Source organism: Staphylococcus sp. GDB20D11A (genome assembly GCF_016893255.1).
GTDB classification, from domain to species: Bacteria; Bacillota; Bacilli; order Staphylococcales; family Staphylococcaceae; genus Staphylococcus; species Staphylococcus aureus.
Window position 1 is genome coordinate 1 of the sequence record NZ_JAFEPJ010000003.1, and the last position, 115,343, is coordinate 115,343.

Genomic DNA, 115,343 nt, shown 5'->3' on the forward strand with positions numbered 1-115,343 from the left:
CGTTCATCCTGAGCCAGGATCAAACTCTCCATAAAAATTATGATGTTTGATTAGCTCATAAATACTATATAATGTTTGTAACTAATAGTTACTTTTTTGGAATTAACGTTGACATATTGTCATTCAGTTTTCAATGTTCATTAATGTTCAATCTCTTTTATTGTACTTCGTTTAATTGTTGAAGTCAATAACTTTTTGAACGATTACTTTATTTATTCTATATTGTTTTTATAATTATTTCAATGGTAAGTTTTACACTTTTGAAATTCTTCTTTAAAAACATCGTCGCCGTTTTTGACGACTTTATTATCTTATCAACTTTATAATTTAAAGTCAATAACTTTTTTGAAAAACATTCGTGTTTGCAAACCGCTTCTTTTTTCAATGCGTTGATTGCTTAACACAAGAACTTATTTTACCAGCATTCTAAAACAATTCAATATAAAAACGTACAAAATAAAAGTAATTTTGTACGTTTAGCATATATTATACCTATTTATTTGTAGCAGCTATAACTTTTTGTGCAATCGAGCTATAAATTTTACCTAGACGATCATCTGATTGATATATTGACGGTGCAAAATCTTTTGGATTCCAAGATGGTTGCTCTAAAGGTAATTCCCCAAGTAATTGAGTATTAAGTTCATCAGCTAACTTAGTACCGCCACCTTTGCCAAAGACATATTCTTTATTACCTGTCTCTTTACTTTCAAAATAACTCATGTTTTCAACTACGCCAAGAATAGAATGATCCGTATGTTTTGCCATCGCACCTGCGCGAGCTGCAACAAATGCTGCTGTAGGATGAGGTGTCGTTACAATAATTTCCTTACTTGAAGGTAACATCGTATGAACATCTAAAGCTACATCTCCTGTTCCAGGTGGAAGATCGAGTATTAAATATTCAATGTCTCCCCATTTAACTTCTGTAAAGAAATTCGTCAACATTTTACCTAACATTGGCCCTCTCCATATAACTGGCGCATTTTCTTCCACAAAAAAGGCCATTGATATAACTTTAACGCCATGACGTTCAACTGGAATTACTTCCTTCCCTTTAATTCCAGGCTTTTCATCGATACCCATCATATCTGGTACACTAAATCCATATATATCGGCATCTACTAATCCAACTTTTTTACCTTCACGAGCTAAGGCAACGGCTAAATTTACTGCAACAGTAGATTTACCGACGCCACCTTTACCTGAAGCAATAGCAATAAATTCAACTGGATTATTTTGAGATAACAGCCCTTCTATCGTTTTAGGTTTATTTTCTTCTTTTGGTTTAAATTGATTTACTTTTTCTTCTGGTAACGTTTCAAATCGTATACCCACAGTTTTTGCACCATTTTCTTTTAAAGCATTAACAACTGCCATCTGTAAATCTAATTGCTGTGCACCACCTAATTGTGCCATTGCCAATTTAACACTTACATGTTCTTTTTCTTCCTTAATAGAAACTTCTACAATACCTTCTGTTTCTTTTAAAGGTACATCTATAATAGGATCTTTAATTTCTCCTATTAGTTCTTTAACTTGATCTACCGTTAACAAAGTAAATCCCCCTTAATCAATTTAAAATATCTACATAATTGCAAATGTCATTTTTTACGTAGTCTATCAATAAAAGTATAAAACTTTTCATTAAATAAAAAAAGAAGTTAGCCTATTATTTTCAATAGACCAACTACTCATATTATTTTAAAATTTCCTTCTATTACTTTCAATCTCTTCAGGTTCTCTGATAAAAATTGCTATCACATAAGCAATCATAACTAGAACTGCTACAAATCCAAATGAGATATCTACTCCAATAGCAATTGATTGTTGTTTTATCTCATTTGAAGTTAAATGTGATGGTGAAGTTGATAAAAATATTTTTGCACCAAAACTCATTAATGTAACCATTAAAGCTGTGCCTAGTGAACCAGCCATTACACGACCAAAGTTCATAATAGCCGTGCCATGTGAGATTTCTTCATTTCTCAAAGAATTAATTCCTGTAGTATTTATCGGCATCATGAGTAAAGAAACTGAAAACATTCTGATTGCATATACGACTATTAAATACGTATAAGATGTGTCTGTATGCAAGAAACACAACATAATTGTAGTAATTGTTAAAATTGTAAAACCAGTATAAATCAATGGCCTAGGACCATACTTATCATAAAATTTACCTGTAAAAACCGACATAATACCATTTATTATTGCACCAGGCATGATAACTAGTCCTGATAACAAGGCAGATAAAGATAAACTGTTTTGAACATATAGCGGTATAAGCAGCGCGGGTCCAACCATTGACATCATAATAATCATTGAACTAATCGTACATAATGCAAATGTTCTATTTTTAAAAACCCTTAAATTTAAAAGTGTATTACTAATATTAAATTGTCTACGTATAAATAAATAGATAATAACCATACTTATTATCAATGCACCTATTACTATTGGACTTGTAAATCCTAAATCTCCTGCACTACTAAATGCATATAGCATTAACCCGAACCCAATAGTTGAATACATTACTGAGCGCTTATCTAATTTAGTATATTTCACTTCATTGTAACTCGAGATTGAAACCAAACCGAAAACAAAGGCAACTAAAGCAATTCCTACAATTATAATAAATGGTACTCGCCAACTCGCTTGATCAATGATTAATCCAGTAACTGTAGGTCCTATTGCTGGTGCAAATTGAATTACTAAACCTGCCAGCCCCATTGCAAAACCTCGATGTTCTTTACTGAACAATGTAAATAACGTAAATTGCATTAAGGGCATAAGTACCCCTGCACCCATCGCTTGAATTACACGTGCTAACATTAAAACTCCAAAATTCGGAGCTAAGGCTGCAACAATAGAACCTAATAAAAATGTCCCCATCGCTGCTAAGTATAAAGGTCTAGTTTTAATCCTATCCATTAGATATGCCGTCAGAGGTATCATGACGCCATTAACAAGCATAAACCCAGTAACTAGCCATTGCGATGTACTTTCATTAATATTTAATTCTCTCATTATACTAGGTAACGCTGTATTTAATAATGTTTGATTTAAAATAGCTACAAACGCACTAATCAACATAACAGCAACTATGAAGTTTCGTCTCCGGGTTGTTAATTCAACTTTAGCCATCATAATTCCTCCTTTTTAAACAGATGTACACTTGTCCCTTTAATACATATAGCCATTAACATAATGGGAGTAGTACTCAAATGATAAAGAAGCACTACATATTAAATCATTATTGGTTCTTGGGAGTAGGACAGAAATGATATTTTCGCAAAATTTATTTCGTCTTCCCACCCCAACTTGCATTGTCTGTAGAAATTGGGAATCCAATTTCTCTTTGTTGGGGCCCCGCCAACTTGCATTGTCTGTAGAAATTGGGAATCCAATTTCTCTTTGTTGGGGCCCCGCCAACTTGCACATTATTGTAAGCTGACTTTACGCCAGCTTCTGTGTTGGGGCCCCGACTAGAATTGAAAAAAGCTTGTTACAAGCGCATTTTCGTTCAGTCAACTACTGCCAATATAACTTCGTAGAGCATAGAACATTGATTTATTTCCCAGCCTGACTTAAAAACTAACAATATAACATTGTAGCGCTTAATAACTTATTTTATGTCTCAGACTCATACAATGGTTATTTAACTTATTTACCACAAATTGAGCACTAAGACTCACTATTATCGATTGTTCTATTGAACAAAAAGAAGTTGGAACACATATGTGCACTCAACTTCAGATATCTATTTTCTATTATTTAAATTTTTACTTTCAGGGTAAAATTGAAGCTTACAAACATATAAGAACCCTATAATAACCATGATTACCCAAAAATCGATATTGATATAAACATAATTTAAATGAATGATGAAATAAAATAACGTTGTTGCAACTGTGTAAGAAATCAAATGAAAAGTCGCGCCTCTAAAATATGCATTTTCAGGCAACATTTTTCTAAAATAATCCATTAAATGCTCGACTGCAAATATGATGAAGTACCCAAAGATTATATAACTACCATAATATAATAGGTTATCGTACATACTTCTATTATATGTAAAGTCACCCAACCTAAAATAAATAAGTATTCTACTTAATCCATATAAACCAAACCCTAGAAATGTTAAAAAAATCGCACCAGAAAGTACAAAAATAAAGAGAACAATCATTGTAGTTAACAAGTTATAAAACTTATGTTTAAGATAATTCACAATCATTGGCCTCCTTATTAATAAAATATTGAACGATTTATCTAGCATCTAGTAAATTTATTATTTCTTACTTTAATTACACTACATCAATTTTAATCATAATTCTATTCTTTTGATTGAGATGACTGTTCTTTAAAAAATACGACCCATAAAACAATAAGCCCAATGCTAATTACAGCAACAGCACTTAACACATTGTGTAAGTTTGGACCAAAGATTCCTGATTGTATCGCATAAAGATATCCCATTATTGTTGAACCTATTGATGCCCCAAGATTTTTAGTTAATCCATAAAAAGACATCATTTTTTTCATTTGTAATGGGCTAGTTTCTTCTTGGACAATTACACTATCTTTTGTATAAATATATCCAAAACTTAATCCTGCCAAAATTAATACAAATGCAATAAGTAACGGAAATTTAATATCAAATGAAATGATAATACTACTTACTAGTAGCAACGTAAATGATAGTAAGTAAATAACTTTCCTTGATAGTTTTGCTTCAATTCGATGTAAATTAAAATTCAATGTAATCCAAGCTACAGATAAAGGAAAAATAACCAATCCACTTTGTAATGGAGATAATCCTAGTTGTTCTTGAAGGTAGACTGGAATATATAAATTGAATCCCATTAAACAAATAGCTGTTAGAAGGTCAGTTATAAAAACTAAAGTAATTGAACGATTAAATTCAACCACAGGTAAAAATGGTGAAGAAACATGTTTTTCTACTTTAAATAAACGTATTGCCACAACGATAGCTAAGATAAAACTTAAGAAATTTAAAAGTAATAGCTGTTGGTTTAATAAAGCAAACATAATCAATCCAATAAATACATAAAATAGCGTGAGCCCTTTAGTATCAAATTTTGATTTAGCAACTGTTTCTTCCTCTGGAAAATGAAATGTCCATACAACTAATATAATGGCAATGATCGCAATCGGTATATTTATGTAGAATAACCAATGCCATGTTGCAAATTCTAATATACCACCACCTAAAAGCGGCCCAATGATACTCGAAATACCCCAAACACTGCCAACTATGCCCATAATTTTATATCGTAACGGAATTTCAAATGCTAACTTTGGAACAATTTGCGATAATGACATCAATACACCTGATCCAAAACCTTGTATCACGCGTGATATAATTAGCATAGTAAAATTAGTACTTAAACCACACATGAAACTACCTATACTAAATAAAAGTAATCCTGCAATTGCCACATAAATAATTTTAAATCTCGAAAGTAATTCGCCCACTATAGGATTGGCAATTACTAATGCGATAAAATACGCGGTAAAAATTAATGAAATTAAATTTCCTGCATTTAAATCTTGTTTAATTGTAGGTAATGCAAGCGAAATAATAGATGATTCAATCGCAGACATAAACATAATTAATATTAAAGCTATAACAGTTATGATTGACTTTAATCGCATGAAATACCTCCTTCTATATATATTTATAAGATTTTATTTACAAACTATTGATTTTTATATGTATAAACACTTTTGACTTTCAAAGCTTAACGATAATTTTATTACAATACAATCCGCTAATAGAATGATTTATGTAATAAAAAAAGCGGAGTTTCCCCCACCTTTTCTAAACGACTACATAAAATATAAGATTGCAATTAAATGCAACAGTGATGCTATAACAATAAAAATATGCCAAATCATATGAAAATATGGTCTATTCTTTTGTGCATAAAACCATGCACCAATTGTATATGACACACCGCCTAAGAAAATGAATAATATGAATATCCATGATGTGCGAATAAAAATAATTGGTAACAAGATAATACCTACCCAGCCCATCACTAAATAGACAATTAAACTTAACTTTTGATTAACTTTGACAGCTATGGATTTATATAAAATTCCCCAAAGAGTCGTTCCCCATAATAAAATAAATACTGTCCAACCTATCCAACCACCTACAATTGTTAACAAAATAGGAGTGTATGTACCTGAAATTGCTACGTAAATCATACTGTGATCAATAATCCTTAAAATATATTTATGGGGGGTTTCATTTTGCATAGAGTGATAAATTGTTGATGAAATAAACATCATAAAGATAGAAATAACATAAATTGACATACTAACTGATGCAAGTGTGCCATTTGCAATATAACTATGTACAGCCGCATAAGGTAAGACTAATAGTGTTAACAGCGCTGCCAGCCCATGAGATGCAGCATTGCCTATTTCTTCTCCAAATGACAATGGAATGATATCCTTAAATGTTTCTGCAATTGTGTCATTACTTTTTTTACTTGATTTGGACATCATAGTCACCGCCTAACATTAAATTAAACCCATTCTACGTAAATCTTCAGTTGCTGTTGCAACACTATCTTTACCTTCTTTATTTTTAAGAGGTGAAAACTCTTCTTCTCTAGGAACTTGTAACGTGACAAAACTAGTTCCATAAGTAAATATGTCAAAATAGAACAATTCGAATTTTAAAGTTGGTTGTTCAATAACCCCAAAGTTCTCATCTAATTGCTTCAAATTCTTAATAGCTAAATGATAAGGTAATTCACGATTTACAGCATTTAAAATAAAGCCAAGTTTAAATGCATGAATACCGATATTAGCATTGTTAAATTGATTTGCAACTTCTGGATCTAATTCTGAATACTCCAATACTGTATCTTTACAATCGACATTAACTAATCGTCCAACACTTTCTCCTGGTTTTGGTTGAATCGTTTTAGAAGTAATATCGTAATCATGTTCTACCGTAAATCCTGCAAATAGTGGATCCAACACTTTTACTAAAACATTATCGATATTATTCAAGAAAATATACTTAACGCCATTATTAGACATTTCTTCTAAGTATCCTGCCTTGTCTAAAGATTTAAACACGCCACCATTACCATTCGGCGTTTCCATAATACGACCCTGTTGATTTAAAATTAACTTCCCTTCTTCACTAAGCGCCACAATATTATCTTGTTTAAAGAAGTGGATTGCTTCTTGATCATATCCAAAATAACTATGTGCTTCGAAATAAGCTAAAGTTTCTTCATGATTGATATCACTTGTCATAATATACCATTGAATCGTATGTCCAGATTGATGATTCAATGTTTTTAATTGGTTAGCTTGAAGTTCAAATAAACTTACACCTTCAATTTCAAACGAACCTTTAGGTCCCTTGTAACCAAGTCTTGTTCCTTGACCACCTGCCATCAAAAGTACTGCAAATTGTCCTTCTTTAATAGCTTGAAGTCCTTGTTCCTCTAAACGCTTAACCTCATTATCACTCATTTGTGATTTAATATCATATTTCACTTCAGAAACTGCAGATACATCATCTATTGTTTTCTTATTGATGTATAAATCGTTATATAATTTGGCAATAAAATCTAAATCTAATGACGCTACCTTCTCTTCAAGCGCTTCTTTTTCATTGTTACTCATTATTTTTTCATATTCACATAAATGATCTTGTTTATATTTAGCTAATTGATTTTTATCTAGCATTTTATGCCTCCTGCTGAGTTTGTAACCTTTAATAATTTATTTTCTATAAAAACTTAGTATTCCAGTTGCTTATTATATCATTGATGAAAGGCTGAAATAAAACATAAACTGTTCCGACCATTAACGCAGTAGCTAAAGATAAGTCTACAAGTCCACCTGTTTTAAATTGGATTGGTGTCTTCACATTAAACGGTAACGGATAAAATAATTTCACGCCTTTTGGTGTTATCATATCTAGTATAACATGTGACACTAATCCAATTATAATTGCTACCATATAATAATTAGGTGTCTGAATAATTTGCAATAAAAATGCTATGATTGCGATAAATAATATTGAATGCGTAAAGGTTCGATGTCCAAAGATCAATCTCACAAAAAAACTAATTATCTTAAACCTTCTGCCAATCTTACTTTGAGTGTGACATATATCGGGTAATAAGCTAGCTAGAGTTGCTAGAATGATAACCGTAACCGACGAAAAAATATCCGTTTGAAAATATTGTGTTGTTAGCGCTCCAACGAGCATGCCGCATGAAGCATGTGTTTTACCTGTCATATTTGTTCTCCTTTAATACTCACATTTTACCATATCCCTAACAAAAACACGAACATATTTTCGGGTTAAACTTCATTAGTATGACACAATTTAAAAAAGTATCACATAACTCTTGAAAACGATTACAAAATCGTTTATGATGTATTTACAAAATATTTAAAGGATGTGTTTGAATAATGGCAATGACAGTAAAAAAGGATAATAATGAAGTGCGTATTCAATGGAGAGTTGCTGATATCAAAATTCCTACAAGTGAAATTAAAAATATTACACAAGACCAAGATATTCATGCAGTTCCTAAATTAGACAGCAAAGATGTATCTAGAATCGGTTCAACATTTGGTAAAACGAATCGCGTTATTATCGATACTGAAGACCACGAATACATTATTTATACTCAAAATGATCAAAAAGTTTACAATGAATTAACTAAATAAATTGTATAAAAAAATCATTCATGGTGAGGGCTTCATGAATGATTTTTTTAATTGATTCAACACCCAGCATAAACAAATACAAAAGGACAACTGTTTCCACAATTTTAACAGTTGTCCTTTTCTATATCTAATTACAATAACAAGTGTGCCATCAAAGAAATAATCGGTAGTGTAATGATTGTTCTAATCAAGAAAATCATAAACAATTTGCCGATGCTTACAGGAATCTTCGAACCAAGTATGACGCCACCTACTTCAGACAAGTATATTAACTGCGATATACTAAGTGCCCCAATAACAAAACGAGTTATATCATTTTGTACACCTTCAATTAATATAGAAGGTAAAAACATATCGGCAAAACCGATAATAATCGTTTGAGAAGCCTGTGCCGCTTCAGGTATTTGCATTAACTCTAAAAATGGAACAAAAGGTTTACCCAATATGACAAAAAAGGGCGTGTAGTTCGCAATAATGGTAGCAATAGTACCAATACTCATCACTACAGGCAAAATAACAAACCACATATCAACGACTGTTTTTAATCCTGACTTAAAAAAGTCAATAACGCCCGGTGCTTTAATACCTACTTCTGTTGCAGTATCAAAGCCATGTCTCAATGCCGTCTTTCCTTCTGGCAATGCCTCAGTACGCGCACTTTCAGGTACCTCCTTAGCATACTCATCAGGAATTTTATTTAAAGGCCAAATTCTTGGCATAATGACTGCTGCAACGAGGCAGGATACTATCACTGATAAATAGAAAGCAAAAAATTGATTTTGCATGTGCACTGTTTCAGCAACTACAATTGCAAAGGTGATAGAAACTACACTAAATGTCGTTGAAATAACTGTTGCCTCACGACGAGAATAATATCCTTCACCATATTGTCTACTTGTAATTAAGACCCCAACAGTTCCGTCTCCAATAAATGATGCTAAATTATCTACCGTCGAACGTCCTGGCAATGTAAATAAGGGTCTCATAACCGGCCTAAAAATAGGACCCAACATCTCTAACAAACCGTATTCCATTAATAGCGGTAAAAATAGAGCTGCAAATAAGAATACTGCTACTAATGTTGGCAATAAACTTGAGAACAATAATCCACCAGTTTCATCTGAGTAAATAACCTTTGAACCGATTCGTAAAAATGTCATCCATGCAAAAACAACTGCTAATATTCGTAAAATTAACCAACCAATTCTAACGTTAAAAGCATTGTTCATTAGCCCGTCAGGTTTCAATTTATCTTTTAAAATAGTTGAACAAATCAGCGTTATGATACCCGATAAAGTAATTATCGTCACAATTAAAAATGGCATTACGCCACCTAATACATCTTTAAGCACGCCTGCTAAAAATGCCACGGGCAACGTTGTTTGCTTCTGTCCATCTTGTTCGACTGGAATTGGTACTAGAAATAATAAGATACCAATTAAAGACATCATAATAAACTTAAGTCTCCCAATGATTATCTCTTTCCTTGAAAAGCTATCCATAAAATCAATCCATTTCTCTATCTATTCGTTTTAAGTATATACAGAATTCTATTCAGTTAACAAACATATTCCTTATCATTCTATCTTTTAAAATGTTTATGTATGCAAAATAATGAATAATTACAGTTATTAAATATACGCTATTTCTTGTAATTTTTCAAGATGAATTCAAAAAAGGTTAAGTACAATTACTGATTTCGTACTTAACCTTTTTTAACTCTAATCATATGTTAGTTATTTCATTCTTCGTAATAATATTAAGAAGTATGGTGCACCGATAATTGCAATGATAACCCCTACAGGAATATCCAGTGGCGGATGAATGCCACGGGCTAAACCATCTCCAAATGTTAACAATATAGCACCAATTAACCCCGACATGATAATAACGTGTAATGTTTTATTTCCTATTAATTGTCTCGCAATATGAGGTGCAATTAATCCTAAAAAGCTAATACCACCGACAACTGAAATTGCGGATCCTGCTAATATTACTGCTAAAATTAGCAATAGCATTTTAATCGTTTTAACTTTTAAACCGAGTGCGGTTGCAACAGCATCACCTAGATTCAATACATCTAATTGATAACTCAATAAAATGATGATTGGTATCGTTATTAAAAACCAAGGTAATATAGTATAAATATTCGACATATCATGTCCATATAGACTACCTGTCAACCAAACAAGCGCTTTGTTTGCTTCCAGTGGATTTCTGATTAATAAGAACTGCACAATCGCCGTACATATTGTGCCTATTGCTAAACCAATTAAGGCAAGCTTTGAACCTTTAACATCATATTTTGAAATTAAAAATGATAAAAATAAACTTACTGCAAAGGCACCTAAGAATGAACCTATAGGTAATACAAACAATGGTGCTGTTGGAAAGATCATAATAATAATCACAGCAGATAAACTGGCACCTTTAGAAATACCTATAACATCAGGTGAGGCTAACGGGTTTCTTATTACAGCTTGTATAATTGCACCTGATATAGCCAAGCTACTACCGATAATAATACCAAGTAATGTTCTAGGTATACGATACTCATTTAAAATAAAATCATCCTGTGTAAAGATTCCCTTAATAGCATCAATCGGATGAATCATGACAGACCCTACACATAAACTTATAAATATACTCACAATTAAAAGGATTGTGATTAAACTATAACGACGTATAATTTTCGTTGTCATCATATTCTTTTCACCCCTTTAATCGTTATAAATAAGAAGTAAAGTGCACCTACGAATGATGTAACAATCCCTACTGGTGATTCATAAGGATATGTAATTAAACGACTTAATACATCTGATAGTAGTAACAAATCTGCACCTATAATAAATGTTAATGGAATCATGACTAAATAATTCTTACTCACATAGCGTTTGACTATATGCGGTACGATTAAGCCAACAAATCCAATTGGTCCTGCCACTGACACCGACATACCTGTAAGAATAATGACTAATAGTCCAATGATAATTCTAACTTTATTTATATTTTGACCCAATCCCTTAGCAATGTCATCGCCTAGTTCCATAATCGTTAGTTGACGTCCAATAAAAATCGTTACAATTAAAGCACCAATAATCCATGGTAGAATGGTCAAAATTTCATCCCACTTCATACTGGATAATGAACCGACAAGCCAAAACATCACTTGTTCGTTTGAATTCTCATTCAAAATAATAATACCTTCAGTCATACTACTAAAAAACAAATGGATGGCCATACCAGCCAATGCTAATTTAATGGGTGTCATACCTTTCGTAGCACCTGAAAGTGTATAAACAGTTAAACCACCTATAAATGCACCTATCACACCTAAATATAATGCATAATATTCTAATGATGGAATGATAATCGTCACAAATACAATGAAAAACGATGCACCAGAACTGACACCAAAAATTTTAGGTGATGCGAGCGGATTGCGTGTCATCGCTTGCATTAACAAACCAGATACCGCTAATGCACCGCCAATAAATAACCCTGCAATCATCCTTGGCATACGTACATTATGCAATAAAAACGTTGCTTTCGTATCTGTATGACCAGTAACATAGTGAACGATATCGCTAAAATTAATTTTCGAAGAACCAATCGCCATATTTAAATATATACAAATAAAAAGAAAGCACAAACTCACTATATACGTGAGTGTTGTGCGTCTTTTTCTTTTATGATCTATGGCAGATTGGCTACTTATTTCTTTTATAGCCATTTACTTCCACCTTACTTTTGTTCTTTTTTTGATAATTCAACAAGTTCTTTAGCCATTTCTTCAGAAGAAATTAAGCCACGAGATCTTGCCCAAACATCACGGTCAACAATATCCACGCGATTATTTTTAACTGCGTTCAACTTTTTCCAAGTTGGATCTTCTTGTAACTTCTTGAATTCAGCAGAATCTTTTTTAGCATTATCTGTCATAATAATCATGCGTTCAGGATTTAAGTCAGCTAAATGTTCAGTATCTAATTGTAAGTAAGGTCCTTTCAAGTATTTACTTAAACCTTTTGTTACATCATCACTTAATGCATTTTTAAATCCAAGTTCGTTTAAAAATTGTCCAACATATGAATAGTTTGGATGTGCTAATAAACCAGCTTTAGCAACAACTGCTGGAAGCACTTTTTGATTTCTATCAAACTTAATTTCATCTTTATACTTTTTGATTAATTTATCATGTTCAGCAAGACGCTTTTCGCCTTCTTTTTCTTTATTTAAAGCTTTAGCAATTGTTTTGAACGAATTAATGTTTTGTTTGTAGTCTCCATCAAAACTCTTTAATGATAATGTTGGTGCAATTTTGTTTAATTCTTTATTAATACCTTTATGTCTACTGCTATCAGCGATAATTAAATCCGGTTTTAATTTACTAATTTCCTCTAAGTTTGGCTGTTTACGTGTACCTACAGAAGTATAATCCCCAATTTTTTCTCTAACTGGTTTAATGATACGTTTTTTCTTACCATCATCAGCAATACCAACTGGTTTAACGTCTAATGCTGCTAATGCATCTGCAAATGAGTACTCTAATACAACGATACGTTTTGCATCTTTAGGTACTTTTACTGTACCATTTTCATCTTTTACCGAAATAGTATCTTTAGTTGATGATTCTTTTTTACTTGAATTATCCGTATTACCACAAGCTGCAACTAAAAATAAGGCAACTATTAATCCCAATATACTAAAAGTTTTTAGACCTCTCATCGTTCCACTCCTTAATATGTATAACTTCATTTATTATTTTATTGATAACAATTATCATTGTCAAGTAGCGTTCGATCTTTTTATATTACTAAAATGTATGACTATACATATTCCCTCTAATAATTATGACTACAATTAGCACATTTCCTTAGACAAAATACTGATAATGTATCATGGCTATATCATCTTTGAATTAATACAATTGACACCATTTAGAATGACCGTTATCTCTTTAATTCAGCTGATATTACCTATTGCAGTTTTATGTGACGAACTGTTGCACTTAATTTGATAAATCAACAAATACAAAAAATCTAAGTTGAACAATTATGATACAACCGTGTAAACGATATGTAGTATAACTAGTCAACTTAGACTTATTGATAAATATATTAATATTGGTTTACCATAGCAGGAGATTTCACATCAAAATTTTGAAGTAGCGTATCAATCTTTGAATCATCAATATATACCTTATGTAAATTTTTCATATACATCGAATGAGAAAGTGCTTCATAATTTAATGAAAAAGATATATGATCTCCTACTTGATAGTGTCCTTGACCATTTAAATCAAGCATTAAATGATCACTCGAAGCGCCTAAAATATTGATATGCTGATCCATAGGTGAAATATTATCGACTTTTGTATCTAAATAACCAATATCTACAATAGCTTGTATGAATGATTCATGCGTTTCTGTATTAACTCGAGGTTTAATTTCTAAAATCTCAGCCTCCAATGTAATCGCATCTTGATATAACATAGCTATCGCTTGATTTGTCGTTGTATCAACACCTCTAAACAACGTTTCACCTATTCGCAATTCATTTATTTTACCCAAATCATTATATAAAAGTTGTGGTAACATGCTCGAATTACCACCTGAAATAATTTTCAATCGATATCCTATTTCTCTTTCAACAGCTGAGACGAATCGATTAATCATAAAGATATCATCATCACTTGGCGCATCAGATTTAAAACACATAAAATTGAATGCTAAACCAACAAAATGGATATTTTTCAAGTGAATGATCTCTTTAATATAATCTAAAACATCATAAGTCAGAACACCTTCACGGCCATCTTTCCAATCTACCATTAATAAAATCTTATGTTTTTTTCCTAAAACTTCTGCTACTTCATTTATTTGATGTATGGTAGATAATTCTGTTTGGATACTCATATCAACTTTTTCTATCATATCTGAAATCTCTTTTTTGGCAGGCGTACGCAATAACGTATATGTTAAATCCTGATCTGCAATACTAATTATGTTATCCAATCTGGATTCTGCAACATGATTGATACCTAACGCTTTTAAGCTTTCTACAATTGTACGGTCACCAGCTATGCACTTAATTACTGGTGTGAATTGCATATTTTTACTTTGAAAAACTGTTTGAAGTACTTTGGCGTTATATTTAATCTTCGATATATTTATGTTAACGTGTGCCATGTAGTACTACACCTCTTTTTTTATCGGATTATCTAACTCAATATTTAAATATTGCTTTACTTTATTTTCCATTCTCATATTTAACAACGCTTTGACAGTAATTGTTGGTCCAAACAAAATATTTTTTAACTCATTTGCATGTGGTAGTGTTGGGTTAATGGCATGCGCTACTACTTGCTGTACTATGTTAAATAATTCGGCTTCTTCAACACAATCATACTGATTAAAATGATGGATTAATTCTGCCATTTGATTTTGAATAACAGCATGTTGGAATTTTGCAATCACTGCATCTATAGAATCAGCTATTAAACTATCATTTGTAATTTTAATATCTGATACACGATGTTGTAATGTTTCTAAATCTATTCTAGAACCACCTAAATCTCTCACTAAAAATTGAATGTCAAAATGTGTCCCCAAGTTCACTACTGTATTTTGCATGTGTGCTTCTAATGCAATTCCATAATTTTGAATAAAAGCAATTAAAGGCGGGATTAATGCTTGAGAGTATCGTTCAATAAATGTCGTAATACTTTCTTTAGTAATTCCTTGATTTAACCACTCTAAGTAACTATCCACGATAACTTTTTGATCTATTGGATTTTTATTAACTAGACTTGCACTAACTACTGTTGCACCTTTTCCATCAATTTCAGGCTTTTGTCTTATAATACAAGCAAGCTGACGCGCCCTATCTTTATCAACATTTGCATATTCACCGAACGGTTCCATAGCAACTTTAAATCCTGGATATTGATTCAACATGTTTTGTAAAGCATAACTTAACTTTGGTCCATCTACAGTAGTCACAGTTGAGACTGTTCTAACGGCACTTGTTGCTTGTGCATCGACGGGCAACTTAACATGATATGGTTTATCAATTAAAGACATCGTCCTGAATGATAAAGTTGCTTTTGAAAGTATTGTAAACGGCGTTGGAATTAATATTTTTTTAGCAATCCATGCTTCAAAATATTTCCCTATCGTATGATCATATTGCCAAGGATGTACTAAAATCGCTCTATAGTCTTCACTTTTCAAACCTAAACTCTTCAAAAACACACGAATCTGATTGTAGTATTCGGGAATTATTTCATCAATAATAAATTGATCATTACCATCCATAGCTGTGCACACAACATGGTCTTTTTCAATCATCATAATTTGCAAAGGGATTTCTTTTTCAAACTCAGGTGCATATGCTCGTACTTCTTCCATAGTTAAGGGCAATTTCGTTTTGGTTAAAGGGTGTGTTGGATGACCCTCTGGTACCAAACTCTCAGAATAAGTTAAATCATCTGTCTTATCACTATCTTTTACATGTTGTAACCATGAAAAAAAGTTAATATCTTGTGGTAATCTTGAAAATTTAAAACTTTGACTTATTAATGTTTGTCTGTGAGACATTTGCTTATATGTTTCAACTAAACTATCTCGACTGTGTATTAACTCTTCGCGTAGTCGCTCTGAAATAAGGATTTCAAAATCATCGTTCAATACATCTAGTAGTCCTTCTAACGTCATGATTAGCGACGTTTCACCTTTATTCAGATAAGTAATATCACCTGTAAACTCATAGCGTTCTAATGCACTTTTTCTAACAACTTCAATAGTCAACACATGCATATGATACTGAATTTCAATTAAAGATTCTTTTTGTGAAATAAACGTTTGCTCGGGGTAAATACGTTCTTTAATAATGGCGTTAATTACACGATATTGAATATTTCTATCTGCCTTTGCCCATTCAAGATATACCATGATTACTTTCCTCCAACTTTAACTTCAACTTTCTATTTATAAAATAGAATACCATTGTAATGCATATAGTACTTATTCCCATTATTGAAAAAGTTCTAACAATGCCAAACACATCTGCACATATACTCATTAACAGACTTCCCAATGGAATCATACCTCTATCCATCATAATAATACTCAGTACTTTACCACGTTCATAATCTTTAACATTATTTTGAAAATAAACGCGATTTGTCGTACGTGCCCATTGACTAAATAACCCAATCAATGTAATACAAATGAACATGATGACAATATTGTGAAATACCACACCTAATAAAGCAATGCCAAATAATAATGAACTTAAATAATACATATTTACCATACCAATATATTTAAGTACTTTAGGTAAAACTAGCGTTGCAATAATACCACCAATGGCACACATCGTCATAGCGATACCAAATATTTCAGATTTCCCCGGAAATACTTTGTTTGTTAAAACTGGTAAAAGTGTCGTATATGAAAAACCTGTCGCCATAATCAATAAAGATGTTATAAATATTTGTCGACCTTCCATATGTAATTTGAAGTAATCTATAATGACTTTTAACGGCATGTATCTTGTTGCATCTTCAGGTATTTTAGTTACTTTAAAATGTAATGGTAAACATAATAAAACTGCGATAAAATAACAAATTGCCTGTGCAAGAAATGTTGTTGGCGCATGATAGACTGCTAATATGACACCAGCAATGGCAGGCCCTATTGAACGACAAATATTAATGATGAATGAATGAAATGATACAGCTTGTGTAGTAGATATTTTATCTGATAAATCTGGTAAGATTGCTTGTCTTAAAGGGGTTTCAACCGCACTTAAAATCCCTCTTAATGTCGCATATATAATAATGACGCTAATTGGAATTGCAGTGAAACTATACGTAAGCACACATAAAATTGCGGTTACTAAAAATGATGATGAAATTGTAATTCTCAGCAATCGCCCTTTATCATATTTATCGGCAATTGCCCCTGCCCACACACTTAGTAATAATATTGGTACAAGTCTGCAAAAATTGACAATCCCCAGATAAACTGCGTTATGATAAGTGGTAAGCACAAACCAATTTAGCCCTATTTGTCCAATCCAATTACCTAGAAATAGTAGAAAAGAACTGCTAAAAAAATATTTTGTCATAAAACTTACACCCGCATTCTGTTGATAATAAGAATCATTATCATTAATATGGATTATACAAATCTATCTTGCTTTTGTAAAATATTTCATAGAGGTGAATTATGAACTTGAACTTAATTTTTAAAGAACAGACATTAAAATTTAACAAAGAAGAACAAGAAACATATTTATTTTTACAACAACATAATAGCGATTGGGCTAATATTTTTAAAGAGATGATTTTACAAGGAAGAGATAAAGTCACTCAGAGATTAGTCACATCAATGCATCGCGAAAACTTAGTTAAAGCGCGTACTCAAAGTAAGAAAATATTGAGCCGTGATTTGATTATGTTAGATATCTCAACGACTCATATACTAGAAATCCAGTTCCCACAAGCTAAGCAAACATTATATGCTCCTATCACTGGAGAACACGCCTTTGATCGAATTGATGTTGAAGGCCCTTTCTACATTAAAGATGACATTACAAATACGATTACACGAGTACACCATCCAAATGAAATTCTTGAGTGTATTTTAATTGAAGCACCAGATTTAAAAAATGCTGCTAGTGATCAATTTCAGCAAGATTTAATAAACAGTGCAACTAATATGACATTTGCAATTAGCTATCAAGCACTGTCAATGCAACATGATTCTGCACCTTTATTTAATATTATCGAAAATAGCGAAGATAGTTACTTGCGTTCAGAGCAAGCCGTTATTGAAGGTCATCCGCTACATCCTGGGGCTAAATTACGTAAAGGTTTAAATGCATTACAAACATTCCTATATTCTTCAGAATTCAATCAACCTATTAAGTTGAAAATAGTACTGATTCACAGTAAATTAAGCCGTACTATGTCACTGTCTAAAGATTATGATACAACTGTTCATCAACTATTTCCGGACTTAATTAAACAATTGGAAAATGAATTTACGCCAAACTTTAACTTTAATGATTATCACATTATGATTGTACATCCATGGCAATTAGATGACGTATTACATTCTGATTATCAAGCAGAAGTAGATAAAAAATTAATCATTGAAGCAAAACATACGTTGGATTATTATGCTGGTTTATCTTTCAGAACATTAGTTCCTAAATACCCAGCTATGTCGCCACACATCAAATTGTCGACAAACGTTCATATTACAGGTGAAATTCGTACATTATCAGAACAAACGACGCACAATGGTCCACTAATGACACGTATTTTAAATGATATTTTGGAGAAAGATGTCATATTTAAGTCCTATGCATCAACAATTATTGATGAAGTTGCTGGTATTCATTTTTATAATGAGCAAGACGAAGCAGACTATCAAACTGAACGAAGTGAACAATTAGGTACATTATTTAGAAAAAACATATACCAAATGATTCCACAAGAAGTCACACCAATGATTCCTTCAAGCTTAGTTGCAACCTACCCATTTAACAATGAATCACCTATCGTGACATTGATTAAACGTTATCAATCAGCTGCATCATTGTCTGATTTTGAATCATCGGCGAAATCGTGGGTCGAAACTTATAGTAAAGCATTGCTTGGTCTTGTAATCCCACTAGTTACTAAATATGGCATTGCATTAGAGGCTCACTTGCAAAATGCTATTGCAACATTCCGAAAAGATGGTCTATTGGACACGATGTATATTAGAGACTTTGAAGGTTTAAGAATTGATAAAGCACAACTAAATGAAATGGGATACAGTACATCTCATTTCCATGAAAAATCAAGAATTCTTACTGATTCAAAAACGTCTGTGTTTAACAAAGCCTTTTATTCTACCGTTCAAAACCATTTAGGCGAATTAATTCTTACAATCTCTAAAGCATCAAATGATTCAAACTTAGAAAGACATATGTGGTATATCGTTCGTGATGTACTAGATAACATCTTTGATCAACTTGTACTTTCGACACACAAATCTAATCAAGTAAATGAGAATCGCATAAATGAAATTAAAGATACCATGTTCGCGCCATTTATAGATTATAAGTGTGTTACAACAATGCGTCTTGAAGATGAGGCACATCATTATACTTATATTAAAGTTAATAACCCTTTGTATCGAGAAAATAATTAAAATTATAGAATTTTATTAATCGTGAGCTCAAAGATTACATTAACTTATTAAATACAATCTATACACATGAGAGTATAACGCATCTCCCATGTTCAAATTATTAAAAATCACAAAAAAGCTCGGCACTTAAATTGAGTGCCGAGCTTTTTTATCGAATAACTTATTGTAAACCTTGTCTTTCTTGGTTATTGTTTTCATTATTTTTTTCGTGTTTTTGTTTCCATTCTTTTTGAGTCATTACATCGTCAACTTGCATGTTAACTTCAACAACATCTAAACCAGTAATATATTTAACTTGTTCTTTTACTAATTCAGTTACTTTACGGAAGATTTTAGGTGCTGATTCACCATATTCTAAAATTACTTTTAAGTCTACAGCAGCTTGTTTTTCACCAACTTCAACAGATACACCTTGTGTAACGTTGTTGCCACTTGAGAATGCATTAGTGAATGTATCAGTTAAGCCGCCTTTCATGTCTAAGATACCTTTAACTTCACGTGCAGCGATACCAGCAATTTTTTCAACAACTTCATCAGAGAAAGTTAATTTATTTTTGAATTGAGGCTCTTGATTTTGTTCTTGTTGTTTTTGACGCTCTTCTCTTTCTTTTTCGTTAACACCAGTTTGATTGTCGTATGCTTGTTTTGCTTTATTGTTATCTACAGTCATAATAGATTCTCCTTTAACTTATTGTTTTTTTATATTTTTTTAATTAAATTCTAAATTGATGAATTAACTCCATCGATTTAAAAAATTCATAAAATCTTGCTTACGGTCTTTTATATACCCAATACCCACACCAATTAAACATAAAACGATGATAAGTATTGTTTTCCAAAAACCTAACGTTAAGAATAATATCGCGATTAATAGAAACGCTAGGAAACCAACGATTCTCCATTTAAACACTTTTAAAAAATTAATCACTTGTTGTGTAGAGTCTTGTCCGTTTTGGTTATGATTGTTAGCCATGATATACCTCCCTTACAACACTCGTGGACCAGAAGTTTTCTGATCTCTCACATTAACTTCTAACTTACGTACTGGCATTTCTGTGAAATATTCTACATTCTTTTTAATATCCGCACGAATTGCTTCAGTTAAAGATTGAACTTGAACATTATTTGGTACGAAAAAGTCAGTTTTAATGTCGATATAAGATTTATTTTTTTTGTTATATAGTTTCGCAACTACATTTGGTTGTCTTACTTGATCATATTTTGCAACCGTATCGAATGCCGTCTTTTCAACAGCTTTACGAGATACGTAAACATGACCATCATCGAAGTCTTTGTATAATCCAGGTTTTCGATGCGTAGGTTTGAAGATACTAAATACTAATATAAGACCTATTAATATCAATAGTGCAGCAAGTGAAATAAGTAATGGTTGGAACCATTCAAATTGAAGGAAGTAGTCTTGATATTCAGTTATACGTCCATCTTGGATATACATGAATAACAGGAACCCCACGATTACTACTATTAATAAGCCAAGGATAAAGTTTTTAAGTCGTTTCACCCCTAACGACACCTCCTTAGTTAAAGTTAATTTAAAAACATATTAAATATGTACCCATCAGATTTTTTCTTAAACATAATAAATTAATAACTATAAATTTATTTTTAATATATAAGATGAAGTACCATTTAGTAATATATTCCCTAGTTCATATTAATGAAACCTAATTTTTAATTAATTTTCGTCAATATGTTTTGAAGAACGATATTCTAAAATATCTGGGTCACGATGTTTAATTAAAACCTTATTACTATTTCTCGGTTTCTCCTCACTCAAAGATTTTAAAAGCGACCATATCATCGCTATAATGACCACGGAAAATGGTAACGCAGCAATGATTAATAAATTTTGAATCGCTTGAGTACCACCTGTGTAAATCATGATGATTGCAAATAATGCCATAATGATACCCCAACTCACTTTGACAAATGACTTCGGATTAATATCACCACTTGAACTCAACATACCTAAAACATAAGTTGCCGAATCCGCTGATGTAACAAAGAAAATCATAATAACAAGTAAAGTAATTAAGCTTAATACAAAACCTAGCGGATAATGTTGTAGCGTTGCAAAAGTTGCTGTTTCTGTCGCAGCTTTAGCAATATCGGCAATATGATTATCTTGTAAGTAAATTGCTGACGCGCCGAATACCGCAAAGAATATAAAGCAAACTAACGCCGGGACAAAAAGTACACCTAGAATAAATTCTTTAATCGTACGTCCTTTTGACACACGTGCAATAAATATACCTACAAATGGTGCCCAAGATATCCACCATGCCCAGTAAAAGATTGTCCAATTTTGTAACCATTGGAATTTTTGACCGCCAGACGGAATGCGTAAACTCATACTAAAGAAATTTGCAATATAATTACCTAGACCATTCGTAAATGTATTTAAAATGTAAAGCGTTGGCCCAACAATAAAAAGACCAATAAGTACTACAAAAGCAAATAACATGTTGATATTACTCAACGTTTTGATACCTTTATCGATACCTGACCATGCTGACCAAGTAAATAATATGGTTGCAATGACAATCAAGATTACTTGCATCGTGAAGTTACTCGGTACATTAAATAAAAAATGTAAACCTTCGTTTATTTGCAATGCACCGAAACCTAATGTTGCAGCAACGCCTGTGACTGTAGCTATGACTGCCAATACATCAATGGCACCACCTAAAGGGCCACGCATTGCTTTTTCACCTAATAAAGGCGTCAATGTAGCGCTGACTAAGCCAGGATATCCTTTATGAAAGCTAAAATATGCAAACACAAGCGCGACAATACCATAGACTGCCCATGCATGAATACCCCAATGGAAAAATGAAAACTGCATTGCATCATTAATTGCAGATTGCGTGCCAGCTTTATGAATAGGCGTTAATTTGAAGGCATGACTGATTGGTTCTGCCGTTGTCCAGAACACAAGTCCTATTCCCATACCAGCACTAAATAACATGGCAAACCAAGATGGCAATGAAAATTCTGGGTCTTCACCTTCTTCACCTAATGTAATGTTTGCGTATCTTGAAAATAAAATATACACACAGACAAATAAAATAACTAAAACGAGCAATAAATAATACCAAGAAAAATGCAGCGCAATAAATGTAGTAATGTTTTGCGTGAGTTTTTCTAACTGTTTCGGAAATATGGCACCAAAAGCAACAAATATCGTACAAATCACTAACGATACCCAAAACACTAGACTTACTGATTTATTTTTCATAAATACAAACCCTTTCTGTGTAATGGTAAGTTCATACCCACAACTGCAACATTTTAATCATTTGTAATTTTATATAGACACAATTAATAATGCTTTATCTTTTAAAAATGATATATAAACCACACTCAAATTATTTATCATTGAACAACAAAGTATTTTATTGTATTTAAGTAATACCTTTCTAATGCATTATTGAATTGATACCTGCAAAGTTGCCATATTTCCCTTTAGAATCAATAGTCGCTAAACACAAAAAATAAGTCGCCCTATACAGTATTTTCTGCATAAGGCGACTTTACTTACTAATCTATATATTAATTACTAATTTCCCAATCATTGATTGTTTTTCCAACAATTGATGTGCTTGATATAAGTTTTCAGGTGATAAACCTTCAAAAACTTGTGTCGTTGTTGGTTGGTAATGTCCTGATTCTATATTTTTCGTAATATCTTCTAAATACTCATGTTGTTTAATCATATCAGGCGTTCGATGAATTGGACGCGCAAACATAAATTCATGTGTAAATGTTATACTTTTTAATTTTAATGCATTTAAATCTTGATCTTCATTAAAAGCTACGATAGTTGTAATATGCCCTAACGGTTTTATCAGTTCAATCATAGTATTGTAATACAAGTCTGTATTATAGGTGCAAAATATATAATCTACTAATGGAATTTCTTTTTCTTTAAATTGACGCACTAAATCCTCTTTATGATTCAATACGATATCTGCGCCCATCTTTTCACACCACTCTGTTGTTTCTTGTCGTGATGCTGTTGTAATGACAGTTAAACCATACCGTTTAGCAATTTGAGTGGCAATACTTCCTACACCCCCAGCGCCATTAATGATTAACATGGATTTACCTACATTTTCAGAAGGATTATGTGAAATTTTAAATGTATCAAAAAACGTTTCATATGCCGTAATACCAGTTAGCGGTAGACTAACCGCTTCATTAGCACTTATGTTGTGTGGCGCTTTTGCAACTATAGCTTCTGACACCAATTGATATGTCGCATTTGATCCTTGTCTATTTGGCGATCCAGCATAAAATACAACGTCACCCGGACTAAATAATGTAACGTCTGGTCCGATAGCTTCAACAGTACCAATAGCATCAAATCCAAGTACACGAGGTACTTGAGTGACTTCCATTTGTCGTTGCTTTGTATCTACAGGATTTACACTAATGCTATTTACTTTGACTAAGATATCATCGTTTTCTGGCGTTGGCTTTCTTTGTTCGTATACTTTAAATAAATTTCCTTCTTCCAATTTAAAGGGCTTTTCAAATCCTATCATTTTCATATCGTTTCACCTCATTTATGAACTTATTTCTTATTATACAAAATAGAAGTCATGTGTGCTTATATCGCAGCATCATGACTCCTTTTTCATTTGAATATATAAATAATTACAGACGACTTTTGTATTACATTTTAGACTTATTTCTACCATGTTACTGAACAAATTTGCTTTAGATAAGAAAGTTATTAAATTTTGGTCAATTAACAAAATTGGTTTGTGAAAACGTATACTTTATTATTCCGTTACTTTAATAACTTGTTTACCAAAGTTATCGCCAGTAAATAAATTTTTAAATGCACGTGGCGCATTTTCAAAACCATCTTCAATAGTTACTTGTGACTGAATTTTACCTTCTTGAACCCATGTTGCAAGCTGTTCACTAGCTTCTTTAAAATCATCAGCGAATTCACTTACTAAGAAGCCTCTCATCATTACTTGCTTCTTAATAAGCGTACCTTGAATACGTGGTCCGATATCTGCTTCAGGATGATTATATGACGAAATTGCGCCACATACTGGTACACGTGCAAAACGATTTAAATGCTTAAATACTTCATCGCCAACTGTACCACCAACATTTTCAAAATAAACATCAATACCATCTGGTACTGCTTGTGCTAACGCTTCTGCAAAATCCTCTTTCTTATAATCAATACCAGCGTCAAAGCCCAGTGTCTCTGTTAAATAATTTACTTTTTTGTCGCCACCCGCAATACCTACTACACGGCAACCTTTAATCTTAGCAATTTGACCTACAACTGAACCTACAGCACCAGATGCAGCTGAAACCACAACAGTATCACCGTCTTTAGGTTGTCCAATATCAAGCAAACCATGATATGCTGTTTGTCCTGGCATTCCTAAAACACTTAAATATAAATCAAGTGGTACATCTGTCGTTGGAACTTTAGTAATTTGATCCGCTTGGACATGATTAATGATTCGCCAAGGCAACATACCTACAACGACATCTCCTTTTTTATAATCTGCGAGTGTCGAATCAATTACTTTTGCAACGACATGGCTAACAATCGGTTTACCAATTTCAAAAGGCTGTACATACGAATCTGCCTTAGTCATACGTCCTCTCATATATGGATCCACTGAAATATACAGTGTTTGTACAAGTACACCATCGCTCTCAAGTTTAGGCGTGTCAACATCTTCAATTTTGAATGTATCCTCTTGAGGCATGCCTTCTGGTATTTTATTAAAAAGTATTTGTTTATTTTGCATCATTAATCACCTTTCTTTATTTGAAACTTTTACTTATTTGTTACCTAAGCGTTAAGTTTGAATTGTGTCTTCGTGATGTCTGTATGCAAATACATTCTTAGTTGTTATATTTTGACTTAAGCACTGATTCATTCATGTAACTTCAACCACATTATATTTGCTATAAACATAAATTAAAAATGTTACGACTTAGACATTTTATGGAAACTCTAAAACAATAGATAATTTTTGAAAAGCTCTAATATTACAAGCTTTTTTGCCCCAGAAAAACTAGCAGTTGCTTTATTTTTTCCATAAGAAGTCGATCAACTCATTAGCAATATTTTCATTCTCATGAAGCTGACTATGCTGTGCAGACTCACCTTCATATTTAGATTCTCGATAACTTTTCGGACTATTTCCCAGTAAATATTTTAATGATTTCGAAGAACTATTAGACACTCTGCCGTCTGATTGTGTACCATCTTTCAAATCTCCATAAATATTTAGCACTTCGATACCTTTACCTTTATAAATATCTTTTAGCACGCGTAATTGCTGATAAGGTTGATTCATTCGACTTGGTTTACCATCTTTATCAACTGTAATTTCATTGACATCTTCATTCATATTTAAAACACCATTAAATGTCCCTGCAATATTCACTTGTTTGTTTAACTGTGGCAGTGACTTGTCGTTACCATATGTCATCATATATTGTGCAAATGTTAAGTTCCCCATTGAGTGACCGACAAAGTTGAATTTATCGAAATTGTATTCAGATTGTAACTTAGTCAGTACATTTTTAAACCACGCAGCATTCTTATCCAAATAGCCTTGTCTGTTATTTTCAAGTTCAATTTTCACAATAGGATTCACTGCATCTTTACTTAGTTTCCCTTTAAATGTCACTGCACCATCCTTTGAAACGTAAGCAGTGATGATATCTTTAGTTACCCCTCTTTTTTCTGCTTGCTTCACCATAAATTTTTCAGAGTTGGCACTACCACCAAATCCATGTAAGAACAATGTTGGAATTGGCTTTTTAACAAATTGCTGTTGTTGTATTTTAAATGTTTGTGCCTGTCGTTGACTAAACACCACCGTAATAATAGAGCCTATAATAATAGCGACCGCTAACAATGTCGTAATAATTACAAAAATTTTCTTCACACTTTTAACTCCCATTCATGTCTTTTATATAAGTATAAAGGATGTGATTAAAAATGTCCTTTAGTTGATTTTGAATACATCATTAACTTTTAATATGACTTTGGAAAGTTGTCCGTTAACGTTTGTTAATTGATTGCTTATTTAACTTTCAATCGTGTGTCACCCATTGATTAATATATAAATATGTATATGCATGTTTAATTTATCTCTTTTTATAAATAAAGACCTACCAGCACTCGACTGATAGGCCTTTTAATATCTTTAATTATTTAATTTCTTTTGTTTCGGCTAACTCTTTGTACCAATAAGCACTTTTCTTAGGATAGCGTTCTTGAGTCTCAAAATCGACATAGAATAAACCATATCGTTTTTCATAACCATTTGACCAAGAGAACACATCCATTAATGACCAAATAAAGTAACCTTTAACATTTGCACCATCTTTAATAGCATCTGCAATAACGTTTAAATGTTGTCTTACATAATCAATACGTGCATCATCATGAACTGTTTTTTCAGATTCAATAAATTCATCTTTATATCCTAAACCATTTTCAGTGATATAAATCTTATGATAGTTAGGATAATCTTTAACAACACGCATGATTTGATCATATAAACCTTGAGGATAGATCATCCAGTCCCAGTCTGTGCGAGGTACGTCGACATCAAATTCACGTTGTCCGACACCTTTAAGTTGGTATTTAGAACCGCCTTTATCACCTGTCGCATTATGCGTGATTTCAGATTCTCCATCGTAACCTCTCATCCAGTCACTCATGTAGTAATTGATACCTAAGAAGTCGTTTAAATCTTTGGCTGCATCTAAAATGGCATAATCTTCATCTGTAATGTTTAATTTACCGCCATTAACAGATAAGATATGTTGCACACCTTCCATCGTTTCACGAGAATACTTACCTAAATATGTTGCATCTAAGATGAATTTATTATGGATGATATCTTCTAATTCTGCTGCACGAACATCTTCAGGATTTGATGGATCGAACGGATATTTTGTTGGCAATGCGTGTACAACACCAATTTCTCCTTGATAGCCACCATCTTTAAATAATTTTACTGCTCTAGCATGAGCCACCATCATGTTATGATGTGATTGGAATACTTTTTCAAAATCATATTTAATACCTGGAGGGAATTTACCTACTAAATATTGGCCATCACCAATTGGTCCAATTTCATTGAATGTAGTCCAATATTTTACTTCTGGGAATTCTTTAAAACAATATTCAGCATAATCTACAAAGTAGTCAATCGTTTTACGATTTAGAAAATCGCCATCTTTATGTAACACTTCTGGTGTATCAAAATGATGCAATGTTACAAATGGTTCAACATGACGTTTATGACATTCTGCAAATAACTTATGGTAATACTCAACACCTTTAGGGTTAACTTCGCCATATCCATTTGGGAAGATACGAGACCATGCAATTGAAATACGGATACCATTAACACCGAATTTTTCACTTAATTCTAAATCCACTGGATATCTGTTATAAAAATCACTCGCTGGTTCTGCAGTGTACCAATAGTTTTCTTCTAAATACGTATCCCATGCTACGCGACCTTTACCATCCGTATTTGTCGCACCTTCTGCTTGATATGCTGCTGTTGCTCCACCAAAAATAAAATCTTCAGGTAATGTTTTAGTCATATGAAAAACTCCTATTCTTAATTTTCAAATTGTTGTTGAACGAAATCAAGGGCTGCTTGGCCATCTCGTGTCAATTTGATATATTCAGCACCTTGAGTCTTCGCTAATTTAATACCTAATCTATCTGTATCTTGCTTAATATCTTCATAGTTAGACGCAACTTGTGGCGCTAAAATGATTAATTGGTACTCTTTCATAATGTCCATATGTGCGCCATATCCGCCAGCTGCCGCTTTCACTGGCACATGATATTCTTCAGCTGCTTTATTAAGTGCGTTGGCTAATAATCCACTTGTACCACCACCGGCACAAAGTACTAAGACATTTGTTTGTTCTGTGATATTTGAAGCTTTAGCTGCATCTTCTGATACACCACTTGCAGCTAAAATTGAATCAGCTTTTTTCGTATCAAAGTTTGCTGCAACTTTTTCTTTTAAATCTGAATTACTTTCTTTACGTCCTTCTTCTTCATCAAGAATTTCACTATCATAAACTTTTAGGAATGGGTAGTAAATAATAATATCTACAACAATCAAAGTAATAGCTAGTACGAATGACCATAAACCAAAACCTGTACCCATGATAATGCCCAATGGACCTGGTGTTGTCCAAGGTAAATTCACACTAAAACTATTCATTCCTAACACTTCAACGAAAAGTTTGAAAATCCATACGTTAACAATTGGTGCTAATACAAATGGAATAAAGAACACAGGATTCAATACTAGTGGTGCACCAAATAAAATTGGTTCGTTTACACCAAAGAATGTTGGTACAACTGATGCACGTCCAATCGCTTTGTTTCGTTTAGATTTCGTCATCCACATAAACATGAACGGGACAACCAATGTTGCACCCGTACCCCCAAATGTAACGATAAACATTTGTGTACCTGATGTAATAATTTTATCTGCGTGTTCTCCAGCTTGAAGCAACTTGAAGTTCGCTTCGATATTCGCATATGTAATGGCTGCAATTGCTGGTTCTACTATTGATGGACCATGAATTCCTACAAACCAGAATAATGCAAAGGCTCCAAAGATAATTGTGACACCAATCCATCCATCTGCTGCTGTAAATAATGGTTCGAATAATTTTAAAATACCTTCCGCTACATTTGATTTAAAGCTGTTGCGAATGACTAAATCTAATGCATAAAGAATGATGATTACCGCTGAAAATGGAATTAAGTCCTTAAATACTTGTGAAATATTCGGCGGTACTTCTTTCGGCATTTTAATTGTAATATTGCGCTTCACACAGAAGTTATAAACAATAACAGTTACAAATGCTGATAAGAATGCTGTTAATAAACCTTTAGTTCCCATAAATGCACTTAAGAATCCACCATCTTTGGCTGGATCAGAAGCTAAGAACAAGAATCCACACATCGCTGCTAGCATTGTAGAAATAAAGTTAATTTGATTTGTACTTTCTAGCTTACGGTTAAATGAATCTGTTAAAGATTTCGCTGTCGTTCCTGCTACTAAAAATGCTACAAGCCCCATCGTATAGTTATATGGTTTCATTAAAATGGCTTCCATGCCTTTATCCCATTTAAAACCAAATATATTTGGCACGTATGCAATTAATAGAAAGATACTTGAGAATAAGATGACAGGCATTGCAGAAATAAATCCATCACGGATGGCTCTTAAATATATGTTACGTGATAATTTCTCGAAAAATGGCTTCCCTTTTTCAATTTGTGCGATCAATTTTTGCATCATTGTCATCACCCTCTTTTATAAAATTCTAATAAATGCTTCATTAAATCTTTCAGTAAAATTGTTGTCATTAAATGGTCTTGACCATGCATCATCGTTACACTGTATGCAATATCATCACCTTGCGCTTCTTTAGCCAACAGGCTTGTTTGTGCTCTATGCGCTTCCGCAATGCAATTGTTTCCTTCTTCAATCAATGCATCTGCTTTTGCAAAATCTCCAGCTTGAGCTGCTGTTAATGCTTCTAAAAACTTAGAACGTGCATCCCCTGCAAATGCAACAATTTCAAAACCTAATAATTGGACTTCTTCTCTATTCATAGCATTAATCCCCTTTTAAACTTATTTTCTTTGTTTCCAAGATATCGCAGTATCTTTTAATACTTTATTTAAGTCATCAATATTTTTGAAACCAGTTGTACGTAACCATTCACGAGCAGCATCTTCACCTTGTTCAATGTATACTTGAACAGCACCAGACCATGTAGCACGGCCACAAAGTACCCCGTTGAATTTAGCACCAGCTTCGTGAGCAAATTTTAAAGTTTCTTGGAATAATTCCGCAGAAACACCAGCACTTAAGTAAATGTATGGTAAATGAGTTGCTGCATCTTGATCTTTAAAGTGTTGTGCCGCTTCCTCTTTTGTATAAACCACTTCACCTTCAGCAAAGCCTTCTACATACTTCATGTTTACTGGTACTTCAACTTTCAATACATCAACATTAAAGCGTGGTTCTGAGAATAATTTCATTGCTTCGTTAACCTTTCTAGGCTTAACTTTTGCGAATTCAACACTACCGTTATCAGGAATGTTGTCATCGTATGTTAATACTTCTAAGAAGAAAGGAATGTCTTCTGCAACACATTCTGAACCGATTCTTTCAATGTATGCTTTCTTTTGAATGTTAATTTCTTCAGCATCATCAACATCATAGTAAAGTAAGAATTTAACAGCATTTGCACCTTGTTCTTTTAAACGTTTTGCAGACCACTCTACTAAACAGTCAGGTAAACGACCTTTAGCGTTTACGTCATATCCAGTTTTTTCATAAGCAAGTAATAATCCACAGTCTTTGTTACGTGCATCTGAAGCTGGTAAACCATATTCAGGATCTAATAAAATTGAAGATGCATATTGTGTTAATTCTTCCGCAACTAATACTTTTAATTGTTCAATTTGAGCTACAGTTGGCTCTTCAGTTTGATGTTTTGCCATCATGCGCTTTAAAGCACCACGTTGATCAAATGCTAATGCAGAAATGATACCTTCGTTATTACTTAATTGTTCAATTGATGCGATTTTTTGATTCGATTTTGACATTTTTTACACCTCTAAAACTTCAATTTGTTTGAATAAATCATCATAATTATTTAAATTGACATAACCTGTTTGTGCTTCTTGCGCATTCAGCATGCCTAAAGTATTGGCTTTTTTTAGTAAATCGTGGTCGTTTTCATGATTAAGAATTGCTGAAGTAATTCCAGCAACCGTAGAATCACCTGAACCAACCGGATTTAATACGCTTATTTTCGGAATATTCACTCTATAGAATGTATGATTGTGCTTAGCGAACGCACCTTGTGCACCTAAAGACACAATAATCCACTCAATCCCTTCGAATAAGGGTTGTGACACTGCCTGTTTCAAACTTTCTAAACTTTCATCAAGTGGCTGGTTAAGCAACTGATATAATTCAGAAATGTTTGGTTTAATGACTGTTGGCTTATAAGGGTTTTCTAATACTGTTTGCAAAGTTGCACCCGAGCAGTCTAATATCACAGGCACACCTTTGTTTTGGCATCGTTCAATGATTTGTGCATAATAATCTTGATTTAATCCTTTTGGTAAGCTACCTGAAATAGCAACTGCTTCAACTTTTTCTAGTAATTGCTCAAAATGTTTAATAAATCCTGCAGCCTCTTGATTATCAATCGCCGGTCCCTGCTCTAAAATTTCTGTTTGTTGTCCTTCATGTAAAATTGCAATGCAGTTTCGTGTTTCACCCTTAATGTTATAAAATGCATGCTTGATGCCGGCATGATCTAATTTTTTAGCAATAAATTGACCTAATTCACCGCCAATAAAACCACTCGCAAGGACTGGCTCACCTACTTGCGCAAGTACTCTTGTTACATTTAAACCTTTACCACCAGCTGTTTTACTTACTTCTTGAACACGATTAACATCATCTAATTTCAATGCTGTTAATGGGTATGAAATATCAACGGATGGATTTAATGTTAAAGTTAAAATCATATGTGTCGTCCCTTAATCGTGGTATTCGCCTCTGTCCCATTTTTCTAAGAATTCATCAAAGAAATGTGGATCAGCTTGATCTGCATTGCTTGTTTCTAAATGTTTAATTTTAGCGATTAATTTTTTGTTCTCTTCAGTTGGTTTATATTCAGCATTAATAAATGCATCGATAATATCGCACATTAATAACTCACCAATAATACGTCCACCAAAGCCAATAACGTTCGCATTTAATTCTTCTTTAGCATATAGCGCTGATGTCATATCACGTACTAGTGCAGAACGAACGCCAGGTACTTTATTTACAGCATTGTTAATACCAACACCTGTTCCACAAATACAAACACCTAAGTCTGCATTACCGCTAACAACTTGTTCGCCAACTTTTTTACCAAAAATTGGATAATGTGTTCTTGTGAAATCGTATGTTCCTACGTCAATGACTTCATGTCCTTTTGATTTTAAAAATTCAGATACACGCATTTTTGTATCTGTAACAATATGGTCGCATCCTAATGAAATCTTCATAGTAATTTTTCCTCCTTAGCACATTTTATTAAGCATATCTACGCGGATTTGGTGTCTACCACCATCGTATTTACCTTCAACAAAACCTTTAACGACATTTTTCGCTAATGTGTCTCCAACAATTTCAGATCCCATAGTGATCATTCTTGAATTGTTATGGCCTCTAGTCATATATCCAGAGCGTTCATCTGATACTTCAGCAGCAATCATGCCTTTGATTTTTGTAGCAACCATAAAGCTACCTGCACCAAATGCATCGATAACAATACCTAAGTTACCTTCTTGACTTTGAACATCTTTTGCTACAGCCAAAGTTGCATCAACAAAGTCAACTTCCTGTCCTTCTGTTACGTCAACAACGTCATATTTATTGTCTAATAAGTATGATTTGATGACTTCTTTTAATCGTTTGCCAGCTTCATCTGAACCAATAATAATCGCCATAATAAGACTCCTTTTTACTTTAATTTTGAAATACCTCTCTTAAAATGTGACATGTTTATTTGTAGGTTATGAAAATCTTGAGAAAAGGCTTTCAATTTGATTACGTTTAAATTATAAACATAAACAAACAATAAATCAACATAATATGTTTACAATCTGTTTGTTTATGACATATTTTCAAACAATAAGTGAACATTCAAATTGTGGTGTTGTTTTAATTAGGTATTCGTCTGAAATTGTAGTAAAACTTTGTCGGGGTTCCCGTTTACATAAATTTGCATAAAAAATAGCCCATAAATGAATGCAAATTCACATTCACTTATGAGCATATAGACACATATTTTAACAATGCAGTTATATTTTTAATTTAGTCGACTACTTCAATATATGTTTTAATCGTTTCTACTTTTTCTTCATCTTCATAATCCATAACCACTGCAGTTAATTCGTTTAACTGACAAAATGATGTAAAATCTTCTTTGCCAACTTTCGTATGATCAATTAGCAAGTATTTTTCAATTGAATTACTTAGTGCCAATTGTTGCGTATAGGCTTCATCTAATGTAGATGTCATCACAGCACCTTTATTTACTGCGTTACTACTAAAGAACATCTTGCTAAATCTTAGTTTTTCTAACATGGCATTCGCCATTTCACCTACAAATGCTTCTGTAATATGGCGCATTTCACCACCAATTAAATAGACACGAAAATGTGCTGTTTGTTTTTCCAACAAAATTTTATACACCGGCAAACAATTCGTTATAATTGTGAGCGTATGATGATTGACTTCTTCTGCTAATAGTTCCACTGTTGTTCCCGGTCCGAAAAACAAAGTATCCCCATCTTCAATTAATGATGCAGCTTTTCTAGCTATAAATCGTTTTTCTGCAATTTGACGAGTATGTTTTTCTTTATGTGATATTTCTTTATACTGAAATGTTGAATTACTGCGTGCACCACCATGAATCTTCGTTAAAATCCCTTTATTTTCCAATTCAATTAAATCTCTTCGAACTGTCATATCAGACACATTTAAACCTTCGACGATTTCATTCGTTCTTATCGTGCCCTTTTTATTCACTAGTTTAGCAATTTCGTCCAAACGTTCATGTTTATTCAATGTAAAATTGCCTCCTTTATTTAGGCGATTGCGCATTACCTTTTATGTTTAGACATCAATTTTAATATACATGCTTATTCTATAATAAAAATTGCGTAAAAACTAATATAATTTAACTGTTCGATTATATGTATAATTCATTTTTAAAAAGAACTGTTTAAACTGCGCCTTTGATAATCGTAAAATGAATATACTATAATAAAAGCAAAAGACGTTATAAATCATTCATTATTTTGATGAGGTGTTTAGTTTGAAAAATGATTTAGAGACACTAAAACATATTATAGATAGTTCGAATCATATTACATTTTTCACAGGTGCTGGTGTATCTGTCGCAAGTGGTGTTCCAGATTTCCGTTCAATGGGTGGCTTATTTGATGAAATTTCAAAAGATGGGCTTTCACCAGAATACTTGTTAAGCCGTGATTATTTAGAAGATGATCCTGAAGGTTTTATCAATTTCTGCCATAAGCGCTTACTATTTGTCGATACGATGCCCAATATCGTTCATGATTGGATTGCAAAATTAGAACGTAATCAACAATCTTTAGGTGTCATCACGCAAAATATCGATGGTTTACACTCAGACGCTGGAAGTCAACATGTTGATGAATTACATGGCACGTTAAATCGTTTTTATTGTAATGCATGTCATAAATCTTATACGAAGTCAGATGTCATTGATATAACTTTGAAACATTGTGATAATTGTGGTGGTGCCATTCGACCGGACATCGTATTATACGGTGAAATGTTAGATCAACCTACCATCATACGGGCATTAAATAAAATTGAACATGCTGACACCCTTGTTGTACTAGGTTCATCACTCGTTGTACAACCTGCCGCAGGATTAATATCAAATTTTAAAGGCGACAATTTAATTATTATCAATAAAGATCGAACACCTTATGATAACGACGCTACTTTGGTCATACATGACGACATGGTTTCCGTTGTAAAATCATTAATGACAGAGTAATCAGTACGTAAAAAGCATTTCCCGAGTAGTAGGGAAATTCTTTTTATTTTGTAGTTGCGTTTTTGGAATTCGGAGTTTGGTTTTCGGAATTCGACATTTGGAATTCAGAATTATAATGAGTGGAAAATTTTAATTATTGCGTGCAAAATACCTTGGTTTTGTAGCGATTTTCATTTGATGAATTGTTTTTTGTTTGAATAGGATGTTGCTGCTTTATAACATTTTCAATCGCTAAAGGCCCATTCGTAAAAAATTAACTGTAAATCTTATGCTTACAACTCATTTTATTGTTTACTTTTATTGCGATTTTTCTTACTAAAGATATTTGTTTCATCAATAGATTTTTTATTACTAAAATAGACTGTAAAAATAATCGCCATTCCTGCAAATATTGGTATTTTATGATATTCAAATGGTACAAAGTACATTGCCGTGAGCATGACGATGCCTGTAATTAAAGTAATAATGGCAAAATGTTTATATTTCATGTTATTATCCCCTATACAATTTATTCTACATTCATTATATACTTCATTTTATAAAATTATCAATAATATAATTATTATCTTAGTTAAGTTATTGCATAGTACAAAAATTCATAATAACTTATTTGCTTGCTCCTTTCACTTTTTAAGAGTAATAAAATAACCTGAAACATAGACTTTAACATCCAAGTTTCAGGTTAGTGTAATGTAAATTATTTACTTTGTTATATTATGATTAAACATCTAATTCTCTGCTTGTAAGTGCTTTAATCATCTCTGGATCAGCATGTGAGAAAAATTGGCTATTACTTTCTTCTAATGTCGCAATTTGTTGTTTATCTTCTTCTGTAAGTTCAAAATCAAATATATCTAAGTTTTGAGCCATACGTTCTGGATTCACTGATTTTGCGAGTACAACAATGTCACGTTCTACTAACCAGCGTAAAATAACTTGTGCAATTGATTTGTTGTATTTATCTGCAATGGCCTGCAACAATTGATTTTGGAATAATTGATTTTTACCTTCTGCAAATGGTGCCCAAGCTTCTACCACAACATTTTCTTGTTGAAGTGCTGCAACTTGTTCTTCTTGTTGATGGAATGGATTAATTTCTATTTGGTTCACTTGTGGTTGAATTTGATTGTGAATACCTAAATCTACAATTCGATCAACGCCGAAGTTAGATACACCGATTGCTTTAATTTTACCATTTTCTTTTAACTCTTCTAATGCACGCCATGAGCCATATACATCATTATAAGGTTGGTGAATAAGCACTAGATCAAGATAGTCCAAATTTAATCGTTGTAATGATCGTTCGATTGATTTGATAGTATCTTCATAGTTAACATTTTCAATCCATACTTTAGTCGTAATGAATAGTTCACTTCTATCAATACCTGAAGCTTCAATACCTTGACCTACTTCAGTTTCATTTAAATAACTTTGTGCTGTATCAATATGTCTATAACCCGCTTTAATTGCTTCTTTAACCACTTCTGCTGTTTGTTCTTGAGGAATTTGAAATACTCCGAAACCTAATACTGGTATCTTTACATCTTTACTTATTTCAATATGATTCATAAAATGAACCTCCTTTTTCTTGTAAGCTCACTATAAACCATGGAGCAAACTCTATAGCAAACCATAGTATTACTTTCTCTCCCAAAGACGTTCAACATTGTCATCATGATTATCACTAGCATTGATTTTAGCAATATGATTATCATAATTATCAATTTTATATTGTAGTAAATCTCTCGCATCATGAATTGTCTTTAAGTTTTCATTTAATTCTTCGAGTTGCTTATTTAAAATTTGCTTTTGCTGTGTTTGAATATTTTCATTTTTAGGAAGCTGCGCTAATCTACAAAATTCGATAAGCGATTCAATACTGACGCCTGCATTTCGCAAATTTTTCACTAAATAAATCCAATTTAAATCACTATCATTATATATTCTATATCCATTTTCATCTCGATTAACAGGTGGAACCACACCAACCTTTTCATAATATCTTAAAGTGTCTTGAGATATATTCATGAGCGCTACGACTTCTTTAGTTTTCATTGCGACTATCCTTTCAGTTATGTTTGGTCGTCTAAAGTAATGTTGCTTTATATATTGCCATCTTCGTTTGAATACTTCTTATTTTATTACTCAAATTTAAATTTGTCTCTTTTTTAACATTTTACATTTCATCGTTTTTAATTACTTTAAAAATTGTATAACTTAAATATTTAAAATGATATAATCACTAAGATTGATAATATTTAATTTTTTAAAAATTATTTTCGTTGCAATTTTTGAGTGATGCGGAAAATTTGGGTGATCGATTGTTTATATGCATCAACATTCTTTGTGGATTGTTTGACAGTAGACAGTCATTTGCATACGTTAACGAATTTTGAAAAATTGAATCATTATTTAATCATAATATTCATTGCGCACGCGCAACACAAAAAGGAGACATGTCAATGACATATAAAATGAAGAAATGGCAAAAATTATCCACCATTACGTTATTAATGGCCGGTGTGATTACTTTGAATGGTGGTGAATTCAGAAGTATTGATAAACATCAAATCGCTGTGGCTGATACGAATGTTCAAACGCCAGATTATGAAAAGTTGAGGAACACATGGTTAGATGTTAACTACGGTTATGATAAGTATGATGAGAGCAATCCAGATATGAAGAAAAAGTTTGAGGCTACGGAGAAAGAGGCAAGGAAATTACTAAGTAGCATGAAAACTGAAAGTGATAGGAAATACTTGTGGGAAAGCTCAAAAGATTTAGATACGAAGTCTGCGGATATGACTCGTACCTATCGTAATATTGAGAAAATCGCAGAAGCGATGAAGCATAAAAATACTAAGTTGAATACTCCGGATAATAAAAACAAAGTTAAAGATGCCCTTGAGTGGCTGCATAAAAATGCCTATGGAAAAGAACCGGTGAAAAAACTTGAAGAACTAAAAACAAATTTCTCAAAATCAGCACCTCAAAAGAATACCAATTTAAATTGGTGGGATTATGAAATTGGAACACCTAGAGCATTAACAAATACCCTTATATTGCTGAATGATCAATTTTCAAATGAAGAAAAGAAAAAATACACTGCCCCTATTAAAACTTTCGCCCCAGATAGTGACAAAATATTATCTTCTGTAGGACAACCTGAACAAGCTAAAGGCGGAAATTTAGTAGACATTGCTAAAGTAAAACTTTTAGAAAGTATTATCGAAGAAGATAAAGATATGATGAAAAATTCAATAGATTCATTTAATAAAGTCTTCACTTACGTTCAAGATTCTGCCACTGATAAAGAACGTAATGGATTTTATAAAGATGGTTCATATATCGACCATAAAGATGTCCCATACACTGGTGCTTATGGCGTTGTACTCTTAGAGGGGATTTCTCAAATGATGCCGATGATAAAAGAAACACCTTTTAATGATAAAACCCAATATAATACAACCTTAAAATCATGGATTGACGACGGATTTATGCCACTCATTTATAAAGGTGAAATGATGGATTTATCACGAGGTAGAGCTATCAGTCGTGAAAATGAAACGAGTCATACAGCGTCAGCGACTGTAATGAAATCATTGTTGAGATTGAGTGATACCATGGATGATTCAACAAAAACTAGATATAAACAAATCGTCAAGACTTCAGTAGAGTCAGATTCAAGTTATAAACAAACCGATTATTTAAACTCTTATTCAGATATAAGCAAAATGAAGTCTTTAATGGAAGACAGCACTATTTCTACTAACGGTTTAACACAACAACTTAAAATATATAATGACATGGATCGTGTCACCTATCATAACAAAGACTTAGACTTTGCATTTGGTTTAAGTATGACGTCGAAAAACGTCGCACGTTACGAAAGCATCAACGGAGAGAACTTAAAAGGTTGGCATACTGGTGCTGGAATGTCTTATTTATACAATAGCGATGTGAAACACTACCGTGATAACTTCTGGGCAACAGCTGATATGAAACGATTAGCAGGTACTACAACTTTAGAAAATGAAATATTAAAAGATACGGATGATAAAAAGTCTAGTAAAACTTTTGTAGGTGGAACAAAAGCTGATGACCAACATGCTAGTATCGGAATGGATTTTGAAAATCAGGACAAAACTTTAACTGCCAAAAAATCATATTTCATATTAAACGATAAAATTGTCTTCTTAGGAACTGGCATTAAAAGTACTGATTCATCAAAGAATCCAGTGACAACGATTGAAAATCGCAAAGCGAATGGGTATACGTTATATACAGACGATATACAAACATCCGCTTCAAATATTAATGATCAGGAAACCAATTCTGTCTTTTTAGAGTCAACCAATAAACCTAAAAACAATATAGGCTATCATTTTTTTAACAAACCGAAAATAACTGTAACAAAAGAAAGTCATACTGGTAAGTGGAAAGAAATAAATAAAAGTCAAAAATCAGAAGACAAAAAAGATGAGTATTATGAAGTAACTCAAAAGCATTCTAATACAGATGATAAATATGGATATGTGTTGTATCCAGGAATAACAAAAGATAATTTTAAATCCAAAGCAAGCCAAGTAACTGTCGTTAAACAAGATGATGACTTCCACGTTGTGAAAGATAATGAATCGGTTTGGGCTGGTGTCAATTATAGTGATAGCGCTAAAACTTTTGAAATTAATGGTACTAAAGTCGAAGTTAAAGTCAAAGGAATGTTTATTCTTAAAAAGAAAGATGATAAAACTTATGAATGTAGCTTCTATAATCCCGAATCTACAAATACCGCTTCAGATATTGAATCTAAAATTTCAATGACTGGATACTCTATTACAAATAAAAATGCATCGACTACTAATGAATCCGGCGTATGCTTTGAATTAACTAAATAAGCAAGAAAATCTCGGCACTATACCATTTTTATAGTGTCGAGATTTTATAAGTATCGCCATCATTCACCTTGTAATCCGCAGACCACATCACCCTTGATAAGTTCTCGATTATTTATAAATCGAATTTTCAAAGACGTACATGCTTCAATATTCTTATCATTCATTACTTGAAAATGTATATGAGGTTCAGTAGAATTGCCAGAATTCCCAACCTTCCCAATGATGTCACCATATTTAACATTTTGCCCCTCATTCACAATGATTGAATATTGTTGTAAATGAGCTATTAAGCTATACTCATTTTCTGCGTGCTTGATTACAATATAATTTCCTAAAAACTGTGATTCATTCATACTTCCAATACTGTTGTCTTGAACCCCATTCACTACTTTTTCAACTGTACCATTTGCTGGCGCAATGATATCTTTTCCAAAACAAAAATAATCAGTATTTACTTTTCCTTGATTCTTATATGTTTTATGATTTTCTTTAATAACTAAATCAATAGCATACCTTTGATGTGGGTATAAATAGTGATAATTATATAATTCATTATCTCCACCCCAAAAAACCTCATAGCAATCTGTTGTCGGCACTGCGTATTTTAAAGTCGTTTCATTCTTAATCGCATCATAATTGATTAACGGACGCATAACAAATCCGATAATACTATTATCTTTCCATGTCACTGCCACTCCAAATTGATTTGCTTTATCTATCCATATTTGCTCCATAGTACCATCATTTTGAGTACACACCTTTAATTCATGTATATCAGACTGCCTTGTATAAGATTTGAAAAGTTTCCTAAACTGCCAATAACTAAACTCTCGCTTCAAATTTTGATCAAAAATCTTATATATTTTCCTGCTCTTACTTTTATTTAAATAATCCCCAAAGTTTGTTTTATTCATATATACTTAACCTCTTATATTAATTTTGGTATCAATTCTTTCTCCAGTTCCTGCGTCATTTTTGCGCTACCTGAATCGTCTACACTTAATTAGACAAATCAACATATAAATAATTTTTTAAAACTAAAGTGTAGTCGATTCACTATATTTTCTAATCATCCCTTAAATATTAATATTTGCACTTAAAAAGTATACATATCACTCAACCAATCAATAATCATACTTACCTTCAACAAATTCTTTAACATGCAGTGTTATCCCTTGATAATATGGATATTTTGTTAATCTAAATTTCTGTTTTAATGCTTCATCTCTACTATTCGACATCAAATAGGCATGTTCAAGATAGCTTAAATATGCTTCGTCATTGCCGCTATCTCCAAAACCTAATATTGATTTTACGGGTATATTATATTTCTTCATCAGAAATTGAGTAGCATATAATTTTCCAGCATTTGACGGTGTAAAGTCAATATCATACGCATTTTCAGGATCACCAGCTAATGGATTGCTTCGACTAAATCTCGCTGTATAGTTTTGGTCATTTGCGTATCTGACAAGTGCTTCTAGAATACGCCTATCATTGTTGTGATTACCTGTTGAATGAAAATAAAAATTATAATGTGTTTCATTACCTTCAAATGCTCTTTGTGGAATAAATTCGACATTATATTGCGCAGAAATATGACGTAATATATCCTCAATATCTTCAAATAAAAATGGTTCGCTCAAGACTTTCTTTTTATATGTTTCTGATTCAACATATTCGCCATTATTCCAAGTGAACATTTTAGAACTCAAATCAGAAAAGATATGTAATGGTTTAAACGTCATATTAACTTGATCCATTTTATCCATGACACTTTGAAATGTACTTCCTGTCAATACAGCAGTGATCACTTCATTATTATTAGTTAGTTTTTCCAACAATTTTTCCATTTCTCTTAAATGATTTAAATCTTCTTCATTTGTATTATGTTTAAAATATGTTTCATCAAAATCAAACAATAATAGACGCTTTGACATACTCATTCCTCCATAATATTTTAATGAATTTATCTATAACTTAAATACACTATAAGTCTCAATTAAAAGTATAAGATCGACTATATGCTTTTCATGCTTATTATATACAACTAATGAATCCCTATAAACTAAAAACATTGCTTACCACTTTTCAAAATACACGGGTCATATCCCTCGTTAAAAACTATTACTAAAAATTAAAAATATAAAAAAAACAAAAAGTATGTTTTGAACTTTATGAAACGTGTTATATAAATAGTGTAATATACCACAACTTTAAAAGGAGATTGAGATATGAAACTAAAATCATTTGTTACTGCCACTTTAGCATTGGGATTATTATCAACGGTCGGAGCTGCATTACCTAGTCACGAAGCATCTGCAGATAGTAATAACGGCTATAAGGAATTGACAATGGATGGGAAACACACTGTACCTTACACGATTTCAGTAGATGGTATTACTGCATTACATCGAACTTACTTTGTTTTTCCAGAAAATAAAAAGGTACTTTATCAAGAAATTGACAGTAAAGTAAAAAATGAATTAGCTTCTCAACGTGGTGTTACAACAGAAAAAATTAATAATGCACAAACAGCAAATTATACACTTACTTTGAATGATGGTAATAAAAAAGTAGTGAATCTAAAGAAAAATGACGACGCTAAAAATTCAATTGATCCAAGTACAATCAAACAAATACAAATTGTAGTTAAATAATAATTTGAAAATGAAAATAGTTACACAGGGCAAACGCTGAAAAATTGCGTTTGTCTTTTTAGTTATTGAACTTGTAAATTATTGTTGTTTGCTTCTCCTGATAACAGATTGGCCTATACAATTGTAAATTCGATATGAATGTCTACCATAATTTATAATCTAACATAACAGCAAATTACAAATAGCTAGAACACAAATAAATCCCCTCACTACCGTTAATAGTGAAGGGATTTATTTTATTACTTAGACGTATGCTCTATGACAGACATGTTTAACCGTATTAATCAATCGTTTATCATTGCTAAATTTCCAAATCGAACATTATGAAGTCAATGCTTCAATTTTTATAATCCATCATTACATTTCCGCATTCATTATTCAGCTTCTCTAATTTCGTCTGCAATATCTTTATAGTCAATATTTGCATTTATGAAATCTTCATCTTGAATTGGAAAATGCTGTTCAAATGTTTCTATATTTTGGATTTCTACCTTAACATCTTTTACTTCAAAATCTAAGACATGTCCGCCAAAGTTACGATCATCATTTGCAAAGTGTACATGGAATCCTGCTGACCCGATACCATGGAATAGTTCTGGTGTAAAGAAACCAACGACTGCGCCTTTGACGTACGTTTCAGTTTGTTCAGGTTGTCTTCTAGCTGAATCAATTAAACGTGTATAAGGTGGCTCTTGTGCCGGCATCAAACGTACATGCATTTTTTTAAATAAGCCTGAAATTTTTACTGCAGAAAATAAATTTTCACTCAACATCTTTTCCTTAATTTCTGCAAAAACTGCTTCAGAAGATTTATCTTTCGTTTCATAGCTTGTATCTGCTACGAATTTAGTTACAGTTGCATATGGTGTTAACTCATCACCTTTTAATTCCACAAATTCTTTATGTTCATTTGCATGATAGGCTTTTCCATCTAAAAAGATGACCTCACCATTTGAACCTGTTAGTGTAGCGATACCTAAATCACCATGTTGCAATAATTCATTTATTGATGCAGTTCCTTTTAATAAACCTGCCATTAATGTGCCTAATGTACCATGTTGATATAAAACACTAGCCATAAAATTTCCCACTCCTCATTAACATTTATCTTTGTTTTAGTTAAATACGTCAGGTAACATATTTGTTGAAAGTTTGATATTATCTTTATAATTTACAGGTATATCAATTAATACTGGACCATCTGTTTCATAGCCCTCTTTAATTGCCGCTTCTAATTCTGCTTGATTAGTAACTCGTAAACCTTTTGCGCCAAATGATTCAGCATATTTTACGAAATCTACAGGACCGAAGTCGACACCTGATGAACGTTTATATTTCATTTCTTCTTGGAATTCAACCATGTTATATTTTCCATCGTTCCAAATAAGTTGAATAATGTTTAGATTTTTACGTACGGCCGTTTCTAAATCTTGTGATGAAAATAAAAAGCCTCCATCGCCAGCAACGGATACAACTTGCGTATTAGGGCGTACAAGCGCAGCTGAAATTGCCCACGGTAATGCTACACCAAGCGTTTGCATACCGTTACTAAATAATAAATGTCTTGGATTGTAACTTCTGAAATTACGTGCCATCCAAATATAGTGACTACCAACATCAACTGTCACTGTTGTTTCATCAGTTAATACCTTTTGCATAGATTCTATAATTTCAACTGGGTGTAAGATGCCTTCTTCATGCGTCTCTTTAATACCAGTTTCTTGATCAATATGCGCTCTTAACTGTTCTAATTCATCTAAATGTTGTTGATTTATAAATGGTTCATCTACTTTGTCAGAAATCATTTCAATCGTTTTAGCAATATTACCAATCAACTCTTTTTTCGGTTGCATATAATTAGTAATTTCAGCTTGAACTTCGTCAATATTGATTATTTGCGTATCTAATTCTTTATTCCAGTTACTAGCCTCATATTCTATAGGATCATAACCGATTGTAACAACTAAATCACTTTTACGTAATAATTCATCACCAACTTGATTACGGAATAAACCCACTCGCCCAAAGAAATGATTTTCTAATTCACGACTAATCACACCAGCACCTTGAAATGTTTCTACAACGGGTAAATTGGTACGCTCTACTAATTTGCGAATAGCATTCGTTTCGTCTGCACTTGAACTTCTCATTCCAGCTAGTAAAACCGGAAATGATGCATTTTTAATCGCTTCAATGACATCATTAATATCCTGTTCACTTGGTACTCCTAAATTTGGTTTTTGACAAAGTGATATCGCCTTAGATTCAACTGGTGAAGAAATCACATCTTGCGGAATACTAATAAAACTTGCGCCATTTTTTCCTGAAGTAGCAATTCGAATTGCATTTGTCATAACTTCTGATAATGATTCAGGATCTTGTACTTCTTCACTATATTTTGATGAATATTTTAATAAAGCAGCATTATCAATACTTTGATGCGTTAATCGTAATAAATCATTACGTTTCACTTGGCCGCCTAACGCTAAGACAGGATCCCCTTCAGATGTAGCTGTTAATAGTCCAGTCGTTAAATTACTTACACCAGGGCCACTTGTAACAAGTACTACACCCGGTTTGCCTGTTAATCTTCCAATACCTTGCGCCATCATTGCGGCGTTTTGTTCATGACGAGTGACAATAAGTTCAGGACCATCATCAATTAAAGCATTAAATAGATAGTCAATCTTTGCACCCGGAATACCAAAAACATATTCTACCCCATTATTTTTCAAAGTATCAATAACCATATCGGCTGCAGTGTACTTTTTATCAGTCATTTATATTCATTTCCCTTCAAATGTGATGTGTAGATGTGTATTACATGTAATTGCATTGTGATTTGTAATCTAATGATAGTTATGTAAAATTAATGATGTTTATCAAAACTTTACATATATAATTAGATTTGTAATACATAAAAATTGCCTTCAGTACATTATATATCCTTTGTAAGATGAATAAAAATCGTTATTTGTAATACTAAGTATTCCAAAAATGCATGAGTAGATTTTGTGCAGTGTGATTATGAAGAATGTCGGATTGATTAATGAGGATGATTGTTACTATGTCTTTGAGTTTGGTATTTAGTCGATGGCGGGCTGAAAATGCTGTTTTATGTCGGTTTGAAAATGCTGTTTTTGGCGATTTAAAATTGTCATTTCGATAAAAAGCCACAGCAAGACTTAGATCTAACTGTGACTTATACATTTCATACTTATATTTATCGATAGTTTTTATAGTTATAAATGATAGATGCAGTTCCTAAACAAATTAAGAAGATAATCATTAAGTATATAGAAAAGTTATCTGTTTTAATATAAAACCTAAAAAGTAGAAACACCAGCATCGCAACAATAAAATAAACAGGAATAAAAGCTTTCTTCCAAAATATAGAATCTTTCAATTAAGTCACTCCTTATTTTGATAACACTCTTTAATTAAGGCTCTTGAGTTATCGTCCGGTCGTTCTTTCCCTTGAATATCTATGATTAGAACACTATCGTGCGTTTATCGTCCAGCCTCCGCAAGCTAAATGACAATTTAATAATGTACACTTTTGATTGTGTAAGCATGTACAAATTATACGTGTAAATCAATAATTCATAGTTGAATTTATTCTATTCCTGAGACATTAAATAAAGGAAAATTCATTATACTCTACACAATCCATATTCCCCACACAAACGTAAAAAAACACCTCGACATAACATCGAGGTGTTTTGTATATTTCGTCCGACAATTAACGTTTTGAGAATTGAGGTGAACGACGAGCTGCTTTAAGACCTGGTTTTTTACGTTCTTTCATACGTGGGTCACGAGTAAGTAATCCAGCGCGTTTTAAAGAACCTCTGTATTCAGGATCTGCTTCTAATAATGCACGAGCGATTCCGTGACGGATAGCTTGAGCTTGTCCAGTGAAACCACCACCATGTACGTTAACTAAAACATCATAGTTACCTTTAGTTTCAGTTACATCAAATGGTTGGTTTAAGTCTAAAATTAATGATTCGAATGGTAAGTATTCGCGTACGTCACGGTTATTAACTGTGATGTTACCTTCACCTGGTACTAAACGTACACGTGCTACTGAGTTTTTACGACGGCCTGTGCCTCTATATTCAACTTGTGCCAAAGTCATTTCCTCCTTCTAATTAACCACGTAATTCGTAGTTTTCTGGTTGTTGTGCAGCGTGTGGATGTTCAGCGCCACCATATACAAATAATTTTTTACCTTGTTTTTCGCCTAAACGAGTGCTTGGTAACATACCTTTAATTGAGTTTTCAATTAAACGTTCTGGGTTAGTTCTTCTTAATTCACCAGCAGTGATTGATTTGATACCACCTGGGTGATTTGAGTGACGGTAGTAAACTTTGTCAGTTTCTTTGTTACCCGTAAATTCGATTTTTGATGCATTAATAACGATTACATAATCACCAGTATCAACGTGTGGTGTGTAAGTTACTTTATTTTTACCGCGTAAGATAGATGCTACTTCTGATGATAAACGACCTAATGTTTGGCCTTCAGCATCGATAACATACCATTTGCGCTCAATATTTGATTCATTTGCCATAAATGTTTGACGCATAATAATTGTCCTCCTAAAAAATAAATGCTTCTATTCAAGCTATAAACAGTTTCATAACCTAATAGATGATTTCATTTGTTTCATTTTAAAACGTTTCATTTCATTTATTTTGTTAACTGTTGTTCGTTTCTGCTTATATATCTTGTAACACAATAAGTTTCCGGGGCTTATCGTGGGGTGGATATAAAACAATACCGTTAATAATCTTATAATTTCACAAGCTTTTTGTCAATGGCAATCAGTCATTTTGTAATGATTTTTTACGATGTATTTTGATATCGTTACCAAAGTCTTTTAATAACTCATTTTCATCTAAATAAATTTTCTCTAAATATAATCCTTCAGCCGCTGCAGTGAAAGGTACATTCTTACGATTCTTTGATTCAAGAAGTTTTGGTACATCTGATACTTCGTGACGCCCTTTCCCAACTTCTATTAAAAATGCAACTAAGACACGCACCATGTTATATAAAAATCCAGATCCAGTGACTATATAATCAAAGCCATCATCTGTCTTTACAATTTCACTTTGGTATAATGTTCTAACCTTGCTTTCTACTTCAGTTTTTTGCGAACAAAATCCCGTAAAATCATGTGTACCTATGAATTGTTGTGCCGCTCTGTTCATTTTATCTAAATCCAACGTTTCAGGAATAAATGTTTTCAAACCACTTTGAAATGGATTGCGGTGTTGTGCTTGATATACTTTATATCGATAGCGTTTACCGACACAATCGTAACGACAATGAAAATCGTCATCGACTGTAACTACATTATTGACATAAATATCATCAGGTAACGTTCGGTTCATTGCATATTGCCATTGTGACATAGGTATATTCAGCTCTGTGTCGAAATGAAAGTATTGCTGTATCGCATGTACACCTCTATCAGTCCTACTTGAAGGATGGATTCTTACATGTCTTTTATGCATGCGTTGTAATAGCTTTTCAAATTGTTGCTGTACCGTTCGACCATTTTGTTGAATTTGAAAACCTAGAAAATTATTTCCTTGATACGCAATTTCTACTAATATACGCATGAATTTACACTCCTGAATATTTTAATACGAATAAAATAATTGCAATTGGGATAATCATGATTAAAGATAACGTATCTCTCAATTGCCATTTAAGCTGTCTGTAGCTCGTTCTCTTAACATTGGCATCATAACCCCTAACTTCCATTGCGACGGCTAATTCTTCGGCGCGTTGGAAAGCTGAGATGAATAGTGGCACTAGTAATGGAATAAATGATTTAATACGTGTTGCAATGTTCCCTGAACTTATTTCAGAACCACGCGACTTTTGCGCCAAAATGATTTTATCTAACTCATCCATTAACGTCGGGATGAATCTTAACGCAATGGACATTATCATACTTAATTGATGAACTGGTAATTTAAACATCTTTAGTGGTGCAAGTAATCTTTCAAACGCATCTGTTAAATCAATTGGACTTGTAGATAGTGTCATAATTGTTGCTATCATCACAATCCCAATTAAACGCAGTGATATATATAGCCCTTCTAAAATACCATTAGTTTCAATCGTGATACCATGCCACTCAACTAATACATATCCACCTTTAGTTAAAAATATATGCATCATTAATGTGAAGATTAAAAAGAAAAATATTGGCGTTAAACCTTTGATTAGGAACCATAATTGAATTTTTGCTAATCTCATAAAGAATAAGATAAGTGCAAACACCCAAAGATATGTTAATGGTGAATGACAGAAAAATATTAATATAATAAAAAGAAAAACAAACATTAACTTTGCTCTTGGATCAAGATGATGAACAAAAGAATTAATTGGTAAATATCGCCCTATAATCAATTTATTTTTCATGTTGCCACTCCTTATACAAGCTTACAAATGCTTCTTCAGTTAAGGCAATATCTTTTAATTTTGTTTGATATTTTTGTTCAAAGTCATATTGTAACTGAACAATTTCTGGCAAACCAATATGCCAATCCGCCAATTTTTCTTTATCTTTGAAGAGCTCTTTTGGTGATGTTTGCGACACTAAACTACCTTCTTTCATAACGATGACTTCATCTGCATAACGCGCGACTTCATTCATATCATGTGAAATTAGGATAATTGTCTTATTTTCATCTGTTTGTAGTGACTTGAGTAATCGCATTACTTGTCGTTTACTTTGTGGATCAAGTCCTGCTGTAGGTTCATCAACCACGATAATATCAGGATTCATTGCCAATATCGATACAATCGCTATTTTACGCATTTGTCCACCTGACATTTGAAATGGTGATTGTGACATTACATCTCTTGAAAAGCCTAAATCCATCAACAGACGATGGGCATAGTTTTTGGCTTCATCTAAATTCATTTTAAAGTTTTTAGGTCCAAATATCATTTCACGCTCTACTGTGTCCTCAAATAATTGAGATTCGGGAAATTGAAATACCATTCCAATTCTTTTTCTTACAGGTCTAATATATTTATCTTTGGTCTTATGTGTAATAGTAATGTCATCAACTGTAACTGTCCCAGTAGTTGGCTTTAACAGTGCATTAATATTTTGTATCAATGTTGATTTACCACTACCCGTTTGTCCAACGATGGCGTAATATTTACCTTGTTCAAATTCTGTATTAACATCATGAATAGCTTGATGCTGGTATGGTGTCCCTTTTTGATAGGTATAACTTACATTGTCAAAGCGTATAGTCATAGTTGATCCACCAGCCCTTCATAAGTTAAGAATGATGTTTGGTGTCCCAGCATTTGATTTATTTTGATTGGGAATGGCAAATCTAGACCTATTGTTGTTAACTCTTCTGCATGGTCAAAAATTTCAATCGCTGTGCCTTCTTTATAGACAGTCCCTTTATTCATAACGATAACATGATCTGCTTCCATCGCCTCAGATAAATCATGCGTAATAGAAATGATTGTAATATTATGTTCTGATTTAACTTTTCTCACTAAATCCAATAAATTTTGACGTGCATCAGGATCTAACATAGAAGTCGCCTCATCTAATATAATGACAGAGGGGTTAAGTGCTAATACACTTGCTATAGCCACACGCTGCTTCTGTCCCCCAGATAATGCATTAGGTTCATAATCTGCACGTTCTAACATATCAACTTGTTTAAGTGCTTCGCTGACTCTTCTATGCATTTCGTCATGTGGAACCGCATGATTTTCGAGTCCAAATGCCACATCGTATTTTACAATTGAACCAACAAATTGATTATCCGGATTCTGAAATACAATTCCTATGTCTTTTCTTAACTTTTCAAAATTATCATCTGTTATAGCTTGATTATTATAAAAAATTTCTCCAGATTTAACTTTCTCTATGCCAATAATTAGCTTGGCAATTGTAGATTTCCCAGAACCGTTATGACCAACAATAGATGTCCACTGACCTTTAGGTATATTAAAAGAAACATCTTTCAATGTGAAGGATGCATCACTTTGATATTGAAATGAAACATTTTTAAATACAATAACTGAATTCTTATCCTCCACTTGTCTCTCTCCTTTACGATTCGTGTATCTATCATATTTTACAATATTTATAAATCGCTGTATATGACATTGACTGGGTTTGCTATATATTACTAGTATTTTCTGACTCATTTCTAGTCTTTAAAGTGTTGTTTAACAACTAATGATAAGAACATTTATTCCTCTCTAACAATTATGTATAAACGTTAATAAAATAAATGATTTACTAGTATAGGGGTGGCCGCGTTTGATTCAACGATAATACTTTCACTTCATTCAGTTCTAGTGAAATTGATCAAACTAGCTTGATCATATTTTTAGATTCGCACTCAAAAAAGTAGATATAAAGAAATCGGACTTAAAAACATTTCTGTTCATAAGTCCGATATCTTATTCAATAAAAAAGCGCGCACCCCATCATAAGTTTGTTGAGTTCACGCTTTAAATCTTTATTTAGTTGATGGGGTACTCTGAGCTAGACAATATTTGTATGTGGCAAACATTATCGTTGCACTCATTTGCTTTATATAAAAGTAGTTAGTGTATTTATATAAATTCTTATACTAATTCGATAATTACTGATTCAGCACCGTCACCGCGACGAGGGCCTTGTTTAAGGATACGAGTGTAACCACCTTGACGTTCTGTGTAACGCTCTGCGATTTCACCAAATAATTTTTGAAGTGCAGTTTGTGTAGTTTCATCTTCGTTTAAGATTTCAACATTACGTAAAGTTTTAGCTGCATTACGACGAGAAGCTAAATCTCCTTTTTTACCTAAAGTGATTAATTTCTCAACAACACTGCGAACTTCTTTTGCACGAGCTTCTGTAGTTTCAATACGTTCACTAATAATAAGTGATGTAGCTAAGTCACGTAACATAGCTTTACGTTGATCAGAAGTACGACCTAATTTTCTGTAACCCATGAGTTAACCTCCTTTATCAATCTTCTTTTCTTAATCCTAATCCTAAATCTTCTAATTTGTATTTAACTTCTTCTAAAGATTTACGACCTAAATTACGCACTTTCATCATGTCAGCTTCAGATTTGTCAGCTAACTCTTGAACAGAATTGATTCCTGCGCGTTTTAAGCAGTTATATGAACGTACAGATAAGTCTAATTCTTCAATAGACATTTCTAATACTTTTTCTTTTTGATCTTCTTCTTTTTCAATCATGATTTCAGCGTTTTGCGCTTCATCAGTAAGACCAACGAAGATATTCAAGTGTTCAGTCATTATTTTTGCTGCTAATGAAACTGATTCTTGTGGTGTGATTGAACCATTAGTCCAAACATCCAATGTTAATTTATCAAAATCACTGCTTTGACCTACACGTGTATTTTCAACAGTATAGTTCACACGTTCAACAGGTGAATACAATGAATCAACAGGGATTACACCAATTGGTAAATCACTAGTATTATTTTGTTCTGCTAATGCGTAACCTCTACCCTTGTTAGCAACTAGACGAATTTTTAAGTGACCACCTTTAGATACTGTTGCAATTTTAAGCTCTGGGTTTAAAATTTCAACATCACTGTCATGTGTAATGTCGCTTGCTGTTACTTCGCCTTCATCACGTACATCAATTTCTAAAGTTTTATCTTCTTCAGAGTAAATTTTCAATGCTAATTGTTTAATGTTCATAATAATTGTAGAAACATCTTCAACTACATTGTCTACTGCTGAGAATTCATGTAAAACTCCCTCAATTTCAATATACTTAACGGCTGCACCTGGTAATGAAGATAGTAGGATACGACGTAAGGAGTTTCCTAGTGTAGTACCGTAGCCACGTTCTAGTGGTTCAACAACGAACTTACCGAATTTAGCATCTTCACTAATTTCAATTGTCTCAATTCTAGGTTTTTCGATTTCTATCATTTAAATATCCTCCTTATATACGTCGACTTAATTTAAAATGTTTGCTCAGTGACCTGTAACAATACCATCATAAATTATACACGACGACGTTTTGGTGGACGACAACCGTTATGAGGTACTGGAGTAACGTCTCTGATCGCAGTTACTTCTAAACCTGCAGATTGTAATGCACGAATAGCTGATTCACGACCTGGACCAGGTCCTTTAACTGTTACTTCAACTGTTTTTAAACCATGCTCCATAGCTGATTTAGATGCAGTTTCAGAAGCCATTTGTGCTGCAAATGGTGTTGATTTTTTAGATCCTTTGAATCCTAATGCACCAGCTGATGACCATGATAAAGCATTACCGAACTCATCAGTGATAGTTACAATAGTGTTGTTGAATGTTGAACGGATGTGTGCTACACCATTTTCAATATTCTTTTTCACTCTACGTTTACGAGATACTTGTTTACGTGCCATTTAAAATTTGCCTCCTTTACCTATTATTTTTTCTTGTTAGCTACCGTTTTAACTGGTCCTTTACGAGTACGCGCGTTGTTTTTTGTTTTTTGACCACGAACTGGTAAACCACGACGGTGACGGATACCACGGTATGATGAAATTTCCATTAAACGTTTGATATTTAAGTTAGTTTCACGACGTAAGTCACCTTCGACTTTATAACCGTCTACAACTTCACGGATGCGACCTAATTCGTCATCAGTTAAATCTTTCACACGAGTATCAGCTGATACGTTAGCTTCTTCAAGAATTTTTTGAGCAGTTGACGTACCGATACCGTATATATAAGTTAATGAGATAACTACGCGTTTTTCACGTGGAATATCTACTCCTGCAATACGTGCCATATTAATTTACACCTCTCTTTTATTAACCTTGTCTTTGTTTGTGTTTTGGATTTTCACAAATTACCATTACTTTACCTTTACGTTTAATGACTTTACATTTTTCGCAAATAGGTTTTACTGATGGTCTTACTTTCATTTTTATACCTCCCTATATTATGGAGTGACGATTATTTATAACGATAAGTAATTCTTCCGCGTGTTAAATCGTACGGAGACATCTCAACAGTTACTTTGTCGCCAGGTAGAATACGAATGTAATTCATTCTGATTTTACCACTTACGTGAGCTAAAATCTCATGACCATTTTCTAATTCTACTTTAAACATTGCGTTCGGTAAAGTATCTAATACAGTACCTTCTAATTCAATTACATCTTGTTTAGCCATTGATTAACTTCCCCCTTTTTGCAATAGTAAGGTAATCGTCAATAGACAACTTTATTGTTACGAATCTATCAGTGATTAATTTTATAAGTTAAACAAAAATTACGGGAATTAATTATCGTTAATTGCCACTCTCATCTATCTAATATGATTAAATCATGCCTCACTTAAAATAGACCGCTAAAAGTTGATCTATTACAAATGATCTAAAATATCAATGACATCTTTGGTAACGTCGCTAATATCTTTTGAACCATCAATATTTTTCAATACACCTTTTTGATCATAGAAATCTAAAATAGGTTTAGATTGTTTAATATTAACACTCAAACGATTAGCTACCGTTTCAGGATTATCATCTTCTCGTTGATACAATTTACCACCATCGATATCACAAATACCTTCGACCTTCGGAGGATTAAATACAAGATGATACGTTGTACCACATGACTCACAGATTCGACGACCTGTAAGACGGTTCATTAATTCTTCTTCCGGAACTTCGATATTGATGACAGCATCAATGTTTCTGTCAAGCTCAGACATAATATTATTTAATGCCTCAGCTTGCTCGATTGTTCTTGGGAAGCCATCTAATAAAAAGCCTTTTTTTGCATCGTCTTCAGAAATTCTTTCCTTAACGATACCTACAGTCACTTCATCAGGAACTAATTCGCCACGGTCCATATAAGACTTAGCTTCTTTACCTAATTCAGTTTCTTCTTTTATAGCTTTTCTGAACATGTCACCAGTTGAAATGTGGGGTATTGGGAATTTCTTGACAATTTCACTTGCTTGAGTTCCTTTACCTGCGCCAGGTAAACCCATCAAAATGATATTCATAAGTGCCCTCCTAAAATTATCTACCACCAAAGCCTTTATATTCTTTTTGAGATACTTGAGCTTCTAAAGATTTCATTGTTTCAATCGCTACACCAATAACGATAAGTAAACTTGTACCACCAATCTGAATTGATTGTGGTAATCCCATAAACTTAGTTGCTAATATCGGTAGAATTGAAATAACGGCTAAGAAGATAGAACCTACAAAAGTTAAACGATATAAAACTTTAGTAATATATTTTTTGGTTTGTTCACCAGGTCTAATACCTGGAACATAGCTACCTTGTTTCTTAAGGTTATCAGCCATTTTTTCCGGATTAACTTGTACAAATGCATAGAAGTATGTGAATAGTATAATTAGTACAATATATACAACCATACCAACATTACTTGAAGGATTTGCAGCATTCGCAATGTTTTGTGCCCATTCTTTATCTGGATAGAACAACGTTAATGTTCTAGGCAGTAAGAAGAACGCCATTGCAAAGATTACAGGAATAACACCGGCTGAGTTCACTTTTAAAGGTAGATAAGTTGCCTGTGAACCTAATCTTTGAGCAGTTTGTTTCTTAGCATATTGAATCGGAATTTTACGAACGGCTTCAAGTACATAAATAGCACCTACAGTTAATAGTATCAGTGACACTAAAAGTCCTAATACTTTCAACCATGCTAATGATGTATCTTCTTGCCCAACGAACGCAGTTTGTCCAAATTGAATTAGACTGGCTGGCAACGTTGATAAAATACCCGCAAATATGATAATAGAAATACCATTACCAACACCGAACTGAGTGATTTGATCACCAAGCCATATTAAGAAAGCAGTTCCTGCTGTCAAAACTAGTGCTATTAATAAATAACTCATAATTGACTGATTGATAATCAGCGCACCTTTGAGATAATTATTAAATTGGAATGCCATACCTATAGATTGGATAAATGCTAAAGAAATTGCTAAATAACGAGTAACGTTATTTAACTTTCTTCTACCTACTTCACCTTGTTTTGCCCATTCTGAGAATTTAGGGACAATATCCATTTGTAATAATTGCATTACGATTGATGCAGTGATGTAGGGTACAATACCCATTGCAAAAATAGAAAATCGTTTCAAGGCTCCGCCACCAAAAGTATTTAATAACTCAGTGGCACCTTGAGAACCTTGGGGATTATCAAAAGCTGCAGGATTAACTCCTGGAGCTGGTATATAAGTCCCTATTTTAAAAATTACTAACATTGCTAGTGTGAAGAAAATCTTGTTACGAACCTCTTTTGTTCTAAAGAAGTTCACAAGGGTTTGAATCATTAGATCACCTCGTGTGCTCCACCTTTAGCATCAATAGCTTCTGCTGCTGAAGCTGAGAATTTATGAGCTTTCACTGTCAATTTCTTATCAAGTGAACCATTACCTAGTATTTTGATACCAGATTTTTCATTCTTAACAACACCAGATTCTACTAATAAAGCTGGAGTTACTTCAGTACCATCTTCAAATTTATTAAGTTGGTCTAAGTTAACAATAGCATATTCTTTACGATTTATGTTAGTAAAACCACGTTTTGGTAAACGACGGAATAATGGTAATTGACCACCTTCGAATCCTGGTCTTACACCACCGCCTGAACGAGCTTTTTGACCTTTGTGTCCGCGACCACTTGTTTTACCGTTACCTGTCGCAACACCACGTCCAACACGATTGCGTTCTTTACGTGAACCTTCTGCCGGTTTTAACTCATGTAATTTCATTTCGGCACCTCCTTGATTATTTTTCTTCTACTGTTACTAAGTGCTTAACTTTGTTGATTTGCCCACGAATAGCAGGGTTATCTTCAACAACTACTGAACTGTTAGTCTTTTTAAGACCTAAAGCTTCAACAGTTTTACGTTGTGTTTCAGGACGACCAATAACACTACGAGTGAGGGTAATTTGTAATTTAGCCATAACTAGTTTTCCCTCCTTAATTGTATAATTCTTCTACTGTTTTGCCACGTAATTTCGCAACATCTTCAGCATTTTTAAGGTTTTGTAAACCATCGATTGTAGCACGAACCATGTTGATTGGTGTGTTTGATCCTAATGATTTACTTAAGATATCAGTGATACCTGCTAATTCAAGTACGGCACGAACAGGACCACCAGCGATAACTCCTGTACCAGGTGCAGCCGGTTTCATAAATACGCTTCCTGAACCGTAACGGCCAGTAATTGTGTGTGGAGTTGTACCTTCAACACGTGGAACAACTACTAAATCTTTTTTAGCTGCTTCAACAGCTTTTTTGATTGCTTCTGGTACCTCTTGAGCTTTACCAGTACCGAAACCTACACGACCATTTTTGTCTCCAACTACAACTAATGCAGTGAAACGGAAACGACGACCACCTTTTACAACTTTTGCTACACGGTTGATTGTAACAACGCGTTCTTCAAATTCTTTCGTCTCTTCTTCTCTACGAGCCATGTATTTGTCCCTCCTTTAAATTAAAATTCTAATCCGCTTTCTCTTGCTGCTTCAGCTAATGCTTTAACACGTCCGTGATATAAATATCCTCCACGGTCAAATACGATTTCTTTAATGCCTTTGTCAGCAGCTTTTTTAGCAATTGCTTCACCGACTTTAGTTGCTAATTCAACTTTAGTTGCTGTAGTAGCAATGTCGCTGTCTTTTGAAGAAGCTTGAGCTAATGTTACGCCTTTATTATCATCAATAATTTGAGCGTAGATATGCTTGTTTGAACGATATACGTTTAAACGTGGCTTTTCAGCTGTACCTGATAAGTTAGTACGAACACGAGCATGTCTTTTTAAACGCACTTTATTTTTATCAATTTTACTGATCATTTCAATACTCCTTTCTTTAGAGTTTATCTATTATTTACCAGTTTTACCTTCTTTACGGCGAACGTATTCACCTTGGTAACGAATACCTTTACCTTTGTAAGGCTCTGGAGGTCTTACTGAACGGATGTTAGATGCTAATGCTCCAACTTGTTCTTTTGAAATACCTTCAACTTTAACGACTGTGTTTTTCTCAACTGAGAAAGTAATGTTTTCTTCAGCTTTAATTTCTACTGGGTGAGAATAACCAACGTTAAGGATTAAGTCTTTACCTTGCATTTGAGCACGGTAACCTACACCAACAAGTTCAAGTACTTTTACGTATCCTTGAGAAACACCTTGTACCATATTGTTTAATAAAGCACGAGTTGTACCATGGTTTGTTCTATCTTCTTTAGAATCAGATGGTCTTACAACTTCAATTGTGTTTTCTTCTTGTTTGAATGTCATTCTTTCATTTAAAGTTCTTGATAATTCACCTTTAGGACCTTTAACAGTTACATGATTTCCATCAAAAGTTACTGTTACGTCACTAGGGATGTCAATAATTTTCTTACCAACACGACTCATGTTATGGCACCTCCTTATTTTTTATTACCAAACGTATGCGATAATTTCTCCGCCAACATTACGTTTTCTTGCTTCTTTGTCAGTGATTACACCTTCAGAAGTTGATACTAATGCAATACCTAAACCATTTAATACTTTAGGCATTTCGCTAGCTTTTGCATAAACACGTAAACCTGGTTTTGAAATACGTTTTAATCCTGTGATAACACGCTCATCGTTTTGACCATATTTTAAGAATAAACGAAGTACACCTTGTTTATCATCTTCTACGTATTCAACATTTTTAATGAAACCTTCACTCTTTAAGATTTCAGCAATTTCTTTTTTAATATTTGATGCAGGTAATTCTAACTTCTCGTGACGCACCATGTTTGCGTTTCTTACACGAGTAAGCATATCTGCGATTGGATCTGTCATTGTCATTGATTGTTGCCTCCTTTCAGACTCTTTTTTATTACCAGCTAGCTTTACGAACGCCAGGGATTTGGCCTTTGTAAGCTAATTCACGGAAACAAATACGGCATAATTTAAATTTACGATATACAGAATGTGGACGGCCACAACGTTCACAACGAGTGTATTCACGAACTGCATATTTTTGTTTTTTTTGTTGCTTAGCAACCATTGAAGTTTTAGCCACTTAATTAGCCTCCTTTAAATAATTATTTACGGAATGGCATACCGAAGTTAGCTAACAATTCACGAGCTTCTTCATCAGTGTTAGCAGTCGTTACGATAACAATATCCATTCCTCTAACTTTACTTACTTTATCATAGTCGATTTCTGGGAAAATTAATTGTTCTTTAACACCTAAAGTGTAGTTACCGCGTCCGTCAAATGCTTTTTTAGAAACACCTTGGAAGTCACGTACACGTGGTAATGATACTGAAATTAATTTGTCTAAGAATTCATACATTCTTTCACCGCGAAGTGTTACTTTCGCACCGATTGGCATACCTTCACGTAAACGGAAAGTCGCGATTGATTTTTTAGCTTTAGTTACTAATGGTTTTTGACCAGTGATCAATTCTAATTCTTCAACAGCATTGTCTAATACTTTAGAATTTTGTACTGCGTCACCTACACCCATGTTCACAACGATTTTATCTATTTTTGGTACTTCCATTACTGAACTATAATTGAATTTTTTCATTAAGTTTTCAGTAACTTCAGTGTTAAACTTTTCTTTTAAACGGTTCAAAGTGGGATCCTCCTTTCAACTTGTTATTAATTATTAGATTTAATTTCTTCGCCAGATTTTTTAGCGATACGAACTTTTTTACCATCAACAAATTTGTAACCTACACGAGTTGGTTCGTTTGTTTTAGGGTCCAATAATTGTACATTAGAAACATGGATTGCTGCCTCTGTTTCTAAGATTCCACCTTCAGGATTTAATTGAGTTGGTTTTTGGTGTTTTTTCATAATGTTAACACCTTCCACAACGACACGGTCTTTTTTAGGTAGAGTAGCGATTACTTTACCTTCTTTACCTTTGTCTTTACCTGCGATAACTTTAACGTTGTCACCTTTTTTGATATGCATGTGGGCACCTCCTTATTTGTATTGGTTGTTATTAATTAAAGTACTTCTGGTGCTAATGATACGATTTTCATGAAGTTACCTTCACGTAATTCACGAGCAACAGGTCCGAAGATACGAGTACCACGTGGGCCTTTGTCATCACGGATGATAACACATGCATTTTCATCAAATTTGATATATGAACCGTCATTACGACGAACACCTGACTTAGTACGTACGATTACAGCTTTGACAACGTCACCTTTTTTAACAACGCCACCTGGTGTTGCATTTTTAACAGTACATACGATAACATCGCCGATGTTAGCTGTTTTACGACCAGATCCACCTAATACTTTGATTGTAAGAACTTCACGAGCACCAGAGTTGTCTGCTACTTTCAAGCGTGTTTCTTGTTGGATCATTAGTTAAACCTCCCTTATCTCTAAACTTGTATTAAATAATTACTGACTCTTCAACAATCTCTACTAAACGAAAACGTTTTGTTGCTGATAAAGGACGAGTTTCTTGAATTTTAACAATGTCTCCTAATTTAGCTGAATTGTTTTCATCATGAGTTTTGTATTTTTTAGAGTATTTTACTCGTTTACCGTATAATTTGTGTGTTTTGTAAGTTTCAACAAGTACTGTAATAGTCTTGTCCATTTTGTCTGAAACAACTTTACCTACATAAACTTTACGATCGTTTCTTTCGCTCACTTTTGTAACCTCCTCTTACTTAATTATTGATTAGCCTTACTTTGTTCAATTTCTCTTTCACGAGCAACAGTTTTTAGACGTGCAATCGTTTTTCTTACTGTACGAATACGTGCAGTTTCTTCTAATTGACCTGTAGCTAACTGAAAGCGTAGGTTAAAAAGCTCTTCTTTTGAAGATTTGATTTGTTCTTCGATTTCTGAAGTGGTTAAGTCTCTAATTTCCTTAGCTTTCATTTGTTTCACCACCCAATTCCTCACGTTTTACAAACTTAGTTTTTACTGGAAGTTTGTGACTTGCTAAACGTAGTGCTTCACGCGCAACTTCTTCAGAAACGCCAGCAACTTCGAATAAAATTCTACCTGGTTTAACAACTGCGATCCAGCCTTCAACCGCACCTTTACCAGCACCCATACGTACTTCTAAAGGTTTTTTAGTATATGGTGTATGTGGGAAGATTTTAATCCAAACTTTCCCGCCACGTTTCATGTAACGTGTCATTGCTATACGAGCAGATTCGATTTGACGAGATGTGATCCAAGACGTTGTTGTAGCTTGTAAACCAAACTCACCAAATGTTACGTAGTTACCGCCTTTAGAACGACCAGTTGTTTTAGGACGATGTTGACGACGATATTTTACACGTTTTGGTAGTAACATTATTATTTTCCTCCTCCACTAGTGTTCTTAGTAGGAAGAACTTCTCCACGATAGATCCATACTTTAACGCCTAATTTACCGTAAGTAGTGTCAGCTTCAGCGTGTGCATAATCGATGTCAGCACGTAACGTATGAAGTGGAACAGTTCCTTCTGAATATTGTTCAGCACGAGCGATGTCAGCTCCGCCTAAACGACCAGATACTTGAGTTTTGATACCTTTAGCACCAAGTTTCATAGCTCTAGTGATTGCTTGTTTTTGTACACGACGGAATGAAGCACGGTTTTCTAATTGACGTGCGATGTTTTCAGCTACTAAACGAGCGTCAAGATCAACTTTTTTGATTTCAATTACGTTGATGTGTACTTTTTTATCAGTTAACGCATTTAATTTGTTGCGTAATTTTTCGATTTCTGAACCGCCTTTACCAATTACCATACCAGGCTTACCAGTATGAATTGCAATGTTGATACGGTTTGCAGCACGTTCAATCTCTACGTGAGAAACTGATGCTTCTTTTAATTCATTATCAATAAATTTACGGATTTTTAAATCTTCGTGTAAAAGTGAAGCGAAGTCTTTTTCAGCATACCATTTAGCTTCCCAATCACGGATAATACCAACACGAAGTCCGATTGGATTAATTTTTTGACCCACAGTATTCCCTCCTTAAAAGTTAATTAAGCTTCTTTAGCTTCTTCTTTACCGTCACTTACGACGATTGTAATGTGGCTTGTACGTTTGTTAATCGCACTTGCACGACCTTGCGCACGTGGACGGAAACGTTTTAATGTTGGTCCTTCGTTAGCATATGCTTCTTTAACTACTAATTCATCTGTGTTCATGTCATAGTTATGTTCAGCATTAGCTAAAGCGGACATTAATACTTTTTCAATTACTGGTGATGAAGCTTTGTTTGTTAATTTTAAAATTGCAATAGCTTCAGCAGCATTTTTACCTCTGATTAAGTCAAGAACTAGTCTTACTTTACGAGGTGCGATTCTTATTGTTCTAGCAACCGCTTTTGCTTCCATTAGGATGTCCTCCTCTACTTAATAGATATTATCTTCTTGTTTTCTTGTCGTCTGCAACGTGTCCTTTGAATGTACGAGTAGGAGCAAACTCACCTAATTTATGACCTACCATATCTTCAGTTACATATACAGGTACGTGTTTACGTCCGTCGTATACTGCAAAAGTATGTCCGATGAAATTAGGGAAAATTGTAGAACGACGTGACCATGTTTTGATTACTTGTTTCTTTTCGCTTCCTTCTTGAGCTTCAACTTTTTTCATTAAATGCTCATCGACGAAAGGTCCTTTTTTAATACTACGAGCCATTTGGGCGCCTCCCTTCTTATTATGTGCGTGCAGCTTTAAGCCGCACACCCAAATAAGTTGATTATATTATTTTTTCTTACGTCCACGAACGATAAGTTTGTCTGATGATTTTTTACCACGACGAGTTTTCTTACCAAGCGTAGGTTTACCCCATGGTGACATTGGAGATGGTCTACCGATAGGAGCACGACCTTCACCACCACCGTGTGGGTGATCGTTAGGGTTCATTACAGAACCACGAACTGTTGGACGGATACCTTTCCATCTTGAACGTCCGGCTTTACCAACGTTAACTAATTCGTGTTGTAGGTTACCAACTTGACCGATTGTAGCACGGCAAGTAGATAAGATCATACGAACTTCACCAGATCTTAATCTGATTAATACGTATTTACCTTCTTTACCAAGTACTTGAGCACTTGCACCAGCTGAACGAGCGATTTGTCCACCTTTACCAGGTTTAAGCTCGATGTTGTGTACTACTGTACCAACTGGAATGTTTTGTAATGGTAATGCGTTACCAACTTTGATGTCAGCTTCAGCACCACTTTCAACGATTTGACCTACTTCTAATCCTTTAGGAGCAATGATATATCGTTTTTCACCGTCTGCATATACAACTAAAGCGATGTTTGCTGAACGGTTTGGATCATATTGAATAGAATCAACTTTTGCATTGATACCATCTTTGTTACGTTTGAAATCGATAACACGGTATTGACGTTTGTGTCCACCACCATGGTGTCTTACAGTCAATTTACCTTGGTTGTTACGTCCCGCTTTTTTCGGTAGCGGTTTTAATAATGACTTTTCAGGTGTAGTTTTCGTGATTTCTGCGAAATCTAACGAAGTCATATTACGACGACCATTTGTTATTGGCTTATACTTTTTAATAGCCATTGTCGCTTACCTCCTTAATGGTAATTGGTTTATTAGTTAAATAAGTCGATTGATCCTTCTTTAAGAGTTACAATCGCTTTTCTTCTTTTGTTTGTATAGCCTTGGTAACGGCCCATACGTTTTTTCTTAGGTTTGTAATTCATGATATTAACACTTGCAACTTTTACGTTGAAGATTTCTTCAACTGCCATTTTCACTTGTGTTTTATTAACACGAGTATCAACGTCGAAAGTGTATTTGTCTTCAGCCATTGCTTCAGAAGATTTCTCAGTGATTACGGGGCGCTTAAGAATATCTCTTGCTTCCATTATCCGAGCACCTCCTCAACTTTTTTAGCAGCAGCTTCAGTAATTACTAAGCTGTCAGCATTAGTGATATCTAAAACATTTAAACCTTGAGCAGTTGTCACTTGAACGCCAGGGATGTTGCGTGCTGATAATTCAACATTTACATCTTCGTTTTCAGTAACTACTAATACTTTTTTAGGTTGTTCTAATGTAGATAATACATTTTTGAATTCTTTAGTTTTTGGAGCTTCGAAGTTGAATGCGTCAACTACAGTTAAGCCATTCTCTTGAGCTTTGAAAGATAATGCTGAGCGTAAAGCTAAACGACGCATTTTCTTAGGCATTTTGTATGCATAACTTCTTGGAGTTGGTCCGAATACGATACCACCGCCACGCCATTGTGGAGCACGGATTGTACCTTGACGAGCACGACCTGTTCCTTTTTGCTTCCATGGTTTACGTCCGCCACCGCTTACTGCTGAACGATTCTTAACAGCATGCGTACCTTGACGTAATGAAGCACGTTGTAAATTAATAGCTTCGAATAAAACGCTATTATTTGGCTCAATACCGAATACTGCATCGCTTAATTCGATTGAACCTGATTTAGTTCCGTCTAATTTTAAAACATCATAATTAGCCATTATGCATTTCCTCCTTTCACTTCTTATTATTTATTACCTTTTTTAATTGAAGTTCTGATTTCTACTAAACCTTTTTTAGGTCCAGGTACGTTACCTTTTACTAAGATAACTTTGTTTTCTGTGTCAACTTGAACTACTTCTAAGTTTTGAACAGTTACAGTGTTTCCACCCATACGTCCTGGCATTTTTTGGCCTTTAAATACTCTAGAAGCATCTGAAGCCATACCTACAGAACCTGGTGCTCTGTGGAAATGAGAACCGTGTGACATAGGTCCACGAGATTGTCCGTGGCGTTTAATTGCACCTTGGAAACCTTTACCTTTTGATACGCCTGTTACGTCAATAACGTCGCCAGCTACAAAAGTATCTACTGAGACTTCTTGACCTACTTCGTAAGCATCCACGTCTACATTGCGGAATTCACGAATGAAGCGCTTAGGTGCTGCGTCAGCTTTTTTAGCGTGACCTTCAGCTGGTTTATTAGCATATTTATTAGATTTTGCATCTTTTTTGTATGCTTTTTTGTCTTCAAATCCAACTTGGATTGCGTTGTATCCATCAACTTCTACAGTTTTCTTTTGTAATACAACATTTTCTTTAGCTTCTACTACTGTTACAGGGATTAATTCACCGTTTTCTCCGAATACTTGTGTCATCCCAATTTTTCTTCCTAAGATTCCTTTGGTCATCGAAAGTCCACCTCCTAAAATTGTCTATTATAATTTGATTTCGATGTCTACACCAGATGGTAAGTTTAAGCCCATTAAAGCGTCAACTGTTTTTGGTGTTGGGTTTACAATATCGATTAAACGTTTATGTGTACGTTGTTCGAATTGTTCACGTGAATCTTTATACTTATGCACGGCACGGATGATTGTGTATACTGATTTCTCAGTTGGTAACGGAATTGGTCCAGAAACATCTGCACCAGAACGTTTCGCTGTTTCTACAATCTTCTCTGCTGATTGATCAATCACGCGGTGATCATAAGCTTTTAATCTGATTCTGATTTTTTGTTTTGCCATAATTTTCCCTCCTTATTCGTCTACATTTAGTGATAGACTTCTCCACGAAAACTATCTTACACAGCGCCATGGCAAAGCGGCCGGGTGTGTCAGTAACCTTTCGCTTCATCGCTTTTCTTAAAGTCCAACGTTAGTTATATTACACGAAAAACATCGATAAATCAAGGCTTTTCACATAATTTTTCTATCTGTCTAACACATACTTTTATATTTTACTTTATATACTTAGTCAGTTCAACTATTTTCGAGATATTTTTTATTTCCTTCTTTATTGTAAATTCGTACCTTGAATCATTTTATTATTATCATTGAAAATTATTCTATATAATTAGTCATAAGAACGGTGGTGAATGAATATGAAAAATGGACCAAAATTATCTTTAGCTCTTATAGGTATCTTTTTAATACTTTGTGAGTTTTTCTATGGCATTCCTTTTTTAGGTGCAACGTTTATTTTAAGTTTTGGATGGCAGCCTTTACTCTTTAATGCATTACTTTATCTAATTCTTACTATTATATTATTAGTGAATAGACAAAATGCGATTAGACCTATAGCGATTATTCCAATATTTGGTATAGTAGGTAGTTTTTTAGCTATTATCCCCTTCTTAGGAATTTTGATTCATTGGATTTTATTTTTCCTAATGATTCTATTTGTCCTAGTTGTATTATCAGCGCCAACCTATATACCTAATAAAAATGCTCGTGTCATTTACACACAATACAAAGATGGACATAGAGAATAATTCTTAAAACCTTTTTAATTAGGTGTATATTATATAGAAGAAACACGTTCAACAATTTTAAAAGAAGTATATTTATATCGGATATTTAAAGACATTCATAATATTGCTTTATGTTATTTCGCTTCTTATTTTATCCTTACTTCAAAGAAAAAAACGACTACCAATCATTGTAAGTAGTTCAGTTTTGGAGTACAAAAAGTGAAAATGTAAACCTAAATGAGTATCAAATTGCAACTGAATTTGATACTCGTTTTTTATTGTTAAATCAACGTTTGTTGTTAATTTACACCACAAAATGTAAGTTAAAATGTATATAAAAATGCGAACGTGAAATAATTATTGTAGGAATGCAAATTGGTGTGTTAAAATGGTTACAATTTACTAAGCAAAAAGGGGTGCATTTTCCTATGCAATTTCTTGAGCCAAAAAATAAGAACGCTAAGTCTGTGGATTGGGAAATATCAGAGCAAGTAAGGGTGATAGTTAAGCAATACGCTGAATATGCAGAGCGTACTGAAAGCGAAGCAGTGGATGAATTCTTATTGAACATTTTAGACGATAAGAAGTTTATTGAATGGATTGCCAACAAGCGAAGTAATAAGCGGATTGTTGAAAAAATGGGTATCAAAGATAGAGTGGGTTGATAGACAATGACCAAGCTTAAAAGATTAGCCACGAAGGAAGATGAAATTGTAGATGTTAAAATTCCGATTTCAAACGAAGAATTAAAAGATAGGGCTAAACAATATGATTTATTAACTCCAAAACGATTTGCAACAAGGTATAACAAAATGTTGTTCTTGCCAACGTCTTTTAAATGGAACGGTTCTGAATATCCCATTCAATATAATTACTGCATCAATCCGTTTTGTTGTAATTTTGGGAAAGAACAGCACAAATTCAAAGATGTAAAAGGGAAACCAAGTCGATATAAAATGACTGGTAGTTCCAAAGATAAAGGTCATAAAGGTATGTACTGCAATGACAATCCTATTGGCAGAGGTGTATCGCAAAACTGTACAGTAACCCCTTTATCTAATTGGTCTGTTGTTGAAGAAATTAAACGCCTTATAGAAATCAATAGCATCCAAGATGTTGAGCCAGATTATCAATTTCATAAAGAAGGCTGCTCGGAAGAAGAATCAACCCCATTCAATGAGCCGAAGCAATTTTACAAAAGGGGGAAAAGTAGGGGCAAATCTCAACGCTATCAATGTAAGGCGTGTAAGAAGTTCACTAATGTTCTACCAAAAAGAGAAGAAACCACTACTTATCACCAACAAAAGAACACCATTCTTCCAATGTTCGCTAAGATGGTTGTTGGAAGGGTTTCAGTCAGTCGTACTTGTGATATTTTAGGAATTGGAGTTGGAACCTACTATCATAAGCTGGAGTGGCTGTATAGGCGTTGTTTGGAGTTTTTAGAACGATATGAGACACAACCCCTTCAAACAAAGAAATTTAACGAGATGTGGCTTAATACGGACAAGATGCACTACTACCTAAATAACGTCCGTAAGAAAGGACAAGGTTCAAAGAAATATACGGGGTTTGAAGACCTTAATATGCAAACGTATATAGTTGTATCTGCTGAGGTCTTATCAAGATATGTGTTCCGTTCTGATGTTGCCTATGATTGGAATATTTCAATGGATGAATTAAATGAAGATACAAGAAAATTCAAAGAAGACCATCTCAATACTTTTAGTCGTAAAAATGATAGGTTAGATTGGTCTTATTATCCACAAGAACCATCCGCTAACGATAGCGAAAATAGGAATGCTTATCTTCACGAATTAGGGAAAATTACTAATAGGAGTAGATTTGTCGATGGTTTAAATGTTGATGCTCCTTATACTACAACTGCTCACTATTGGTTAATTAAACAAATGGTTAATGCCGACGAATGGCGAATGATTAGTGATGATGACTTCTCTATTAGAAACGCCTTTTATAGAGTATTCACGAAAGAATTAAGGTTGAGCGATGCACATCATTTTATTTGCCAAGTTAACAAGACGAAAAGCAGAAAACAATGCTTAAAAGAATTCGGACAAGCAAAAGCAGAACTGCTCGATTGGGGAGATATCAGAGGATTCAAAACAAAGTTTCTACGGACTTTGGCATCTCATTATCTAACTGAATTACTAACAAGTCATCAATTCCACGAAGAGGCTATTAGTAAAGATGGAGAAAGATATCGCAAATATGCCGATAACCCTATCAAACATCCATTAGCCACTAAGGATAAAGGATTTTATTCAGTTGATTGTAGAACGGATTTATCTGCTCTGGAACCAAACGAAATCGCAAAGATGCTATTAAATGTTAATGACCATTCGACCAATAGCTTTATTCAACAGATAAGACGTTATATATCATCTCTTGAAAGACCATTAACAACAGCTCGTGGTGATAAGAAGAGCTATATTTACGCTAACTTCAATCCGAAGTATGCTCAATTTGCGATTACAATTCTAAGAACTTACTACAACTTTTGTCGCCCTTTTAAATCAGCGGATAAAAAGGTTTTGACACCTGCTCAAAGATTAGGGATTACAGATAAACAATTTGATTGGAAAGATATAATTTATTTCAAATGACAAAAAGAGCTTGGAGTAATCCCAAGCTCTTGTGCTTTATCTTTACTGTTCTTCTTCAATTAACGCACCCGTTAACTCAATAAGTTTTTTCTTTCATATACATGAAAATAGTAGTTATACGGATTTTTATCATTCTTTATCCCTTTTTGGGCAAATACCTCATTCCATTCCTCATAATTCACTTCTGGAAAAAAAGTATCTCCTTCGAATTCATGATGTATTTTTGTGATGTACATTTTCTCAACATAAGGGAAAAACAAATTATAAATCTGTTCTCCTCCGAAAATAAAAATTTCTTCTTCGTTTTTACATAACTCAAAAACATCTTCTATTGAATGAACAATTTCACAACCATTAAAGGTAAACCCCTTATCTCTCGTCAGAATAATATTTCTTCTGTCAGGTAAGGCTCTTCCGATTGATTCAAGGTTCTTCCTACCTAATATTATCGGATGTCCCTTTGTAGTATTTTTAACATATTCCCAGTCCTTGGGAATCCTCCAAGGAATGTCATTCTCTTTGCCAATCACTCTATTCTTATCCATCGCAGCAATCAAAGAAACTTTCATTTATAACACAGCCTTTTTAACTAATTTACCATCTAATTTCTTATTTCTATCAAAAAACCTTTTCTCATTATCCTGCCCGTTAGTTGAATAAGCAATTTTTTCTATAAGTTATATTATCATAATACCACAAAATCACAAATTTTCATTCAATTATCATTTTCAATTGCATTTTATAAATCATTTTGTATGTAATTTGGTATGTAAGTTAAAATGAAAAAAGTAGTCCATTTTGAAGTACATTTTGTACTCCAAAACTGAACTACTTACAATCATTGGCAGTCGTTTTTTTGTGTCTGGATTTAACCATGAACAAATATGAAGTACAGAATGAATAGTACCATTAATACATACATTATCGGATGTACTTCTTTATGTTTTTTAGAGATAAGCATTGTAATTGGATAGAAAATAAATCCACACGCAATACCAGTTGCAATTGAATATGATAAAGGCATCATAATGATTGTAATAAATGCTGGCACTGCAACTTCAAAACTTTTCCAGTTTATCTCAGCAAAGTTTGCAGCCATTAATACACCTACCACCACTAAAGCTGGTGTTGTAACTGCACTTGTTACAACAGCGATTAACGGACTAAAGAATAGCGCTAATAGGAAACAACAACCTGTTACGATACTAGCAAATCCTGTTCTAGCACCTACAGCAACACCTGAAGTTGATTCGATATAAGAAGTTGTTGTAGTTGTTCCAAAAACTGACCCTACAATCGTAGCTAAAGAATCTGAGAACAATGCTCTACCAGCTCTTGGTAATTTATTATCTTTCATAATACCTGCTTGAGTAGCAACGGCTACTAATGTACCAGCTGTATCAAAGAAATCAATAAATAAGAACGTTAAAATAACAATTAAGAACTGTATCGTTAATAATTGACTTGGGTCTTTAAACGCTTCAAATGCAGCACCGAACGTTGGTTCAATACTTGGAATCTTACCTACAATACCAGATGGCATTTGAATCAATCCAGTGAACATACCAACGATTGCTGTGATGATCATACCGATAAAGATAGAACCCGGCAATTTAATTGCATATAAAATAACTGTAATAACGATACCGAATATCGCTAAAAGTACTGGTGGATCAGTTAAATGTCCCAATGTTACTAATGTAGATTCATTTTTAACTATAATACCCGAACTTTGTAAACCTACAAATGTAATAAATAATCCTATACCTGCTGAAACAGCCATCTTCATTTGATAAGGAATTGCATTAATAATAACTTCCCTAAACCCTGTGACGGTTAATATCGCAAAGAATATACCTGAGAATAAAACACCTGTTAAACCAACTTGCCAAGGAATACCCATGGTTAACACAACAGTAAATGCAAAGAATGCATTTAATCCCATACCTGGTGCTAACGCAATTGGATATTTAGCTATTAGCCCCATGAATAGCGAGCCTACAAATGCTGCTAATGCAGTCGCTACAAAAATGGCACCTTGGTCCATTTTCATATCTTCTGATACGCCTTTAACACCTGCTAAACTTAAAACTTGCGGGTTAACTGCTAAAATATAGGCCATAGATAAGAAAGTTGTGATACCGCCTAAGATTTCTCTTTTAAAGTTTGTTCCATATTTATCGAACTGGAAATAGTTTTTCACGAATGGATGCTCCTTTTTTTAAAATACCTTAATAGTTTAATATCATTCTTAATAAAAAACAATACCAAAAGCGAACTTTTCAATTTTCTGATTCAACTTTGTTCGATTTTATCTATAAATTCAAGTTCTTTAATGCATCTTTAAACGGATTATTGTCTAAACCTTCATTTTTATTCATATACTTTTTCATTTCTTTACGAGATACTTTACCAGAGGATTTAGACTTCATACGCTGATCCATATGTGCTTGCGTTTCAGAATGTCCACAAACACAACGATATACCGCTTCTTTCCCTTTACCAAACAACGTTAATTTCTTTTTACAGTTTGGACATCTTGCATTTGTTTTGCGCTGTACATTCTTTTTCGTCTTACAAGATGGATCTTGGCACACAAGCATCTGACCATTTTTAGTCTTAACTTTAATCATGAATTTACCACACGTTGGGCATTCAGTGGTTGTTAAATTATCGTGTTTATATTTACGATCACTATTTTTAATCCCATTTACAACATCTTTCGTAAAATCTTTCATTTCATTAATGAATGTTTTCGCCTGATATTTACCACGTTCAATTAAAAGTAATTTTTCTTCCCATTGTGCAGTTAAAAGTGGCGACGTTAATTCTTCTGGTGCTAATTCTAATATTTGTTTACCTTTTGACGTTACTTTAATTTTACCGTCTCTTGATTCAATGGCATTCATATTAAATAATTTATCGATAATGTCGGCCCTTGTTGCAACTGTGCCTATACCACCTGTTTGTTTTAAAGTTTGCGCATATTTTTTATCCTTCAATTGAATAAAGTTCTGAGGGTTCTCCATCGCTTTTAATAACGAACCTTCATTAAAATATTCTGGAGGTGTTGTTTCATGTTCTCTAATGTTTGTTTTTGAAATCTTCACTTTATCGCCTTCTGAAAAAGGCTGTTGCATCTCTGTAATAGACTCACCTTGTCTAATAGATTTAAAGCCTAATACAGTTGTTACATTCTCTTTCAAAACAAATGTGTGCCCTGCAACCTCTAAAGTTACAGTTATCGCGTCATACTCGTGCGGAGGCATTAAAGCTTCTAAAAAACGCTCGACAATCATATCGTATAACTTTAATTCTCTATTACTTAAGTCTGACATGACAGGTCTCACTTCTGTAGGAATAATTGCATGGTGATCAGATACTTTTTGATTATTAAATATCGACATTTTTGATGAAAATGTTTTAGAGATTAATGGGCGTGCTTGGTCTTTATATGTTGTTGCCATCGTCGCCTGAATACGTTCTTTCATAGTATCTACCATATCAGTTGTTAAATAGTTTGAATCTGTTCTTGGATAGGTTACGACTTTATGTCTCTCATATAAACTTTGAAGTGTATTCAATGTTTCTTTAGGTCCAATTTTATAACGTCTATACATATCTTGTTGTAAATCTGTTAAATTGTACAGTGATTGCGGATACGACTTCTTATGTTTAGTAGCAACAGATTTAATCTTACCATCGACATTTTTCAAATTATTAACTATCTGTTCTAAAGTTTCTTTATTGGTATATCGCTGATTTGATTCTAGCTGAAAATCAAACCCTTTTACCGTTAACGATAATGTATAGTATTGTTGTGGTTTGAACTGATTAATCTCTTGTTGTCGTGTATTTACTAATTGAATCGTTGGTGTCTGAACACGTCCCAGGGATAGCTGTGCATCATACTTTGTTGTTAGTGCACGCGTTGCATTAATCCCAACAATCCAATCCGCCTCACTTCTCGCTAACGCTGCATAATACAAATCGTTATATTGACGACCGTCTTTTAAATTTTTAAAACCTTGTTGAATAGCTTTTTTAGTAACTGAGCTAATCCATAATCGACGGAGTGGCTTTTTGTTACCAACTTTATCCAAAATCAATCTTGCAACTAGTTCACCTTCTCGTCCAGCATCTGTTGCAATAATAATATCTTTCACTTTATTATCTAAAATTAACGCTTTTACTGTTTTAAATTGTTTGCTTGTTTTACCAATAACAACCGTTTTCATATATTTAGGTATAATTGGAAGGTCTTCTAATCGCCATTCCTTTAAATTTTTATCGTATTGTTCAGGTGTCGCATTTGTCACTAGATGACCTAACGCCCACGTGACAATATATTGGTTATTTTCAAAGTAACCATTACGCTTTTGATTTATTTGTAAAGCATCAGCAATATCTCTTGCGACTGATGGTTTTTCAGCTAATATTAAAGATTTCATAAATTATCCTTTCTCATACGTTCTTTTATTTCGAACGCGCTTCATCTATTCCACTAATCTTTGATTTAAATTCAATGCTTGCAAATGATGTGTTAAATGTATTGTAACATGTTAATATCACTATTAACTTTCATTTCAGTTGAAATACTATATAATAAAAGTAACAAAAAGTACGGAGGTAATGACATGAGCATAGTTCAGTTATATGATATTACACAAATAAAATCGTTCATTGAATATTCGAATTATGAATCAGCATCATACTTATATAAACTTCCTCAACAGTACAATGAAATAGATGTATTAATAACCGATGCGATTGAATCACCTGGTGTATTTTCAATTAAAGAAAACGATTCAATTAAAGCAATCATATTGTCTTTTGCATACGATAAAAATAAATTCAAAGTCATAGGTCCTTTCGTGGCTGACAATTATGTATTATCTGTCGAAACGTTTGAAACGCTGTTTAAAACAATGACTTCGAACCAACCTGACGATGCTGTCTTTAACTTTTCTTTTGAAGAAGGCATTCAACAATACAAACCATTAATGAAAGTTATTCAAGCAAGTTATAACTTCACTGACTATTACATAGAAGCCCGTACAAGATTAGAAGAAGATATGCACCAACCAAATATCATTCCTTATCACAAAGGGTTTTATCGTGCTTTCAGCAAATTACACACAACTACATTTAAATATCAAGCCCAGTCACCACAAGATATCATTGATAGTTTAGACGACCATCATCATTTGTTTTTATTTGTTAGCGAAGGTTTACTTAAAGGTTATTTATACCTTGAAATTGATTCACAACAGTCAATCGCCGAGATTAAATACTTCAGTTCTCATGTAGATTACCGTTTGAAAGGTATCGCTTTCGAGTTGCTTGCGTATGCATTGCAATATGCTTTTGATAACTTTGATATTAGAAAAGTATATTTTAAAATTCGTAACAAAAATAATAAACTCATCGAACGATTTAATGGTCTAGGTTTCCATATCAACTATGAGTACATTAAATTCAAATTCGAATCACGTAACGTAAAAGATCAAACAATCCCTGAATAAAATACCAAGCAAATACCCCACAGTACATCATTAGCATGTATTGTGGGTTTTTATACTTTTTGTAAATATTGAAAATTATAAGTAGTTGTTTTTTACTATTAGGGCAGAATGCTTTACAATAACATGCAAGTGTCAATTAAGGGGAGCACTTGCATAAATAGTATAGGAGAGTGAGTAGTCTTGCAATTTCTTGATTTCTTAATCGCACTTTTACCTGCTTTTTTCTGGGGAAGTGTCGTTCTTATTAATGTGTTCGTCGGCGGTGGACCTTACAACCAAATTCGTGGTACGACGCTAGGCGCACTCATTGTTGGATTAGGTTTACTTATTACTGGTTTCGCAAAATTCAATAATCCTACTGTAATTATTGTCGGTCTTATTTCTGGTGCATTATGGGCGTTTGGACAAGCGAATCAGCTTAAATCTATTAGTTTAATCGGTGTATCAAATACTATGCCAGTTTCTACAGGTATGCAATTAGTTGGTACAACATTATTCAGCGTTATCTTTTTAGGTGAATGGTCTTCAATGACTCAAATTATCTTTGGTTTAATCGCCATGATATTATTAGTTACTGGTGTAGCACTTACTTCACTTAAAGCTAAAAATGAACGTCAATCAGATAATCCTGAATTTAAAAAAGCAATGGGTATTTTAATTGTATCTACAGTTGGATATGTAGGTTTCGTTGTACTTGGTGACATCTTTGGTGTTGGTGGAACTGATGCATTGTTCTTCCAATCTGTCGGTATGGCAATTGGTGGCTTTATCCTATCCATGAATCATAAAACATCACTTAAATCAACAGCACTTAATCTATTGCCAGGTGTGATTTGGGGAATTGGTAACTTGTTCATGTTCTATTCTCAACCAAAAGTTGGTGTAGCTACAAGTTTCTCATTATCACAGTTACTTGTTATCGTTTCAACCTTAGGCGGTATTTTCATTTTAGGAGAAAGAAAAGATCGTCGTCAGATGACTGGTATTTGGGCAGGTATTATTATTATCGTGATAGCTGCTATAATTCTAGGTAATTTGAAATAGAAAGTTAAATACTCATGTAACGTAAAAATGTTATCGTTTCTGAAAATTACCATTCACTTATAGAATGATTAAAATTAATTTTCGAGAATTTTACGTTGAATGTTCCTCTATATGTCCCAGGAAATACATGGCTCTAAAAACAAAACGCAATAACACATCATGACATTATTCATGCGTTTTAAGACTTTAAAATTAGCGATACTCTTAAAGTCTTGATGATATTCGTTTATCAAGTATGCGCCATACATATGAAGTGGATAGCTGCATAACGCACTGCATTATCTGCTAGAATGTATGAGTTGAACAACTATGTCATAAATAAAAGCCCCCTTTTCACAATATGCATTTACATGTTGTGGTAAAGGGGGCTCTCATTTTCTACGAATACTAAAATGGATTTTATTTTCAAATGTGTAAACTAGACAAACACTGCCTGATACACGTACAAAATAATGATACTAATAATGATTGTTAAATTGGTCGTCATACCTATAAATGGCAGTGTTCGATATTTAAACTGAATACCATAAGAAATAATTGCGACACCAACCGGGAACATCCAAGTGACCAACAATGTCGTCTTAATCATATCATCTGATACCGGTAACAACACATGTACTAACAATCCCGCAACTAATGCTAATCCATAATGCAAACATAAATATTTAATAGTAGCAGGTATATACTTTCTTTCCAAAGTAAAATTCAACATGACACCTAGCAAAATCATTGATAACGGCATATTTGCATGGGAAAGTATGCTAAAGAAATCGATTGCCACATGTGGTAAATGGATGTGACTTATATTCAATATAAACATTACAATGTATGTAACGAGTGGCACTGATTGTAATAATTTCTTACCTAAATATTTAAAATCGAATTGATCACTACCTTCACTAAAGTAGCTACCTACAAAGTAAGTAATTCCAAACATCACAAAGGCACCACCTATATCAGCCATACCAAAATAAATAAGCCCTGTTTTAGGCCATATCACTTCAATTAGTGGATATGCAAACAATCCAATATTCATAGCACCAGTCATCATACCTACTGATCCACGCATGTGATTATCATATTTTCTAAAAAACCAGACAGCAATCATTTTCGCCACAATACCATAGATAATCATTAAAATTGGTAAAATGGAGAATGACAATTTTAATTCTGCACTGTTTAAATTCACAATAACTAAAGATGGGAGTGTGACATTAAGAACTAATGTAGCAATGACTTGACTATCTGTTGCCTTTATATAATTAATGCGCTTCAAAAAGTAACCAAGCGCAATTAATAAAATAATCATAGTAAATTGTTCTGTCACTGTTATCCCTTCTTTCAATAATCTTCATAATTTATAACTTTAACATACTCCACAGATATTTTAGAAGTCTACTGTTTCATGCTATAATCTACATTAAATGCACTTAATTATATTTCAAAGGAGTGTTATAGTATGTCTTTAGAAAACCAACTAGCCGAACTTAAATATGATTATGTTCGTCTTCAAGGTGACTTAGAAAAACGGGAATCTTTGAATTTAGATACTTCCGCACTTGTTCGTCAACTTAAAGATATTGAAAATGAAATTAGAAACGTTCGTGCTCAAATGCAAGATTAATAATCTATCATTCAGACAATAAATGCTTTTCATTACATAAATTTGACTAGCATTACTCTGAATACGTTATATTGATGAATTGCTTCATTTTTCGCTTAATTACATCTAGAATCACAAGATGTTGTCGTGTTATGATTTAGTGTCTCATTAACAACATACGCGCATATCTATCACAACTGTTTTCTACGCTGCTGTACCTACATGAACCCTTTGAAACGGAGAGGAAGTTATCATATGCAATTTTATCTGATTTTACTAGCAATACTTTATCTAATTGTTAGTTTTATTAGTATTTTTAAAATGGAAGTTATATTTACTCGCATTTTGAGAATTATTATGGGTGTGTTGTTATTATTCGTCTTAGCATTAACGACGATGAGTTTTCCAAAAGAGAATTGGTGGGTATTTATCGTCTTATTACTCTTAGTCGGTAATGTCGAAGTGACAGGATTTAAAATGCTTAAAAAAGATCTAAAAGGCGTAAACATCTTGAATTTAATGTCATTATTTATCTTTGTCATATATTTCATCTTAACCATCGTATTATTCTAAGTAATAAACAAAGCATGCAATAACATAATTGCAACCTTATATTATCATCAGATTACATATCGAATGCCAGTATTGTTTTATTAACACATCGATTAAATCGCACGTGAAATAAGGTCTAAAATTTCAAATTTTAAAAAGCCATAAAAGTAGTCAATATCATGACCGCTTTTATGGCTTTTATATTATCTATCGTTTAGTGAATCGTTTTTTTAAAGTAAAGAGAATTTCATATATTACTGGTACAACTACAAGTGTTAATAAAGTTGATGAAATTAAACCACCAATAACTGTAGCAGCTAATCCTTTCGAAATAAGAATCGAGCTATCTTGACCAAATAACAAAGGAACTAATGCACCGATTGTTGCAATCGCCGTCATTAATATCGGTCTAATTCTAGTACCGCCTGCTTCGATTAATGCTTCTTTCATCTCCATGCCCTGCTGCTCATTATTAATGACACGGTCTATTAACACAATGGTATTTGTTACTACAATTCCAATTAACATTAGCATACCAATTAAACTTGGTACCGATATTGTTTCTCCTGTGATTAATAGTGCAATAATTACACCGATAACTGTAAATGGTAAAGAGAATAAAATTGTAAATGGTGCTAAGCCACCTTTAAATGTAATAACTAGGATTAAATATACGATAATGATTGCAGCTAACATTGCAAAGGCTAATTGTGTCATTGCATTGTTAATATCATCTGATGCACCACCGATATTAACCTTTACATTATTCGGTTTGTCCAAATTATTTATTTTAGACATCACTTGTCGTGTTGTGCCACCCACATCTTTATTTGTTACTTTAGCAGATACCGTCGTTGCATAATCACCTTGTTCTTGCGTCAATTTACTTGGTGTCGTTGTTTTAACTAACGTAGCGATATCTCCCAATTTAATCTTACCACCAGTCGGCTTTTTCAAAGTTATATTATTCAACTTATCTTCTGACCAGTCTGTTTGCTTATTTTGTTTGACTTTAACATCAACAGTTTTACCATTTTCTTTAACAGTCGTAACTGTTTTTTCTGGTAAGTTTTCATTCAAGTGCATTGCAAGTTGACTTGCAGAAATACCATTTTCTGCCGCTTTATTTTGATCAACTTTAATTTCATACTGATCATATGTTTGCGATAAATCAGATTTGACATTGGCTAGTCCTTTAACCTGTTTCATTTTCTGTTCAATATCTTTTACAGTTGATTTTATGGCATCCATTGATGGACCTTTTACAGTAACCTCTACAGATTTATTACCTGCACCTGTTCCTAAATCTTGATTTTTCCACTCTCCAGGATGTTTAAAGCCATCTGCATGTTTAATAACCTTATCCGCTTCTACATCAAAATTAGGCGTGTCATTATCATATTCAACCATGATTGCCATACTATTTGTACTACCCGTTGGATCTACTGGACTACTACCGCCAACTGAGTATTGAATTGTTTTTACATGCTTTTTCTGTTTTAAATATTTTTCAACATCTTTCGCATGATTCAACACTGCTTGCTCCGTTTCACCAGGCTTCGGTGTATAAGTAATAGCTAAAAATTTATCGTCACCTGCTGAAATAAAGCTAGTGCCTAGTCTCGGTCCTCCAAATACAATAGTTGCAACCAAAATTAATGTACTTAATATAATTACAATCCACTTATGATTTAGTGACCAATGCAATACTTTTTTATAAGTTGTACTAACAACACCTAATCCTTCTTGATGTTGTTTATTACGACGTTTAACGCCTTTTTTAAATAGTGTAGCTGCCAACGCTGGAACGAGTGTAATTGACACTAATAACGATGCTAATAAACTAAATGCAATAGCCAATGCAAAAGGTCTAAACATTTCGCCTACTGAACCTGATACAAACACAAGTGGTAAGAAGACGATAATAGTAACTAGTGTCGATGACATTATTGGTTTAAATACTTCAGTTGTCGCACTGATAATTAAATTTTCACCTTTTAGTTGTTCTTCTGAATCTGTTAATCGTCGATAAATATTTTCAACAACTACAATCGAATCGTCTATCACACGTCCAATCGCTACTGTTAATGCACCTAACGTTAGTATATTCAATGAAACATCACTCAATTTCAGAGCAATAAGCGCCATAAGAAGTGATAACGGAATCGATATAATAGAAATTGCCGTCGTACGAATGTTTCTTAAAAACAGCAAAATAACTATAATTGCCACGATTGTACCTAATGATGCTTTTTCAACCATCGTATAAAGTGATTTCTCAACAGGCTTTGCAGTATCCATTGTTTTTGTGACATTAAAATCTTTATTTTCATCAACGAATGTATCAATTTTACGTTGTACATCTTTGGCTACTTGAACTGTATTGGCATCTTGAGCTTTAGTTATTTGTAAATTAACCGCATCCTTGCCATTCGTTTTAGAAATAGAAGTACGCACATCACCAACTGTAATATCAGCTAAATCTCCTAGTTTCGCTGTCGGCATACCACTTATATTATTTGATGCTGACGCTTTTGAATTTTGCTGCGGTGATGCCTGATTAACATCTGACATGGCTGAATTTTGTTTATTGTCACTTTGGGATTGAGATTGCCCTTGTCCTCCTGCCAACGTTAATGGAATATTTATGTTTTTAAAAGCATCAACAGATTGATATTGACCATCAACAACAATTGATTTATCTTTATCACCAAATTGGAACAATCCAAGTGGTGTTGTTCTTGTTGCCGTTTTTAGATAGTTTTCTACATCATCAGCAGTCAATCCATATTTTTCAAGTTCATTTTGCTTAAATTTAAGGGTGATTTCACGGTTCGTCTGCCCATTTAATTGCGCATTTTGCACACCATCTACCGTTTGTAATTTTGGTATTAATTGTTCATTCAGTACTTTCGTTACTTTTTTCAAGTCATTCTCTTTATTTGAAAATGAATATGCTAAAACCGGAAAAGCGTCCATCGAATTACGTCTTAATTCTGGTTGACCAACTTCATCTTTAAATTTAATTTTATCGATTTCTTTTTTAAGCTGTTCTTCTGCTTTATCCATATCTGTATTATTTTCATATTCAACTGTTACAATTGAAGCATTTTGTATGGATTGCGTTTTAACATTTTTCACATATGCCAACGATCTTACTTGATTGTCAATTTTACTACTTATTTCATCTTGGGTACTTTGTGGTGTTGCACCCGGCATTGTTGTTGTAACTGAAATAACTGGATTTTGTACATTTGGTAGTAATTCTAATTTCAATTTAGCACTCGCGTATACACCGCCCAAGACAACTAAAACAACCATTAAAAAGATAGCAAACTTATTCCCCAAAGAAAATTGTAATAGTTTTTTTATCACAGTACTTCCCCCTCTTTCACTATATTCAAAAATATTTTACTCAACCATTCTATATTGTGTAAAAAAATCTGAACGCAAATGACAGTCTTATGAGCGTTCAGATTTCAGTCGTTAATCTATTTTCGTTTTAATTTACGAGATATTTTAATTTTAGCTTTTGTTAAACGCGGTTTAACTTGCTCAATTAATTGGTACAATGGCTGATTCAATACATAATCAAATTCACCAATCTTTTCACTTAAATATGTTCCCCACACTTTTTTAAATGCCCATAAGCCATAATGTTCTGAGTCTTTATCTGGATCATTATCTGTACCACCGAAATCGTAAGTTGTTGCACCATGTTCACGTGCATACTTCATCATCGTATACTGCATATGATGATTTGGTAAAAAATCTCTAAATTCATTAGAAGACGCACCATATAAGTAATATGATTTTGAGCCAGCAAACATTAATAGTGCACCAGAAAGATAAATACCTTCAGGATGTTCCTTTTCTAAAGCTTCTAGGTCTCGTTTTAAATCTTCATTTTTAGCAATTTTATTTTGCGCATCATTAATCATATTTTGCGCTTTTTTAGCTTGCTTTTCAGATGTTTCCATCTTCTGCTGCCATTTAGCAATTTCGGCATGAAGTTCATTCAATTCTTGATTTACTTTCGCTATATTTTCTTTTGGATCCAACTTTACTAAAAATAGTTCAGCATCTCCATCTTCATGCAACGCATCATAAATATTTTCAAAGTAACTAATATCACGCGTTAAGAAGCCATCGCGTTCCCCAGTGATTTTCATTAATTCAGCAAATGTTTTTAAACCTTCTCTATCAGATCGTTCTACTGTCGTACCTCGCTTTAAAGCCAAGCGCACTTTTGAACGATTTCGGCGTTCAAAACTATTTAATAACTCATCATCATTTTTATCAATTGGTGTAATCATAGTCATACGTGGTTGGATGTAGTCTTTTGATAAACCTTCTTTAAATCCTTTATGTTTAAAACCAAGCGCTTTCAAATTTTGCAAAGCATCTGTACCTTTATCGACTTCAACATCAGGATCGATTTTAATTGCATACGCTTTCTCAGCTTTAGCAATTTCTTTTGCACTGTCTAACAATGCATTTAACGCCTCTTTATTACTATAATCAACAACAAAACCACGTGAAATATAACATAGCGTATAAGGTAATTTAGGTACTTTTTTAAAAAGTAACTGCGCAACACCCTGAATTTCACCGTCACGACCTACAGCGATTCTTCGCGCGTACCATCCAGTTAATTTCTTTGTTTCTGCCCATTTCGTTAATTGTAATAAATCTCCATTTGGGTGAGATTTAACAAATGCGTCATGTTCCTGATTAGTGATATGCATCTTTTCCATGATTTATGATATCTCCTTCTATTTAACAATACCTTTAATTATACAGTTTGTATCTTATAGTGTCGATTCAGAGCTTGTGTATGATTTGAACTCTTATTTTTGAAATGTCCATGCTCCAATTAATAGTTTAGCAAGTTCAAATTTACTCGTTTTAATTGTGAATCATTTTATATCTATGCTTCCTGTTAAATTTAATGTTATCGTACAATTAATACTTTTCAACTAGTTACCTATACTTCAATATACTTTCATCATCTAACACGATATTCATTTCTAACATGAACCAATTTGACTTCAATGAATAAATTTCTCCTCAAGCAACCACATTAATGTTCATATACAATTACCCCTGTTATAATGTCAATAATCTAACAATGAGGTGTTTGATATGAGAACAATTATTTTAAGTCTATTTATAATTATGAACATCGTTGCAATCATTATGACATTGAGTCAACCTCTCACCGTGAATTACTTTAGTTTACGGGTTATACTTATCTTTTTCACATTTATATTATCAATCTTTTTCATTTTAATTAAGTCATCACGATTAAATAATATATTAACGATTCTTTCCATTGTGCTTGCCATTATTCATATGGGCATTCTCGCTCATAGTACTTACGTATATTTATACTAATGGTTCAAAGCGATAAATAGCACCTCTGATAAAAATTGAATATGGTGAAGTTGCTTGTGCGTCTTTTATTATAACCGAATGATATTTTGAAACTTTACCATCTTCAATTCTAAAATAAATATCATCATTTTTTAAAATCAAATCTGTGTAATGGTCGTTCTCTTCTACAATGTCCATATCAAACCATTTCAACCAATTCGATACTGTTTGTGATTGGTTTTTACTTTTCACAATAACAGTTTCAATTGAAAATTGTTTTTGAAAATATTTTTGCAATTTTTTAGTACGCATGGAATCACTTTCTTCCCATTGAATAAAAAATGGTGGCTTAATTTCATCATCATCCTGATTCATTATATAAAGCAATTGCCACTTTACCTTACCATCTTTATGTGTATCTCTTTCCATTTGAATCGGACCTACTACTTCAACCTGCTCACTTTGTAGTTTATTTTTAACTGCCTCAATATCATTTGTACGCAAACAAATATTTTTAAAGCCTTGCTCATACTTCTCTTGAACAATTTGAGTAGCAAAAGCGACTCCACCTTCTATCGTTTTTGCCATCTTTTTCAACTTTTCATTATTTTCTACATCTAGTAGCTCAATATAATTTTCATTGATATAACCTAATTTATTGAATGTTCCATATTTATGATGATACCCACCTGAATGTAATTTTATAACATCTCCTGGAAAACTAAACCGGTCTAACTGATCTATATAATGAATGATGTGATCAAATTTCAATATCATTAGTATCCCCCTATTTACATGTAATTACGCTTATTTTAACAAAGTATAAATATTTTTGCTCTTAATAATTATATATTGATTTCTAATTGCCCCCGTTTTATAATTACTATTGTTGTAAAAAAGGTTAGCTAAGCTAACTATTTTATCTTAGGAGATGTCACAATGCTATCACAAGAATTTTTCAATAGTTTTATAACAATATATCGCCCCTATTTAAAATTAGCAGAGCCGATTTTGGAAAAACACAATATATATTATGGTCAATGGTTAATCTTACGCGATATAGCTAAACATCAACCCACTACTCTCATTGAAATTTCACATAGACGTGCAATTGAAAAGCCTACTGCAAGAAAAACTTTAAAAGCTCTAATAGAAAATGACCTTATTACAGTTGAAAACAGTTTAGAGGATAAACGACAAAAGTTTTTAACTTTAACACCTAAAGGGCATGAATTATATGAGATTGTTTTTCTTGATGTACAAAAGCTCCAACAAGCAGTAGTTGCCAAAACAAACATTTCGCAAGATCAAATGCAAGAAACCATAAATGTGATGAATCAAATTCATGAAATATTATTAAAGGAGGCACACAATGACTAATCAAGGCTCATTAAATAAATCACCTATTTTCACCAAAAGTTTTACTATTAACTTTTTTGTCAACTTTATCGTATACCTATGCATGTATTTGTTACTTGTAGTTATTGCTGGCTATAGTAAGCAAGCTTTCGACGCTTCCGATTCATTAGCCGGATTAGTTGTAGGACTATTTATTGTCGGGTCTTTAATTGGTCGATTTGCTACAGGTAAATTTGTAAATCAAATCGGACCTAAACGATTATTATTTATTGGTTTAATTGCTTTAATTATCACGCAATTACTTTATTTTATTGATGGATCTTTAGCTTTTTTAATCTTTGTACGTCTCATAAACGGTATCGCAACTGCAGTTGTGACAACTACAACAGGTACTATTGCGGCATACGTTACCCCTGTTAATAGAAAAAGTGAAGGCATCAGTTTATTTTCCTTAAGTTTAGTATTAGGTACAGCGATTGGCCCATTTCTAGGCATGTTACTTATTACAAAATACGCAATTGATTTACTGTTTATTATTTGTGTCATATTAGGCATACTCGGACTCATTATCTCATTATTTATAAAAGTTGATTTCGAAGTAACAAATAACAAAACTGAAACTAATGTCATTGATAAACCAAGATTTAGTATTCATCAATTTATTGCAAAAGAGGCCATTCCTGTTGCTGTAATTATGCTTTTAATTGGCGTTACCTATGCGTCCATCCTAACTTATTTACAAGCATTTGCTTTAGAGCGACACCTAGTCACTGCAGCAAGCTATTTCTTTATTTGCTATGCTATAGCATCGTTAATTACTAGACCTATTGCTGGTAGATTGATGGATGATAAAAATGAAAATATTATTGTCTACCCAGCATTTATCATGCTTTTCCTTTCATTTGTATGCTTAATTTCAAGCTATCAAAGCTGGTTAATATTACTTGCTGGTGCTTGCCTAGGTTTAGGGTATGGAAATTTATCATCTGCAATGCAATCTATTGCGATAAAAGTCTCACCCCCGATTAAATATGGTATCGCGACATCTACTTTTTACGTTGGTCTAGATGCAGGTGTCGGCTTTGGTCCATCATTCCTTGGGTTATTTACTCATATGTTTTCATATAGTGAAATCTTCGGCTTTATGGCCGCTTTAGCAATCATTACTATGCTTGTTTACTTCTTAATTCATGGACGTCATGTAACTAGAAATGCCATGAACTAAATATTTATATTCAAAAATAAAAAGCATGCCAATCTCTATTCATCATTTGTCTGTCCCCAAGACGCAATTATGATGTACTGATTGGCATGCTTTTTAAGTTTTTAGTTTGTAACGCTTAACACTTCTATTTCTTTAGTAATTTTATCTAACAATTTCTTTTGAGAAGTACTATAGAAATAGAATACTTGTCTTTCATCCGTTTCAGAACGCAATTTAGAAATAAGCTCTTTTTTATAGATTTTACGGATAATCACATCGATTTTACTTGTATCCCATAGCATTTCAAAATGTAATGTATCCCTCAATTCTTTACCGCTAATCTTTTCAGCTTCATACACTTTAAAAAGTACTACAAATTCTTCAATTGAAATCTTATGTGTTGTTTTTAACCAGTGCTTTAACTGACTTAACTCCCTTTCTGCTTCTATAAAACGTTGAACTTTATTACTCATAATATGATGCCTCCTATGTTTCTTCTTAGATATTTGTAATTCATATTATTATACAATTACTTAAATTTATTATATATCAAACTTAGCATTTTATATATTACAAATATTAAATTGCTGGCTATATCTTGTTTAGATTTATATCTTTTGGACGACTTGTTGTTTATTCGACAACATTTATACCTAAAAAAGATATATTACAACTCAATGGCATGGAGTGTGACACTAATGTTAAAGAACCACTAAAGATTTATTATGTAGTGATTCTTAAGAGTGGGATAGAAATGATATTCTCATAAAATTTATTTCGTTGTTCCCCAACCTGCATTGTCTGTAGAATTTCTTTTGAAATTCTCTATGTTGGGGCCCCGTCCCCCAACTTGCACATTATTGTATGCTGACTTGCTGTCAGCTTCTGTGTTGGGGCCCCGCCGATTTGTAAAAACATTAAAAACGATCATTTCTATTAAATCTGGCATAGATATGACCGTTTTTACTTTAATAAATAATATTGTATTTTAGGGAGTAAGACAGAAATATTAAAGAATCTCTAATGATTTAATATGTAGTGGTTCCTACACATTAACCACCAATATAATTCATGTTTATCTTTTTACGTTGACGATTGGCAACTGTTTGAGCAGTTCTCTCATCTGAATATCGATCATCTCTTATTTGCCATAAAGCTTTAAATTGTTCTTTTAATTCTTCGTCGGTCACGCCAGAACGAATAAACGCTTTAACGTTAAATCCATCGACAGTTGCAAATAAACATCCGTAAAACTTCCCGTCTGATGACAGCCTTGCGCGTGTACATGTAGAACAAAATGATTGTGAAACACTTGTAATCAAACCAAATTGAACACCGTTATCCTTATGGCGATAATATTTTGCTACTTCCCCAAAATATTTTGGTTCTACAGGATCGATTTCAAAGTGCTGCTCTATCATAGTAAGCATTTCATCTTTAGTTACAACTTTGCTGAAATCCCATCCATTATCATTACCAACATCCATAAATTCTATAAATCGAATCTCTATATGTTTATCTTTAAAATATTCAAGCATTGGTATAATTTGATCATCGTTAATACCTTTTTGTATAACAACATTTACTTTTACATTCAAACCAATAGACGTCGCGTAATCAATTTGTTCTAAAATCGTAGTCGCTTTAATATTACGATTATTGATTGATTGAAATAGCGTATCATCAATAGCATCCAAACTGACATTAATTCTGCGTAGCCCAGCATCATATAACTTTTGTCCATGCTTTTTTAATAACAAACCATTTGTAGTCAAACCAATATCTTCAATACCATCGATTTGATTTAATTTAGCTATAAGTACATCTAAATCCCGTCGCATCAATGGTTCTCCACCTGTAATGCGTATTTTTTTTACACCTAATTCTGCATATACTTTAGCGATTCTAGCCATTTCATCAAACGTTAACAGTTCATTTTTAGGTAAAAATACGAAATCATCTCCAAATACCTCTTTAGGCATGCAATAATCACACCTAAAGTTACACCGATCTGTCACAGATAACCGTAAGTCACGGATGGGACGTCCTAGTTTATCTTTTATTTGTTCTACCATTTGTGGACCTCCTAACGGCTTACAATTTTTGAATTAAAGCGTCCAAATCATGCTGATAATTTATATTTTTGTACCAATATGATGGCGCATCTACATCCCTGACATCCAAATAATCCGTTGATAATTCATGATATACATTTTTAAAACTGTAATTATCAGAATGTAGTGCTTTAGTTATAGCGCCTAATGCATTCGGACTATAAAATGCAATTGTTGGAATAAAACGTCCATCTTCTTTAAAAGCTGCGACATCTAAATGATTTTCAATAAGATGAGAAACTAAAAACTGATACAACGTGCTTACAGCTTTACCAGTAATCATTGGTGTATCAACAGAAACGACAAAAAACAATTCTTCTTCAGGATGTTGCTTCATGATTGTATAAATTCCTGCTAATGGACCTTTATCATTATGATTCTCATCATCTATAACAACATTTGGATATTTAAATTGCGTTGCCAATTGCGCATTTGTACTAATAATAATTTCATTGAACATATTTGTTGATTCTAATGTCTTAATTACTCTTCTATAAAAGGTCTCACCGTTCACTTCCGCAAAAGCTTTGGGCTTACCAAATCGTACTGAATGACCACCTGCAAGAATTATTGCTTTCATGCTCCCTTAACCTCCACTAACCGGTGGAATTAATGCAACGGTATCATTAGGTTGAATGAAATCGGATTTTTGTACAAATTCCTCATTTACAGCAACTTGAAACTTTTTATTATTGATTTGCGGATAACGTTCAAACAATAAATCTTCAAATTGTTGTACAGTCAATGCTTGTTCAAGCATAATATCTTCCTGTGCTTTTTGTAATATATCTTTAATTTCTGCGAAGTAAAGCACCTTCATCTCTCTTATTCCTCCCTCTTCGCTTCTTCATAATTTCCTTTTTGATGCCCTTGCCATTTTGAACCATCTTCCCAAATTTCTTTTTTCCAAATCGGAACAATTTCTTTTATACGCTCAATTGCATATTCATTTGCTCGATAGGCATCTTTACGATGCGGTGAAGAAACTGCAATTAATACAGCGATATCTGAAATTTGTAATGGCCCTATTCTATGAACAATACTCGTTATCGTTCCAGGCCATTTTTCATTTATTTCATCTCCAATTTGTGCCAATTTCTTTTCAGCCATTGGAATATACGCTTCATATTCTAAATATTCCGTTTTGATGCCTTTAGTCCATTCGCGAACATGACCGGTAAAAACAACTACTGCACCTTGATATTCATTTATAGTGAATTCACGATATTGTTCTGTTTGTATCGGTTCTGTCACGATTTCAAATTGTTTCATTCATTTCAATCCTCTATGTTAATTGTGTATCACAATCATTTTTAATTTTATTTAATAACCATTGCTCAAATGCTGTAAAATCTTCATGCTCCCTAACATTAATGCTATAACAAACATTCGACAATTGTTGTAATACTTGCAACTCTTCTTCATTTCGATAGACTCCGACTTTTTCAAAATCAGCATTTTTAAAGCCTTCAACTAATACGATATTGGTGTCAATTGTAACAGATTTTTCAATAATTTGAGTAAGATTTTGATTATCTACACGTGTTACAGTTTGCTGATATTGAAATCCTTGTACAATACTTTGATCTGCCCCTGCTTCAAAATGCTTCATGTGATCGACGTCTGAATCCTGTAATTGAATATCTTCCTTACCATGCCCATGATGTTTAATAGTAGCAACTGTATAACCATGTGACTTTAAGAAAGAGACAATATGCCTCATCAATGTTGTCTTACCAGACTTTTTGTACCCTACAATTTGTAAAATCATAAAAGAAGTTCCTCTTCAGCAGCGTCAGATTCAGTCAATATAATATCTACTGTATGACCCGCTTTAAAACCACGTGACCCACCTGGTAACATGACCATACAGTTAGCATGTGCAATCGCTACAACCGCACCTGATTTATTGAATCCTGAAGGTACTACAGTAGCTCCAGCACTTGTTAACGTTGCTTTAGCACGTATAAATCGTGTGAATGGGTTTGCCTTGGTAAAATCTTCCATTAATGTTGCTTTAATTATTTGCGGGAAGACTTCTAGTGCGCCACACATATGTTTAACAGCTGGTTTCACAAATAGTTCAAATCCTGTAAAACAAGCTGATGGATTTCCAGATAATCCAAACAAATATTTTCCATCTGCAAATGCAACCGTTGTTACGCTACCAGGACGCATTGCTACTTTATTAAATAACACTTCCGCCTTTACAGCCTTATAAATCTCAGGTAAATAGTCAAAATCTCCAACAGAAACTCCGCCCGTTGTAATAACGATATCATGTTTTTCCATAGCTTCTTTAACGACTTGTATACCACTATCTAAATCATCTTGTTGTGTTTTGTAAATACCAACTTCAAGACCTAATTTTTCTGCTAAGGCACGAATCATTGGACCATTAGAGTTACGAATTTTTCCATCTTCTAATACATCATTAACATCTAATAATTCGCTTCCTGTTGCAATAACAGCGACGCTTGGTTGCTTAATAACTTTAACCTCTGCATAGCCATATGTTGCAAGGATCGCAATAGCCCCTGGATTAATTACTTGTCCTTTTTTTAGAACAACATCGCCTGTCGTTGTTTCTTCACCTTTTAAAGATATATTTTCATTTTTTGAAAATGGTTTGCGAATTGTAAATGTATCTTCTAGTTCAATCGTTTGTTCAAACATAACAACAGCATCTGCGCCATTAGGTATTTGTGCTCCAGTCATAATACGCACCGCTTCGTGATCCCCAACTAATTTATCAGAAACTGAACCTGCACCAATATGATCAATCACTTTAAACTCAATGCGATTCTGACCACTTGCCCCTTGTGAATCAACACTGCGAATTGCAAAACCATCATAAGGTGATTTATCAAACCTTGGTATATCATAAGTAGCTACAATATCTTCTGCTAAGATATGATTTAGACTTTTTTCAAGTGCTACCGTAATTGCCGGCATTGAACTCTGCTGATTAACGATACGTTGAATTGCTTCTTTAACTGGGATTGGGTTTCTTTTTTCTACTACCATTAAAAATCATCTCCAAAACTTTTATTTTTTCATGATATACTAGATGCACTAGGAGGGGTAAAATGACTGAGTTTACTCATATTAATCAACAAGGCCACGCCAAAATGGTCGATGTATCAGACAAACAAATTACAAAAAGAACTGCTGTCGCTCATTCAAGCATTACTGTGAATGAAACTATTTATAAGCAGATTTCTAATAACACCAATACTAAAGGCAATGTATTGAACACTGCTCAAATCGCTGGTATTATGGCTGCCAAAAATACATCAACAATTATTCCGATGTGCCATCCATTACCATTGACTGGCATAGATGTTCACTTCAGCTGGGATGAAACAAATGCACCCCTTTATACTTTAAACATTCAAACAACTGTCTCTACAACTGGCAAAACCGGTGTTGAAATGGAAGCTTTAACCGCTGCATCAGCAACGGCTTTAACCATTTACGACATGACGAAAGCAGTTGATAAAGGTATGATTATTGGCGAAACCTACCTTGAAAGCAAGTCTGGCGGTAAATCTGGAGATTTTCAACGCCAATCAGGTCAATAAATTATTTTGTAAGCTCATGAATCAGATGATTTAATTCTGGTTTAATGAGCTTTTCTAATGCTAATTTAACTGCGCCTGTTGATCCTGGAATCGAAAATATCAATTTATCATTAACTGTACCTGCTACAGCACGAGACAATAATGCACGCGTGCCAACATCTTCAACATAACTCAAATATCTAAACAATTCCCCAAAGCCTTCTATCTCTTTGGTTAAAAGTGGTTTTACTGCTTCAATCGTCACATCACGTTGTGCAATACCCGTTCCACCAGTCGTAATGATGACATCAATATCTTCTTCTAACCACTTCTTCACCTGCGTCGTGATGGCTACTTTTTCATCTTTCACAATTGTATAATGTGCGTCACTCACTTCAACGTCATCTGCTTGTAACAATTGGCGCACGCATTGACCACCTTTATCTGTATCAAAGTCTCTAGTATCTGATACCGTTAGTACGGCTGCTTTAACTGTACGATTCAATTTAACGTTTTGATGTTCGCCCATAATATTACACTCCTTTTGTCTTATCTTTTTTTATCCAAACAATAAATTCATTAGATGTGTGGCATCTGATGTGCGTGTCATGCCATGTATTAAAAACCTTCCACCTTTAAAAGCAACAATGCGGTGTCCTTTAAATTCAAACATAACCATATACGAATTACTGCGATAATTTAGTTGATGTTGTTTTAAAAATTGAACAAGAATGTCGTGTGTAATTGATGCATTTTCATACTGTACAGTGTCTCTACCACACAATGTTGCATAACGTTGTTCATTCTTGTTTAAATACGGATAACTTGGTACATCTCCACAAGTTGTACAGGCTGAACGTTGCATTTTACTGAAACCAAATGAATAATGACTACCTTCCCAAATATCGCCATAAGTTATTTTTGTGTCAATTAGTTGTTCCGTTAATACTTTCATCGCATCTCTTAATTGTAAACTTGTTGCCATCGTCACGGCAGGTTGAATGACCCCTACTGTATCACATGTTAAATTTAATGCTGGCAATTGTGGTACCAAACAGTTAAAGCAAGGTGTTTTACCAGGTATAAATGCAGCTTCTGTATATGTACTCTGTACAACACCACCATAAATCCAAGGTATACGATGTTTATATGCAAAATCATTAATCAGTTGTCGTGTTTCAAAGTTATCGGTTGCATCAATAATAACGTCAACGTCCTGCCCATGTGTTTCTAAAAAATAATAATCCACATGGGCAATATAATCATCAATATCAACATCACTACGTAACGCTAGCAAATGCTTTTTAGCTGCAACCACTTTAGGCATCATTTTCAAAGCATCTTCTTCAGTAAACAATGTTTGTCTTTGTAAATTACTAAATTCAATATAATCTCTATCAACAATGATTAGTTTAGCAATGCCTGCTCTAACAAGTCCTTCAGCCACATGTGTACCTAATGCGCCCATACCAATAATCAACGCACATTTTTGATTTATTTTGCTTTGACCTATTTCACCTATTTGTTTAAATAAAATTTGCCTTGAATAACGTTCTTGACTCACATTAAGTTATCCTTTCTTTTTATCATTACTTTCATTATATGACGCGCGTCAATGTCTCTCAAAAAACTGCCCCTAAAAAAGAGTTTAAAACATCATTAAAATGCTGATAGAAGCATGCACTTCTACAATTTTAAATACGTTCTAAACTCTTTAATGGCAAATAAATGATTACCCAATTGTAATAATTTCATGAGCCATTTGTTCTGCTTCATAGTTTGAATGTGTCACAAATATGATTGGTATTTGCCATTCGTTGAAAATACGTTTAACTAATATAATACTCTCATCTTTTGTAGTGTCATCCAAACTAGAAAAAGGTTCATCTAATAAAATTAAATCTGGTTTCGTGCTAAGTGCACGTGCAAGTGCTACACGTTGTGCCTCTCCACCTGACAATGTCATAGGATATTGTTTCATCAAATGATCAATGTTTAAAGTTTGGATTAATTGATCGATGTGTTCAGATGGTTCAGCCATAAAAGTAATATTTTTATAGACCGTCATATTAGGAAACAATTGGTAGTCTTGAAACAGATATCCAATACGTCGTTGTTGAATTTTAACATTCACGTTTTTTGCCGTATCAGTAAGCAATTGCCCATTCACTTCGATAATAGCTTCATCTGTTTTACGTAATCCGGCAATCATATTTAAAACAGTAGTTTTACCAATGCCAGATGGACCACGAACTGCATAAATTTTTGGTTCAGTATCATCTATATTGATGCGAATTAAAGTGTTCTTTAATTGATATTTCAAATTGATTTTAAGCATCTAGTCGACCTCCTTATATTTATCTTTATTCAATAAATTAATTGTAGATATAACCACAATAGAGAATGCGACTAGCACTAATACCCATAACCACGCTTCATTTTCTCTACCTTGTTCCACTAAGAAGTATATTTCTAAAGGTAGTGTATTCGTTTTATTTGGAATATATCCTGCAACCATTAATGTAGCACCAAACTCACCTAATGCACGAGCAAAACTCATCATTATACCTGCTAAAATAGAGCGTTTAGCTAATGGTAAAATTAATTTGAGGAAAATTTTCGTTTCACTTGCTCCCATTGTTCTAGCTGTATTAATCATTTTCGTGTCTATACCTCTGAAGCCTTGCACAGTATGTTGATACATTAGTGGAAAACTAACAATGACAGATGCTATCACAGCACCTGTCAAAGTGAACACTACAGGTAAATGTAGTACATTCGCAAAGAATTGACCGATTGGTCCTCTTGGCGAGAAGATGATTAATAGAATAAAACCTAATACCGTTGGCGGCAAAACAATAGGTAATATCAATAAACTTTCCAATACTTTAACCCACGAACCCTTACGACGATACAACCATTTAGATATAAAAATACCTAAAACCGTTACAATAATCGTACTGATTACAGCAACTCGTATTGATATCCAAAAAGGTGTTAAGTCAGGCATGGATTACAACTCCTTATGCTGCAAAGTGGTATTCTTTTAATATTTCTTTAGCTTTATCTGATTTTAAGAATTCCATCCACTCTTTTGCTAATTTACTATCTGATGTAGCACCAGCTTCGTATGTGATTGGCTTCTTAAGTTCTACTTCTTTAATTACTTTTACAGTATCAATTTTTTTATTTTGTTTATATAAGTCAGTTTTATACACAAAACCTTGTTTCGCATTACCCTTTTCAACATAATTTAATACTTGTTTTACATCTTTAGCATAAACGATTTTACTTTCGACTTCTTTAAATAAGTTATTGTTATCTAAATACTGTTTCGCATATTTTCCTGCTGGTACAGTTTTCACTTCACCTAATGCTAATTTATCATTGTCTTTTAAGTCTTTTACTGAAGTGTAATTTGAATCTTTATCACCAATTAATACTAGACTATTTTTCGCATATTTATATGTATCATGTGCTTTATTCTTGTCTTTTAATGCATCTACATCTTTAGTATTTGCAGACATAAATACGTCAACAGGTGCGCCTGATTCAATTTGTTTTCTTAATGCCCCTGATCCACCATAGTTAAATTTAATATCAGCATTTTTATGCTCTTTTTTAAATTCTGAAGCTAATTTCTTGGTTACATCTGTTAAACTTGCTGCCGCTGCAACTTGAATTTCTTGTTTCTTACCATTGGCTGCGTCATCTTTTTTACTTACATTATTATCGTTAGAATTAGAGCAACCAGCTAATACTAAAAGCATTGCAATCACAACAGCAAATAAACGTTTCATTTTCATTGAGCGATCCCCCCATTTTTAATTATATTTACATTTTCATTATACACTTACTATTATATTTGAAAAGAACCGTTGCCTGTTTATATATTGATTCAAACAATTGTCAAATTTTCATAAGATTGATATTTATTAATTGATGCCCTAGTATGTACATTCTCGAAATCAATTTAAATCAAACTGATTGCTCGCTATTAATTTTTATCAATCAAATTTCAAACTTAAGCAAATATGTTAAAATTTTAAGCAAATTGCTTTAAAATAAAGTTCAAGCTAATTAAAGGGGTTAGATAATGAACAAAGATGTATCTTTAGATCAACCAATTGTTAGATATGAAGATGGAAAATTATTCAATACAACAGATCAATATGTGACAGAATTCCCACTTACAATTATGGTGAATGGTGAAGAATTTGCGACTGTTATATGCAGTCCAACAAACCTTGAGGAGTTAGTCATTGGATTTCTGGCTTCGGAAGGTGCCATTTTAAAGCGAGATGAATTAAAATCTGTACTGATTGATGATAGTAAAGGTTTTGCCCATGTTGAACTTAATAAAGATTTAGGCGATCGCTTTCAATATTCCACAAAACGAATGATTGCATCTTGTTGTGGAAAGAGTCGTGAGTTTTATTTTCAAAATGATGCTGCTATCGCTAAAACATCTATGTCTAAAATCACTTTAACTCCAATACAAATTATTAACATGATGACTCGATTACAAAGTGCAAGTCATATTTACCAAGAAACAGGTGGCTTACATAATGCTGCTATAAGCGATGGTTTGACATTTTTTGTACATCGACAAGACATTGGTAGACATAACGCTCTAGATAAATTATATGGATTTTGTATTCAGCGACATATTACTGTCCGAGATAAAGTATTAATTTTCAGTGGACGTATTTCATCAGAAATTTTAATTAAAGCCGCGAAAATTGGTGTTGGCGTCATTTTATCTAAATCGGCTCCGACAACGCTTGCTGTAACCTTAGCTAATGACCTAAATATTACGGCAGTTGGATTTATTCGAAATGGTGGCTTTAATATATACAGTCATCCAGAACGTATCATTGATTCTAAACAATAACATATTCATTATAGTGTGACATAATGAACGATATTCTACATGAATCAACAATATAAAAGCACTATTTTTATAAGTATAAGTAGCTCAAAACAATTTAAAAAGCAGTAAGTTGATTTCTACTCGAAACCAGCTTACTGCTTTTTTATTCTAATACAAACCTATCATCAATCGTTAATTTCCAATATCTTCTTTTAATATTTGATAACAAAATGATTGGTAAACATAACCTTGCTTTGCATACATATCTTTTGCTGTATCTTCACCATCTGCAACTAATATGATTGGTTTGTGATTTTTTGATATGGCGTATTCACCTATCAACGATTGAATTGTAGATCCAATTCCTTGGTGCCGAAATTGTTCTAATACACCAAATCCATCTAATTCAATGTAATTTTCACTTTCAATGACATCTACAACGCCAATAGGTTCATTATTTAAATAAGCTACTAAGCGTTTAATCACATCTTTTTGATAATGTTCCCTTACCATTTTTTCATGTGCATCTGCATAGTCTTTTCCAAATGGCAAACTAAATTGATATGCAACTTTTAAATAGGCATCTATATGCGACTCGTCAACGATGGCAATTTCAACGTCAGAGTTACGCGGCAAATTGGCAAGCGCATCACTTTCTATGGCATACAATTCCATAATACCTAGTTCAAAATTCATATCTTCAAACATAGCCATCCAATGATTATCAAGTTGTTCATTTTCCGGGAAACTAAACGCATAATGATTTGAACCTTGATTTGTATGTAATTGATGTTGACGTTCTAAGTCTTTCAGCCATCGCTCTTCGGTAGGCGTCTTTTTATATATCCATGTGTTGCTTGTGTATCGTTGTGGAAAAGAAGGCGTTAAATAAATCAACTGCTCGTCGTCATTTTCAAATATAGTACCGTTACAATATATATCTGACATACTTATACTAGCCATTGACACCTACTCCTTTCACTTTAATAAATTTCAAAGCAACTTATTCAATTACTTTACTATCTTAAATATGATTATTTTAATCCCATAATTTGACGAAACTGCGAGTGATTAAGTAAAGCTGTACCAATCAAACTTGCTACAATTGCTTTTAATATATCACCAGGTAAATAAGCTAATGAAATTGAAATAGCTTTCGTAAATGGTATATTAATAATCATGCCCATAATCAATGTACCAATAACATCTAATGCTATAACACCAAAAACTAAAATACCAACGAATAAAATCCAGAAATTAATTTCATTGATGAATCTATCACGAATCGCACCAATCATGAATGCTACAACTGGATATAATAGTAAAAACCCTGCTGAAGGACCTGTGAATACACCAATGCCACCGCGACCGCCTGATAACAGTGGCAAGCCGGCAACTACTAATAATAAAAAGACGATAACACTTAATGTGCCATATTTACGTCCTAAAATCACACCTGCTAAGAAAATACCAATGTTTTGAAGTACAATTGGTACTGAAGAAAATGGTAGTGGAATTACCGGTACCAATCCTAGAATAGCGATAATCGCTGTCATTAAAGCTGTATATACTAACTGTTTTGTTGTCATTTTTTACTTCCTTTCGTATTTCATGACCATTATTATAGCACCATTGTAAACTTTAAGAAACGAAAAGTTTACAATGAGTTGTTCTATATAAATTAAAACATTAATTATTCTACACAGCTGTTAATTTACTTTTTTAGCAAGTGTAGTTATATAGTCAAAAAATGCATTGTTATCTACATGATTTATGACATTAATTTTGCGCCCATCTTTACACTCAAATGTCTTACCTTGACTTGGGCCATAACTTATTACATCTACTTTCTTCTCAATAGAATGAACCAAGTCCTTGTTACCAATATAAGCAGTCGTTAAAACATCCCATAAAAAGTATGTAGAATTTGTTATAAAGTGTGTTAATGGTGGTACCGCTGCATAACTTACTCCTAAAAAATCAATGCCCGTATATTGGCGTTCATTCGCCCATCTTTGTCTAACATCTAACGTTAGCGGTACTTGATTCGTACTTTCTAAAGCAATCATATCAATCTCTATATCGCTATCAAAAACAATTTTAACCGCTTCTGGATCCCAATATGCATTCCATTCTGCAGAACCATCATGTTCAGGTTCTTCAACATTTCCTTTTGGTAAAAAGGTACCACCCATCCAAACTAATTTTTCTATATACTGAACGATTGATGAATCTTTTTGTAGTGCTTTTGCTAAATCTGTAAGCGGGCCTGTAAATAATAATGTTACTTTTTCTGATTGTCTCTTTAAAGTTTGAATAATGTCTTCAAAGGCTTCTTTGTCGCTCACATTTGAAGCAACGTGTTTGACTGGCTCATTTAAAATTGGCAATGCGTCCATAAAAAAGGCATGCATACGCCATTCTTTAGGAAATGGATTTTTTCCTCGTTCATATGATGGCGCAACTTGAATATCTTCATTTGAAAAACGATTAATAATTTTTACTGATGCGCTCAAAGATGGCTCTAAATAACAATCAGCACCAATTGTACTGACCCCTATCAAATGAACGTTTTCCATTTGTAATAATAAAAATAGAGATACTAAATCATCTACACCACCATCGTGGTTAAAATAAACTTTCTTAGTCACTCGAAATCCCCCTTACATTTCATTTTCCATTAACAATATTATGTTTTTATAAAACGTTGTTATATATCTTTCTACAAAATCATAACATTCTGTTGTAATCCTTTTAAACCTCTTCTTTAATTGATAGCCATTCCCTGATATGGCTTCCATAAAGTATGTATTAAAATAATTATGATATAACTTATTAATGAAGAGATACATTGAGCTATTTTCTCAGGTATACTACTTTAGCTGTAATAATACTAATCTATCATTAATTAAATTGAATGATAACAACGGCACTTATTATTTTTAAAAAATACAAAACTCTAACTTTCTTGCTATAAAAATGAGAGCCTAATACAATATCAAAAGATTGATATGTTTCAGACTCTCATTTCACTAACTTATATAGCTGAATTATTTTGCAGCTTTAATTAATTTTTCTTTTAAATCTTTACGCATGAAATCTAATGTATAAGGATCGTTGTACCAGTATGTACCAGCATCAACTTTAACAATATGTCCTTCTTTAGTAGCTTTCAAATTCTTCCACATGTTTGTTGATTCATATCCTGGTGTAGGTTTACCTTCACTTGTACTCACAATGTAATCACCAGCATATTTTTCAATTTCTTCTTGTTTCACTTCAGCCCAACCTGCTTTTGCAGTTAACTTTTGTTGTTCTGGTTGCATTTTTAAACCAAATGCTTGATATAGTACTTCTCCACCACGACCCCAGTTATCGCCGTAAGTGTATAATTTTTTATCAAATTCATCAAACAATGACACTGTTGCATCTTGTCCAATTGCTTTTTTAATTTCTTTACCGTCTTTAGCAGTTGTTTCTTCCCAATCTTTCTTCCAAGCTTTTACTTTATCTTCTTTACCAACAATTTTCCCTAACATTTCTTGTTGTTCTAAATATTTATGCTTATTATAGTCAACAACTACTGTTGGTGCTACTTTTTGATATTTTTTAATGTCTTTGTCAGTAGAGTATACAATAATTAAATCTGGCTTTTCTTTAGCAACTTTTTCTACATCGCCATCACCAATTTTTGTAACACCTTCAAATTTATCTTTTAATACTTTGCTTTGATCAACTTGTTGATTTACAGCTACAATGTTTGCACCTAATTTTTTAAGTCCACCAGCATATGTTGGCGCAACTACTGCAATGCGTTTAGGGTCTTTCGGAATGTCTACCGTTTTGCCATCGTCCATTTTATAAGATTTAGTTTCAGCTTTGTTATTTTTTTCACCTTGGTTCCCACACGCAGCTAACACTAATAACATAATTATTAATGGTAATAATAGTTTTTTCATAATTTCCTCCTATTGAAAATGATTATCAATTATTTCAAAATTATACAAGATTGCATATACATTTACAATAGCTAGTGTTATTTATTTTTTTATTTTCTCAAAAAATTTAGCAAAATATCTTAACATCCCTATAAACCCCCACAAAAAAAGGGTAAATCCGAACGTCAAATGTCATCTCTTTATGCCAATCAACGATCGATTTACCTTTTTAAATTTAAAATGTATTTGTAATACTCTTAGCAATATTTGTATATGCTGCATCTTCCATAGGTGGATTGTGTAATCCTGCACGCATGTCACGATAGTAACGTTGTAATGGTCGATTCATTTCTAAGCTTTTAGCACCAACTATTCTCATCGCTAAATCAATCACTTCAAGCCCTTGATTCATTACCATCACTTTACTCGCACTTGTTGAATTTCTTATCTGACTGTCATCTTTATATTGTTGATAGCCTTTTGCTGTACTCCATAAAAATTGTCTAGCACATAACAATAGCGTTTCCATTTTCCCTAAATTTTGTTGCACAGTTGGCAATGTTGCAATCGTTCCTTCAATACTATTAGGGCTATGTTGGATTGCAAAGTCTACAGCATAATTTCTAGCAGCTTGTGCTATACCTAAATAACAGCTTGGTATATGCAATATCCAACCATTTGGCGCTTTACTTTTCTCTGTTTCCACTAAATGTTTTAATGGTACTTTTACATCATTTAATATTAAATCATGACTTTCTGTCGCTCGCATACCTAATACGTCCCAATTATCGGCAATTTCAACACCAGGCAAATTCCTGTCCACTAAGAAAAAACCAACACTTTCTAATTCTTCTATATAAGCAGCAACAATAATATGTGTTAGTGCTTTACTCATTGAAGTATATGTCTTCACACCATTTAAAATATACCCATCATCAGCTTTAACAGCATGTGTACTTGGTCTTCCCCCTCTTGTTGGACTACCCATTTCAGCTTCACTAACTGCTCTATTAACTAATGCACCATTATTAATTTCAACAGCAAATTGCTCCAACATATCTTGAGACCATAATTTCTGTTCATAAATTTGTCCTACGACACTCACATGCCAACCAATAGATAATGCAGTGGCACCATCAAGTTCGCCTAAAAATGATTGCAAAATAACCATGTCTTCTATGGTCGCACCTTCACCACCATATGCTTTTGGTAACGTTAATTTTCCATAACCTTCTTTAATTAACCATTCAATATTTTTATATGGAAATTGGCTATGTTGATCATTATATTCAGACTTAGCCTTAAATGTATCTCCAATTGCTTTGAATTTTTCAATCCATTTTCTTTGAATTTCCGTTGTTATTAAAAAGGAATTATCCATATCATTCATATTAGTCACCCCACACAACACACAATATAAATTATTTATTCCTAGTTTAACACTCGACTTTAAAAATAAAAAGGAACGTGCTGTGAACAATTAAAAGAAAGCTGATAATTCGATTAAGTATGCACTTAATTTTATCCATAAAAATACCAGGCTGGGACATAAATCAATGTTCTATGCTCTACGAAGTTATATTGGCAGTAGTTGACTGAACAAAAATGCGCTTGTAACAAGCATTTTTCAATTCTAGTCAGGGGCCCCAACACAGAGAATTTCGAAAAGAAATTCTACAGGCAATGCGAGTTGGGGCGGGGCCCCAACAAAGAGAAATTGGATTCCCAATTTCTACAGACAATGCAAGTTGGGGTGGGACGACGAAATAAATTTTGCGAAAATATCATTTCTGTCCCACTCCCGATATTCAAACAATACTAGGTTTGATTTAACTATCAAGCATCTACTTTGTCATGTTTAATACCAGCAAATAATAAAATCCATGTCACAATAATAAATGGCAATGTTAATGCAGGTAAGCCAAACGGTTCAAGCAATGTTGTTGTACCAAGTTGCACCACTACTGTTAATAACACACCTAAAAAAGTCGAAATATAAGGGTTAATCGCTGTTTTAAATGTATATCCTAGTGCGATTGCCATTAATACAAAGTTATAACCGAATAACCCTTGATTAATATCATCATAATTACCACCTAATAGAGCTACAATGATAAAGCTTAACAAACTAGCTATAACAGCTAAGAGTGCTGCTTTTCTTGATGCTATCAATATGCCGATTAAAATACATACGCCACCAATTACACTCGCTTCGATAAATACTTGACTGAATCCTTCAAATAATGACTGAATGAAATGTATTCGATCATTGTTGCTAAAATTAACCGTTTCAATGTTTTGAGGCATTAACTTTAACGATGTATCTACAAATTTAACCTGTCCTGAAAGTAAAATTGTAAACCAAGTCACAATGACAAAAGGCATCGTCAGCATCGGAACTTTATATGGTCTTAAAACTTCTCTCACTGCAGCAGCAACTGGTAACGTTAATAAAGTTGCTATCATTGTTATAACAATATCTAATCCTGACTTATCTAAAAATATTGTTAACGCAATGGCAGTTAACACTGGATTAAATCCAGCTAACCCATCATTAATCTCTGCTTCACTATAATTAATGTAACGTGCAAATGCATAAGCTATGATACTACCTAGCATAGCTGCTAATCCAACTGTCCAGTTGGCCACGAATAATCCAATCAAGATAAACAAACCAGTCCACTTATTACTAATTAACACTACTTGAGATATATTTTTCAAAAGCACATCTATCATTTTCAAAATGCCCACCCTTTTTCTTGAATGTTTACTCATTAATATACTACCATTTTACAAAAAGTTATATTAAAAACTCTATTTTCCAAATCCTAAATATCTTTTGCTATTTGTTTTAATTGTAATCATATATTTTTAAATACGAAATAGTAAATTTATTTTTTACTATTGCGTATTAAACTTTGTATATTACTTGTTTATCACAACAATTAGGATTAATATAAATTTTGTAAATTGTATCTAATATGAAATTGGGGGTTTTAATTTGCATTTTACACAACGAGAGCAAGACAAATTAATGATTGTAGTGGCGGCGGAAGTTGCACGTCGTCGTAAAGCACGTGGTTTGAAACTAAATCATCCTGAGGCATTAGCTTTAATCAGCGATGAATTATTAGAAGGTGCACGCGATGGTAAGACCGTTGCAGAGTTAATGAGTTATGGTAGACAAATTCTAAACAAAGAAGATGTCATGGATGGTGTCGAACACATGATTACAGATATCGAAATCGAGGCTACGTTCCCCGATGGCACTAAGTTAATCACAGTACATCACCCTATTGTTTAAAGGAGGCAGTCAAATGATACCAGGAGAAATTATTACAAAAAGTACAGAGGTTGAAATTAATAACCATCATCCTGAAACAGTTATCGAAGTTGAAAATACAGGAGATCGACCAATTCAAGTGGGCTCACATTTTCATTTTTATGAAGCAAATGCAGCATTAGATTTCGAACGTGAAATGGCATATGGAAAACATTTAGATATTCCAGCTGGAGCAGCTGTTCGATTTGAACCTGGGGATAAAAAAGAAGTTCAATTAGTTGAATATGCTGGCAAACGTAAAATTTTTGGTTTTCGTGGAATGGTCAATGGTCCTATCGATGAGTCACGTGTCTATCGCCCAACTGATGAAAATGATGAATATGCAGGTGTATTCGGAGATAACGGTAATGAAAACGTGAATAAAAAAGGAGGAAAAAGATCATGAGCTTTAAAATGACGCAAAATCAATATACGAGCTTATACGGTCCTACTGTTGGAGATTCTATTCGTTTAGGTGATACGAATCTATTTGCTCAAATAGAAAAAGACTATGCAGTTTATGGTGAAGAAGCTACCTTTGGTGGTGGTAAATCTATTAGAGACGGTATGGCGCAAAATCCTCGTGTAACACGTGATGACGTGAACGTTGCAGACCTTGTTATTTCTAATGCCGTTATTATCGATTACGATAAAGTTGTTAAAGCCGATATAGGTATTAAAAATGGTTATATTTTCGCCATTGGAAATGCCGGCAACCCGGATATAATGGATAATGTCGACATTATTATAGGTTCAACAACAGATATCATTGCCGCTGAAGGTAAAATCGTCACTGCTGGTGGTATTGATACTCATGTTCATTTTATTAATCCTGAACAAGCAGAGGTCGCATTAGAAAGTGGTATTACGACTCATATTGGTGGTGGTACTGGTGCTTCAGAAGGTTCTAAAGCAACAACTGTAACTCCAGGTCCATGGCATATTCATAGAATGTTAGAAGCTGCCGAAGGTTTACCGATTAATGTCGGTTTTACAGGTAAAGGACAAGCAACAAATCCAACTGCACTCATTGAACAAATCAATGCCGGAGCAATTGGATTAAAAGTACATGAAGACTGGGGTGCAACACCATCTGCTTTGAGTCATGCATTAGATGTTGCTGATGAATTTGATGTTCAAATTGCATTACATGCAGATACTTTAAATGAAGCAGGATTTATGGAAGACACAATGGCTGCTGTTAAAGACCGTGTACTTCATATGTACCATACTGAAGGTGCTGGTGGCGGTCATGCGCCTGATTTAATTAAATCCGCTGCATTTTCAAATATTTTACCTTCATCTACAAATCCAACTTTGCCTTATACACATAATACTGTAGATGAACATTTAGATATGGTAATGATTACTCACCATTTAAATGCGGCTATTCCTGAAGATATTGCATTCGCAGATTCACGTATTCGTAAAGAAACGATTGCAGCAGAAGATGTTCTGCAAGATATGGGTGTATTCAGTATGATTAGTTCCGATTCACAGGCAATGGGCCGTGTAGGTGAAGTAATTACACGAACATGGCAAGTAGCACATCACATGAAAGAACAACGTGGTCCTTTAGATGGTGATTTTGAACATAATGATAATAATCGCATCAAACGTTATATCGCTAAATATACAATTAACCCAGCAATTACACATGGTATTTCTGAATATGTAGGATCTATCGAGCCGGGCAAACTAGCTGACATTGTCTTATGGGACCCAATTTTCTTTGGTGTTAAACCTGAATTAGTTGTAAAAGGTGGATTAATTAACTCTGCCGTAAATGGCGATGCAAATGGTTCTATACCTACATCTGAACCAATGAAGTACCGTAAAATGTATGGTCAATACGGCGGAAACCTTACAAGTACGTCAATGACATTCGTGTCTAAAACTGCTTATGAAAATGGTATCAATCGTGCATTAAATTTAAAACGCATGGTGCGTCCAGTTAAAAATATTAGACAATTATCTAAAGCAGATATGAAAAACAACAGTGCAACACCTAAATTAGACGTTGATCCACAAACATATGAAGTATATGTAGATGGAGAAAAAATTACAAGTAATGCAGCAACTGAGTTACCATTAACTCAAAGATACTTCTTATTCTAGGAGGAACATAGAATGATTGTTGAAGAAATCCAAGGCAATATTGCCAATTTGTCAAATTCAGAAAAACAAAAGCACGTCGAAAAAGTATACCTTGAAAATTCAGATCTCATTAAGCGTATTCAAAGAGTCGTTACAGACCATGGCACTGAAATAGGCATTCGTTTAAAACAACCTATTGACTTACAATATGGAGATATTTTATACGCAGATGACCATAATATGATTATTGTGGATGTTAATTCAGAAGATCTTTTAGTGATTCAACCAAGAACATTACAAGAAATGGGAGATATAGCCCATCAATTAGGAAATCGTCATTTGCCAGCACAATTTACAGAGACTGAAATGCTAGTACAATATGATTATTTAGTTGAAGATTTATTAAAAAGTTTAGGCATCCCATATGTTCGAGAAGACCGTAAAGTTAATAAGGCTTTCAGACATATAGGACATTCTCATGATTGATCATACACACTTAAGATTATTTCAGTTCTGTGATTCACAGTTTCCAACAGGTGCTTTCAGTCATTCATTTGGTCTTGAAACATATATTCAACGAAATATAATTCATGATGATCATACTTTTATTGCTTGGTTAAAAATGTTTTTACAAGAGCAACTTACCTATTCTGATGGTTTAGCCATGCGTTTAGTTTATGATGCATTGGAAAATGATGATACACAAAAAGTATTGCACATAGATAAGCTGATGTTTGTTCAAAACTTACCTAAAGAAACACGTGTTGGTGCAAAACAAATGGGGACTCGCATGGTTAAACTGGCTTTAGAACTTTATAATAGCCCATGGATTGCTTGGTATCATCAACAAATGCAAAATAAGAAAGCAAAGTTAAATCCAGCTATTTGTTTTACTATGCTAGGCCATCATTTAGGTGTAGATATTAAAACGATTATTGATTATTATTTATATCAAAATGTTTCAAGTTTAACTCAAAATGCTGTTCGTGCTATTCCACTTGGACAAACTGCTGGTCAAAAGATAGTTACTCATATGATTCCTTATATAGAAGAAACAAGAAAGCAGATTTTCGAATTAAAAGAAGCAGATTTTGGCATGACAGCGCCTGGTTTAGAACTAAATCAAATGGCGCATGAGAACGTCAATGTTAGAATTTTCATATCATAGGAGGTTATAATTGTGGCAAATCCGATTAAAATTGGTATTGGTGGTCCTGTAGGTGCAGGTAAAACACAATTAATTGAAAAAGTTGTAAAACGTCTTTCAAAAGAAATGAGTATCGGCGTTATTACAAATGATATATATACAAAAGAAGACGAAAAGATATTAGTAAATTCAGGAGTTCTACCTGAAAGTCGTATCATTGGTGTTGAAACTGGTGGATGTCCTCATACTGCGATTCGTGAAGATGCATCTATGAATTTTGCAGCAATAGACGAATTATTAGAACGTCATGACGATATAGAACTAATTTTCATAGAATCTGGTGGCGATAACTTAGCAGCAACATTTAGTCCAGAACTTGTTGACTTTTCAATTTATATTATCGATGTTGCTCAAGGTGAAAAGATTCCACTTAAAGGTGGTCAAGGTATGATTAAGTCAGATTTCTTTGTAATTAACAAAACAGATTTAGCTCCCTATGTTGGTGCATCATTAGAACAAATGGCTGAAGATACTAAAGTATTTCGTGGTAAACGTCCATTTACTTTTACTAATTTAAAAACCGACGAAGGTTTGGATGAAGTTATCGATTGGATTGAACGCGACACTTTACTCAAAGGATTATCATAATGGATGAACAACAATGGACTGGGCAACTTGATTTAACAGTGTTTTTTGATGGCAATCGATCAGTATCAAGAGATATTTTCTTTGAAAAAGCACTTAAAGTGATACGTCCAGTTTATCTAAATCAATCTACCATTCCTACATTTTATATAGTGAATGTAGGTGGTGGTTATTTAGATGGAGATCGTTACCGTATGAATGTGAATGTCGAAGATAACGCTAAAGTGACATTGACATCTCAAGGTGCAACAAAAATATACAAGACACCTTCCAATCATGTTGAGCAGTATCAAACTTTTAATTTGAAAGATAACGCATATTTAGAATATGTCGCTGATCCAATCATCGCATATGAAAATGCTAAATTTTATCAACACAATACGTTCAATCTCAATAATTCTAGTTCATTATTTTATACTGATATTTTAACTCCTGGTTATTCAAAAACTGGCGAAGCCTTCAAGTATCAATATATGCATTTAATAAATGAAATTTATATTGAAGATGAGTTAGTCACATATGATAATTTATTATTGAATCCTAATAAACAATCGATAAATGAAATAGGTTATATGGAACATTACTCTCATTATGGCTCTGCTTATTTCATACACGAAGATGTTAACCAAAAACTAATCGATTCAGTTTATGAAACCATTAGTTCTTATAGCAATACATTCGATTGTCGTGTTGCTATTTCTCAATTGCCTACACATGGTTTTGCAGTTAGAATTTTTGCTTATCGCACACAAATTATAGAGAAAATACTTGGAACCATCCAAAGCTATATCGCAGAAAATATTTATGATCGTAAACTTGATTTTCTAAGAAAATATTAAAATAAAAAGACTAGTGTACCTTGTTTCAAGCTTAATAAGCTGAAATAAGGTATGGCTAGTCTTTAACTTTAATTAAAGCATCTTCAATATTTAAATTTTAAGTTAATTTTATGTCCCAATGCTGAATAAATAACTTCGTTTTAATAAATTGTTATCGTTCAATGTTATTAAACGCAATTAACCTTGATTTAATTTTTAATGTATTCTTCTAATTCTGAAATCAGTTTTTGAATATTTGCTTTTTGTGTATCTGTAACATAAACAATAACTGTTCTTTCGTCTTGTAAACTTCTTTTCTTTGATAACAATTTTAAATCTTTTAGCTTTTGTAAAGCTTTAGTTAAATAGTAAGGTTTGAACTCTGAGCACTTAGCAATCTCTTTAGATGAGATTTCGTTAGACTCACTTCTTAAAATATGATTTAAAATATAAATTTCTTCATAGTTCAAATTGAACTTCTTTTTTGTATCTCTGAAAAACTTCTTAACTTGAAATGTTGCGTTGACTAAATCATTAATGTCATTAATTTTACTCATTATTAAACCACTCCTCTGATGCACATCTTGTTGTAGCAAGGTTCACATGTAATTTATTAAATCGAAACTCTATCCAACTATGTTATAAAGTTCATTCTAAACAAATAAGTATAAAAATTCAATATTTTTATTACTAGAATATGGTTAAATACATTTATTTCTTATAATAATTTGATGTTTAAGATATTTTGCCAAATTGAAAATTATTAGTCTGAATATTTTGTATCTTAACTGATATGTAAACTTTTAAAATTTTAATCTATATCAACGTGTTTGATTTGATATTTTTTATATTAATTTGATGGCTTGCTCACAAAATTTATAAAATATAAAAAAAGAAGAGCTTTAAATCATAACGCATGCCATTTATCTTTAAATGCAATGAGTTATCATTCAAACTCTTCTTATCAACCTACATACATTGATATTATACTATCATATGTTGTTTTACATATTCAACAAACATTTCAACGTTATCACTTTTAATATCATGCATTGGGACATTACCAATATTAAATTTGAACATTATAGTTTGACCATCATAATCTATCTTCTCTATTTCATTATAACTAATACTTCTATAATAAAATTGGCCATTCATATCTACATTCATAATTAATCTTTCATTTGTTGCTATAAATGCCCCTTCAAATTCATTCTCACCTTGAACTTGATACTCAATTATTCCTAGCACTGACGGACCCTTTTTTTCAGTTGGAAATAAATCATTTGGATTCACATTATCTAAAATCATAATATCCCTCCCACTTAAAACTATAAACTATTCTTCATAGGTATATGAAATACAAGTGATTAACTATTTATTATTAAGCTTAACTTGTATTCCCTTTTCAAGATAATTATAACATGCTTGAATAAGCATAGTGACTTTAGAAAACTTTTCTCGCTTGATTGTTACAATAACACGCCTTTCATCTAATTCACATCTCTCTTTTTTAACTAATCCTTTCAAAATTAAACACTTTAAAATCGGACTAACCGCAAATATCGGGTGATGGAATTCACCCTGTAATTCTTTAACCGTCAATTGACCTTTATGCAGATTTAATATTCCTAAAACGTATAACTCTTCTAATGATAATTGACACATATTTAAATAACACTTTAGATTTCGCAACAATTCTTGTGACGACAATAAATACGATACATAGTCACAACTAAAATCAAATGTGTATTGACCAAAATAACGTTCAATATAGTCACTAAGCTCATTATTCATATATTCTATTTTATCTATATGCATTTTTTTAATCGAAATAGTCAATTTACGTTGATCCCTTTGATCTCTTCCTTTCAATAGCCATTGATGATTGTTTAAATAACTTAACATTTGAAGAAGTGCCATCTTAGATTGGATTTCTTTCATTTTTAATAACCTATCTATTGAAGCGCTATTGGAATCAGAATTATCATATTTAACTAATAGATTTAATAGTTTCACTTGAGTCAAAGTGAGATGAAATGAATATTTCAACATATCATTAATGACTTTCAACATTAGTATGTGTGCAGTTAAACGCTTAACTTTAAATTTAGACATCTTTAAAACCTCTCTTAAACCATGCCTATATCTCAAGATGATATTTCAAATGAACAATACTATTGCTTGAGACCATTAATGAATGATCATAAATATTTCTTTCTATAAAATTAGCTTTCCAATAACTGTGTTGTTGCATAATATCATTCACAAGTACACCATTTTCGGAAGTATGATTATCTTTATCTATACTTAAAACAATTTGTTTAGTTTTAGCATGGCTAAATTGTTGAAGACCCTTACACGATAAACGTATAGCGTCTGAATTCTCATTTAACAATGCGGCTGGCAAACAAATGACACATTGTACTTCATGTTTGAACTTCGTTACAATCATCGTGTCATTTTGATAAATAACAATCCCTCGTAATTGATTAAGTATATTTATGATAAAAATGAAAATTGATAATCTAGTCAAATTTATTTCTTTGCTCGCTTCACTTATAATTGACATGTGAATAATAAGTCCTCGAAATTTTGTATAATTTGTCAAAAGTTCAGTAACCTTATTAATATCAGAAATTGTGATTTTTTCTTTTAAGTCATTATTCTCATTAATCAAATCTACATCACATATAATTTTAGAACGTGCAATAGACACCTGTTCTATTTGTCTTAGCGGTAAGATAAAATAGTCTATTAGATGATCAATTTCTTTATCATAGCGCGTATTCAACTCATTTGGTTCCAGATGATATATTAATTCAAATACTCCTATATAATTATCTATTAAACGTTTCAGTTTTTGAATTGCAGTAGTATTTAAGTCGTTAATTAAAAATGCAATCTTACATCTATTACTCTCAAAAGTCATATTAAAAATTGTAGCTACTAGCTTTTCTATCTTGCCTCTTTCAGTACTCGTTAACAATTCCTTATATTCATGTTTAATACGAAATACTACATTTACATTGTAATTCACTATCTTTTGAAGTAATAAAGTGATTTGTTCAATCGATAGCTCACTGCTTGTATCTAATGTAACAATTATATGCAAGTTTTCAGGATTAACACCTAATCTTTGAATGATTTGTTTAATAGTATAGTAATCCATCCAATAAAAATTACTTCCTTTAATATAGATGTTTTTAGGTTGATACATTTGACTCCTTTTTGTAGGCTCAAAAGGTATATCAATCTCGCGCATACTTGAAGAACTTTGATTAGTATCATCAAATAATTCAATTATATTTTTATCAATTTCAACTAATTGGGAATGGTTAATTGAATGAGATGTTGGACTATATCTTTTTCTAATTAATTTAGGAGTGTCACCATACGTTTCTTTAAAGAGGTGTATAAAACGAGAATAATGATTAAAACCATGACTACTTGCTATTTCTTCAATTGGCTTCTTAGAAGTTAAAATATCAATTAAGCAATGCTCCAGTCTAATATGATTTAAATATTGAATAAAATTACTATACGGTGTCGCTTTAAACATGTCACTTAAAGCTTTGTTTGTGATACTAACTTGATTAATGACATCTTTCCTATTTATCTTTTTATGGTGGTTGTTTGTTAAATAATCGTGCACTTCTTCGGCTACTAAATGACGACTACCATCGTATGTATTTAATGACATTAATTCAACACACATGTAATTAATAATCTTATCATTAGCATTATAAGGCTGTTGTTTAATTTTGCTGTAGATTAAATACTTAATCAAGATTCTAAAAGTGCTAGCAACCTCATTTGTTAATATCTTGCCACGCATCATATAGTTTGCATTCATAAACTTCAAAAATGTCTTTGCACTTACTTCAACAACACAACATACACTATCATCATGACCATCAATTTGATACAAATCATTCAACATAATAACGGTGACATCATTTCTTTTTATATCATATTGTTGTAGATTGATTGAAACTACACCTGTACCTTGTAGCCAATATATAATTTTTAAGTTTGCTTCCTTCACACTACTCATTTTCATACTTTTAAAAATATGTAGTGAATAATTATCTGTCATCTTACATCCTCACATATACAAATATATTGATTTACTCCTGTTTGTCTTTCTAAAATCAATTGTCAACATCTAATATTCACTACCAATTATATCGCCACATGTTTTTTAGCAGTAACAAAACATAAATCGATTATATCAAATAATACTTTTATTAAAACATTTTTTATGCTAAATTAGGATATTTTATCCATTAAATATACATTTTTATCCAAATACCAAAGCTTTCATAATCAAAGAAACTTGATCGTTCGTGTCGAATTTTTATGCATTTTCTGATTAAAAGTCCTATATTATGCACAAAATATACATTTAGAATTTTCAGTAATATTACAAATTTGTAACAGACTTATTTTCGAAACATTCAGTTTTCACAAAGAATGCCGTAGTTATAAGTTTTGCAAAATGCAAATTTCTATACTTTTAAAATTCTATTGTGTCAAGATATTGGCAAAAAATTACAAAACGTTAACAAAGCACACAAGGACGCTAATTTCTGTTATAGTCTTTCTTGTCGTTTAATTACGAGAGATAACTTATAACATTAATTTTGTCACACGGACATTACGAAAATATTTTAGATTTAAAATTTTTAGGAGGATATTTTTAAAATGAAGAAAATCGCTACAGCTACTATCGCAACTGCAGGATTCGCTACAATCGCAATTGCATCAGGAAATCAAGCTCATGCTTCTGAGCAAGATAACTACGGTTATAATCCAAATGACCCAACATCATATAGCTATACTTACACTATTGATGCACAAGGTAACTACCATTATACATGGAAAGGTAACTGGCATCCAAGTCAATTAAACCAAGATAATGGCTACTACAGCTATTACTACTACAATGGCTACAATAACTACAACAATTACAACAACGGTTATAGCTACAATAACTACAGCCGTTACAACAACTACTCAAATAACAATCAATCATATAACTACAATAACTATAATAGTTACAACACAAACAGCTACCGTACTGGTGGTTTAGGTGCAAGCTACAGCACTTCAAGCAACAATGTTCAAGTAACTACAACTATGGCTCCATCATCAAATGGCCGTTCAATCTCAAGTGGTTATACTTCAGGACGTAACTTATACACTTCTGGTCAATGTACATACTACGTATTTGATCGTGTAGGTGGTAAAATCGGTTCAACTTGGGGCAATGCAAGTAACTGGGCTAACGCAGCTGCAAGAGCTGGTTACACAGTGAACAATACACCAAAAGCTGGTGCAATTATGCAAACAACTCAAGGTGCATACGGTCACGTTGCATACGTTGAAAGTGTTAACAGTAATGGTTCAGTAAGAGTTTCAGAAATGAACTATGGTTATGGTCCAGGTGTTGTAACTTCACGTACAATCTCAGCTAGCCAAGCTTCATCATATAACTTCATTCACTAATTTGTGATGAAAGTGAATTAAGCCAACAAGGTTTCAATAACCTTGCTGGCTTTTTTAATTTCTATGAAAAAAATCGAATTGGTAAAAATCTCAAAATTTCGATTTTCACCAATCCGATTCACTCTGTAATAAAGAATAAACAACATACAGCCATTGACACACCCAAATTTAGGCGCGTCAAATCGGCTATACATTGATAAATTTTTAGTTAAAGTACTTACAAATATACTTGCCTTCAAATTCTCAATTAATTTAGTCATTACAAATCATGACATAAAACTTACATTACATATATTAACATGTTCCGCTACAAAACATATTCAGTATATGTATAGAGGATATTTATTCTAAGTTAAAACCTTTTCAAATTATAACCGCTACAATTATAAATGATTAAAGTGTTTCAACATATTATATATATTCCACGCTCACATTAAGTTAAACGTGAATTCGATGACTTTTTAATACCTATCCCTGTAAAACCATAGATAATTGCTATAATTGCGCATAAATAACATGGTACTGTCCATATGAAAAATTCTCCAACAGAGACATGAAGTTGATTCGTATAGTAAATACCTGATGTTCCCCATGGTATTAAAGGTAAGACCATCGTACTTGAGTCTTCAAGTGTTCTTGATAAAACGGAACGAGAGACTTGGTATTTTTCGAACAAATCTTTCATTAACACACCGACCATAATAATTACAATCGAAGCAACACCTGCAGCGAATACAAGCGCAATACAACAAATAACAGTAATACATATTAAACTTCCTAAAGAATGGATGCCTTTAGAAATAGTAGTTAATAAGACTTCTAAACATCCTGCTTTTTCTACAATACCTGCAAATGCATATCCGCAAAAGATCGTTACTAATATTTGGGTCATACTCATCATACCACCCTGTTCTATCAAGCTTTTCACACCGGATGAAATATGAGACTGATGTATCATTGAGTCGTTAAAACCACTAAATGTTGCTTTGAAACCATCTGTCATTTTGAAATGATGATTAAAAGTCCCCACTATAATGGCAGAAAAGCTTGATATTAGCATAGCTGGCACTGTAGCCATTTTAAATAGCAAACAAACAATGATCACAATTAAGGGAACCCAGACCCATATGTTAATTTGATAAATCTGTGCAAGCTCTGACAACAAAGTTTGGATCTGTTTATCATTTGAATGCCCTTTAAATTGAAATCCAGCAATAAACCATACTAATAAACCTATGATTGACGCAGGTATCGTCGTCCACATCATCGAATGTATATGTTTAAATATATTAACTTTAGTAACAAGCGCCGCTAAATTAGTTGTATCTGATAATGGTGACATTTTATCGCCAAACACAGCCCCAGCTATAATAGCACCCGCTGCCATCCCTGGAGGAATCCCCAATTGATTACCAATAGAAATAAGTGCAATTCCTGCAGTTGATGCAGAGCCCCATGCTGTACCAGTTGCTACAGATGTAACAGCACTTATAAAAAAGGCTGATATTAAAAAATAGCTTGGATTCAATAAATCTAA

General features: G+C 33.1%; 134 protein-coding genes and 1 pseudogene (1 of these 135 running past the window's edge). 29 read left to right on the forward strand and 106 right to left on the reverse strand.

Annotated features, from left to right (window positions below; genetic code table 11):
* Nucleotides 1–217 precede the first annotated feature (217 nt).
* The 8 genes and pseudogenes from JV528_RS14840 to JV528_RS02170 all read right to left on the reverse strand — a co-directional run bounded on the left by JV528_RS14840 (nt 218) and on the right by JV528_RS02170 (nt 8,302).
* Nucleotides 218–404, reverse strand: a pseudogene (locus JV528_RS14840) (hypothetical protein).
* An 88-nt stretch (nt 405–492) separates the two neighbouring features.
* On the reverse strand, nt 493–1,557 hold the full coding sequence (locus JV528_RS02140) for an Mrp/NBP35 family ATP-binding protein (protein WP_204254801.1): 1,065 nt from the start codon (nt 1,555–1,557) through the stop codon (nt 493–495).
* 147 nt (nt 1,558–1,704) lie between these two features.
* Complete coding sequence (gene lmrS / locus JV528_RS02145; protein WP_204177711.1) at nt 1,705–3,147, reverse strand: MDR family MFS transporter; 1,443 nt, start codon at nt 3,145–3,147, stop codon at nt 1,705–1,707.
* A gap of 616 nt (nt 3,148–3,763) precedes the next feature.
* The gene (gene sepA / locus JV528_RS02150) at nt 3,764–4,237 is read right to left on the reverse strand and encodes a multidrug efflux transporter SepA (RefSeq protein ID WP_000636857.1); all 474 of its coding nucleotides are present in this window, start codon (nt 4,235–4,237) and stop codon (nt 3,764–3,766) included.
* 98 nt (nt 4,238–4,335) lie between these two features.
* Complete coding sequence (sdrM, locus tag JV528_RS02155) at nt 4,336–5,679, reverse strand: multidrug efflux MFS transporter SdrM (RefSeq protein ID WP_204177709.1); 1,344 nt, start codon at nt 5,677–5,679, stop codon at nt 4,336–4,338.
* Nucleotides 5,680–5,853: 174 nt separating this feature from the next.
* Nucleotides 5,854–6,537: a PAQR family membrane homeostasis protein TrhA gene (gene trhA / locus JV528_RS02160; RefSeq protein ID WP_000047124.1), complete on the reverse strand. Its 684-nt coding sequence runs from the start codon at nt 6,535–6,537 to the stop codon at nt 5,854–5,856.
* Nucleotides 6,538–6,555: 18 nt separating this feature from the next.
* Nucleotides 6,556–7,743 carry a UTP--glucose-1-phosphate uridylyltransferase gene (locus JV528_RS02165; RefSeq protein WP_000884743.1) on the reverse strand — a complete coding sequence of 396 codons (1,188 nt, stop codon included), beginning with the start codon at nt 7,741–7,743 and terminating at the stop codon, nt 6,556–6,558.
* Nucleotides 7,744–7,786: 43 nt separating this feature from the next.
* Nucleotides 7,787–8,302 carry a metal-dependent hydrolase gene (locus JV528_RS02170; protein ID WP_000147090.1) on the reverse strand — a complete coding sequence of 172 codons (516 nt, stop codon included), beginning with the start codon at nt 8,300–8,302 and terminating at the stop codon, nt 7,787–7,789.
* 176 nt (nt 8,303–8,478) lie between these two features.
* Here JV528_RS02170 and JV528_RS02175 point away from each other — a divergent pair, with 176 nt between their 5' ends.
* Entirely contained in the window at nt 8,479–8,739 is a 261-nt protein-coding gene (locus tag JV528_RS02175) for a SunI/YnzG family protein (protein WP_001251935.1), read from the forward strand.
* A 131-nt stretch (nt 8,740–8,870) separates the two neighbouring features.
* On the opposite strand, the gene JV528_RS02180 is transcribed toward JV528_RS02175, so the two are convergent.
* The 4 genes from JV528_RS02180 to JV528_RS02195 form a co-directional block, all read right to left on the reverse strand.
* The gene (locus JV528_RS02180; RefSeq protein ID WP_204177235.1) at nt 8,871–10,241 is read right to left on the reverse strand and encodes a YjiH family protein; all 1,371 of its coding nucleotides are present in this window, start codon (nt 10,239–10,241) and stop codon (nt 8,871–8,873) included.
* 234 nt (nt 10,242–10,475) lie between these two features.
* The gene (locus JV528_RS02185) at nt 10,476–11,444 is read right to left on the reverse strand and encodes a FecCD family ABC transporter permease (protein WP_204177236.1); all 969 of its coding nucleotides are present in this window, start codon (nt 11,442–11,444) and stop codon (nt 10,476–10,478) included.
* A complete protein-coding gene (locus tag JV528_RS02190) occupies nt 11,441–12,472 on the reverse strand; it encodes a FecCD family ABC transporter permease (protein ID WP_000974912.1) in 1,032 nt (343 codons plus the stop codon). The genes JV528_RS02185 and JV528_RS02190 overlap by 4 nt, the downstream gene beginning before the upstream one ends.
* An 11-nt stretch (nt 12,473–12,483) precedes the next feature.
* Nucleotides 12,484–13,467 carry an ABC transporter substrate-binding protein gene (locus JV528_RS02195; RefSeq protein WP_001214653.1) on the reverse strand — a complete coding sequence of 328 codons (984 nt, stop codon included), beginning with the start codon at nt 13,465–13,467 and terminating at the stop codon, nt 12,484–12,486.
* Between the two features lie 166 nt (nt 13,468–13,633).
* On the opposite strand from JV528_RS02195, the gene JV528_RS02200 reads away from it, so the two are divergent.
* Nucleotides 13,634–13,759: a hypothetical protein gene (locus tag JV528_RS02200; protein ID WP_041204331.1), complete on the forward strand. Its 126-nt coding sequence runs from the start codon at nt 13,634–13,636 to the stop codon at nt 13,757–13,759.
* A 100-nt stretch (nt 13,760–13,859) separates the two neighbouring features.
* On the opposite strand, the gene sfaC is transcribed toward JV528_RS02200, so the two are convergent.
* From sfaC to sfaA, 3 genes are read right to left on the reverse strand one after another with little or no spacing between them, the layout of a single operon-like run.
* Nucleotides 13,860–14,930: a staphyloferrin A biosynthesis protein SfaC gene (gene sfaC / locus JV528_RS02205; RefSeq protein ID WP_000951633.1), complete on the reverse strand. Its 1,071-nt coding sequence runs from the start codon at nt 14,928–14,930 to the stop codon at nt 13,860–13,862.
* A 6-nt stretch (nt 14,931–14,936) separates the two neighbouring features.
* Complete coding sequence (gene sfaB, locus JV528_RS02210) at nt 14,937–16,694, reverse strand: staphyloferrin A synthetase SfaB (protein WP_000262630.1); 1,758 nt, start codon at nt 16,692–16,694, stop codon at nt 14,937–14,939.
* Nucleotides 16,681–17,874 (reverse strand): staphyloferrin A export MFS transporter, encoded by a 1,194-nt coding sequence (sfaA, locus tag JV528_RS02215; RefSeq protein WP_000170407.1) that lies wholly within the window; start codon nt 17,872–17,874, stop codon nt 16,681–16,683. The genes sfaB and sfaA overlap by 14 nt, the downstream gene beginning before the upstream one ends.
* Nucleotides 17,875–17,975: 101 nt before the next feature.
* Between sfaA and sfaD the strand changes: the two genes are divergently transcribed.
* Nucleotides 17,976–19,952 (forward strand): D-ornithine--citrate ligase SfaD, encoded by a 1,977-nt coding sequence (gene sfaD / locus JV528_RS02220; protein ID WP_086037627.1) that lies wholly within the window; start codon nt 17,976–17,978, stop codon nt 19,950–19,952.
* 160 nt (nt 19,953–20,112) lie between these two features.
* Here the strand turns inward: sfaD and JV528_RS02225 are convergent, their stop codons facing one another.
* The 15 genes from JV528_RS02225 to JV528_RS02295 form a co-directional block, all read right to left on the reverse strand.
* Nucleotides 20,113–20,622 carry an Asp23/Gls24 family envelope stress response protein gene (locus JV528_RS02225; protein WP_000215236.1) on the reverse strand — a complete coding sequence of 170 codons (510 nt, stop codon included), beginning with the start codon at nt 20,620–20,622 and terminating at the stop codon, nt 20,113–20,115.
* 63 nt (nt 20,623–20,685) lie between these two features.
* Nucleotides 20,686–20,925 (reverse strand): DUF2273 domain-containing protein, encoded by a 240-nt coding sequence (locus JV528_RS02230; protein WP_000002681.1) that lies wholly within the window; start codon nt 20,923–20,925, stop codon nt 20,686–20,688.
* A 12-nt stretch (nt 20,926–20,937) separates the two neighbouring features.
* Nucleotides 20,938–21,474 (reverse strand): alkaline shock response membrane anchor protein AmaP, encoded by a 537-nt coding sequence (gene amaP / locus JV528_RS02235; protein WP_000825818.1) that lies wholly within the window; start codon nt 21,472–21,474, stop codon nt 20,938–20,940.
* A 174-nt stretch (nt 21,475–21,648) separates the two neighbouring features.
* Nucleotides 21,649–23,211, reverse strand: coding sequence for a BCCT family transporter (locus JV528_RS02240; protein WP_065315695.1), 1,563 nt, complete (start codon nt 23,209–23,211; stop codon nt 21,649–21,651).
* 307 nt (nt 23,212–23,518) lie between these two features.
* A complete protein-coding gene (locus JV528_RS02245; protein WP_000781948.1) occupies nt 23,519–24,526 on the reverse strand; it encodes a zinc-binding alcohol dehydrogenase family protein in 1,008 nt (335 codons plus the stop codon).
* A 234-nt stretch (nt 24,527–24,760) separates the two neighbouring features.
* Nucleotides 24,761–25,762, reverse strand: coding sequence for an NADP-dependent oxidoreductase (locus JV528_RS02250; RefSeq protein ID WP_065315696.1), 1,002 nt, complete (start codon nt 25,760–25,762; stop codon nt 24,761–24,763).
* Between the two features lie 282 nt (nt 25,763–26,044).
* Entirely contained in the window at nt 26,045–26,914 is an 870-nt protein-coding gene (locus JV528_RS02255; protein ID WP_204177239.1) for an alpha/beta hydrolase, read from the reverse strand.
* Between the two features lie 265 nt (nt 26,915–27,179).
* Nucleotides 27,180–28,592: a 6-phospho-beta-galactosidase gene (gene lacG, locus JV528_RS02260; protein WP_000169224.1), complete on the reverse strand. Its 1,413-nt coding sequence runs from the start codon at nt 28,590–28,592 to the stop codon at nt 27,180–27,182.
* 17 nt (nt 28,593–28,609) lie between these two features.
* Nucleotides 28,610–30,322, reverse strand: coding sequence for a lactose-specific PTS transporter subunit EIIC (locus JV528_RS02265; RefSeq protein WP_000983333.1), 1,713 nt, complete (start codon nt 30,320–30,322; stop codon nt 28,610–28,612).
* A gap of 5 nt (nt 30,323–30,327) precedes the next feature.
* Complete coding sequence (locus JV528_RS02270) at nt 30,328–30,639, reverse strand: PTS lactose/cellobiose transporter subunit IIA (protein WP_001078309.1); 312 nt, start codon at nt 30,637–30,639, stop codon at nt 30,328–30,330.
* A 21-nt stretch (nt 30,640–30,660) separates the two neighbouring features.
* A complete protein-coding gene (lacD, locus tag JV528_RS02275; protein ID WP_162635866.1) occupies nt 30,661–31,641 on the reverse strand; it encodes a tagatose-bisphosphate aldolase in 981 nt (326 codons plus the stop codon).
* 3 nt (nt 31,642–31,644) lie between these two features.
* Nucleotides 31,645–32,577 carry a tagatose-6-phosphate kinase gene (gene lacC, locus JV528_RS02280; protein WP_204254802.1) on the reverse strand — a complete coding sequence of 311 codons (933 nt, stop codon included), beginning with the start codon at nt 32,575–32,577 and terminating at the stop codon, nt 31,645–31,647.
* A gap of 12 nt (nt 32,578–32,589) precedes the next feature.
* On the reverse strand, nt 32,590–33,105 hold the full coding sequence (lacB, locus tag JV528_RS02285) for a galactose-6-phosphate isomerase subunit LacB (RefSeq protein WP_204177241.1): 516 nt from the start codon (nt 33,103–33,105) through the stop codon (nt 32,590–32,592).
* Nucleotides 33,106–33,120: 15 nt separating this feature from the next.
* Nucleotides 33,121–33,549 (reverse strand): galactose-6-phosphate isomerase subunit LacA, encoded by a 429-nt coding sequence (gene lacA / locus JV528_RS02290; RefSeq protein WP_000974608.1) that lies wholly within the window; start codon nt 33,547–33,549, stop codon nt 33,121–33,123.
* Between the two features lie 367 nt (nt 33,550–33,916).
* The gene (locus tag JV528_RS02295) at nt 33,917–34,672 is read right to left on the reverse strand and encodes a DeoR/GlpR family DNA-binding transcription regulator (RefSeq protein WP_001032743.1); all 756 of its coding nucleotides are present in this window, start codon (nt 34,670–34,672) and stop codon (nt 33,917–33,919) included.
* A 241-nt stretch (nt 34,673–34,913) separates the two neighbouring features.
* On the opposite strand from JV528_RS02295, the gene JV528_RS02300 reads away from it, so the two are divergent.
* The gene (locus tag JV528_RS02300) at nt 34,914–35,654 is read left to right on the forward strand and encodes an NAD-dependent protein deacylase (RefSeq protein WP_078061120.1); all 741 of its coding nucleotides are present in this window, start codon (nt 34,914–34,916) and stop codon (nt 35,652–35,654) included.
* 54 nt (nt 35,655–35,708) lie between these two features.
* Complete coding sequence (locus JV528_RS02305) at nt 35,709–35,855, forward strand: hypothetical protein (protein ID WP_224089413.1); 147 nt, start codon at nt 35,709–35,711, stop codon at nt 35,853–35,855.
* Nucleotides 35,856–35,938: 83 nt separating this feature from the next.
* Here the strand turns inward: JV528_RS02305 and JV528_RS02310 are convergent, their stop codons facing one another.
* The 3 genes from JV528_RS02310 to JV528_RS02320 form a co-directional block, all read right to left on the reverse strand.
* Entirely contained in the window at nt 35,939–36,142 is a 204-nt protein-coding gene (locus JV528_RS02310) for a hypothetical protein (RefSeq protein ID WP_000875475.1), read from the reverse strand.
* 232 nt (nt 36,143–36,374) lie between these two features.
* Nucleotides 36,375–37,223 carry an aldo/keto reductase gene (locus tag JV528_RS02315; RefSeq protein ID WP_204177242.1) on the reverse strand — a complete coding sequence of 283 codons (849 nt, stop codon included), beginning with the start codon at nt 37,221–37,223 and terminating at the stop codon, nt 36,375–36,377.
* 69 nt (nt 37,224–37,292) lie between these two features.
* Entirely contained in the window at nt 37,293–37,709 is a 417-nt protein-coding gene (locus tag JV528_RS02320) for a MerR family transcriptional regulator (RefSeq protein ID WP_000850016.1), read from the reverse strand.
* A 243-nt stretch (nt 37,710–37,952) separates the two neighbouring features.
* On the opposite strand from JV528_RS02320, the gene JV528_RS02325 reads away from it, so the two are divergent.
* Nucleotides 37,953–38,120 carry a hypothetical protein gene (locus JV528_RS02325; protein WP_001826254.1) on the forward strand — a complete coding sequence of 56 codons (168 nt, stop codon included), beginning with the start codon at nt 37,953–37,955 and terminating at the stop codon, nt 38,118–38,120.
* The gene (locus JV528_RS02330; protein WP_069994108.1) at nt 38,117–40,552 is read left to right on the forward strand and encodes a polysaccharide lyase 8 family protein; all 2,436 of its coding nucleotides are present in this window, start codon (nt 38,117–38,119) and stop codon (nt 40,550–40,552) included. The genes JV528_RS02325 and JV528_RS02330 overlap by 4 nt, the downstream gene beginning before the upstream one ends.
* A 59-nt stretch (nt 40,553–40,611) precedes the next feature.
* On the opposite strand, the gene JV528_RS02335 is transcribed toward JV528_RS02330, so the two are convergent.
* Entirely contained in the window at nt 40,612–41,466 is an 855-nt protein-coding gene (locus JV528_RS02335) for a M23 family metallopeptidase (RefSeq protein WP_001044439.1), read from the reverse strand.
* 210 nt (nt 41,467–41,676) lie between these two features.
* Nucleotides 41,677–42,492: an HAD-IIB family hydrolase gene (locus JV528_RS02340; protein ID WP_000044357.1), complete on the reverse strand. Its 816-nt coding sequence runs from the start codon at nt 42,490–42,492 to the stop codon at nt 41,677–41,679.
* A gap of 294 nt (nt 42,493–42,786) precedes the next feature.
* Between JV528_RS02340 and JV528_RS02345 the strand changes: the two genes are divergently transcribed.
* Nucleotides 42,787–43,212: an MAP domain-containing protein gene (locus JV528_RS02345; protein ID WP_000769704.1), complete on the forward strand. Its 426-nt coding sequence runs from the start codon at nt 42,787–42,789 to the stop codon at nt 43,210–43,212.
* 374 nt (nt 43,213–43,586) lie between these two features.
* On the opposite strand, the gene budA is transcribed toward JV528_RS02345, so the two are convergent.
* The 38 genes from budA to rpsJ form a co-directional block, all read right to left on the reverse strand.
* On the reverse strand, nt 43,587–44,291 hold the full coding sequence (gene budA / locus JV528_RS02350) for an acetolactate decarboxylase (RefSeq protein ID WP_065315840.1): 705 nt from the start codon (nt 44,289–44,291) through the stop codon (nt 43,587–43,589).
* A gap of 36 nt (nt 44,292–44,327) precedes the next feature.
* Entirely contained in the window at nt 44,328–45,992 is a 1,665-nt protein-coding gene (alsS, locus tag JV528_RS02355) for an acetolactate synthase AlsS (RefSeq protein WP_204177244.1), read from the reverse strand.
* A gap of 443 nt (nt 45,993–46,435) precedes the next feature.
* A complete protein-coding gene (locus JV528_RS02360) occupies nt 46,436–46,618 on the reverse strand; it encodes a hypothetical protein (RefSeq protein ID WP_031927603.1) in 183 nt (60 codons plus the stop codon).
* Nucleotides 46,619–46,954: 336 nt separating this feature from the next.
* Nucleotides 46,955–47,347 (reverse strand): 30S ribosomal protein S9, encoded by a 393-nt coding sequence (gene rpsI / locus JV528_RS02365; RefSeq protein WP_001790547.1) that lies wholly within the window; start codon nt 47,345–47,347, stop codon nt 46,955–46,957.
* Nucleotides 47,348–47,366: 19 nt separating this feature from the next.
* On the reverse strand, nt 47,367–47,804 hold the full coding sequence (gene rplM / locus JV528_RS02370) for a 50S ribosomal protein L13 (RefSeq protein WP_001250038.1): 438 nt from the start codon (nt 47,802–47,804) through the stop codon (nt 47,367–47,369).
* 238 nt (nt 47,805–48,042) lie between these two features.
* Nucleotides 48,043–48,846, reverse strand: coding sequence for a tRNA pseudouridine(38-40) synthase TruA (gene truA / locus JV528_RS02375; protein ID WP_001221861.1), 804 nt, complete (start codon nt 48,844–48,846; stop codon nt 48,043–48,045).
* Nucleotides 48,847–48,850: 4 nt separating this feature from the next.
* Nucleotides 48,851–49,657, reverse strand: a complete 807-nt coding sequence (locus tag JV528_RS02380; RefSeq protein ID WP_000791617.1) for an energy-coupling factor transporter transmembrane component T family protein — start codon at nt 49,655–49,657, stop codon at nt 48,851–48,853.
* Complete coding sequence (locus JV528_RS02385; protein WP_000155391.1) at nt 49,647–50,507, reverse strand: energy-coupling factor transporter ATPase; 861 nt, start codon at nt 50,505–50,507, stop codon at nt 49,647–49,649. Before JV528_RS02385 ends, JV528_RS02380 begins: the two co-directional genes overlap by 11 nt.
* Nucleotides 50,504–51,313: an energy-coupling factor transporter ATPase gene (locus JV528_RS02390; protein ID WP_065315838.1), complete on the reverse strand. Its 810-nt coding sequence runs from the start codon at nt 51,311–51,313 to the stop codon at nt 50,504–50,506. The genes JV528_RS02385 and JV528_RS02390 overlap by 4 nt, the downstream gene beginning before the upstream one ends.
* Nucleotides 51,314–51,850: 537 nt before the next feature.
* Nucleotides 51,851–52,219, reverse strand: coding sequence for a 50S ribosomal protein L17 (gene rplQ, locus JV528_RS02395; protein ID WP_000542274.1), 369 nt, complete (start codon nt 52,217–52,219; stop codon nt 51,851–51,853).
* A 16-nt stretch (nt 52,220–52,235) separates the two neighbouring features.
* Complete coding sequence (locus tag JV528_RS02400) at nt 52,236–53,180, reverse strand: DNA-directed RNA polymerase subunit alpha (protein ID WP_000569649.1); 945 nt, start codon at nt 53,178–53,180, stop codon at nt 52,236–52,238.
* Between the two features lie 74 nt (nt 53,181–53,254).
* Nucleotides 53,255–53,644 carry a 30S ribosomal protein S11 gene (gene rpsK, locus JV528_RS02405; protein WP_000101625.1) on the reverse strand — a complete coding sequence of 130 codons (390 nt, stop codon included), beginning with the start codon at nt 53,642–53,644 and terminating at the stop codon, nt 53,255–53,257.
* Between the two features lie 23 nt (nt 53,645–53,667).
* Complete coding sequence (gene rpsM / locus JV528_RS02410) at nt 53,668–54,033, reverse strand: 30S ribosomal protein S13 (protein ID WP_000090796.1); 366 nt, start codon at nt 54,031–54,033, stop codon at nt 53,668–53,670.
* A 22-nt stretch (nt 54,034–54,055) separates the two neighbouring features.
* A complete protein-coding gene (gene rpmJ, locus JV528_RS02415; protein WP_000868342.1) occupies nt 54,056–54,169 on the reverse strand; it encodes a 50S ribosomal protein L36 in 114 nt (37 codons plus the stop codon).
* A 31-nt stretch (nt 54,170–54,200) separates the two neighbouring features.
* Nucleotides 54,201–54,419: a translation initiation factor IF-1 gene (gene infA / locus JV528_RS02420; RefSeq protein ID WP_001118443.1), complete on the reverse strand. Its 219-nt coding sequence runs from the start codon at nt 54,417–54,419 to the stop codon at nt 54,201–54,203.
* A 192-nt stretch (nt 54,420–54,611) separates the two neighbouring features.
* Entirely contained in the window at nt 54,612–55,259 is a 648-nt protein-coding gene (locus JV528_RS02425; RefSeq protein WP_001021468.1) for an adenylate kinase, read from the reverse strand.
* A gap of 16 nt (nt 55,260–55,275) precedes the next feature.
* Nucleotides 55,276–56,568, reverse strand: coding sequence for a preprotein translocase subunit SecY (gene secY, locus JV528_RS02430; protein WP_000616784.1), 1,293 nt, complete (start codon nt 56,566–56,568; stop codon nt 55,276–55,278).
* A complete protein-coding gene (gene rplO / locus JV528_RS02435; RefSeq protein WP_000766074.1) occupies nt 56,568–57,008 on the reverse strand; it encodes a 50S ribosomal protein L15 in 441 nt (146 codons plus the stop codon). The genes secY and rplO overlap by 1 nt, the downstream gene beginning before the upstream one ends.
* A gap of 16 nt (nt 57,009–57,024) precedes the next feature.
* Nucleotides 57,025–57,204 carry a 50S ribosomal protein L30 gene (gene rpmD, locus JV528_RS02440; RefSeq protein ID WP_001096577.1) on the reverse strand — a complete coding sequence of 60 codons (180 nt, stop codon included), beginning with the start codon at nt 57,202–57,204 and terminating at the stop codon, nt 57,025–57,027.
* A gap of 16 nt (nt 57,205–57,220) precedes the next feature.
* Nucleotides 57,221–57,721 carry a 30S ribosomal protein S5 gene (rpsE, locus tag JV528_RS02445; protein WP_000113851.1) on the reverse strand — a complete coding sequence of 167 codons (501 nt, stop codon included), beginning with the start codon at nt 57,719–57,721 and terminating at the stop codon, nt 57,221–57,223.
* A 20-nt stretch (nt 57,722–57,741) separates the two neighbouring features.
* A complete protein-coding gene (rplR, locus tag JV528_RS02450; RefSeq protein ID WP_000623881.1) occupies nt 57,742–58,101 on the reverse strand; it encodes a 50S ribosomal protein L18 in 360 nt (119 codons plus the stop codon).
* A 30-nt stretch (nt 58,102–58,131) separates the two neighbouring features.
* Nucleotides 58,132–58,668 carry a 50S ribosomal protein L6 gene (gene rplF, locus JV528_RS02455; protein ID WP_000091975.1) on the reverse strand — a complete coding sequence of 179 codons (537 nt, stop codon included), beginning with the start codon at nt 58,666–58,668 and terminating at the stop codon, nt 58,132–58,134.
* A 24-nt stretch (nt 58,669–58,692) separates the two neighbouring features.
* Nucleotides 58,693–59,091, reverse strand: a complete 399-nt coding sequence (gene rpsH, locus JV528_RS02460; RefSeq protein ID WP_000178881.1) for a 30S ribosomal protein S8 — start codon at nt 59,089–59,091, stop codon at nt 58,693–58,695.
* A 31-nt stretch (nt 59,092–59,122) separates the two neighbouring features.
* Entirely contained in the window at nt 59,123–59,308 is a 186-nt protein-coding gene (locus JV528_RS02465; protein ID WP_001140799.1) for a type Z 30S ribosomal protein S14, read from the reverse strand.
* Between the two features lie 22 nt (nt 59,309–59,330).
* Complete coding sequence (gene rplE / locus JV528_RS02470) at nt 59,331–59,870, reverse strand: 50S ribosomal protein L5 (protein WP_001080824.1); 540 nt, start codon at nt 59,868–59,870, stop codon at nt 59,331–59,333.
* A gap of 26 nt (nt 59,871–59,896) precedes the next feature.
* The gene (gene rplX, locus JV528_RS02475; protein WP_000547687.1) at nt 59,897–60,214 is read right to left on the reverse strand and encodes a 50S ribosomal protein L24; all 318 of its coding nucleotides are present in this window, start codon (nt 60,212–60,214) and stop codon (nt 59,897–59,899) included.
* Nucleotides 60,215–60,249: 35 nt separating this feature from the next.
* The gene (gene rplN / locus JV528_RS02480) at nt 60,250–60,618 is read right to left on the reverse strand and encodes a 50S ribosomal protein L14 (RefSeq protein WP_000615921.1); all 369 of its coding nucleotides are present in this window, start codon (nt 60,616–60,618) and stop codon (nt 60,250–60,252) included.
* A gap of 31 nt (nt 60,619–60,649) precedes the next feature.
* Complete coding sequence (gene rpsQ, locus JV528_RS02485) at nt 60,650–60,913, reverse strand: 30S ribosomal protein S17 (protein WP_000004086.1); 264 nt, start codon at nt 60,911–60,913, stop codon at nt 60,650–60,652.
* 23 nt (nt 60,914–60,936) lie between these two features.
* Entirely contained in the window at nt 60,937–61,146 is a 210-nt protein-coding gene (gene rpmC, locus JV528_RS02490) for a 50S ribosomal protein L29 (protein ID WP_000644737.1), read from the reverse strand.
* A complete protein-coding gene (gene rplP, locus JV528_RS02495) occupies nt 61,136–61,570 on the reverse strand; it encodes a 50S ribosomal protein L16 (RefSeq protein WP_000926310.1) in 435 nt (144 codons plus the stop codon). The genes rpmC and rplP overlap by 11 nt, the downstream gene beginning before the upstream one ends.
* A 2-nt stretch (nt 61,571–61,572) precedes the next feature.
* Nucleotides 61,573–62,226, reverse strand: coding sequence for a 30S ribosomal protein S3 (gene rpsC, locus JV528_RS02500; protein ID WP_000529877.1), 654 nt, complete (start codon nt 62,224–62,226; stop codon nt 61,573–61,575).
* 23 nt (nt 62,227–62,249) lie between these two features.
* Nucleotides 62,250–62,603 carry a 50S ribosomal protein L22 gene (rplV, locus tag JV528_RS02505; RefSeq protein WP_000387527.1) on the reverse strand — a complete coding sequence of 118 codons (354 nt, stop codon included), beginning with the start codon at nt 62,601–62,603 and terminating at the stop codon, nt 62,250–62,252.
* Between the two features lie 28 nt (nt 62,604–62,631).
* Nucleotides 62,632–62,910, reverse strand: coding sequence for a 30S ribosomal protein S19 (gene rpsS, locus JV528_RS02510; RefSeq protein WP_000124353.1), 279 nt, complete (start codon nt 62,908–62,910; stop codon nt 62,632–62,634).
* A 66-nt stretch (nt 62,911–62,976) separates the two neighbouring features.
* On the reverse strand, nt 62,977–63,810 hold the full coding sequence (gene rplB / locus JV528_RS02515; protein WP_000985472.1) for a 50S ribosomal protein L2: 834 nt from the start codon (nt 63,808–63,810) through the stop codon (nt 62,977–62,979).
* 32 nt (nt 63,811–63,842) lie between these two features.
* Nucleotides 63,843–64,118, reverse strand: coding sequence for a 50S ribosomal protein L23 (gene rplW, locus JV528_RS02520; protein ID WP_000388082.1), 276 nt, complete (start codon nt 64,116–64,118; stop codon nt 63,843–63,845).
* Nucleotides 64,118–64,741, reverse strand: a complete 624-nt coding sequence (gene rplD / locus JV528_RS02525; RefSeq protein ID WP_000024827.1) for a 50S ribosomal protein L4 — start codon at nt 64,739–64,741, stop codon at nt 64,118–64,120. Before rplD ends, rplW begins: the two co-directional genes overlap by 1 nt.
* Before the next feature lie 26 nt (nt 64,742–64,767).
* Entirely contained in the window at nt 64,768–65,430 is a 663-nt protein-coding gene (gene rplC / locus JV528_RS02530) for a 50S ribosomal protein L3 (protein ID WP_000160212.1), read from the reverse strand.
* A 27-nt stretch (nt 65,431–65,457) separates the two neighbouring features.
* On the reverse strand, nt 65,458–65,766 hold the full coding sequence (rpsJ, locus tag JV528_RS02535) for a 30S ribosomal protein S10 (RefSeq protein ID WP_001118667.1): 309 nt from the start codon (nt 65,764–65,766) through the stop codon (nt 65,458–65,460).
* Between the two features lie 356 nt (nt 65,767–66,122).
* On the opposite strand from rpsJ, the gene JV528_RS02540 reads away from it, so the two are divergent.
* From JV528_RS02540 to JV528_RS02550, 3 genes are all read left to right on the forward strand, one after another.
* Nucleotides 66,123–66,512 (forward strand): hypothetical protein, encoded by a 390-nt coding sequence (locus JV528_RS02540; protein WP_000788443.1) that lies wholly within the window; start codon nt 66,123–66,125, stop codon nt 66,510–66,512.
* 407 nt (nt 66,513–66,919) lie between these two features.
* Nucleotides 66,920–67,156 (forward strand): hypothetical protein, encoded by a 237-nt coding sequence (locus JV528_RS02545; protein WP_001159903.1) that lies wholly within the window; start codon nt 66,920–66,922, stop codon nt 67,154–67,156.
* A gap of 6 nt (nt 67,157–67,162) precedes the next feature.
* On the forward strand, nt 67,163–69,115 hold the full coding sequence (locus JV528_RS02550; protein ID WP_000163792.1) for a hypothetical protein: 1,953 nt from the start codon (nt 67,163–67,165) through the stop codon (nt 69,113–69,115).
* 71 nt (nt 69,116–69,186) lie between these two features.
* On the opposite strand, the gene dfrG is transcribed toward JV528_RS02550, so the two are convergent.
* From dfrG to JV528_RS02570, 4 genes are all read right to left on the reverse strand, one after another.
* Nucleotides 69,187–69,684: a trimethoprim-resistant dihydrofolate reductase DfrG gene (gene dfrG / locus JV528_RS02555; RefSeq protein WP_000868795.1), complete on the reverse strand. Its 498-nt coding sequence runs from the start codon at nt 69,682–69,684 to the stop codon at nt 69,187–69,189.
* 299 nt (nt 69,685–69,983) lie between these two features.
* Nucleotides 69,984–71,318, reverse strand: a complete 1,335-nt coding sequence (gene stgP / locus JV528_RS02560) for a 6-thioguanine permease StgP (RefSeq protein ID WP_000800700.1) — start codon at nt 71,316–71,318, stop codon at nt 69,984–69,986.
* A 112-nt stretch (nt 71,319–71,430) separates the two neighbouring features.
* Nucleotides 71,431–73,566: a DNA topoisomerase III gene (locus JV528_RS02565; RefSeq protein WP_000838494.1), complete on the reverse strand. Its 2,136-nt coding sequence runs from the start codon at nt 73,564–73,566 to the stop codon at nt 71,431–71,433.
* Nucleotides 73,567–73,591: 25 nt separating this feature from the next.
* The gene (locus JV528_RS02570; RefSeq protein ID WP_014532676.1) at nt 73,592–73,687 is read right to left on the reverse strand and encodes a hypothetical protein; all 96 of its coding nucleotides are present in this window, start codon (nt 73,685–73,687) and stop codon (nt 73,592–73,594) included.
* A gap of 65 nt (nt 73,688–73,752) precedes the next feature.
* On the opposite strand from JV528_RS02570, the gene JV528_RS02575 reads away from it, so the two are divergent.
* Both JV528_RS02575 and JV528_RS02580 read left to right on the forward strand, forming a co-directional pair.
* Complete coding sequence (locus tag JV528_RS02575; protein WP_000029545.1) at nt 73,753–74,640, forward strand: GNAT family N-acetyltransferase; 888 nt, start codon at nt 73,753–73,755, stop codon at nt 74,638–74,640.
* Between the two features lie 180 nt (nt 74,641–74,820).
* Complete coding sequence (locus JV528_RS02580) at nt 74,821–75,684, forward strand: GRP family sugar transporter (RefSeq protein ID WP_204177250.1); 864 nt, start codon at nt 74,821–74,823, stop codon at nt 75,682–75,684.
* Nucleotides 75,685–75,791: 107 nt separating this feature from the next.
* Here the strand turns inward: JV528_RS02580 and JV528_RS02585 are convergent, their stop codons facing one another.
* The gene (locus tag JV528_RS02585; protein WP_014532677.1) at nt 75,792–75,932 is read right to left on the reverse strand and encodes a hypothetical protein; all 141 of its coding nucleotides are present in this window, start codon (nt 75,930–75,932) and stop codon (nt 75,792–75,794) included.
* A gap of 170 nt (nt 75,933–76,102) precedes the next feature.
* Complete coding sequence (locus JV528_RS02590) at nt 76,103–77,011, reverse strand: AEC family transporter (RefSeq protein ID WP_000139197.1); 909 nt, start codon at nt 77,009–77,011, stop codon at nt 76,103–76,105.
* A gap of 132 nt (nt 77,012–77,143) precedes the next feature.
* Here JV528_RS02590 and JV528_RS02595 point away from each other — a divergent pair, with 132 nt between their 5' ends.
* Nucleotides 77,144–77,308: an SE1832 family protein gene (locus JV528_RS02595; RefSeq protein ID WP_000051210.1), complete on the forward strand. Its 165-nt coding sequence runs from the start codon at nt 77,144–77,146 to the stop codon at nt 77,306–77,308.
* Between the two features lie 234 nt (nt 77,309–77,542).
* A complete protein-coding gene (mspA, locus tag JV528_RS02600; RefSeq protein ID WP_001161080.1) occupies nt 77,543–77,860 on the forward strand; it encodes a membrane stabilizing protein MspA in 318 nt (105 codons plus the stop codon).
* A 186-nt stretch (nt 77,861–78,046) separates the two neighbouring features.
* Here mspA and JV528_RS02605 read toward each other — a convergent pair whose 3' ends face one another.
* Both JV528_RS02605 and femX read right to left on the reverse strand, forming a co-directional pair.
* Nucleotides 78,047–81,214, reverse strand: a complete 3,168-nt coding sequence (locus JV528_RS02605; RefSeq protein WP_204177251.1) for an efflux RND transporter permease subunit — start codon at nt 81,212–81,214, stop codon at nt 78,047–78,049.
* 116 nt (nt 81,215–81,330) lie between these two features.
* Nucleotides 81,331–82,596 carry a lipid II:glycine glycyltransferase gene (gene femX / locus JV528_RS02610; RefSeq protein WP_000413855.1) on the reverse strand — a complete coding sequence of 422 codons (1,266 nt, stop codon included), beginning with the start codon at nt 82,594–82,596 and terminating at the stop codon, nt 81,331–81,333.
* 388 nt (nt 82,597–82,984) lie between these two features.
* Here femX and JV528_RS02615 point away from each other — a divergent pair, with 388 nt between their 5' ends.
* Nucleotides 82,985–83,236: a hypothetical protein gene (locus tag JV528_RS02615; RefSeq protein WP_001566779.1), complete on the forward strand. Its 252-nt coding sequence runs from the start codon at nt 82,985–82,987 to the stop codon at nt 83,234–83,236.
* On the opposite strand, the gene JV528_RS02620 is transcribed toward JV528_RS02615, so the two are convergent.
* The gene (locus JV528_RS02620; protein WP_000600965.1) at nt 83,228–83,992 is read right to left on the reverse strand and encodes a VOC family protein; all 765 of its coding nucleotides are present in this window, start codon (nt 83,990–83,992) and stop codon (nt 83,228–83,230) included. The genes JV528_RS02615 and JV528_RS02620 overlap by 9 nt on opposite strands.
* A 162-nt stretch (nt 83,993–84,154) precedes the next feature.
* On the opposite strand from JV528_RS02620, the gene JV528_RS02625 reads away from it, so the two are divergent.
* Both JV528_RS02625 and JV528_RS02630 read left to right on the forward strand, forming a co-directional pair.
* Nucleotides 84,155–84,595 (forward strand): MarR family winged helix-turn-helix transcriptional regulator, encoded by a 441-nt coding sequence (locus JV528_RS02625; protein ID WP_000951062.1) that lies wholly within the window; start codon nt 84,155–84,157, stop codon nt 84,593–84,595.
* Nucleotides 84,588–85,799 carry an MFS transporter gene (locus JV528_RS02630; protein ID WP_204177252.1) on the forward strand — a complete coding sequence of 404 codons (1,212 nt, stop codon included), beginning with the start codon at nt 84,588–84,590 and terminating at the stop codon, nt 85,797–85,799. The genes JV528_RS02625 and JV528_RS02630 overlap by 8 nt, the downstream gene beginning before the upstream one ends.
* A 101-nt stretch (nt 85,800–85,900) precedes the next feature.
* On the opposite strand, the gene sarV is transcribed toward JV528_RS02630, so the two are convergent.
* On the reverse strand, nt 85,901–86,251 hold the full coding sequence (gene sarV, locus JV528_RS02635; RefSeq protein ID WP_000066900.1) for an HTH-type transcriptional regulator SarV: 351 nt from the start codon (nt 86,249–86,251) through the stop codon (nt 85,901–85,903).
* A 125-nt stretch (nt 86,252–86,376) separates the two neighbouring features.
* Here sarV and JV528_RS02640 point away from each other — a divergent pair, with 125 nt between their 5' ends.
* Complete coding sequence (locus JV528_RS02640) at nt 86,377–86,547, forward strand: hypothetical protein (RefSeq protein WP_204177253.1); 171 nt, start codon at nt 86,377–86,379, stop codon at nt 86,545–86,547.
* Nucleotides 86,548–86,830: 283 nt separating this feature from the next.
* Here the strand turns inward: JV528_RS02640 and moaA are convergent, their stop codons facing one another.
* The 6 genes from moaA to JV528_RS02670 are packed head-to-tail and all read right to left on the reverse strand — an operon-like array spanning nt 86,831 to nt 90,919.
* Nucleotides 86,831–87,853, reverse strand: coding sequence for a GTP 3',8-cyclase MoaA (gene moaA, locus JV528_RS02645; RefSeq protein WP_000230173.1), 1,023 nt, complete (start codon nt 87,851–87,853; stop codon nt 86,831–86,833).
* A 19-nt stretch (nt 87,854–87,872) separates the two neighbouring features.
* Entirely contained in the window at nt 87,873–88,472 is a 600-nt protein-coding gene (gene mobA, locus JV528_RS02650; RefSeq protein WP_000643981.1) for a molybdenum cofactor guanylyltransferase MobA, read from the reverse strand.
* A 6-nt stretch (nt 88,473–88,478) separates the two neighbouring features.
* Nucleotides 88,479–88,712: a molybdopterin converting factor subunit 1 gene (moaD, locus tag JV528_RS02655; RefSeq protein ID WP_000866967.1), complete on the reverse strand. Its 234-nt coding sequence runs from the start codon at nt 88,710–88,712 to the stop codon at nt 88,479–88,481.
* 5 nt (nt 88,713–88,717) lie between these two features.
* Nucleotides 88,718–89,164 carry a molybdenum cofactor biosynthesis protein MoaE gene (locus JV528_RS02660; protein WP_000808497.1) on the reverse strand — a complete coding sequence of 149 codons (447 nt, stop codon included), beginning with the start codon at nt 89,162–89,164 and terminating at the stop codon, nt 88,718–88,720.
* 13 nt (nt 89,165–89,177) lie between these two features.
* Complete coding sequence (gene mobB, locus JV528_RS02665; RefSeq protein ID WP_000602933.1) at nt 89,178–89,663, reverse strand: molybdopterin-guanine dinucleotide biosynthesis protein B; 486 nt, start codon at nt 89,661–89,663, stop codon at nt 89,178–89,180.
* The gene (locus tag JV528_RS02670) at nt 89,660–90,919 is read right to left on the reverse strand and encodes a molybdopterin molybdotransferase MoeA (RefSeq protein ID WP_204177254.1); all 1,260 of its coding nucleotides are present in this window, start codon (nt 90,917–90,919) and stop codon (nt 89,660–89,662) included. Before JV528_RS02670 ends, mobB begins: the two co-directional genes overlap by 4 nt.
* Before the next feature lie 62 nt (nt 90,920–90,981).
* Here JV528_RS02670 and moaC point away from each other — a divergent pair, with 62 nt between their 5' ends.
* Nucleotides 90,982–91,476 (forward strand): cyclic pyranopterin monophosphate synthase MoaC, encoded by a 495-nt coding sequence (gene moaC, locus JV528_RS02675; RefSeq protein ID WP_000134534.1) that lies wholly within the window; start codon nt 90,982–90,984, stop codon nt 91,474–91,476.
* A gap of 1 nt (nt 91,477) precedes the next feature.
* On the opposite strand, the gene JV528_RS02680 is transcribed toward moaC, so the two are convergent.
* The 5 genes from JV528_RS02680 to modA all read right to left on the reverse strand — a co-directional run bounded on the left by JV528_RS02680 (nt 91,478) and on the right by modA (nt 95,261).
* Nucleotides 91,478–91,984: a MogA/MoaB family molybdenum cofactor biosynthesis protein gene (locus JV528_RS02680; protein ID WP_000503819.1), complete on the reverse strand. Its 507-nt coding sequence runs from the start codon at nt 91,982–91,984 to the stop codon at nt 91,478–91,480.
* A gap of 30 nt (nt 91,985–92,014) precedes the next feature.
* On the reverse strand, nt 92,015–93,019 hold the full coding sequence (locus tag JV528_RS02685; protein ID WP_000076922.1) for a ThiF family adenylyltransferase: 1,005 nt from the start codon (nt 93,017–93,019) through the stop codon (nt 92,015–92,017).
* A gap of 168 nt (nt 93,020–93,187) precedes the next feature.
* Nucleotides 93,188–93,793: an ATP-binding cassette domain-containing protein gene (locus tag JV528_RS02690; RefSeq protein WP_204254803.1), complete on the reverse strand. Its 606-nt coding sequence runs from the start codon at nt 93,791–93,793 to the stop codon at nt 93,188–93,190.
* On the reverse strand, nt 93,794–94,465 hold the full coding sequence (modB, locus tag JV528_RS02695; protein ID WP_001113093.1) for a molybdate ABC transporter permease subunit: 672 nt from the start codon (nt 94,463–94,465) through the stop codon (nt 93,794–93,796).
* Between the two features lie 13 nt (nt 94,466–94,478).
* A complete protein-coding gene (gene modA / locus JV528_RS02700) occupies nt 94,479–95,261 on the reverse strand; it encodes a molybdate ABC transporter substrate-binding protein (protein ID WP_000782818.1) in 783 nt (260 codons plus the stop codon).
* A 290-nt stretch (nt 95,262–95,551) separates the two neighbouring features.
* Between modA and fdhD the strand changes: the two genes are divergently transcribed.
* Nucleotides 95,552–96,349 (forward strand): formate dehydrogenase accessory sulfurtransferase FdhD, encoded by a 798-nt coding sequence (gene fdhD / locus JV528_RS02705; protein ID WP_001030817.1) that lies wholly within the window; start codon nt 95,552–95,554, stop codon nt 96,347–96,349.
* A gap of 171 nt (nt 96,350–96,520) precedes the next feature.
* On the opposite strand, the gene JV528_RS02710 is transcribed toward fdhD, so the two are convergent.
* The 6 genes from JV528_RS02710 to yut form a co-directional block, all read right to left on the reverse strand.
* Nucleotides 96,521–97,291 (reverse strand): GNAT family N-acetyltransferase, encoded by a 771-nt coding sequence (locus JV528_RS02710; RefSeq protein WP_000146738.1) that lies wholly within the window; start codon nt 97,289–97,291, stop codon nt 96,521–96,523.
* A 71-nt stretch (nt 97,292–97,362) separates the two neighbouring features.
* Nucleotides 97,363–97,917 carry a biotin transporter BioY gene (locus JV528_RS02715; protein WP_204177255.1) on the reverse strand — a complete coding sequence of 185 codons (555 nt, stop codon included), beginning with the start codon at nt 97,915–97,917 and terminating at the stop codon, nt 97,363–97,365.
* Nucleotides 97,918–98,037: 120 nt separating this feature from the next.
* Nucleotides 98,038–98,979 (reverse strand): nucleoside hydrolase, encoded by a 942-nt coding sequence (locus JV528_RS02720; RefSeq protein WP_000163403.1) that lies wholly within the window; start codon nt 98,977–98,979, stop codon nt 98,038–98,040.
* A gap of 399 nt (nt 98,980–99,378) precedes the next feature.
* On the reverse strand, nt 99,379–100,287 hold the full coding sequence (locus JV528_RS02725; protein ID WP_000735032.1) for an ABC transporter substrate-binding protein: 909 nt from the start codon (nt 100,285–100,287) through the stop codon (nt 99,379–99,381).
* Nucleotides 100,288–100,501: 214 nt separating this feature from the next.
* On the reverse strand, nt 100,502–101,656 hold the full coding sequence (locus tag JV528_RS02730; protein ID WP_000999184.1) for an acyl-CoA dehydrogenase family protein: 1,155 nt from the start codon (nt 101,654–101,656) through the stop codon (nt 100,502–100,504).
* A 446-nt stretch (nt 101,657–102,102) separates the two neighbouring features.
* Nucleotides 102,103–103,008 (reverse strand): urea transporter, encoded by a 906-nt coding sequence (gene yut / locus JV528_RS02735; protein ID WP_001838658.1) that lies wholly within the window; start codon nt 103,006–103,008, stop codon nt 102,103–102,105.
* Between the two features lie 259 nt (nt 103,009–103,267).
* Between yut and JV528_RS02740 the strand changes: the two genes are divergently transcribed.
* From JV528_RS02740 to JV528_RS02770, 7 genes are read left to right on the forward strand one after another with little or no spacing between them, the layout of a single operon-like run.
* Nucleotides 103,268–103,570 (forward strand): urease subunit gamma, encoded by a 303-nt coding sequence (locus JV528_RS02740; RefSeq protein WP_000545928.1) that lies wholly within the window; start codon nt 103,268–103,270, stop codon nt 103,568–103,570.
* A gap of 13 nt (nt 103,571–103,583) precedes the next feature.
* Nucleotides 103,584–103,994, forward strand: a complete 411-nt coding sequence (locus tag JV528_RS02745; protein ID WP_000612131.1) for an urease subunit beta — start codon at nt 103,584–103,586, stop codon at nt 103,992–103,994.
* A complete protein-coding gene (gene ureC, locus JV528_RS02750) occupies nt 103,991–105,706 on the forward strand; it encodes an urease subunit alpha (RefSeq protein ID WP_204177257.1) in 1,716 nt (571 codons plus the stop codon). Before JV528_RS02745 ends, ureC begins: the two co-directional genes overlap by 4 nt.
* A 12-nt stretch (nt 105,707–105,718) precedes the next feature.
* Nucleotides 105,719–106,171, forward strand: a complete 453-nt coding sequence (gene ureE / locus JV528_RS02755; protein WP_000634586.1) for an urease accessory protein UreE — start codon at nt 105,719–105,721, stop codon at nt 106,169–106,171.
* Nucleotides 106,164–106,853: an urease accessory protein UreF gene (locus tag JV528_RS02760; protein WP_000565262.1), complete on the forward strand. Its 690-nt coding sequence runs from the start codon at nt 106,164–106,166 to the stop codon at nt 106,851–106,853. The genes ureE and JV528_RS02760 overlap by 8 nt, the downstream gene beginning before the upstream one ends.
* Nucleotides 106,854–106,865: 12 nt before the next feature.
* Nucleotides 106,866–107,480: an urease accessory protein UreG gene (ureG, locus tag JV528_RS02765; protein ID WP_204177258.1), complete on the forward strand. Its 615-nt coding sequence runs from the start codon at nt 106,866–106,868 to the stop codon at nt 107,478–107,480.
* Nucleotides 107,480–108,316, forward strand: a complete 837-nt coding sequence (locus JV528_RS02770; protein WP_000344352.1) for an urease accessory protein UreD — start codon at nt 107,480–107,482, stop codon at nt 108,314–108,316. Before ureG ends, JV528_RS02770 begins: the two co-directional genes overlap by 1 nt.
* A 188-nt stretch (nt 108,317–108,504) precedes the next feature.
* On the opposite strand, the gene sarR is transcribed toward JV528_RS02770, so the two are convergent.
* The 4 genes from sarR to JV528_RS02790 form a co-directional block, all read right to left on the reverse strand.
* A complete protein-coding gene (sarR, locus tag JV528_RS02775) occupies nt 108,505–108,852 on the reverse strand; it encodes an HTH-type transcriptional regulator SarR (RefSeq protein WP_000036076.1) in 348 nt (115 codons plus the stop codon).
* A 427-nt stretch (nt 108,853–109,279) separates the two neighbouring features.
* Nucleotides 109,280–109,606, reverse strand: a complete 327-nt coding sequence (locus JV528_RS02780) for a PH domain-containing protein (RefSeq protein ID WP_000599589.1) — start codon at nt 109,604–109,606, stop codon at nt 109,280–109,282.
* Between the two features lie 63 nt (nt 109,607–109,669).
* On the reverse strand, nt 109,670–110,413 hold the full coding sequence (locus tag JV528_RS02785; RefSeq protein ID WP_000032844.1) for a SarA family transcriptional regulator: 744 nt from the start codon (nt 110,411–110,413) through the stop codon (nt 109,670–109,672).
* A gap of 25 nt (nt 110,414–110,438) precedes the next feature.
* Nucleotides 110,439–112,394: a helix-turn-helix transcriptional regulator gene (locus JV528_RS02790; protein ID WP_000131809.1), complete on the reverse strand. Its 1,956-nt coding sequence runs from the start codon at nt 112,392–112,394 to the stop codon at nt 110,439–110,441.
* Between the two features lie 608 nt (nt 112,395–113,002).
* On the opposite strand from JV528_RS02790, the gene JV528_RS02795 reads away from it, so the two are divergent.
* A complete protein-coding gene (locus JV528_RS02795; protein WP_000717382.1) occupies nt 113,003–113,806 on the forward strand; it encodes a CHAP domain-containing protein in 804 nt (267 codons plus the stop codon).
* A gap of 17 nt (nt 113,807–113,823) precedes the next feature.
* On the opposite strand, the gene JV528_RS02800 is transcribed toward JV528_RS02795, so the two are convergent.
* Nucleotides 113,824–114,066 carry a hypothetical protein gene (locus tag JV528_RS02800; protein ID WP_041204333.1) on the reverse strand — a complete coding sequence of 81 codons (243 nt, stop codon included), beginning with the start codon at nt 114,064–114,066 and terminating at the stop codon, nt 113,824–113,826.
* 173 nt (nt 114,067–114,239) lie between these two features.
* Nucleotides 114,240–115,343: the 3' portion of a Na+/H+ antiporter NhaC gene (nhaC, locus tag JV528_RS02805; RefSeq protein WP_204177259.1), read on the reverse strand. 297 nt of this gene lie beyond the right edge of the window; 1,104 of the gene's 1,401 nt are visible here — the last part of the coding sequence; its start codon lies off the right edge, out of view; the stop codon is at nt 114,240–114,242.

Coding starts and splice junctions, on each gene's coding strand:
- lmrS (WP_204177711.1), bottom strand. CDS start 3,147: ATGGCTAAAGTTGAATTAACAACCCGGAGACGAAACTTCATAGTTGCT.
- sepA (WP_000636857.1), bottom strand. CDS start 4,237: ATGATTGTGAATTATCTTAAACATAAGTTTTATAACTTGTTAACTACA.
- sdrM (WP_204177709.1), bottom strand. CDS start 5,679: ATGCGATTAAAGTCAATCATAACTGTTATAGCTTTAATATTAATTATG.
- trhA (WP_000047124.1), bottom strand. CDS start 6,537: ATGTCCAAATCAAGTAAAAAAAGTAATGACACAATTGCAGAAACATTT.
- JV528_RS02165 (WP_000884743.1), bottom strand. CDS start 7,743: ATGCTAGATAAAAATCAATTAGCTAAATATAAACAAGATCATTTATGT.
- JV528_RS02170 (WP_000147090.1), bottom strand. CDS start 8,302: ATGACAGGTAAAACACATGCTTCATGCGGCATGCTCGTTGGAGCGCTA.
- JV528_RS02175 (WP_001251935.1), top strand. CDS start 8,479: ATGGCAATGACAGTAAAAAAGGATAATAATGAAGTGCGTATTCAATGG.
- JV528_RS02180 (WP_204177235.1), bottom strand. CDS start 10,241: ATGGATAGCTTTTCAAGGAAAGAGATAATCATTGGGAGACTTAAGTTT.
- JV528_RS02185 (WP_204177236.1), bottom strand. CDS start 11,444: ATGATGACAACGAAAATTATACGTCGTTATAGTTTAATCACAATCCTT.
- JV528_RS02190 (WP_000974912.1), bottom strand. CDS start 12,472: ATGGCTATAAAAGAAATAAGTAGCCAATCTGCCATAGATCATAAAAGA.
- JV528_RS02195 (WP_001214653.1), bottom strand. CDS start 13,467: ATGAGAGGTCTAAAAACTTTTAGTATATTGGGATTAATAGTTGCCTTA.
- JV528_RS02200 (WP_041204331.1), top strand. CDS start 13,634: ATGTATCATGGCTATATCATCTTTGAATTAATACAATTGACACCATTT.
- sfaC (WP_000951633.1), bottom strand. CDS start 14,930: ATGGCACACGTTAACATAAATATATCGAAGATTAAATATAACGCCAAA.
- sfaB (WP_000262630.1), bottom strand. CDS start 16,694: ATGGTATATCTTGAATGGGCAAAGGCAGATAGAAATATTCAATATCGT.
- sfaA (WP_000170407.1), bottom strand. CDS start 17,874: ATGACAAAATATTTTTTTAGCAGTTCTTTTCTACTATTTCTAGGTAAT.
- sfaD (WP_086037627.1), top strand. CDS start 17,976: ATGAACTTGAACTTAATTTTTAAAGAACAGACATTAAAATTTAACAAA.
- JV528_RS02225 (WP_000215236.1), bottom strand. CDS start 20,622: ATGACTGTAGATAACAATAAAGCAAAACAAGCATACGACAATCAAACT.
- JV528_RS02230 (WP_000002681.1), bottom strand. CDS start 20,925: ATGGCTAACAATCATAACCAAAACGGACAAGACTCTACACAACAAGTG.
- JV528_RS02240 (WP_065315695.1), bottom strand. CDS start 23,211: ATGAAAAATAAATCAGTAAGTCTAGTGTTTTGGGTATCGTTAGTGATT.
- JV528_RS02245 (WP_000781948.1), bottom strand. CDS start 24,526: ATGAAAATGATAGGATTTGAAAAGCCCTTTAAATTGGAAGAAGGAAAT.
- JV528_RS02250 (WP_065315696.1), bottom strand. CDS start 25,762: ATGCAAAATAAACAAATACTTTTTAATAAAATACCAGAAGGCATGCCT.
- lacG (WP_000169224.1), bottom strand. CDS start 28,592: ATGACTAAAACATTACCTGAAGATTTTATTTTTGGTGGAGCAACAGCA.
- JV528_RS02265 (WP_000983333.1), bottom strand. CDS start 30,322: ATGATGCAAAAATTGATCGCACAAATTGAAAAAGGGAAGCCATTTTTC.
- JV528_RS02270 (WP_001078309.1), bottom strand. CDS start 30,639: ATGAATAGAGAAGAAGTCCAATTATTAGGTTTTGAAATTGTTGCATTT.
- lacD (WP_162635866.1), bottom strand. CDS start 31,641: ATGTCAAAATCGAATCAAAAAATCGCATCAATTGAACAATTAAGTAAT.
- lacC (WP_204254802.1), bottom strand. CDS start 32,577: ATGATTTTAACTTTAACATTAAATCCATCCGTTGATATTTCATACCCA.
- lacB (WP_204177241.1), bottom strand. CDS start 33,105: ATGAAGATTTCATTAGGATGCGACCATATTGTTACAGATACAAAAATG.
- lacA (WP_000974608.1), bottom strand. CDS start 33,549: ATGGCGATTATTATTGGTTCAGATGAAGCTGGCAAACGATTAAAAGAA.
- JV528_RS02310 (WP_000875475.1), bottom strand. CDS start 36,142: ATGAAATATAAACATTTTGCCATTATTACTTTAATTACAGGCATCGTC.
- JV528_RS02315 (WP_204177242.1), bottom strand. CDS start 37,223: ATGAATCATATTGAAATAAGTAAAGATGTAAAGATACCAGTATTAGGT.
- JV528_RS02320 (WP_000850016.1), bottom strand. CDS start 37,709: ATGAAAACTAAAGAAGTCGTAGCGCTCATGAATATATCTCAAGACACT.
- JV528_RS02325 (WP_001826254.1), top strand. CDS start 37,953: ATGCGGAAAATTTGGGTGATCGATTGTTTATATGCATCAACATTCTTT.
- JV528_RS02330 (WP_069994108.1), top strand. CDS start 38,117: ATGACATATAAAATGAAGAAATGGCAAAAATTATCCACCATTACGTTA.
- JV528_RS02335 (WP_001044439.1), bottom strand. CDS start 41,466: ATGAATAAAACAAACTTTGGGGATTATTTAAATAAAAGTAAGAGCAGG.
- JV528_RS02340 (WP_000044357.1), bottom strand. CDS start 42,492: ATGTCAAAGCGTCTATTATTGTTTGATTTTGATGAAACATATTTTAAA.
- JV528_RS02345 (WP_000769704.1), top strand. CDS start 42,787: ATGAAACTAAAATCATTTGTTACTGCCACTTTAGCATTGGGATTATTA.
- budA (WP_065315840.1), bottom strand. CDS start 44,291: ATGGCTAGTGTTTTATATCAACATGGTACATTAGGCACATTAATGGCA.
- alsS (WP_204177244.1), bottom strand. CDS start 45,992: ATGACTGATAAAAAGTACACTGCAGCCGATATGGTTATTGATACTTTG.
- rplM (WP_001250038.1), bottom strand. CDS start 47,804: ATGCGTCAAACATTTATGGCAAATGAATCAAATATTGAGCGCAAATGG.
- truA (WP_001221861.1), bottom strand. CDS start 48,846: ATGCGTATATTAGTAGAAATTGCGTATCAAGGAAATAATTTTCTAGGT.
- JV528_RS02380 (WP_000791617.1), bottom strand. CDS start 49,657: ATGAAAAATAAATTGATTATAGGGCGATATTTACCAATTAATTCTTTT.
- JV528_RS02385 (WP_000155391.1), bottom strand. CDS start 50,507: ATGACTATACGCTTTGACAATGTAAGTTATACCTATCAAAAAGGGACA.
- rplQ (WP_000542274.1), bottom strand. CDS start 52,219: ATGGGTTACAGAAAATTAGGTCGTACTTCTGATCAACGTAAAGCTATG.
- JV528_RS02400 (WP_000569649.1), bottom strand. CDS start 53,180: ATGATAGAAATCGAAAAACCTAGAATTGAGACAATTGAAATTAGTGAA.
- rpsK (WP_000101625.1), bottom strand. CDS start 53,644: ATGGCACGTAAACAAGTATCTCGTAAACGTAGAGTGAAAAAGAATATT.
- rpsM (WP_000090796.1), bottom strand. CDS start 54,033: ATGGCACGTATTGCAGGAGTAGATATTCCACGTGAAAAACGCGTAGTT.
- rpmJ (WP_000868342.1), bottom strand. CDS start 54,169: ATGAAAGTAAGACCATCAGTAAAACCTATTTGCGAAAAATGTAAAGTC.
- infA (WP_001118443.1), bottom strand. CDS start 54,419: ATGGCTAAACAAGATGTAATTGAATTAGAAGGTACTGTATTAGATACT.
- JV528_RS02425 (WP_001021468.1), bottom strand. CDS start 55,259: ATGAATATCATTTTGATGGGTTTACCTGGCGCAGGTAAAGGAACTCAA.
- secY (WP_000616784.1), bottom strand. CDS start 56,568: ATGATTCAAACCCTTGTGAACTTCTTTAGAACAAAAGAGGTTCGTAAC.
- rplO (WP_000766074.1), bottom strand. CDS start 57,008: ATGAAATTACATGAGTTAAAACCGGCAGAAGGTTCACGTAAAGAACGC.
- rpmD (WP_001096577.1), bottom strand. CDS start 57,204: ATGGCTAAATTACAAATTACCCTCACTCGTAGTGTTATTGGTCGTCCT.
- rpsE (WP_000113851.1), bottom strand. CDS start 57,721: ATGGCTCGTAGAGAAGAAGAGACGAAAGAATTTGAAGAACGCGTTGTT.
- rplR (WP_000623881.1), bottom strand. CDS start 58,101: ATGATCAGTAAAATTGATAAAAATAAAGTGCGTTTAAAAAGACATGCT.
- rplF (WP_000091975.1), bottom strand. CDS start 58,668: ATGAGTCGTGTTGGTAAGAAAATTATTGACATCCCTAGTGACGTAACA.
- rpsH (WP_000178881.1), bottom strand. CDS start 59,091: ATGACAATGACAGATCCAATCGCAGATATGCTTACTCGTGTAAGAAAC.
- rplX (WP_000547687.1), bottom strand. CDS start 60,214: ATGCATATCAAAAAAGGTGACAACGTTAAAGTTATCGCAGGTAAAGAC.
- rplN (WP_000615921.1), bottom strand. CDS start 60,618: ATGATCCAACAAGAAACACGCTTGAAAGTAGCAGACAACTCTGGTGCT.
- rpmC (WP_000644737.1), bottom strand. CDS start 61,146: ATGAAAGCTAAGGAAATTAGAGACTTAACCACTTCAGAAATCGAAGAA.
- rplP (WP_000926310.1), bottom strand. CDS start 61,570: ATGTTACTACCAAAACGTGTAAAATATCGTCGTCAACATCGTCCTAAA.
- rplV (WP_000387527.1), bottom strand. CDS start 62,603: ATGGAAGCAAAAGCGGTTGCTAGAACAATAAGAATCGCACCTCGTAAA.
- rpsS (WP_000124353.1), bottom strand. CDS start 62,910: ATGGCTCGTAGTATTAAAAAAGGACCTTTCGTCGATGAGCATTTAATG.
- rplB (WP_000985472.1), bottom strand. CDS start 63,810: ATGGCTATTAAAAAGTATAAGCCAATAACAAATGGTCGTCGTAATATG.
- rplW (WP_000388082.1), bottom strand. CDS start 64,118: ATGGAAGCAAGAGATATTCTTAAGCGCCCCGTAATCACTGAGAAATCT.
- rplD (WP_000024827.1), bottom strand. CDS start 64,741: ATGGCTAATTATGATGTTTTAAAATTAGACGGAACTAAATCAGGTTCA.
- rplC (WP_000160212.1), bottom strand. CDS start 65,430: ATGACCAAAGGAATCTTAGGAAGAAAAATTGGGATGACACAAGTATTC.
- rpsJ (WP_001118667.1), bottom strand. CDS start 65,766: ATGGCAAAACAAAAAATCAGAATCAGATTAAAAGCTTATGATCACCGC.
- JV528_RS02540 (WP_000788443.1), top strand. CDS start 66,123: ATGAAAAATGGACCAAAATTATCTTTAGCTCTTATAGGTATCTTTTTA.
- JV528_RS02545 (WP_001159903.1), top strand. CDS start 66,920: ATGCAATTTCTTGAGCCAAAAAATAAGAACGCTAAGTCTGTGGATTGG.
- JV528_RS02550 (WP_000163792.1), top strand. CDS start 67,163: ATGACCAAGCTTAAAAGATTAGCCACGAAGGAAGATGAAATTGTAGAT.
- dfrG (WP_000868795.1), bottom strand. CDS start 69,684: ATGAAAGTTTCTTTGATTGCTGCGATGGATAAGAATAGAGTGATTGGC.
- JV528_RS02565 (WP_000838494.1), bottom strand. CDS start 73,566: ATGAAATCTTTAATATTAGCTGAAAAACCATCAGTCGCAAGAGATATT.
- JV528_RS02575 (WP_000029545.1), top strand. CDS start 73,753: ATGAGCATAGTTCAGTTATATGATATTACACAAATAAAATCGTTCATT.
- JV528_RS02585 (WP_014532677.1), bottom strand. CDS start 75,932: ATGTATGGCGCATACTTGATAAACGAATATCATCAAGACTTTAAGAGT.
- JV528_RS02595 (WP_000051210.1), top strand. CDS start 77,144: ATGTCTTTAGAAAACCAACTAGCCGAACTTAAATATGATTATGTTCGT.
- mspA (WP_001161080.1), top strand. CDS start 77,543: ATGCAATTTTATCTGATTTTACTAGCAATACTTTATCTAATTGTTAGT.
- femX (WP_000413855.1), bottom strand. CDS start 82,596: ATGGAAAAGATGCATATCACTAATCAGGAACATGACGCATTTGTTAAA.
- JV528_RS02615 (WP_001566779.1), top strand. CDS start 82,985: ATGAGAACAATTATTTTAAGTCTATTTATAATTATGAACATCGTTGCA.
- JV528_RS02620 (WP_000600965.1), bottom strand. CDS start 83,992: ATGATATTGAAATTTGATCACATCATTCATTATATAGATCAGTTAGAC.
- JV528_RS02625 (WP_000951062.1), top strand. CDS start 84,155: ATGCTATCACAAGAATTTTTCAATAGTTTTATAACAATATATCGCCCC.
- JV528_RS02630 (WP_204177252.1), top strand. CDS start 84,588: ATGACTAATCAAGGCTCATTAAATAAATCACCTATTTTCACCAAAAGT.
- sarV (WP_000066900.1), bottom strand. CDS start 86,251: ATGAGTAATAAAGTTCAACGTTTTATAGAAGCAGAAAGGGAGTTAAGT.
- moaA (WP_000230173.1), bottom strand. CDS start 87,853: ATGGTAGAACAAATAAAAGATAAACTAGGACGTCCCATCCGTGACTTA.
- mobA (WP_000643981.1), bottom strand. CDS start 88,472: ATGAAAGCAATAATTCTTGCAGGTGGTCATTCAGTACGATTTGGTAAG.
- moaD (WP_000866967.1), bottom strand. CDS start 88,712: ATGAAGGTGCTTTACTTCGCAGAAATTAAAGATATATTACAAAAAGCA.
- JV528_RS02660 (WP_000808497.1), bottom strand. CDS start 89,164: ATGAAACAATTTGAAATCGTGACAGAACCGATACAAACAGAACAATAT.
- mobB (WP_000602933.1), bottom strand. CDS start 89,663: ATGATTTTACAAATTGTAGGGTACAAAAAGTCTGGTAAGACAACATTG.
- JV528_RS02670 (WP_204177254.1), bottom strand. CDS start 90,919: ATGGTAGTAGAAAAAAGAAACCCAATCCCAGTTAAAGAAGCAATTCAA.
- moaC (WP_000134534.1), top strand. CDS start 90,982: ATGACTGAGTTTACTCATATTAATCAACAAGGCCACGCCAAAATGGTC.
- JV528_RS02680 (WP_000503819.1), bottom strand. CDS start 91,984: ATGGGCGAACATCAAAACGTTAAATTGAATCGTACAGTTAAAGCAGCC.
- JV528_RS02690 (WP_204254803.1), bottom strand. CDS start 93,793: ATGCTTAAAATCAATTTGAAATATCAATTAAAGAACACTTTAATTCGC.
- modB (WP_001113093.1), bottom strand. CDS start 94,465: ATGCCTGACTTAACACCTTTTTGGATATCAATACGAGTTGCTGTAATC.
- modA (WP_000782818.1), bottom strand. CDS start 95,261: ATGAAAATGAAACGTTTATTTGCTGTTGTGATTGCAATGCTTTTAGTA.
- fdhD (WP_001030817.1), top strand. CDS start 95,552: ATGAACAAAGATGTATCTTTAGATCAACCAATTGTTAGATATGAAGAT.
- JV528_RS02710 (WP_000146738.1), bottom strand. CDS start 97,291: ATGGCTAGTATAAGTATGTCAGATATATATTGTAACGGTACTATATTT.
- JV528_RS02715 (WP_204177255.1), bottom strand. CDS start 97,917: ATGACAACAAAACAGTTAGTATATACAGCTTTAATGACAGCGATTATC.
- JV528_RS02725 (WP_000735032.1), bottom strand. CDS start 100,287: ATGAAAAAACTATTATTACCATTAATAATTATGTTATTAGTGTTAGCT.
- JV528_RS02730 (WP_000999184.1), bottom strand. CDS start 101,656: ATGAATGATATGGATAATTCCTTTTTAATAACAACGGAAATTCAAAGA.
- JV528_RS02745 (WP_000612131.1), top strand. CDS start 103,584: ATGATACCAGGAGAAATTATTACAAAAAGTACAGAGGTTGAAATTAAT.
- ureC (WP_204177257.1), top strand. CDS start 103,991: ATGAGCTTTAAAATGACGCAAAATCAATATACGAGCTTATACGGTCCT.
- ureE (WP_000634586.1), top strand. CDS start 105,719: ATGATTGTTGAAGAAATCCAAGGCAATATTGCCAATTTGTCAAATTCA.
- JV528_RS02760 (WP_000565262.1), top strand. CDS start 106,164: ATGATTGATCATACACACTTAAGATTATTTCAGTTCTGTGATTCACAG.
- JV528_RS02770 (WP_000344352.1), top strand. CDS start 107,480: ATGGATGAACAACAATGGACTGGGCAACTTGATTTAACAGTGTTTTTT.
- sarR (WP_000036076.1), bottom strand. CDS start 108,852: ATGAGTAAAATTAATGACATTAATGATTTAGTCAACGCAACATTTCAA.
- JV528_RS02780 (WP_000599589.1), bottom strand. CDS start 109,606: ATGATTTTAGATAATGTGAATCCAAATGATTTATTTCCAACTGAAAAA.
- JV528_RS02785 (WP_000032844.1), bottom strand. CDS start 110,413: ATGTCTAAATTTAAAGTTAAGCGTTTAACTGCACACATACTAATGTTG.
- JV528_RS02790 (WP_000131809.1), bottom strand. CDS start 112,394: ATGACAGATAATTATTCACTACATATTTTTAAAAGTATGAAAATGAGT.
- JV528_RS02795 (WP_000717382.1), top strand. CDS start 113,003: ATGAAGAAAATCGCTACAGCTACTATCGCAACTGCAGGATTCGCTACA.
- JV528_RS02800 (WP_041204333.1), bottom strand. CDS start 114,066: ATGACTAAATTAATTGAGAATTTGAAGGCAAGTATATTTGTAAGTACT.